The organism is Neorhizobium sp. LMR1-1-1.1 (assembly GCF_040675795.1).
GTDB lineage: Bacteria > Pseudomonadota > Alphaproteobacteria > Rhizobiales > Rhizobiaceae > Neorhizobium > Neorhizobium cellulosilyticum.
In genome coordinates this window covers 1,192,095-1,300,847 of record NZ_JBEGHE010000001.1, presented here as the reverse complement: position 1 = coordinate 1,300,847, position 108,753 = coordinate 1,192,095, and the positions used below count along the sequence as shown (strand labels likewise).

The 108,753-nt window shown below is 58.2% G+C and carries 126 protein-coding genes (1 of these 126 cut by a window edge); 42 read left to right on the top strand and 84 right to left on the bottom strand.

Annotation, left to right across the window (positions count from 1 at the left end):
- Positions 1-885 carry the 5' portion of an acyltransferase family protein gene (locus MRBLMR1_RS06280; RefSeq protein WP_148144861.1) on the bottom strand. 324 nt of this gene lie to the left of the window's left edge, so 885 of the gene's 1,209 nt are visible here — the first part of the coding sequence; its start codon is at positions 883-885; its stop codon lies off the left edge, out of view.
- A 326-nt stretch (positions 886-1,211) separates the two neighbouring features.
- Between MRBLMR1_RS06280 and MRBLMR1_RS06275 the strand changes: the two genes are divergently transcribed.
- Together MRBLMR1_RS06275 and MRBLMR1_RS06270 are read left to right on the top strand one after the other, a co-directional pair.
- Positions 1,212-1,445 carry a flagellar basal body protein gene (locus tag MRBLMR1_RS06275; protein WP_148144862.1) on the top strand — a complete coding sequence of 78 codons (234 nt, stop codon included), beginning with the start codon at positions 1,212-1,214 and terminating at the stop codon, positions 1,443-1,445.
- 129 nt (positions 1,446-1,574) lie between these two features.
- Complete coding sequence (locus MRBLMR1_RS06270) at positions 1,575-2,690, top strand: metallophosphoesterase (RefSeq protein ID WP_148144863.1); 1,116 nt, start codon at positions 1,575-1,577, stop codon at positions 2,688-2,690.
- An 8-nt stretch (positions 2,691-2,698) separates the two neighbouring features.
- Here the strand turns inward: MRBLMR1_RS06270 and MRBLMR1_RS06265 are convergent, their stop codons facing one another.
- Genes MRBLMR1_RS06265 through MRBLMR1_RS06255 form a run of 3 tightly spaced genes read right to left on the bottom strand, consistent with a single transcriptional unit; the run spans position 2,699 to position 5,370 of the window.
- Positions 2,699-3,895: an FAD-dependent oxidoreductase gene (locus MRBLMR1_RS06265; RefSeq protein ID WP_500064003.1), complete on the bottom strand. Its 1,197-nt coding sequence runs from the start codon at positions 3,893-3,895 to the stop codon at positions 2,699-2,701.
- 30 nt (positions 3,896-3,925) lie between these two features.
- Positions 3,926-4,759 (bottom strand): nucleoside triphosphate pyrophosphohydrolase, encoded by an 834-nt coding sequence (mazG, locus tag MRBLMR1_RS06260; protein WP_148144897.1) that lies wholly within the window; start codon positions 4,757-4,759, stop codon positions 3,926-3,928.
- 20 nt (positions 4,760-4,779) lie between these two features.
- Positions 4,780-5,370 (bottom strand): nucleoside deaminase, encoded by a 591-nt coding sequence (locus tag MRBLMR1_RS06255; protein ID WP_148144865.1) that lies wholly within the window; start codon positions 5,368-5,370, stop codon positions 4,780-4,782.
- Between the two features lie 235 nt (positions 5,371-5,605).
- On the opposite strand from MRBLMR1_RS06255, the gene cysG reads away from it, so the two are divergent.
- The 5 genes from cysG (at position 5,606) to MRBLMR1_RS06230 (ending at position 10,548) form a co-directional block, all read left to right on the top strand.
- Positions 5,606-7,078 (top strand): siroheme synthase CysG, encoded by a 1,473-nt coding sequence (gene cysG, locus MRBLMR1_RS06250; RefSeq protein WP_148144866.1) that lies wholly within the window; start codon positions 5,606-5,608, stop codon positions 7,076-7,078.
- Positions 7,075-7,389, top strand: coding sequence for a DUF2849 domain-containing protein (locus MRBLMR1_RS06245; protein ID WP_148144867.1), 315 nt, complete (start codon positions 7,075-7,077; stop codon positions 7,387-7,389). The genes cysG and MRBLMR1_RS06245 overlap by 4 nt, the downstream gene beginning before the upstream one ends.
- A gap of 23 nt (positions 7,390-7,412) precedes the next feature.
- Positions 7,413-9,086 carry a nitrite/sulfite reductase gene (locus MRBLMR1_RS06240; protein WP_148144868.1) on the top strand — a complete coding sequence of 558 codons (1,674 nt, stop codon included), beginning with the start codon at positions 7,413-7,415 and terminating at the stop codon, positions 9,084-9,086.
- Positions 9,086-9,589, top strand: coding sequence for a DUF934 domain-containing protein (locus MRBLMR1_RS06235; RefSeq protein ID WP_148144869.1), 504 nt, complete (start codon positions 9,086-9,088; stop codon positions 9,587-9,589). Before MRBLMR1_RS06240 ends, MRBLMR1_RS06235 begins: the two co-directional genes overlap by 1 nt.
- A gap of 146 nt (positions 9,590-9,735) precedes the next feature.
- A complete protein-coding gene (locus MRBLMR1_RS06230; protein ID WP_148144870.1) occupies positions 9,736-10,548 on the top strand; it encodes a ferredoxin--NADP reductase in 813 nt (270 codons plus the stop codon).
- A gap of 279 nt (positions 10,549-10,827) precedes the next feature.
- On the opposite strand, the gene hflX is transcribed toward MRBLMR1_RS06230, so the two are convergent.
- The 4 genes from hflX to MRBLMR1_RS06210 form a co-directional block, all read right to left on the bottom strand.
- Positions 10,828-12,168: a GTPase HflX gene (hflX, locus tag MRBLMR1_RS06225; protein WP_148144871.1), complete on the bottom strand. Its 1,341-nt coding sequence runs from the start codon at positions 12,166-12,168 to the stop codon at positions 10,828-10,830.
- A gap of 75 nt (positions 12,169-12,243) precedes the next feature.
- Positions 12,244-12,486, bottom strand: a complete 243-nt coding sequence (gene hfq / locus MRBLMR1_RS06220) for an RNA chaperone Hfq (protein WP_007757453.1) — start codon at positions 12,484-12,486, stop codon at positions 12,244-12,246.
- A gap of 300 nt (positions 12,487-12,786) precedes the next feature.
- Positions 12,787-14,151, bottom strand: a complete 1,365-nt coding sequence (ntrX, locus tag MRBLMR1_RS06215; protein WP_148144872.1) for a nitrogen assimilation response regulator NtrX — start codon at positions 14,149-14,151, stop codon at positions 12,787-12,789.
- Positions 14,141-16,411 carry a sensor histidine kinase gene (locus MRBLMR1_RS06210; RefSeq protein WP_148144873.1) on the bottom strand — a complete coding sequence of 757 codons (2,271 nt, stop codon included), beginning with the start codon at positions 16,409-16,411 and terminating at the stop codon, positions 14,141-14,143. Before MRBLMR1_RS06210 ends, ntrX begins: the two co-directional genes overlap by 11 nt.
- A 913-nt stretch (positions 16,412-17,324) precedes the next feature.
- Here MRBLMR1_RS06210 and MRBLMR1_RS06205 point away from each other — a divergent pair.
- Positions 17,325-17,813, top strand: coding sequence for a copper chaperone PCu(A)C (locus MRBLMR1_RS06205; RefSeq protein ID WP_148144874.1), 489 nt, complete (start codon positions 17,325-17,327; stop codon positions 17,811-17,813).
- Between the two features lie 2 nt (positions 17,814-17,815).
- A complete protein-coding gene (locus tag MRBLMR1_RS06200) occupies positions 17,816-18,397 on the top strand; it encodes an SCO family protein (RefSeq protein ID WP_500064002.1) in 582 nt (193 codons plus the stop codon).
- A gap of 56 nt (positions 18,398-18,453) precedes the next feature.
- Here the strand turns inward: MRBLMR1_RS06200 and ntrC are convergent, their stop codons facing one another.
- The 3 genes from ntrC to dusB are packed head-to-tail and all read right to left on the bottom strand — an operon-like array spanning position 18,454 to position 22,075.
- Positions 18,454-19,905 carry a nitrogen regulation protein NR(I) gene (ntrC, locus tag MRBLMR1_RS06195; RefSeq protein WP_148144876.1) on the bottom strand — a complete coding sequence of 484 codons (1,452 nt, stop codon included), beginning with the start codon at positions 19,903-19,905 and terminating at the stop codon, positions 18,454-18,456.
- Entirely contained in the window at positions 19,902-21,050 is a 1,149-nt protein-coding gene (locus tag MRBLMR1_RS06190; protein WP_148144877.1) for a two-component system sensor histidine kinase NtrB, read from the bottom strand. The genes ntrC and MRBLMR1_RS06190 overlap by 4 nt, the downstream gene beginning before the upstream one ends.
- Positions 21,047-22,075 (bottom strand): tRNA dihydrouridine synthase DusB, encoded by a 1,029-nt coding sequence (dusB, locus tag MRBLMR1_RS06185; RefSeq protein ID WP_183686048.1) that lies wholly within the window; start codon positions 22,073-22,075, stop codon positions 21,047-21,049. Before dusB ends, MRBLMR1_RS06190 begins: the two co-directional genes overlap by 4 nt.
- A 166-nt stretch (positions 22,076-22,241) precedes the next feature.
- Here dusB and MRBLMR1_RS06180 point away from each other — a divergent pair, with 166 nt between their 5' ends.
- Positions 22,242-23,435, top strand: a complete 1,194-nt coding sequence (locus tag MRBLMR1_RS06180) for a bifunctional 2-C-methyl-D-erythritol 4-phosphate cytidylyltransferase/2-C-methyl-D-erythritol 2,4-cyclodiphosphate synthase (RefSeq protein ID WP_148144878.1) — start codon at positions 22,242-22,244, stop codon at positions 23,433-23,435.
- Complete coding sequence (locus MRBLMR1_RS06175) at positions 23,432-23,932, top strand: CinA family protein (protein WP_148144879.1); 501 nt, start codon at positions 23,432-23,434, stop codon at positions 23,930-23,932. Before MRBLMR1_RS06180 ends, MRBLMR1_RS06175 begins: the two co-directional genes overlap by 4 nt.
- Before the next feature lie 7 nt (positions 23,933-23,939).
- Here MRBLMR1_RS06175 and MRBLMR1_RS06170 read toward each other — a convergent pair whose 3' ends face one another.
- Together MRBLMR1_RS06170 and MRBLMR1_RS06165 are read right to left on the bottom strand one after the other, a co-directional pair.
- Entirely contained in the window at positions 23,940-24,398 is a 459-nt protein-coding gene (locus MRBLMR1_RS06170; RefSeq protein ID WP_148144880.1) for a type II toxin-antitoxin system RatA family toxin, read from the bottom strand.
- Between the two features lie 31 nt (positions 24,399-24,429).
- Positions 24,430-24,990: a GTPase domain-containing protein gene (locus MRBLMR1_RS06165; protein WP_148144881.1), complete on the bottom strand. Its 561-nt coding sequence runs from the start codon at positions 24,988-24,990 to the stop codon at positions 24,430-24,432.
- A gap of 174 nt (positions 24,991-25,164) precedes the next feature.
- Here MRBLMR1_RS06165 and MRBLMR1_RS06160 point away from each other — a divergent pair, with 174 nt between their 5' ends.
- A complete protein-coding gene (locus MRBLMR1_RS06160; protein ID WP_148144882.1) occupies positions 25,165-25,350 on the top strand; it encodes a hypothetical protein in 186 nt (61 codons plus the stop codon).
- A 21-nt stretch (positions 25,351-25,371) separates the two neighbouring features.
- Here MRBLMR1_RS06160 and lipA read toward each other — a convergent pair whose 3' ends face one another.
- From lipA to MRBLMR1_RS06100, 12 genes are all read right to left on the bottom strand, one after another.
- Positions 25,372-26,346 (bottom strand): lipoyl synthase, encoded by a 975-nt coding sequence (lipA, locus tag MRBLMR1_RS06155; RefSeq protein ID WP_148144883.1) that lies wholly within the window; start codon positions 26,344-26,346, stop codon positions 25,372-25,374.
- Positions 26,347-26,458: 112 nt separating this feature from the next.
- Complete coding sequence (locus MRBLMR1_RS06150; RefSeq protein ID WP_139677981.1) at positions 26,459-26,707, bottom strand: GlsB/YeaQ/YmgE family stress response membrane protein; 249 nt, start codon at positions 26,705-26,707, stop codon at positions 26,459-26,461.
- Positions 26,708-26,791: 84 nt separating this feature from the next.
- Positions 26,792-28,237: a dihydrolipoyl dehydrogenase gene (gene lpdA / locus MRBLMR1_RS06145; protein WP_148144884.1), complete on the bottom strand. Its 1,446-nt coding sequence runs from the start codon at positions 28,235-28,237 to the stop codon at positions 26,792-26,794.
- Between the two features lie 75 nt (positions 28,238-28,312).
- Complete coding sequence (locus MRBLMR1_RS06140; RefSeq protein ID WP_148144885.1) at positions 28,313-28,585, bottom strand: DUF465 domain-containing protein; 273 nt, start codon at positions 28,583-28,585, stop codon at positions 28,313-28,315.
- 71 nt (positions 28,586-28,656) lie between these two features.
- On the bottom strand, positions 28,657-29,295 hold the full coding sequence (locus tag MRBLMR1_RS06135) for an SGNH/GDSL hydrolase family protein (RefSeq protein ID WP_148144886.1): 639 nt from the start codon (positions 29,293-29,295) through the stop codon (positions 28,657-28,659).
- Positions 29,296-29,313: 18 nt separating this feature from the next.
- Positions 29,314-30,651: a pyruvate dehydrogenase complex dihydrolipoamide acetyltransferase gene (locus MRBLMR1_RS06130; protein ID WP_148144887.1), complete on the bottom strand. Its 1,338-nt coding sequence runs from the start codon at positions 30,649-30,651 to the stop codon at positions 29,314-29,316.
- A 15-nt stretch (positions 30,652-30,666) separates the two neighbouring features.
- Positions 30,667-32,046: a pyruvate dehydrogenase complex E1 component subunit beta gene (locus MRBLMR1_RS06125; protein ID WP_148144888.1), complete on the bottom strand. Its 1,380-nt coding sequence runs from the start codon at positions 32,044-32,046 to the stop codon at positions 30,667-30,669.
- Between the two features lie 20 nt (positions 32,047-32,066).
- Complete coding sequence (gene pdhA / locus MRBLMR1_RS06120) at positions 32,067-33,125, bottom strand: pyruvate dehydrogenase (acetyl-transferring) E1 component subunit alpha (RefSeq protein ID WP_148144889.1); 1,059 nt, start codon at positions 33,123-33,125, stop codon at positions 32,067-32,069.
- A 192-nt stretch (positions 33,126-33,317) separates the two neighbouring features.
- Positions 33,318-33,635 carry an FtsB family cell division protein gene (locus MRBLMR1_RS06115; protein WP_148144890.1) on the bottom strand — a complete coding sequence of 106 codons (318 nt, stop codon included), beginning with the start codon at positions 33,633-33,635 and terminating at the stop codon, positions 33,318-33,320.
- A gap of 203 nt (positions 33,636-33,838) precedes the next feature.
- Positions 33,839-35,113: a phosphopyruvate hydratase gene (gene eno / locus MRBLMR1_RS06110; protein WP_148144891.1), complete on the bottom strand. Its 1,275-nt coding sequence runs from the start codon at positions 35,111-35,113 to the stop codon at positions 33,839-33,841.
- Positions 35,114-35,232: 119 nt separating this feature from the next.
- Positions 35,233-36,081 carry a 3-deoxy-8-phosphooctulonate synthase gene (gene kdsA, locus MRBLMR1_RS06105; RefSeq protein WP_183686046.1) on the bottom strand — a complete coding sequence of 283 codons (849 nt, stop codon included), beginning with the start codon at positions 36,079-36,081 and terminating at the stop codon, positions 35,233-35,235.
- 4 nt (positions 36,082-36,085) lie between these two features.
- Positions 36,086-36,958, bottom strand: a complete 873-nt coding sequence (locus tag MRBLMR1_RS06100; RefSeq protein ID WP_183686044.1) for a VOC family protein — start codon at positions 36,956-36,958, stop codon at positions 36,086-36,088.
- A gap of 198 nt (positions 36,959-37,156) precedes the next feature.
- On the opposite strand from MRBLMR1_RS06100, the gene lexA reads away from it, so the two are divergent.
- Complete coding sequence (gene lexA, locus MRBLMR1_RS06095) at positions 37,157-37,870, top strand: transcriptional repressor LexA (protein WP_148148069.1); 714 nt, start codon at positions 37,157-37,159, stop codon at positions 37,868-37,870.
- On the opposite strand, the gene MRBLMR1_RS06090 is transcribed toward lexA, so the two are convergent.
- Entirely contained in the window at positions 37,851-40,169 is a 2,319-nt protein-coding gene (locus tag MRBLMR1_RS06090) for a ComEC/Rec2 family competence protein (protein WP_148148068.1), read from the bottom strand. The genes lexA and MRBLMR1_RS06090 overlap by 20 nt on opposite strands.
- Positions 40,170-40,695: 526 nt before the next feature.
- Between MRBLMR1_RS06090 and gltA the strand changes: the two genes are divergently transcribed.
- The gene (gene gltA / locus MRBLMR1_RS06085; protein ID WP_148148067.1) at positions 40,696-41,985 is read left to right on the top strand and encodes a citrate synthase; all 1,290 of its coding nucleotides are present in this window, start codon (positions 40,696-40,698) and stop codon (positions 41,983-41,985) included.
- 99 nt (positions 41,986-42,084) lie between these two features.
- Here the strand turns inward: gltA and lpxB are convergent, their stop codons facing one another.
- The 15 genes from lpxB to MRBLMR1_RS06010 all read right to left on the bottom strand — a co-directional run bounded on the left by lpxB (position 42,085) and on the right by MRBLMR1_RS06010 (position 56,605).
- Positions 42,085-43,248 carry a lipid-A-disaccharide synthase gene (gene lpxB, locus MRBLMR1_RS06080; protein ID WP_183686042.1) on the bottom strand — a complete coding sequence of 388 codons (1,164 nt, stop codon included), beginning with the start codon at positions 43,246-43,248 and terminating at the stop codon, positions 42,085-42,087.
- Positions 43,245-44,141, bottom strand: a complete 897-nt coding sequence (locus tag MRBLMR1_RS06075; protein ID WP_500064001.1) for an LpxI family protein — start codon at positions 44,139-44,141, stop codon at positions 43,245-43,247. The genes lpxB and MRBLMR1_RS06075 overlap by 4 nt, the downstream gene beginning before the upstream one ends.
- Before the next feature lie 5 nt (positions 44,142-44,146).
- The gene (lpxA, locus tag MRBLMR1_RS06070) at positions 44,147-44,962 is read right to left on the bottom strand and encodes an acyl-ACP--UDP-N-acetylglucosamine O-acyltransferase (RefSeq protein WP_148148065.1); all 816 of its coding nucleotides are present in this window, start codon (positions 44,960-44,962) and stop codon (positions 44,147-44,149) included.
- Positions 44,959-45,426, bottom strand: a complete 468-nt coding sequence (fabZ, locus tag MRBLMR1_RS06065) for a 3-hydroxyacyl-ACP dehydratase FabZ (protein WP_148148064.1) — start codon at positions 45,424-45,426, stop codon at positions 44,959-44,961. The genes lpxA and fabZ overlap by 4 nt, the downstream gene beginning before the upstream one ends.
- The gene (gene lpxD / locus MRBLMR1_RS06060) at positions 45,419-46,486 is read right to left on the bottom strand and encodes a UDP-3-O-(3-hydroxymyristoyl)glucosamine N-acyltransferase (protein ID WP_148148063.1); all 1,068 of its coding nucleotides are present in this window, start codon (positions 46,484-46,486) and stop codon (positions 45,419-45,421) included. The genes fabZ and lpxD overlap by 8 nt, the downstream gene beginning before the upstream one ends.
- Positions 46,487-46,537: 51 nt before the next feature.
- Positions 46,538-48,874, bottom strand: coding sequence for an outer membrane protein assembly factor BamA (gene bamA, locus MRBLMR1_RS06055; RefSeq protein WP_500064000.1), 2,337 nt, complete (start codon positions 48,872-48,874; stop codon positions 46,538-46,540).
- 194 nt (positions 48,875-49,068) lie between these two features.
- Entirely contained in the window at positions 49,069-50,190 is a 1,122-nt protein-coding gene (rseP, locus tag MRBLMR1_RS06050; RefSeq protein ID WP_148148061.1) for an RIP metalloprotease RseP, read from the bottom strand.
- Positions 50,191-50,229: 39 nt separating this feature from the next.
- The gene (locus MRBLMR1_RS06045; RefSeq protein ID WP_148148060.1) at positions 50,230-51,063 is read right to left on the bottom strand and encodes a phosphatidate cytidylyltransferase; all 834 of its coding nucleotides are present in this window, start codon (positions 51,061-51,063) and stop codon (positions 50,230-50,232) included.
- A complete protein-coding gene (locus MRBLMR1_RS06040; protein WP_148148059.1) occupies positions 51,063-51,806 on the bottom strand; it encodes an isoprenyl transferase in 744 nt (247 codons plus the stop codon). Before MRBLMR1_RS06040 ends, MRBLMR1_RS06045 begins: the two co-directional genes overlap by 1 nt.
- A 49-nt stretch (positions 51,807-51,855) precedes the next feature.
- On the bottom strand, positions 51,856-52,416 hold the full coding sequence (gene frr / locus MRBLMR1_RS06035; protein ID WP_148148058.1) for a ribosome recycling factor: 561 nt from the start codon (positions 52,414-52,416) through the stop codon (positions 51,856-51,858).
- Positions 52,417-52,478: 62 nt separating this feature from the next.
- Entirely contained in the window at positions 52,479-53,201 is a 723-nt protein-coding gene (gene pyrH, locus MRBLMR1_RS06030; RefSeq protein WP_148148057.1) for a UMP kinase, read from the bottom strand.
- 115 nt (positions 53,202-53,316) lie between these two features.
- A complete protein-coding gene (gene tsf, locus MRBLMR1_RS06025; protein ID WP_148148056.1) occupies positions 53,317-54,243 on the bottom strand; it encodes a translation elongation factor Ts in 927 nt (308 codons plus the stop codon).
- A gap of 240 nt (positions 54,244-54,483) precedes the next feature.
- A complete protein-coding gene (gene rpsB / locus MRBLMR1_RS06020) occupies positions 54,484-55,251 on the bottom strand; it encodes a 30S ribosomal protein S2 (protein ID WP_148148055.1) in 768 nt (255 codons plus the stop codon).
- Between the two features lie 197 nt (positions 55,252-55,448).
- Positions 55,449-55,646 (bottom strand): hypothetical protein, encoded by a 198-nt coding sequence (locus MRBLMR1_RS06015; protein ID WP_148148054.1) that lies wholly within the window; start codon positions 55,644-55,646, stop codon positions 55,449-55,451.
- 116 nt (positions 55,647-55,762) lie between these two features.
- The gene (locus tag MRBLMR1_RS06010; RefSeq protein ID WP_148148053.1) at positions 55,763-56,605 is read right to left on the bottom strand and encodes a cell envelope integrity EipB family protein; all 843 of its coding nucleotides are present in this window, start codon (positions 56,603-56,605) and stop codon (positions 55,763-55,765) included.
- 109 nt (positions 56,606-56,714) lie between these two features.
- On the opposite strand from MRBLMR1_RS06010, the gene MRBLMR1_RS06005 reads away from it, so the two are divergent.
- From MRBLMR1_RS06005 to MRBLMR1_RS05990, 4 genes are all read left to right on the top strand, one after another.
- Entirely contained in the window at positions 56,715-57,185 is a 471-nt protein-coding gene (locus MRBLMR1_RS06005) for a RidA family protein (protein WP_148148052.1), read from the top strand.
- On the top strand, positions 57,182-57,910 hold the full coding sequence (locus tag MRBLMR1_RS06000; RefSeq protein WP_148148051.1) for a glycerophosphodiester phosphodiesterase: 729 nt from the start codon (positions 57,182-57,184) through the stop codon (positions 57,908-57,910). Before MRBLMR1_RS06005 ends, MRBLMR1_RS06000 begins: the two co-directional genes overlap by 4 nt.
- A 9-nt stretch (positions 57,911-57,919) precedes the next feature.
- A complete protein-coding gene (locus MRBLMR1_RS05995; protein ID WP_148148050.1) occupies positions 57,920-59,116 on the top strand; it encodes a GNAT family N-acetyltransferase in 1,197 nt (398 codons plus the stop codon).
- Between the two features lie 79 nt (positions 59,117-59,195).
- Positions 59,196-59,618 (top strand): HIT family protein, encoded by a 423-nt coding sequence (locus MRBLMR1_RS05990; RefSeq protein WP_148148049.1) that lies wholly within the window; start codon positions 59,196-59,198, stop codon positions 59,616-59,618.
- Here the strand turns inward: MRBLMR1_RS05990 and MRBLMR1_RS05985 are convergent, their stop codons facing one another.
- The 7 genes from MRBLMR1_RS05985 to MRBLMR1_RS05955 all read right to left on the bottom strand — a co-directional run bounded on the left by MRBLMR1_RS05985 (position 59,619) and on the right by MRBLMR1_RS05955 (position 66,145).
- A complete protein-coding gene (locus tag MRBLMR1_RS05985; RefSeq protein WP_148148048.1) occupies positions 59,619-59,960 on the bottom strand; it encodes an AzlD domain-containing protein in 342 nt (113 codons plus the stop codon). It lies immediately after the preceding gene.
- Positions 59,957-60,706: an AzlC family ABC transporter permease gene (locus MRBLMR1_RS05980; protein ID WP_148148047.1), complete on the bottom strand. Its 750-nt coding sequence runs from the start codon at positions 60,704-60,706 to the stop codon at positions 59,957-59,959. The genes MRBLMR1_RS05985 and MRBLMR1_RS05980 overlap by 4 nt, the downstream gene beginning before the upstream one ends.
- Before the next feature lie 92 nt (positions 60,707-60,798).
- Positions 60,799-63,330 (bottom strand): ATP-dependent Clp protease ATP-binding subunit ClpA, encoded by a 2,532-nt coding sequence (clpA, locus tag MRBLMR1_RS05975; protein ID WP_148148046.1) that lies wholly within the window; start codon positions 63,328-63,330, stop codon positions 60,799-60,801.
- Positions 63,331-63,340: 10 nt separating this feature from the next.
- The gene (gene clpS / locus MRBLMR1_RS05970; RefSeq protein ID WP_112457911.1) at positions 63,341-63,694 is read right to left on the bottom strand and encodes an ATP-dependent Clp protease adapter ClpS; all 354 of its coding nucleotides are present in this window, start codon (positions 63,692-63,694) and stop codon (positions 63,341-63,343) included.
- A gap of 393 nt (positions 63,695-64,087) precedes the next feature.
- A complete protein-coding gene (locus tag MRBLMR1_RS05965; RefSeq protein WP_112457769.1) occupies positions 64,088-64,294 on the bottom strand; it encodes a DUF3126 family protein in 207 nt (68 codons plus the stop codon).
- A gap of 126 nt (positions 64,295-64,420) precedes the next feature.
- Positions 64,421-65,245 (bottom strand): serine O-acetyltransferase, encoded by an 825-nt coding sequence (gene cysE, locus MRBLMR1_RS05960; protein ID WP_148148045.1) that lies wholly within the window; start codon positions 65,243-65,245, stop codon positions 64,421-64,423.
- A gap of 114 nt (positions 65,246-65,359) precedes the next feature.
- Positions 65,360-66,145 carry an alpha/beta hydrolase gene (locus MRBLMR1_RS05955; RefSeq protein WP_148148044.1) on the bottom strand — a complete coding sequence of 262 codons (786 nt, stop codon included), beginning with the start codon at positions 66,143-66,145 and terminating at the stop codon, positions 65,360-65,362.
- A gap of 146 nt (positions 66,146-66,291) precedes the next feature.
- On the opposite strand from MRBLMR1_RS05955, the gene MRBLMR1_RS05950 reads away from it, so the two are divergent.
- Positions 66,292-66,537 carry a zinc-finger domain-containing protein gene (locus MRBLMR1_RS05950; RefSeq protein ID WP_119940344.1) on the top strand — a complete coding sequence of 82 codons (246 nt, stop codon included), beginning with the start codon at positions 66,292-66,294 and terminating at the stop codon, positions 66,535-66,537.
- A 22-nt stretch (positions 66,538-66,559) separates the two neighbouring features.
- Positions 66,560-67,723 carry an FAD-dependent monooxygenase gene (locus MRBLMR1_RS05945; protein ID WP_148148043.1) on the top strand — a complete coding sequence of 388 codons (1,164 nt, stop codon included), beginning with the start codon at positions 66,560-66,562 and terminating at the stop codon, positions 67,721-67,723.
- Here MRBLMR1_RS05945 and MRBLMR1_RS05940 read toward each other — a convergent pair whose 3' ends face one another.
- Complete coding sequence (locus tag MRBLMR1_RS05940; protein WP_148148042.1) at positions 67,724-68,911, bottom strand: cystathionine beta-lyase; 1,188 nt, start codon at positions 68,909-68,911, stop codon at positions 67,724-67,726. It abuts the gene before it with no gap.
- A 357-nt stretch (positions 68,912-69,268) separates the two neighbouring features.
- On the opposite strand from MRBLMR1_RS05940, the gene MRBLMR1_RS05935 reads away from it, so the two are divergent.
- The 4 genes from MRBLMR1_RS05935 (at position 69,269) to MRBLMR1_RS05920 (ending at position 73,565) form a co-directional block, all read left to right on the top strand.
- Positions 69,269-70,291 (top strand): amino acid ABC transporter substrate-binding protein, encoded by a 1,023-nt coding sequence (locus tag MRBLMR1_RS05935; RefSeq protein WP_148148041.1) that lies wholly within the window; start codon positions 69,269-69,271, stop codon positions 70,289-70,291.
- A gap of 116 nt (positions 70,292-70,407) precedes the next feature.
- A complete protein-coding gene (locus MRBLMR1_RS05930; RefSeq protein ID WP_148148040.1) occupies positions 70,408-71,607 on the top strand; it encodes an amino acid ABC transporter permease in 1,200 nt (399 codons plus the stop codon).
- A gap of 38 nt (positions 71,608-71,645) precedes the next feature.
- The gene (locus tag MRBLMR1_RS05925) at positions 71,646-72,764 is read left to right on the top strand and encodes an amino acid ABC transporter permease (RefSeq protein ID WP_394353629.1); all 1,119 of its coding nucleotides are present in this window, start codon (positions 71,646-71,648) and stop codon (positions 72,762-72,764) included.
- A 27-nt stretch (positions 72,765-72,791) separates the two neighbouring features.
- Entirely contained in the window at positions 72,792-73,565 is a 774-nt protein-coding gene (locus MRBLMR1_RS05920) for an amino acid ABC transporter ATP-binding protein (RefSeq protein WP_183686040.1), read from the top strand.
- Positions 73,566-73,617: 52 nt separating this feature from the next.
- On the opposite strand, the gene MRBLMR1_RS05915 is transcribed toward MRBLMR1_RS05920, so the two are convergent.
- Positions 73,618-74,274, bottom strand: a complete 657-nt coding sequence (locus MRBLMR1_RS05915) for a hypothetical protein (protein WP_148147664.1) — start codon at positions 74,272-74,274, stop codon at positions 73,618-73,620.
- Positions 74,275-74,574: 300 nt separating this feature from the next.
- Here MRBLMR1_RS05915 and MRBLMR1_RS05910 point away from each other — a divergent pair, with 300 nt between their 5' ends.
- The gene (locus tag MRBLMR1_RS05910) at positions 74,575-74,883 is read left to right on the top strand and encodes a hypothetical protein (RefSeq protein WP_148147663.1); all 309 of its coding nucleotides are present in this window, start codon (positions 74,575-74,577) and stop codon (positions 74,881-74,883) included.
- Between the two features lie 753 nt (positions 74,884-75,636).
- Here MRBLMR1_RS05910 and MRBLMR1_RS05905 read toward each other — a convergent pair.
- The 6 genes from MRBLMR1_RS05905 to MRBLMR1_RS05880 are packed head-to-tail and all read right to left on the bottom strand — an operon-like array spanning position 75,637 to position 77,958.
- Positions 75,637-76,266: a deoxynucleotide monophosphate kinase family protein gene (locus tag MRBLMR1_RS05905; protein ID WP_500063999.1), complete on the bottom strand. Its 630-nt coding sequence runs from the start codon at positions 76,264-76,266 to the stop codon at positions 75,637-75,639.
- Positions 76,263-76,541 (bottom strand): hypothetical protein, encoded by a 279-nt coding sequence (locus MRBLMR1_RS05900; protein WP_500063998.1) that lies wholly within the window; start codon positions 76,539-76,541, stop codon positions 76,263-76,265. The genes MRBLMR1_RS05905 and MRBLMR1_RS05900 overlap by 4 nt, the downstream gene beginning before the upstream one ends.
- Complete coding sequence (locus tag MRBLMR1_RS05895) at positions 76,538-76,750, bottom strand: hypothetical protein (protein WP_500063997.1); 213 nt, start codon at positions 76,748-76,750, stop codon at positions 76,538-76,540. The genes MRBLMR1_RS05900 and MRBLMR1_RS05895 overlap by 4 nt, the downstream gene beginning before the upstream one ends.
- Positions 76,743-76,940 (bottom strand): hypothetical protein, encoded by a 198-nt coding sequence (locus MRBLMR1_RS05890; RefSeq protein ID WP_500063996.1) that lies wholly within the window; start codon positions 76,938-76,940, stop codon positions 76,743-76,745. The genes MRBLMR1_RS05895 and MRBLMR1_RS05890 overlap by 8 nt, the downstream gene beginning before the upstream one ends.
- Positions 76,940-77,512, bottom strand: a complete 573-nt coding sequence (locus tag MRBLMR1_RS05885) for a DUF1937 family protein (RefSeq protein ID WP_500064045.1) — start codon at positions 77,510-77,512, stop codon at positions 76,940-76,942. Before MRBLMR1_RS05885 ends, MRBLMR1_RS05890 begins: the two co-directional genes overlap by 1 nt.
- Positions 77,512-77,958, bottom strand: a complete 447-nt coding sequence (locus MRBLMR1_RS05880) for a nucleoside triphosphate pyrophosphohydrolase family protein (RefSeq protein WP_500063995.1) — start codon at positions 77,956-77,958, stop codon at positions 77,512-77,514. Before MRBLMR1_RS05880 ends, MRBLMR1_RS05885 begins: the two co-directional genes overlap by 1 nt.
- Positions 77,959-78,066: 108 nt before the next feature.
- On the opposite strand from MRBLMR1_RS05880, the gene MRBLMR1_RS05875 reads away from it, so the two are divergent.
- Complete coding sequence (locus MRBLMR1_RS05875; protein ID WP_500063994.1) at positions 78,067-78,279, top strand: hypothetical protein; 213 nt, start codon at positions 78,067-78,069, stop codon at positions 78,277-78,279.
- Here the strand turns inward: MRBLMR1_RS05875 and MRBLMR1_RS05870 are convergent.
- The 4 genes from MRBLMR1_RS05870 to MRBLMR1_RS05855 are packed head-to-tail and all read right to left on the bottom strand — an operon-like array spanning position 78,276 to position 80,674.
- On the bottom strand, positions 78,276-79,541 hold the full coding sequence (locus tag MRBLMR1_RS05870; RefSeq protein ID WP_500063993.1) for an oxidoreductase: 1,266 nt from the start codon (positions 79,539-79,541) through the stop codon (positions 78,276-78,278). The two genes, MRBLMR1_RS05875 and MRBLMR1_RS05870, sit on opposite strands and share 4 nt — an antisense overlap.
- Positions 79,538-79,825, bottom strand: coding sequence for a hypothetical protein (locus MRBLMR1_RS05865; protein WP_500063992.1), 288 nt, complete (start codon positions 79,823-79,825; stop codon positions 79,538-79,540). Before MRBLMR1_RS05865 ends, MRBLMR1_RS05870 begins: the two co-directional genes overlap by 4 nt.
- A 25-nt stretch (positions 79,826-79,850) precedes the next feature.
- The gene (locus tag MRBLMR1_RS05860) at positions 79,851-80,024 is read right to left on the bottom strand and encodes a hypothetical protein (RefSeq protein WP_500063991.1); all 174 of its coding nucleotides are present in this window, start codon (positions 80,022-80,024) and stop codon (positions 79,851-79,853) included.
- Positions 80,021-80,674: a S1C family serine protease gene (locus MRBLMR1_RS05855; RefSeq protein ID WP_500063990.1), complete on the bottom strand. Its 654-nt coding sequence runs from the start codon at positions 80,672-80,674 to the stop codon at positions 80,021-80,023. The genes MRBLMR1_RS05860 and MRBLMR1_RS05855 overlap by 4 nt, the downstream gene beginning before the upstream one ends.
- A gap of 433 nt (positions 80,675-81,107) precedes the next feature.
- On the opposite strand from MRBLMR1_RS05855, the gene MRBLMR1_RS05850 reads away from it, so the two are divergent.
- From MRBLMR1_RS05850 to MRBLMR1_RS05830, 5 genes are all read left to right on the top strand, one after another.
- Positions 81,108-81,341 carry a hypothetical protein gene (locus MRBLMR1_RS05850; protein WP_093001526.1) on the top strand — a complete coding sequence of 78 codons (234 nt, stop codon included), beginning with the start codon at positions 81,108-81,110 and terminating at the stop codon, positions 81,339-81,341.
- A gap of 11 nt (positions 81,342-81,352) precedes the next feature.
- Positions 81,353-81,661 (top strand): hypothetical protein, encoded by a 309-nt coding sequence (locus MRBLMR1_RS05845; protein ID WP_500063989.1) that lies wholly within the window; start codon positions 81,353-81,355, stop codon positions 81,659-81,661.
- Between the two features lie 242 nt (positions 81,662-81,903).
- A complete protein-coding gene (locus MRBLMR1_RS05840; protein ID WP_500063988.1) occupies positions 81,904-82,560 on the top strand; it encodes an SOS response-associated peptidase in 657 nt (218 codons plus the stop codon).
- A complete protein-coding gene (locus tag MRBLMR1_RS05835; RefSeq protein ID WP_183686175.1) occupies positions 82,557-82,775 on the top strand; it encodes an EsV-1-7 cysteine-rich motif-containing protein in 219 nt (72 codons plus the stop codon). The genes MRBLMR1_RS05840 and MRBLMR1_RS05835 overlap by 4 nt, the downstream gene beginning before the upstream one ends.
- A gap of 1 nt (position 82,776) precedes the next feature.
- Positions 82,777-83,082, top strand: coding sequence for a hypothetical protein (locus MRBLMR1_RS05830; protein ID WP_500063987.1), 306 nt, complete (start codon positions 82,777-82,779; stop codon positions 83,080-83,082).
- Here MRBLMR1_RS05830 and ligD read toward each other — a convergent pair.
- Positions 83,067-84,110 carry a non-homologous end-joining DNA ligase gene (gene ligD, locus MRBLMR1_RS05825; RefSeq protein WP_500063986.1) on the bottom strand — a complete coding sequence of 348 codons (1,044 nt, stop codon included), beginning with the start codon at positions 84,108-84,110 and terminating at the stop codon, positions 83,067-83,069. The genes MRBLMR1_RS05830 and ligD overlap by 16 nt on opposite strands.
- An 87-nt stretch (positions 84,111-84,197) precedes the next feature.
- On the opposite strand from ligD, the gene MRBLMR1_RS05820 reads away from it, so the two are divergent.
- From MRBLMR1_RS05820 to acpP, 6 genes are all read left to right on the top strand, one after another.
- Positions 84,198-84,392 (top strand): hypothetical protein, encoded by a 195-nt coding sequence (locus tag MRBLMR1_RS05820; protein ID WP_112458410.1) that lies wholly within the window; start codon positions 84,198-84,200, stop codon positions 84,390-84,392.
- 64 nt (positions 84,393-84,456) lie between these two features.
- Positions 84,457-84,741 carry a hypothetical protein gene (locus MRBLMR1_RS05815; protein ID WP_500063985.1) on the top strand — a complete coding sequence of 95 codons (285 nt, stop codon included), beginning with the start codon at positions 84,457-84,459 and terminating at the stop codon, positions 84,739-84,741.
- Between the two features lie 279 nt (positions 84,742-85,020).
- Positions 85,021-85,353, top strand: a complete 333-nt coding sequence (locus MRBLMR1_RS05810) for a hypothetical protein (protein ID WP_500063984.1) — start codon at positions 85,021-85,023, stop codon at positions 85,351-85,353.
- A 333-nt stretch (positions 85,354-85,686) separates the two neighbouring features.
- The gene (locus MRBLMR1_RS05805) at positions 85,687-85,926 is read left to right on the top strand and encodes a DUF982 domain-containing protein (protein ID WP_500063983.1); all 240 of its coding nucleotides are present in this window, start codon (positions 85,687-85,689) and stop codon (positions 85,924-85,926) included.
- Positions 85,927-86,163: 237 nt separating this feature from the next.
- Positions 86,164-86,340, top strand: a complete 177-nt coding sequence (locus MRBLMR1_RS05800; RefSeq protein ID WP_183686004.1) for a hypothetical protein — start codon at positions 86,164-86,166, stop codon at positions 86,338-86,340.
- A gap of 1,065 nt (positions 86,341-87,405) precedes the next feature.
- Positions 87,406-87,672 carry an acyl carrier protein gene (gene acpP / locus MRBLMR1_RS05795; RefSeq protein ID WP_500064044.1) on the top strand — a complete coding sequence of 89 codons (267 nt, stop codon included), beginning with the start codon at positions 87,406-87,408 and terminating at the stop codon, positions 87,670-87,672.
- A gap of 314 nt (positions 87,673-87,986) precedes the next feature.
- On the opposite strand, the gene MRBLMR1_RS05790 is transcribed toward acpP, so the two are convergent.
- The 6 genes from MRBLMR1_RS05790 to MRBLMR1_RS05765 are packed head-to-tail and all read right to left on the bottom strand — an operon-like array spanning position 87,987 to position 91,531.
- A complete protein-coding gene (locus MRBLMR1_RS05790; RefSeq protein WP_500063982.1) occupies positions 87,987-89,807 on the bottom strand; it encodes an SGNH/GDSL hydrolase family protein in 1,821 nt (606 codons plus the stop codon).
- Positions 89,804-90,133: a hypothetical protein gene (locus MRBLMR1_RS05785; RefSeq protein ID WP_500063981.1), complete on the bottom strand. Its 330-nt coding sequence runs from the start codon at positions 90,131-90,133 to the stop codon at positions 89,804-89,806. The genes MRBLMR1_RS05790 and MRBLMR1_RS05785 overlap by 4 nt, the downstream gene beginning before the upstream one ends.
- A gap of 14 nt (positions 90,134-90,147) precedes the next feature.
- Positions 90,148-90,357: an anaerobic dehydrogenase gene (locus MRBLMR1_RS05780; protein ID WP_500063980.1), complete on the bottom strand. Its 210-nt coding sequence runs from the start codon at positions 90,355-90,357 to the stop codon at positions 90,148-90,150.
- 10 nt (positions 90,358-90,367) lie between these two features.
- Complete coding sequence (locus MRBLMR1_RS05775; RefSeq protein ID WP_500063979.1) at positions 90,368-90,751, bottom strand: hypothetical protein; 384 nt, start codon at positions 90,749-90,751, stop codon at positions 90,368-90,370.
- Positions 90,748-91,335 (bottom strand): lysozyme, encoded by a 588-nt coding sequence (locus MRBLMR1_RS05770; RefSeq protein WP_500063978.1) that lies wholly within the window; start codon positions 91,333-91,335, stop codon positions 90,748-90,750. The genes MRBLMR1_RS05775 and MRBLMR1_RS05770 overlap by 4 nt, the downstream gene beginning before the upstream one ends.
- Positions 91,295-91,531, bottom strand: a complete 237-nt coding sequence (locus tag MRBLMR1_RS05765) for a DUF7940 domain-containing protein (protein ID WP_500063977.1) — start codon at positions 91,529-91,531, stop codon at positions 91,295-91,297. The genes MRBLMR1_RS05770 and MRBLMR1_RS05765 overlap by 41 nt, the downstream gene beginning before the upstream one ends.
- A 383-nt stretch (positions 91,532-91,914) precedes the next feature.
- Between MRBLMR1_RS05765 and MRBLMR1_RS05760 the strand changes: the two genes are divergently transcribed.
- The 4 genes from MRBLMR1_RS05760 to MRBLMR1_RS05745 are packed head-to-tail and all read left to right on the top strand — an operon-like array spanning position 91,915 to position 94,811.
- Entirely contained in the window at positions 91,915-92,094 is a 180-nt protein-coding gene (locus tag MRBLMR1_RS05760; RefSeq protein WP_500063976.1) for a hypothetical protein, read from the top strand.
- Between the two features lie 12 nt (positions 92,095-92,106).
- Positions 92,107-92,877: an ABC transporter permease gene (locus MRBLMR1_RS05755; RefSeq protein WP_500063975.1), complete on the top strand. Its 771-nt coding sequence runs from the start codon at positions 92,107-92,109 to the stop codon at positions 92,875-92,877.
- A 9-nt stretch (positions 92,878-92,886) separates the two neighbouring features.
- Positions 92,887-93,255, top strand: a complete 369-nt coding sequence (locus MRBLMR1_RS05750) for a hypothetical protein (protein ID WP_500063974.1) — start codon at positions 92,887-92,889, stop codon at positions 93,253-93,255.
- Entirely contained in the window at positions 93,252-94,811 is a 1,560-nt protein-coding gene (locus MRBLMR1_RS05745) for a capsular polysaccharide export protein, LipB/KpsS family (protein WP_500063973.1), read from the top strand. Before MRBLMR1_RS05750 ends, MRBLMR1_RS05745 begins: the two co-directional genes overlap by 4 nt.
- A gap of 137 nt (positions 94,812-94,948) precedes the next feature.
- Here MRBLMR1_RS05745 and MRBLMR1_RS05740 read toward each other — a convergent pair whose 3' ends face one another.
- The 6 genes from MRBLMR1_RS05740 to MRBLMR1_RS05715 all read right to left on the bottom strand — a co-directional run bounded on the left by MRBLMR1_RS05740 (position 94,949) and on the right by MRBLMR1_RS05715 (position 104,710).
- Positions 94,949-97,519, bottom strand: coding sequence for an SGNH/GDSL hydrolase family protein (locus MRBLMR1_RS05740; RefSeq protein ID WP_500063972.1), 2,571 nt, complete (start codon positions 97,517-97,519; stop codon positions 94,949-94,951).
- A gap of 66 nt (positions 97,520-97,585) precedes the next feature.
- Positions 97,586-99,754 carry a phage tail protein gene (locus MRBLMR1_RS05735; protein WP_500064043.1) on the bottom strand — a complete coding sequence of 723 codons (2,169 nt, stop codon included), beginning with the start codon at positions 99,752-99,754 and terminating at the stop codon, positions 97,586-97,588.
- A complete protein-coding gene (locus MRBLMR1_RS05730) occupies positions 99,696-100,163 on the bottom strand; it encodes a DUF6950 family protein (RefSeq protein WP_500063971.1) in 468 nt (155 codons plus the stop codon). The genes MRBLMR1_RS05735 and MRBLMR1_RS05730 overlap by 59 nt, the downstream gene beginning before the upstream one ends.
- Positions 100,160-100,762 carry a hypothetical protein gene (locus MRBLMR1_RS05725; RefSeq protein WP_500063969.1) on the bottom strand — a complete coding sequence of 201 codons (603 nt, stop codon included), beginning with the start codon at positions 100,760-100,762 and terminating at the stop codon, positions 100,160-100,162. Before MRBLMR1_RS05725 ends, MRBLMR1_RS05730 begins: the two co-directional genes overlap by 4 nt.
- 13 nt (positions 100,763-100,775) lie before the next feature.
- Complete coding sequence (locus MRBLMR1_RS05720; RefSeq protein ID WP_500063967.1) at positions 100,776-101,492, bottom strand: hypothetical protein; 717 nt, start codon at positions 101,490-101,492, stop codon at positions 100,776-100,778.
- 2 nt (positions 101,493-101,494) lie between these two features.
- Positions 101,495-104,710 carry a phage tail length tape measure family protein gene (locus tag MRBLMR1_RS05715; protein ID WP_500063965.1) on the bottom strand — a complete coding sequence of 1,072 codons (3,216 nt, stop codon included), beginning with the start codon at positions 104,708-104,710 and terminating at the stop codon, positions 101,495-101,497.
- A gap of 46 nt (positions 104,711-104,756) precedes the next feature.
- Between MRBLMR1_RS05715 and MRBLMR1_RS05710 the strand changes: the two genes are divergently transcribed.
- Positions 104,757-105,071: a hypothetical protein gene (locus MRBLMR1_RS05710; RefSeq protein WP_500063963.1), complete on the top strand. Its 315-nt coding sequence runs from the start codon at positions 104,757-104,759 to the stop codon at positions 105,069-105,071.
- On the opposite strand, the gene MRBLMR1_RS05705 is transcribed toward MRBLMR1_RS05710, so the two are convergent.
- From MRBLMR1_RS05705 to MRBLMR1_RS05655, 11 genes are all read right to left on the bottom strand, one after another.
- Complete coding sequence (locus MRBLMR1_RS05705) at positions 105,068-105,295, bottom strand: phage tail assembly chaperone (RefSeq protein ID WP_500064042.1); 228 nt, start codon at positions 105,293-105,295, stop codon at positions 105,068-105,070. The two genes, MRBLMR1_RS05710 and MRBLMR1_RS05705, sit on opposite strands and share 4 nt — an antisense overlap.
- Positions 105,292-105,651: a hypothetical protein gene (locus MRBLMR1_RS05700; RefSeq protein WP_500063961.1), complete on the bottom strand. Its 360-nt coding sequence runs from the start codon at positions 105,649-105,651 to the stop codon at positions 105,292-105,294. Before MRBLMR1_RS05700 ends, MRBLMR1_RS05705 begins: the two co-directional genes overlap by 4 nt.
- 3 nt (positions 105,652-105,654) lie before the next feature.
- Positions 105,655-106,086, bottom strand: a complete 432-nt coding sequence (locus tag MRBLMR1_RS05695; RefSeq protein WP_500063959.1) for a phage tail tube protein — start codon at positions 106,084-106,086, stop codon at positions 105,655-105,657.
- 31 nt (positions 106,087-106,117) lie between these two features.
- Positions 106,118-106,525 (bottom strand): DUF3168 domain-containing protein, encoded by a 408-nt coding sequence (locus MRBLMR1_RS05690; RefSeq protein WP_500063957.1) that lies wholly within the window; start codon positions 106,523-106,525, stop codon positions 106,118-106,120.
- Positions 106,526-106,527: 2 nt separating this feature from the next.
- A complete protein-coding gene (locus MRBLMR1_RS05685) occupies positions 106,528-107,013 on the bottom strand; it encodes an HK97-gp10 family putative phage morphogenesis protein (RefSeq protein ID WP_500063955.1) in 486 nt (161 codons plus the stop codon).
- A gap of 2 nt (positions 107,014-107,015) precedes the next feature.
- Positions 107,016-107,174 carry a hypothetical protein gene (locus tag MRBLMR1_RS05680; protein ID WP_500063953.1) on the bottom strand — a complete coding sequence of 53 codons (159 nt, stop codon included), beginning with the start codon at positions 107,172-107,174 and terminating at the stop codon, positions 107,016-107,018.
- A complete protein-coding gene (locus MRBLMR1_RS05675; RefSeq protein WP_500063951.1) occupies positions 107,171-107,515 on the bottom strand; it encodes a head-tail adaptor protein in 345 nt (114 codons plus the stop codon). Before MRBLMR1_RS05675 ends, MRBLMR1_RS05680 begins: the two co-directional genes overlap by 4 nt.
- A 124-nt stretch (positions 107,516-107,639) precedes the next feature.
- Positions 107,640-107,819: a hypothetical protein gene (locus MRBLMR1_RS05670; protein WP_500063949.1), complete on the bottom strand. Its 180-nt coding sequence runs from the start codon at positions 107,817-107,819 to the stop codon at positions 107,640-107,642.
- Positions 107,819-108,172: a head-tail connector protein gene (locus tag MRBLMR1_RS05665; RefSeq protein WP_500063917.1), complete on the bottom strand. Its 354-nt coding sequence runs from the start codon at positions 108,170-108,172 to the stop codon at positions 107,819-107,821. Before MRBLMR1_RS05665 ends, MRBLMR1_RS05670 begins: the two co-directional genes overlap by 1 nt.
- Positions 108,172-108,381 (bottom strand): hypothetical protein, encoded by a 210-nt coding sequence (locus MRBLMR1_RS05660; RefSeq protein WP_500063898.1) that lies wholly within the window; start codon positions 108,379-108,381, stop codon positions 108,172-108,174. Before MRBLMR1_RS05660 ends, MRBLMR1_RS05665 begins: the two co-directional genes overlap by 1 nt.
- Positions 108,382-108,487: 106 nt before the next feature.
- The gene (locus MRBLMR1_RS05655; protein WP_500063896.1) at positions 108,488-108,748 is read right to left on the bottom strand and encodes a hypothetical protein; all 261 of its coding nucleotides are present in this window, start codon (positions 108,746-108,748) and stop codon (positions 108,488-108,490) included.
- Positions 108,749-108,753 lie beyond the last annotated feature (5 nt).

The window sequence follows — 108,753 nt, the reverse complement described above, 5'->3', positions numbered from 1 at the left end:
AAGGCTCGTCATGGCAATCGCCCCGCATAGGCCGGCGGCGAAATAGAGCGGATCGCTATCCATCCGCAGCGACATGTCGCCGAGTTCCGCCAAGGACTTCTCGTCGTAGAAAAGAATACCGAGAGCGATCACCACAGCCGAGCCGCCCAGAAGGTAGGACGCCCTTGTGACGACGCCGATTGCCGGCTTCTGGGACTGACGAGCTCGATCTCCCGCAATCAGCCGACCGAATGCCATGCCCGCGATGATTAGGCTTGTTCCATGCAGGATCGACGGACCGCCGAGCCTGGCATCGCCGACACCGAAGAGGAATGTCACGACCCGTTCTGCATACATGCCCAGATTGAAATCGAGCGGGCTAGGAAGCCCGCGAATGACCGGATGGGCGGCATGGACGATCAGCGCCAGAACCGCGAGCGGCAGCAAGCCGACCCTGCAGCGCAGCCACAAAAGGAAGGGCGCCAGAAAAAGTACGACAGCATAGAATTTGAGGATATCGGTGAAGGGCGTGACGCCGATCAGCATCATGGTCGCCAGCGAGAATTTCAGCGAATAGCCATCGGCAAACAGGTAGAGGACGAAGACCGAGACGCAGTAAAGAAGCCAGCACTGTATCGCGCGGGAAAACAGCCGTACAGCAACCCGTTCCTGCTCACCGGCAACGAATCTCGGCCGATAGACGATCTCGAGCATCGTGCCGAACAGCAGGATGAATGTGGGGGTGGCGAGCGCCATAAGCGCGCGCAGGAAATCGGCCGAAGCACCGCTCCAGAACGTGTCCATATTAGTGACGACCCAGACATGGCTGAGCATGGCGAAAAAGATGGCGACCGACCGGGTCAGATCTATTCCGATAATTCTCGGAATTGCTGCTTTACCCGCCATGAACAGCTCCTTCAGCCGGCATCGGAAATATTGCAGTGCAATACCGACATAGGCTCATGCGTTTTTAGGGCAATCCCTAAATCTGACACTTCTCCCGATTTCCGATCGAACCATGTGGTCGATCGGATCGGCATGAGCTGGATGTTTTGGCCAGGAATGCGGCCATTATGGGGACCTCTCCTCATCGGGAACAAGTGACCATGAGACGGATGTCCCTGATCGACACAGGAAACGGGGTAAACAATGACGGGACTTAACCCTGTCCCTTCACCCTTCATTCGCGCCTGTCCTTCATAACGATGGCGAACGATGATGAAGGCAAGGCCATGACGATTTCTGCAGCAATGAGCACTTCCGTCGCCGGCATGCAGACGCAATCCCAGCGTCTGAATACGGCTGCGAATAATATCGCCAATGCCTCAACGCCCGGATACGACGTCGATCCGGCAGGGGAAATGATCGATGTGATGACAGCCGAACAAGGCTTTGCCGCCAACGCTGCCGTCTTCGAAACCGGTGCGGACATGTGGGATCTGGTGCTGACGATCAAGCGGGATTAACGCTGGCAAAGATTTCGACCTGATCGCACGCGATCAAAATCGCGTCAGCCGGTCGGTCTGGGCGGTTGAGTTGGGCGGCGAACTCGAAGAAGAGAGGGTTCCTTATCCCAAGACCCAGAGCATCCCGCCTTGTTTCATCTCTTCAAAGCCATCCTTTGCTTCTATGTCGTTGCCCGTTTCATCTATCCGCTGCCTTGGCCGAACTGGCTGAAAGGTTTTCTCGCCGTCATCCTGATGGTGGTGTTCCAGCACAGCCTGATCAGCCTTCTCGTCTTCGGCACGATGTTCTCGCCGGAAGTGCCGAGGTTAGCGATGATCATGGCGAACTGGCTGTCAGGCTTCATACTGCTGACTGCCGTCTGCCAGCTCGCAATCGACATCGGTGCATCGGTGATCGCGGCCTTGAAACGCCGGCGCATCTCGATCGCACCGAAACTGCGCTACAGCGTCGGCATCGTCACCATGTCGCTGGCGGCCTTTGCCGTTTCCCAGGCAATCCGCGTTCCGCCGGTGAAGGAAGTCGAGATCAGGATCCGCAATCTCCCGGCGGAATTCGACGGCTACCGGATGATCCAGCTCACCGATCTGCATATCAGCCGCCTGTTCCAAGCGCCCTGGGTCGAAGAGACTGTTGCAAAGGCTAATGCCCAAAATGCCGACCTGATCGTCATCACCGGTGACTTGATCGATGGCGACCTTCAGGCCCGAACGCGTGACGTTGCACCGCTGGCAAAGCTGAGGGCAACGGATGGCATTTACACCATTCCGGGCAATCATGAGTATTACTTCGGCCATGATGGCTGGATGGCGAAATATCAGGAGCTTGGCCTCAAAACCATCTCCAACGGCCATGTTCTGTTGTCGCGCGGAGACGCGAAGCTAACGCTTGCAGGCGTCAACGATGTCAACGCGACCCGTTTCGGCCTCGAAGGGCCGGATGTCGCGAAGGCATTGGCCGGCGCACCGCCGGAAGCCCCCATCATCCTCCTGGACCACCAGCCGCGCAATGCACGGGTATCAGCACAAGCCGGTGCCGATCTGCAGCTTTCCGGCCATACACATGGCGGCATGATCCTTGGTATGGACCGGTTGGTCGCACGCTTCAACAACGGCTTTGTGTCCGGCCGTTACGACGTCGGCGACATGCAGCTTTACGTCAACAACGGCACGGCTTTGTGGATCGGTTTTACGCTGCGGCTTGGCGTGCCATCGGAGCTGACCGTCATCACGCTTCGGCCCGCCTGAAACGGCGCCTAAAGCTCCTCGAGCCCGATCCGCTTTATCGGGCTGAGGAAATCGCCTGTGACCAGCCGGCTGACAAGCTGCCGCACCAGCGGCATTCGCGTCGTCGGGCCGATCGCGATATCGCGCATGGCCGGCAGGATGCGGCTGTCGGACTGATAAAAAGGCGTTAGCACGACGCTGAGCGTCTGGTAGAGCCAGACATGCGGCCCGCGCTGGCGCAGATGCAGCGCAAAGGCCTCATCAATCGACGGTGCGCGGGCAAGAGCCGAGAGCAGCGAGGCTGCATCGATCATCGCCATATTGGCGCCTTGGCCCAGTTGCGGGCTTGTCGCATGCCATGCATCGCCGATGCGGATGACACCGCGCCCCGCAACCGGCTTTCGCGTGTGGTGACGATAGCGGGCATGGACAGGCTCGGCGACTTCGGCAAGCGGCACGGCTTGCGGCCAGAGCGCGTTCACTCGTTCCAGCCACGCCTCCCGGCCGGCATTGCGCCACGCCTCGATGTCGCGGTTACGCAGGCTCCAGAAGAAGGTCGCCATCGGCGCCGCGCCGTCCCTCGCCGTCCCGACCGGCAGGACACCGGCCATATGGCTCGCCCGCTCGTAACGCTGCTCCAGCTCGTGGGGATGAAATGGTCCGTTCTCCGGCCACGGCACCGTCGCCCACAACGCACCATAGTTCAGTTCCTTCGCCGGATCGTGGCCGATCGGTGAACTCGCACCCATCGCGTCGACGACGAGATCTGCCGAAGGCGTTGCACGGCCGCCATCGAGCGTCAGCGCCGGTCTTTTGCCTTCTATGATGCCAGTCGTTCTTGCATTCGTCTCAAACCGGACGCCTGCGGAAATTGCCGCGGAGAGCAGGAGATCGAACAGAGCCACCCGCTGGACGGCAATGCCGTGACCATCGCCCGGATAGCTGATCTCCAGCACAGTCTTGCCCGGCCCAGACGAACCGCCAGCCAATGCTCCGTGCATGCGGGTAATGACCTGTCCGCGAGCTGCGATCGCATCGAACAGGCCCATCGCCTTCAGGATTGCCAGACCCGTCGGCTGCAGCACGAAACCCGAGCCGACAGGCTGCGGCGCTTCCATCTGGTCGTAGGCCACGACTTTCGCGCCACCACGGGCGAGCATGGTTGCCAGCGACAACCCGCCGATGCCGGCACCGGCGATTGCGACTTCCAGCCCATCGATCTTCATGGCAGGATCCCGTCGGTGGCGTTCACGCGCTCAACCCAGCTGCCGTTCGATGGCTTTGGCGGCCTGCCAAAGGTCTTCCATCCGCTCCAGCGACGCAGCCTCAAGGCGCTCTCCTGATTTTTCAAGTTCCGTCTCTATATGATTGAACCGACGACGGAATTTCGTATTCGTTCCGCGCAGAGCATTTTCCGGATCGGTGCCGACATGACGGCCGATATTGACCATCGCGAAGATCAGATCACCAAGCTCATCGGCCACTTTTTCCGGATGGCCTGCCTGCAGCGCCTCACGCAATTCCCGCACTTCTTCTTCGATCTTGTCGAGGATCGGTTCGGCTTCAGACCAGTCGAAACCGACCTTGGCGGCACGTTCCTGCAGTTTCAGCGCCTCGGTCAGCGCCGGCTGGCTGCGATGCACCGATCCGAGAAAACCCGCCTTGAAATCCTCGGTGATGCCGCGGCTCAAGCGCCGCTCGGCCCGCTCGCGCTTTTCCTCCTGCTTGATCTCGTCCCACTGGATTTTGACAGCACCGGGCGTATCGGCATCGGAACGGGCAAACACATGCGGATGCCGACGGATCATCTTTCTCGTCACCGCTTCCACCACGTCGCCAAAGGCAAAGTCGCCCGCCTCTTCCGCCATGCGGGCGTGAAAAACCACCTGCAGCAGCAGGTCGCCCAACTCCTCGCAGAGATCGTCCATGTCCTTGCGCTCGATCGCGTCGGCAACCTCATAGGCCTCCTCGATCGTATAGGGCTTGATCGACGCGAAATCCTGCTCCAGATCCCAGGGGCAGCCGGTGACAGGCGTGCGCAGCGCCGCCATGATCTCGATCAGCCGCGAAATATCCTTTGAAGCTTCCATCATGAAATATCCTTGGACGCTCAGTTGAGCGGTATGTCGTTTTCGCCCTTGCCGGACTGGTAGCTATCCGAAAGGCGCTGATAGGTCTGTTTGATCCGGGCGGTCTGTTCGCGCAATTGCTGTCGCAGCGGGTCCTGCTCCGTCTCCACCAGATCTGCAATGAAGTAGGAATTCCAGAACGCATTCGACCGGCGATAGCCGCCGGGCTCCAGCCCGAATACCTCCTTGAGGATTTTCAGGTCATGCGGAATGGCAAACGCATCGCGCGAATCCTCATGGCTGAAGAAGGAATAGAAATTGTCGAAACCTGCCCATGTAATCGCCGACATGCACATCGTGCAGGGTTCATGAGTTGACAGGAAAATCAAATCCTTGGTGGAAAGTCCTGAAGCTTTTTCATAAAAATGCTTCAGCGTGTGGACTTCACCGTGCCAGAGCGGATTTTCCAGTTCGTTATTGGTCTCGGCAATCACCAGCGAAAGATCGGACTTTTTCAGGATCGCTGCGCCGAAGACCTTGTTGCCGGCAGCGACACCCGCTTGGGTAAGCGGCAGGATATCGTGTTCGATGACGTCGAGAAGCCGTGGGGCGAGTGTGGCGGCAGTGGTCATGGAGGCTCTTTATGGCTGGTATGTCTAGGCAATTTATAACGAGGATCGGACCGATCGAGGTAAAAACCTGGTAATCTACAGAAATACTGGAGAAATATCCTCTGCGGTGGCTTTTGCTCAAGAACAGGTTGATTGAGAAACAGAAATACCCGCGGCCAATCCACTTCGCATATCCATTTCTTCAAAACCTGCGTCAGATTGTGGATATTCCTGTCATATGTTTCAGGATAACCGCATGTCAGCCAGCCATCAACGCCTGTCAGCCTTCCCGGCCTTTTTCCGTGTGCATGGAAAGACCGTGGCAATCTTTGGCAACGGCGACGAAGCCTATGCCAAAGCTCGTCTCTTGAGGAATACCGATGCCGGGATCATCGCCTATGCCGACGAGCCGGAATCTGATTATGCCGCTTGGCTCGATGCGCAGGGGATCGAAGTCATCCGCGCCGAATTCTCCGCCGATCAGGTAAAGAGTGCCGTACTGGTTTTTGCCGCAACCGGTAAAGCCGAGCAGGACCAGGCGATCGTCACCGCCGCCCGTGCGCAAAAAATCCCGGCCAATGCGGTGGACCAGCCCGACTATTGCGATTTCTTCACCCCCGCTCTCGTCAACCGTGCACCAGTCGCGATCGCCATCGGTACTGAAGGTGCAGGCCCGGTTCTGGCGCAGATGATCCGCGCCCGCATCGACCAGATGCTGTCGCCATCTCTCGGTCGCCTCGCGAACCTTGCCGCCGATTACCGTGATGCCGCCGAACGGCACGTACCGCGCGGTGTCTCCCGCCGCATCTTCTGGCGGCGGTTCTTCTTGGGCGATGTCGCCGATGCGATCGAAGCAAACGATCATGCCTCCGCCCGTCGCGCCGCCAATGTGCTTCTGTCGACCTCCGGTCAGGCCGAGGGCAAGATCTGGCTGGTCGGTGCCGGCCCAGGCGCAGAAGACCTGCTGACGCTTCGGGCGCAGCGTGTGCTGATGGAAGCCGACGCGATCGTTTATGACGCGCTTGTGCCGCAGGCGATCGTCGACATGGGCCGCCGCGATGCCGAGCGCCTGTCGGTCGGCAAGCGCAAAAACTGTCACTCCAAGAGCCAGGACGAGATCAACCGCCTGCTGGTCGATCTCGGGCGCCAGGGCAAGCGTGTCGTTAGGCTTAAATCCGGCGATCCGCTGGTGTACGGTCGTGCCGGTGAGGAAATGGCAGCCCTTCGGGAAGCCGGCATCGCTTACGAGATCGTGCCCGGCATCACCTCGGCCTTCGCAGCCGCCGCCGATTTCGACCTGCCGCTTACGCTGCGTGGCGTCGCCTCGTCGCTGATCTTCACCACCGGTCATGATCTGGCCGGCGATGTGCTGCCGGACTGGGCAAGCCTTGCCATCTCCGGCGCCACCATCGCCGTTTATATGGGCCGCACGGTCGCCGCCTCGGTCTCCGAACGCCTGATGGATGCGGGTTTGAGCCGCGACACGACGGTTGCCGTGATCGAAAATGCCAGCCGCATCGACCGCAAACTCTTCCATGGCGTGCTGAGCGAGCTGCCGTCACTGGAAGCGCGTGATGACCTCGATGGTCCGGTCATGGTGATCATCGGCGAAGCCGTCGCCGGCGCGAATTTCGACAAATCCGAACCGCTCTCCGCCTTCAGAAAATCTGTCCGTAGCCACGAATATGCGGACCAAGAACAAGGCCAGGAAAAAGGAATGCAGCAATGACCGACAAGGTTCTGACCGCCAACCGCCTTTCCGATGGTATCGCCGTCTGGCTGGATGCCGCAGGCCACTGGACGGAAAACCTGCAGGATGCGCTGGTCGCTCGTCATGCGGAAGCCGCAGCCTCGCTCGAAGCGATCGGCAAGCGCGACTTCGCCGACAACAAGGTCGTCGATGTCGCCGTGATCGATGTCGAGGAAACCAATGGCGTCCTCTGGCCGACCCGCCTTCGCGAGCGTATTCGCGCCGCCGGCCCCACAATGAATTACGCGAGTGGCTACGGCAAAGCCGACGCAGCCTTCATCGCAGTCTGACACCTAAGAGTTCCGGGACACACATGTATCGTTACGATGAATTCGACCACGCCTTTGTTTCGAGCCGCGTGGAACAGTTTCGCGACCAGGTCGAGCGCCGGCTTTCCGGTGAACTCGCCGAGGATGCGTTCAAGCCGCTGCGCCTGATGAACGGCGTCTATCTGCAGCTTCATGCCTATATGCTTCGCGTCGCAATCCCTTATGGCACGCTGAACTCCAGGCAAATGCGGATGCTGGCGCATATCGCCCGCAAATATGACCGCGGTTACGGCCATTTCACCACCCGCCAGAACATCCAGTACAACTGGCCGAAGCTTTCCGACACGCCCGATATCCTGGCGGAGCTGGCAAGCGTCGAAATGCACGCGCTGCAGACATCAGGCAACTGCATTCGCAATGTCACGGCAGATCATTTTGCCGGCGCGGCAGCAGACGAAGTGGCCGACCCCCGCCCCTATGCTGAAATTCTGCGCCAGTGGTCTTCCGTCCACCCGGAATTCTCCTTCCTGCCGCGCAAGTTTAAGATTGCGGTGACGGGTGCAGAACGCGACCGCGCGGCAATACAGGTCCACGATATCGGCCTGCATCTGAAGAAGAACGAAAAGGGTGAGATCGGTTTTGCCGTCTATGTCGGCGGCGGACAGGGCCGCACGCCTCTGATCGCCAAGAAGATCAAGGATTTTCTGCCCGAGCGGGACCTGCTCTCCTACATCACCGCGATCATGCGCGTGTACAACCTGCATGGCCGTCGTGACAACAAATACAAGGCGCGCATCAAGATCCTCGTGCATGAAACGGGCGTCGAGGAACTGACCCGTCAGGTAGAGGAGGAATTTTCCCATCTGCAGGAAAGCGAACTGAAGCTACCGGAGGCTGATGTCGCGGCAATCACCGCCTATTTCGCACCGCCGGCCCTGCCCAACCGTGGCGAAGGCTGGGCGCAGCTTGCCGGCTGGAAAAAGCAGGACGAGGCCTTTGCCCGCTGGGTGAACCAGAATGTCCAGCCGCACAAGCATCCCGATTACGGCATGGTGACGATTTCGCTGAAACCCATCGGCGGCATTCCGGGGGATGCATCCGACGTCCAGATGGATGTGATTGCCGATCTGGCGGAAGAATTCGCCCATGATGAGATCCGCATCAGCCATGAGCAGAACGTCATCTTCCCGCATGTGGCGCTGGCCGATCTGGAGCCGCTCTATCGTGCCCTGACGGCGCACGGGCTGGAAACGGCGAATTCCAACCTGATCACCGATATCATTGCCTGTCCCGGCCTGGACTATTGCGCACTCGCGAACGCCCGTTCGATCCCGGTAGCCCAGGAAATTTCTTCACGCTTCGGCGCGCCTGAAAGACAGGCCGAGATTGGTGAGCTCAAGATAAAAATCTCCGGCTGCATTAATGCCTGTGGCCACCACCATGTCGGCCATATCGGCCTTCTGGGCGTGGAAAAGAAAGGCGCCGAGCTCTATCAGATCACGCTCGGCGGTTCCGGCGACGAACATACATCAATCGGCGAAATCATCGGCCGTGGCTTCGAGCCGGCCAAGGTGACGGACGCGATCGAAACCATCGTCGATACCTATCTCGGCCTGCGTACGGGCAAGGAAGAAACCTTCTTGGCCGCCTATCGCCGTGTCGGGCCGCAGCCTTTCAAGGATGCGCTCTATGGTGAAGCCAAGGCGGAGGCCGCGTGATGACGAAGATCTGGAGAGAGACCGGTTTCGTCGAGAACGATCCATGGGTGATCGAAACCGACGAGGTGAAGGCCGAAGGCGAGCAGAAAGCGCTTCTGCCACTCGATCAGTTTATCGAGAAAGCGGAGGCCAGCAATGATGTCGGCCTCGGCGTTGTCATCAGGCCAGCCGATGACGTCACCAAACTGGAGCCCTATCTCTATCGCATCGAGATCGTTGCGGTGGATTTCCCGGCCTTCAACGATGGCCGCGCTTTCAGCCACGCCTCGCTCTTGCGCGATCGCCTGTCCTACAGGAACGAATTGCGTGCTGTCGGCGATGTGCTGATCGATCAGGTGCCGTTGATGCTGCGTTGTGGCATAGACAGCTTTGCAGTCACCAACGCCACGGCACTGAAGCGTCTGTCAGAAGGACGTCTGCCCGGCATCGCCGTGCATTACCAGCCGACATCCCGTCACGCCGAAGCGGGAGAAGGTTACAGCTGGCGTCGCCGCTCGGCCTGACACTCTCCCGGAAACGGGAAGGCTAAAGGTGACTTTCGGACGCATATTTTCTATGCTTTCCGCGACAATGGGCGGGGATGCCTTCAAATGAGCAGCTTGATAGTATATCTCGCTGTCAGAACGATGAGACTGGAAGACCGATCGCGATGAATGCTCCTGCAAAAAACGAAGAATTTGCCATAAAGATCCCGGATGGCGTTTATGCCGAGACGGTGCTGGACGTGCAGCACTATACCGACAGGCTGTTCCGTTTCCGCATGACGCGCCCGGCTGGCTTCCGTTTCCGCTCGGGTGAATTTGCCATGATCGGCCTGATGGTCGGCGAAAAGCCGATCTATCGCGCCTATTCGATCGCAAGTCCTGCCTGGGACGAGGAACTGGAATTCTTCTCGATCAAGGTGCCGGATGGCCCGCTGACCTCGCACCTGCAGAAGATCAAGCCGGGCGATACCGTGCTGATGCGCAAGAAGCCGACCGGCACGCTGGTGCTCGACGCGCTCACCCCCGGCAAGCGTCTCTACATGTTCTCGACCGGCACGGGCATTGCGCCTTTCGCCAGCCTGATCCGAGACCCGGAAACCTACGAAAAATTTGAGGAAGTCATCCTCACCCATACCTGCCGCGAAGTGTCTGAGCTGAAATACGGCCAGGACCTGATGGAAGAGATCAAGAGCCACGAGTTCCTCTCCGAACTGGTCGGTGACAAGCTGAAACTCTATTCGACCGTCACCCGCGAAGACTATCCGTTCACCGGTCGCATCACCGACCTGATCGAGAACGGCAAGATGTTCTCCGACCTCGGTGTACCCCCGCTTGACCCGGCCGTCGACCGCGGCATGATCTGCGGCTCGGCTGCGATGCTGAAAGACACCAAGGAACTGCTCGAAAAGGCAGGCCTTACCGAAGGCGCCAACAACAAGCCGAGCGAGTTCGTCATCGAACGGGCGTTTGTGGGGTGAGATGCGACGGCCTGTCGCCCGCAAAATGCTCCAGTGGAGCATTTTGAGCATCGAACGCCCTGAGCCTTAGCGAAGGGCCGGGTAGCGCTGTACCCGAACGCTAAAAAGCCCCTCACCCTAACCCTCTCCCCGCATGCGGGGAGAAGGCGCTGACAGGCGGATGAGGGGCAATAGCGGCATCGCTATGCCTTGACCTCCCCAAACATCCGATATCTTATCGAGAAATGCATCGTAAGTGAATCCTCGGGACAAGCCCGAGGATGACGACCGGGTAGGAACTTACCGCTCCCAGTCTTCCTTCTCGCGCTTCGGCCCGTTGCCGAGCCGGCGTTCGATCTCTGTCGCCTGCGCTTCCGACATGCGTACATCGAGCGTCACCGAACCATCCTCATTGTCCTCGCGGCCGTCGACGATCGAATTGCCGTAGACCCAGGAGACCAGCGAAAGCTTGTCCGCGGGAATGGTGATCGAGGTTTCGGTGAGAACGCCGGAAAGCCGCTTGGCGATCTCGTCCATCAGCGGATCGAGACCCTCGCCGGTAATCGCCGACAGCGCCATGATGTTGTCGCGGCCCTTGGCACGTTCGAACAACGCGTCGTGGGTTTCCGGGTCGAGCCGGTCGATCTTGTTCCAGACCTCGATGATGCGCTCGGAGCTTTCCTTCTCGTCGATCCCGAGATCGGCAAGAATGCGCAGCACGTCATGCGACTGGGCGGCATTGTCCGGATCGGACATGTCGCGCACATGCAGGATGAGATCGGCTTCCAGCACCTCTTCCAGCGTCGCACGGAAGGCGGCGACGAGATGGGTCGGCAGGTCGGAGATGAAACCGACGGTGTCCGAGAGGATGACCGTGCGGCCATGCGGCAGCTTCATCCGGCGCAATGTCGGGTCAAGCGTTGCAAACAGCATGTCTTCGGCGAGAACGCCGGCGCCGGTAATGCGGTTGAACAGCGTCGACTTGCCGGCATTGGTATAACCGACCAGCGCCACGATCGGATGTGGCACCTTGCGGCGCTTGGCGCGATGAAGCTGGCGAGTGCGAACCACCTGTTCAAGCTCGCGCTCGAGCTTGACGATACGGTCCTGCAATAGACGACGGTCGGCTTCGATCTGGGTTTCACCCGGACCGCCCATGAACCCGCCACCGCCACGCTGGCGTTCAAGGTGAGTCCAGGACCGGACCAGACGACCCTTCTGGTAATTCAGATGCGCCAGATCGACCTGCAGCGTGCCTTCCTTGGTGGAGGCACGGCGGCCGAAAATCTCGAGGATCAGGCCAGTACGGTCGATGACCTTGGCGTTCAGTTCTTTTTCGAGATTGCGCTGCTGCACCGGCGTCAGCGGATGATCGACGATGACGAGGCCGGCATCCTTCTCGTCGAGAAGCGCCTTGATTTCCTCGATCTTGCCGGTTCCCATCAGGGTCGCTGGACGCGGCTGATTGACGGGAACGATCAGTCCCTGAACCACGTCGAGATCGATGGCGCGGGCAAGCCCGGTCGCCTCTTCCAGTCGTGCCTCGTTGGATCTCTTTGGAGCGGCGACGATCGGTGCGTCGCTCTGGCTACCGCGGGCGCGCATCTGCTTGAGCACCGGCACGACGACCACGGCGCGCATATCGTCCCGGTGCTTTTCGGCTTCCGGGACGAGCGATTCGTTAGACGTATCTCGTGTAGAAATCTGTCTCTGTCCTTAGGCTGCGTTTTCTTCGGTCTCGAACATCTGCATGGGCTGGCCCGGCATGATGGTCGAGATCGCGTGCTTATACACGAGCTGGGAGTGCCCGTCACGACGAAGAAGCACGCAGAAATTGTCGAAGGAGGTTACGACTCCCGTGAGCTTGACCCCGTTGATGAGGAATATAGTCAGGGAAATCTTCTGCTTTCGGACTGTATTGAGAAATAAATCCTGCAGGTTCTGAGAACGTTCCGCCATAGCGCCGATTCTTTCTTTCTTGCCGGCAATCTGCCGGGATAATGATCTCACGTGATAAGAGATGATGGAGAAACGCCCCGTGTTTCCCTTCCCCCACAAGTCTGGTTACCAAATCGGCGTCTTTTCCGCAATCTCGAAAAAGGCGTCGCGCATATTCGATGCGACACTGCCCTTATGTCCGCAGGCGCTGTCTTCCATCGATTGAAACGATTGGAATGCAGATTTCGGCACTCTGCGTGAAGCCGTAGTCAAAGATACATGGGACCGCACGAATGCGACCCCGGTAGCTAGGCAAAGGCCTCAGACGCCGAGCGATTTCAGCTTGCGGTGCAGCGCCGATCGCTCCATGCCGACAAATTCTGCGGTGCGGGAAATATTGCCGCCGAAGCGGTTGATCTGCGCGATAAGATAATCACGCTCGAACATTTCACGCGCCTCTCTCAGCGGAAGCGTCATGATGTGGACATCCCCCTTCGACGAGACCTTTGGCAGCATGTCACCGAGGTCGGTCGGCAGCATATCGGCGGAGATCGCCGTATCCGGGCCATCCGTGCGCGCGAGAATCATCAGCCGCTCGATATTGTTGCGCAACTGGCGGATATTGCCCGGCCAGTCATGCGCCTGCAGGACGGCCATAGCATCGTCGCCAATCTTGCGCGGGCGGATACCCGCCTGTTCGGAAACCTGCCTCATGAACATGTCGACAAGGAAGGGAATGTCCTCACGACGTTCTGCCAGTGCCGGTACCTTGACCGGTACGACCGCGAGACGATGATAGAGATCCTCGCGGAAGGCACCTTCGGAGATCAGGCTCTCCAGATTGTAAGCGGTCGAGGAAATGATGCGGACATCCACCTTCACCCGCTTCGAACCGCCGACGCGCTCGAACTGCTGGTCGACGAGCACACGCAGGATCTTGTTCTGTGTCTCGCGCGGCATCTCGCCGATTTCGTCGAGGTAGAGGATGCCGCGATGCGCCTCTTCAAGCGCGCCAATCTTGCGCGGCTGGCCAGGCGTCCCCTCGGTGCCGAAAAGTGCCACCTCCATCCGGTCGGGCGTGATAGTTGCCGCATTGAGCGCCACGAAAGGACCAGTCGCGCGCGACGACTTGCGATGGATCATCCGGGCAACGAGTTCCTTGCCTGAGCCGGAAGGGCCAAGGATCATGATGCGGCTGTTGGTCGGCGCGACTTTTTCGATCGTCTGACGAAGCTGGGAGACGGCAACCGAAGTTCCGACCAGTTCGGCCGCATCACCGGTGCGCTTCTTGAGTTCGGACACTTCGCGCTTGAGCTTGGAGTTTTCCAGTGCCCGCTCGGCAATCAGGATCAGGCGGTCGGCTTTGAACGGCTTTTCAATAAAATCGAAGGCGCCGCGCTTGATAGCCGAGACGGCCGTCTCGACATTGCCGTGACCGGAGATCATCACCACCGGCAGCTCGGGATGGCGGCTCTTGATCTCGTCCAGCAACGCCAGGCCATCGAGCTTCGACCCCTGCATCCAGATATCGAGGAAAACCAGCCGCGGCACGCGGTCGGAAATCGCCGCCAGAGCACTGTCGCTGTCATACGCCATCCGTGTCTCGTGGCCCTCGTCGGAGAGAATGCCCGAAACGATCTCGCGGATATCCGCCTCGTCATCGACGACCAGAATGTCAGACGCCATAAGCTACTTCCTTGTCTTTATCTTTCACGGGCGCGCCAACCGCATCGACATGTGGCAAAAGCACCCTGATCATGGCGCCCTTGCCATGATCGAAATCGGCAGGGGCATCGTGCAGTTCGAGCTGCCCCCCATGTTCTTCAATGATCTTCTTGACGATGGCGAGGCCGAGCCCTGTGCCCTTTTCGCGCATTGTCATATAGGGTTCGAGTATCCGGTGGCGGTTCTCGGTCGGCAGTCCGATGCCGTTGTCGATCACATCCACCACGAACAGATCGCGTGCCTTGTCAAAACCGGAGCGCACCATCACCTTGCGCCCGTCACGCTCCTCGTCGGCCGGCACCATCTCGATCGCCTCGACGGCATTCTTCACGAGATTGCCGAAAGCCTGACCGAGCATCCGTCCATCGAACAGGCCGTTGAGAGGTTCGTCACCGAGTTCGCGAATGAAATCGACATGGGTCGTACCCATTTCGCGCAGGAAGATCGAATCCTTCAGGATGGCCCTGAGATCGGTGATTTCCTTCGACGGCTTGGGCATGCGGGCAAACGAAGAGAATTCGTCGACCATGCGGCCGATATCGCCGACCTGCCGGACGATCGTGTCCGTGCACTGATCGAAGACCGCCCGATCATTCTCATCGATCTGCTTGCCGTAACGGCGTTTCAGCCGCTCCGCCGACAATTGGATAGGCGTCAGCGGGTTCTTGATCTCATGGGCGATACGGCGCGCCACATCCGCCCATGCCGTTGAACGCTGTGCAATCACTAGATCGGTAATATCATCGAGCGTGATGACATAGGAATCGTTCGACGTGCGCTGTTCTTCGCGGGTGACCTGAACTGACAATGTCCGTTCCTTGCCGTTGCGCATCAGGTTGACTTCCTTACGGAAATCCCCGCGGGATCGTGTTGTGGCTTCGGTCAGAACATGGTCGATCTCGGGTGCGATCTCCTGCAATGTTCTACCGATAAGGCCCTGCTGTTCAATGCCGAGCATCTCTTCGGCGGACGGATTGACGATGCTGACCCTCCGGTCGTCGACGCCGATGACAGCCGCCGTTACACCGGAAAGCACGGCTTCGATGAAGCGGCGACGATCATCGACTTCGTCCTTGGCCTCCAGAATCTCGTCCTGCTGCGTGCGGATTTCGGAGATCATCTTGTTGAATGTGCGTGACAGGCTGCCGACGTCGCCATCGGCAGCGCGAACGGGAACGACAACATTGAGATTGCCGCTGCCGACAGCGTCAGCAGCACTGATCAGCAGTCGGATCGGCCGCACGATACGGTCGGCAACCGCGATTGCTGCCCAGATTGCCGCCAGAAGAACGATAAGTGCGAACCCGAGATAGAGCACGGCAAAGGCAAACTGGAGCGACGAGCGGCCCGCTTCCATCGCCTTGTACTCGGCAGTGTTTTCCTCCATAAGCCGCATGGCATTCATGACCTTCGGGTCGACGGCGCGGATCGTGTAGAGGAATGTTCCCGATATAGCCTCCGTCTTCATCACCGCCCCCACAAGATTGGTGATGCCGGGCGGAATTAGTGTCGGCTGGCCGCCCGCGGCGGACTTCAGCGCATCGGCTGGGATAGCAGGCAGCGGTCGCTCGGTCTTTATATCGGCCTGTGCAATCGCCTGACCATCCTCCTGAACCAGGAAGGCCCCGAGCATGCCGCGCCCACGCGCCTGACGGGTCATCAGGTCCAGAAAGCCGGTGCGATCGAGATAGAACATCGCACGATTGCGTTCGAGGTCGTTGGACATCGAGACCGTCTGACCCTGCAGATAGCTCGCATTCTCCATCATGTAAGCGCGGGCGATATCCTGCGACGACTGCACGATCGACTGCGTGCGCAGTGAAAACCAGCGATCAAGGCCGACATTCAGCGTCAGGCTGGCAAAGATCGCCACCAGCACCGCCGGCGTGATGGCGACGATGGAAAACAGAACGACGATTCGCACGTGGAGGCGCGCCGCGGCCCTGCCCCGGTTCCGGGCACGCAGCAGCCGCGTCACCTCGCGCCCAATGAGATACATCAGGCCGATGATGAACAGCGAATTGATGACGGCCGACGCAATCACCACGTTTCCGGTCGGCGCAATCGGCGTCAGTCCGAGGAGAACAAGCAGGGTTAGAATGGCGCAGACCAGCGCACCACCAGCCAGAAGAATACCCGGCAAGGCAAAGGAGGCGCGACGATCCTGAATGAAGGTCGCTGATTGAGCGTCGGCAAGGGGTGCCGTCCCGCCGTCCACCATCATATCCCTCCCGCTCTGGGACCAACCACATTGTCGCCTGACCAAATATGGAAAGACGCTTCAAAATCACCAAATTTGGATGTCCGGGTGTTTGACCGAAAAATGCCGCCGGTCTCACTAGGCCACCTGCGTGACCTCTAAGCAACGCATTGTGGCGAAAATGCAACGATCATCTCCAACTGTCAAGCAGTCAGTGATTTTGGCACATCACAATGAGTGGATGTCCACGGAAATAGCCAACCGCAAACGTGGTGTTCAGTACACTTGGGAAAACGACGCTTCTTGCTGTTAGAGGCGAAGCGGGACCCGCACAATTTAATCGCACCGGTGACTTTATCTTCGGCCTGTGGCATGGAGATATCATGAAGGCGATCCGGCAAATCCTATCGGACAGGATTCTGGCTACAGCACTGGCCGTAGCCCTTGGCTACCTGTTGGTGTTTCAGGGATTCACCGGAAATATGGCAAGGGCGTCGACAGCGATCGTCGCACAAGATCAGCTTCACGTCCTTTGCGGCTCCAATGGCGTTTTTGACGCACAGCCTGCCGGTTCAGATAAACCGCTGAAACGAAGTGCAGACTGCCCCTGCGCAAGCCTGTGCCGACTGACGCATTCTGTCACATCCGCGATCCTGTCTGCCGGCCTTGCCTTGCAAGTATCTTTGGCACAGGCGCCGGCGAATATCGTTTTCGCAGTCCTCCCGACACCGGAACCAACGCGTCGGGGTCTATTGCCTGATGCCAGAGCACCTCCCTCGCTCGTCTGATCGTCCGCCGATACGGCAGGAACATCAATCTATCATTTCAAAGCAGTTTTAACCGCTTTGCCCTTCATCATTAGTTGGCCGTCACCGGAGCGCGCTTTCTCCTCCGGCAGGCAAAAGCCAACAGAAACACTCCCTCGGAGACACTCATGTTCATCAGGAACATCGCCACCTATGCCGTGCTCGGCACCATGCTCGCATTCGGCTCTGCCCAGGCGCACGGCTTCAAGCTCGGCCAGATCGAAATCGGTCACCCCTATTCCCGGGCAATGTTGCCCATGGCAAAGGTTGGCGGCGGCTATTTCAAGATTACAAATAACGGACCGGCAGACCGCCTCGTCAGCGTCACATCCGATCGCGCCGGCAGTGTTGAGCTGCACGAGATGAAGATGAACGGCGCCGTGATGCAGATGCGCGAACTTGAAGCAGGCATCGCAATTCCGGCCAACACCACGGTCGAACTCAAGCCCGGCAGCTACCACCTGATGTTCATCAACGTGCCGCAGCCCTTCAAGGAAGGTGAGATGATCAAGGCGACGCTGGTGTTTGAGAAAGCAGGGTCCGTCGATGTCGAATTTGCTGTTGGCCCGGTAGCAGGCGACAAGGGCAGTGATGCACACGCTGAACACGGGAAATGACGATGAAAAATCCGTTCATGCTGATCGCCACGACGATCTGCGCGGCCTTCTTCTGTGTGCTGGTCGGCATCCTGTTCTTCACCTTCAAGGATGAGCCGCGAAACAGCAAGTTCGGCACCGCCTTCTCCCTGGTTAACGACAAGGGTGAAACGGTCGACCAGTCGATCTTCAAGGGCAATCCGTCACTGGTCTATTTCGGCTATACGCATTGCCCCGAGGTTTGCCCGACAACGCTTTTCGAGGTTGCGGGATATCTGAACCAGCTCGGAGAAGAAGGTGCTCCGATCAAGAGCTACCTGTTCACGGTCGATCCGGAACGGGATACGCCCGAGATCATGAACGGATATGTCACCGCGTTTTCAGACCGGATCACCGGCGTGACCGGTACGCCTGAAGAAATGAAGCGGGTAATAGCCGGCTGGAAGGCATTTGCGGAAAAGATGCCGAACAAGAGCGGCGGCTATTCCATGAGCCATACAATGGACCTTTTCCTCATCGGCGCCGATGGCCGCCTGAAGGGCCTTATCCCATATGGCGCGGATTCCGACGATGCGGTTGAAAAAATCCGCAGCAGACTCCTGTAACAACGCAGCGCGTTACGGGATCGGACGCCGGACAGTGTCCGGCGTCCCGCAAAGGATCATGCTGAACGCGAACTGCGATAGACCGACACGCCGAGTTCACGGATCTTCTTGCGAAGCGTGTTACGGTTGAGACCGAGCAGGTCAGCCGCCTTGATCTGGTTGCCACGAGTTGCAGTCAGCGCAGCAAGGATCAGCGGATATTCCATTTCGGTCAGGACGCGATCGTAAAGGCCAGGCGGCGGCAGGTTGTCGCCGAACCCTGCGAAATAGGTCCGCATGTTTTCTTCCACTGCCTGAGCAATGGTCAGCGAGCCGCCGCGTGGACTTACCTTGTCGATCGGGCTGTCGGGCACGTCCGACCGCAATTCCGTATCGATGATCTCCCTCGTGATCACCTCTTGCGGATAAAGCGCCATCAGGCGGCGCACCAGGTTTTCCAGTTCGCGCACGTTGCCCGGCCAGGCATAGGACTTCATCACGTCCAGCGCCTCGCTGTCGAAACGCTTGCCGTCGAGACCTTCCTTCTCCGCCATCTGCATGAAGTGGCGAACGAGGTCGGGAATATCCTCGGCACGATCGCGCAGCGGCGGCAGGCGAAGCGGCACGACATTGAGGCGATAATAGAGATCTTCGCGGAAGAGCCCCTGATTGATCAGGTGCTTCAGATCCTTATTGGTGGCAGCAACGATGCGCACGTCGGTGCGGATCGGCGTGCGCCCGCCGACCGTCGTATATTCGCCCTGCTGCAGCACGCGTAAGAGACGCGTCTGGGCATCCATCGGCATGTCGCCGATTTCGTCGAGGAACAGCGTGCCACCCTCGGCCTGTTCGAAACGACCGGTCGAGCGGTTTTGCGCACCGGTAAAGGCGCCCTTCTCGTGACCGAACAGTTCTGATTCGATCAGGTCGCGCGGAATGGCGGCCATGTTGATCGCCACGAACGGACCGTTGCGACGCTTGCCGTAATCGTGCAGCGCGCGCGCGACCAACTCCTTGCCGGTACCCGATTCACCGGTGATCATCAGCGTCAGGTCCGTCTGCATCAGACGGGCAAGAACGCGGTAGATTTCCTGCATCGCGGCAGAGCGACCAACCAGCGGCATGCCGTCCTGCATGTCGTCATCGAGACGGGCAGGCTTGCGCTTCGGCTCGGCCAGCGCCCGGCCGATGATGGCAATCAGTTCCGTGAGGTCGAAGGGCTTCGGAAGATAATCATAGGCACCCTTTTCCGATGCCCGGATCGCCGTCATGAACGTATTCTGCGCGCTCATGACGAGCACCGGCAGATCGGGGCGAGCCTTCTTGATCCGCGGCAGAAGGTCGAAGGCGTTTTCGTCCGGCATGACGACGTCGGTCACGACGAGGTCACCCTCTCCGGCCGAAACCCATCGCCACAGCGTGGCGGCATTCGACGTGATGCGTACCTCGTAACCGGCCCGGGTCAGGGCCTGGTTCAGGACGGTACGGATGGCCGCGTCGTCGTCGGCGACAAGGATCGTGGCAGTCATTTTTCGCTTCCTGTGGAGTTCAAGGCGCGGCCGTCACCGGCTTCTTCCTTGTGCATGGGCATCAGAACACGGAATATGGTCCGGCGCGCTTGGCTGTCGCATTCGACAATGCCGCCATGGCCGCCGATGATCTTGGCGACCAGCGCCAGCCCGAGGCCGGAACCGTTGGTCTTTGTGGTGATGAACGGGTCGAAAAGGTTGGGAACAAGGTCCGCCGGTACGCCGGGACCATTGTCGATAACGCAAAATTCCAGCGGCAGAGAAATCTTCTCACGCGTGCCGGCGACAGAAAGGCGAATACCGGGACGATAGGCCGTCGTCAGCATGATTTCTGCGTCAGCCTGGCCATCCACGGCTTCGGCCGCATTCTTGATCAGGTTGAGAAACACCTGAACCAGTTGATCGCGGTTGGCATAGACCGGCGGCAGCGACGGATCGTACATTTCTGAAATCTTGATCTCGCGGGCAAAGCCGGCCTTGGCGACAGCCTTAACATGATCGAGCACGGAGTGAATGTTGAGCGGCACACGATCGACTGGGCGCTCGTCGGAGAACACTTCCATACGATCGACCAGAGATACGATCCGGTCGGTCTCGTCGCAGATCAGCCGCGTCAGCGGGCGGTCGTCATCCGGCACGACCGATTCGAGCAACTGCGCCGCACCGCGGATGCCTGACAGCGGGTTCTTGATCTCGTGCGCCAGCATCGAGGCAAGTCCCGTGACCGAACGGGCTGCCGCGCGATGGGTCAGCTGGCGATCGATCTTGTCCGCCATCGAGCGTTCCTGAAACACCACGACGACTGAGCCCGGTTCGCTGACCACCGGTGCAACGTAGAGATCGACCAGCTTTTCCTGGCCGAGCTTTGGCGAAGACAGGTCTACGCGATATTCATTCACCGGCGCTTTGCGCTCCCGCACCTGATCGATCAGCGCCAGAAGCGGGCTGCCGAACGGAATGAAGCTCGAAATCTTGTATTTGGCCAGATGCGGTGCGCTTGCCCCGAAAAAGGCTTCCGCCTCCCAGTTGGCAAACGCAATCTTCCCCGCCTGATCGACCAGAATGACCGGGTTCTGCACGGAATTGAGGACGGCCATGGCCAGCGCCTGCCCATGGGCAGCATCCTGAACGGCGGACTTTGTCATGCAGCCTCCTTGCGGGCCGGTATTGATGCGCCGTTTTCGAAAACGGATGTAAGGCGGCGGATAACATCAGCGGGGTCACGAGACATCATGATGGCGGCCTTGTCCTCTGCCGAAATGTCGCAATCCTGACGTTCGATATACCAGCCGAGTTGTTTGCGGGCATGCCTGAGCCCGGCCTCGACGCCGTAAAACTCGAGCATCGCCTCATAGTGTTCGATGACGATGGCGCAGATTTGGTTTGCCGCCGGTGCCGCATGGCCGGCGAGCCAGCCGACATGCCAGGGGCGCCCCTGCGCGCCGCGACCAACCATGACTGCATCCGCACCCGACCGGCGCAGGATTTCCGTCGCATCTTCAGGCGTCTGCACGTCACCATTGGCAATCAGCGGAATGGAGAGCACGTCGCGCACGGCGTGAATAGCGTCCCAATCCGCCTTACCTTCGTAGAACTGCATACGGGTGCGTCCATGCACGGTGACAAGCTGAACACCCGCCTCCTGCGCGCGGCGCGCAATCAGTGGAGCGTTGAGACTGTCATGATCCCAGCCCAGCCGCATCTTCACCGTGACGGGCACGGAAACAGCTTTCACCGTTGCCTCGATCATCGACAGCGCATGGTCCGGATCCCGCATCAGGGCCGATCCGGAATAACCGCCGGTTACCTTCTTGGCGGGACACCCCATATTGATATCGATGATGTCGGCGCCATTGTCGGCGGAAATCTTCGCAGCCTCAGCCATCCAATAGGCTTCGCGACCTGCCAGTTGCACCATATGCGGAGTCATGCCGGCATTCTTCAGTCGCGCCCAGGATTCACCCTTGTTCATCGCAAGCTCGCGGCTCGCCACCATTTCGGTAACGACAAGGCCCGCCCCGAAGCGCCATGCAAGCTTACGGAAAGCAAGGTCGGTCACTCCCGACATCGGAGCAAGCACCGCCCGATTGCGGACAGTGACCGATCCGATCTGAAATGGTCTGGCGAGGTCGCTGCAATGCAATTGATGATCTTTCAGGCAAGTCCGCATTATGCACTATTTTTATTCAGTTCTTGAGCGTTTGCCAAGAGCAATTCCGGAACTGCGTTATTTTTAAGCGACGTGCTGGAAATACGGCTTTTGAGGCTATAGTTCTCGCCCTGTCAATCCAAATCGATATTGAAGAAATCCACTACAGGACGGGAACAGCAACTCCATGACAATCGGCATCGTCATCGTCGCGGCAGGACGAGGGGAAAGAGTTGGCTCACCGGACGAGGGGCCGAAGCAATATCGTCCGATCGGCGGCCGGCCGGTTATCGCCCACACGCTCAACATCTTTCTGAGCTGGCAAAGACGCGGACCGATCGTCGTCGTCATCCATCCGGATGACGCGGAACTCTATGCGGCGGCGACAGTCGGGCTTGCGGCGTCAGACATCACTCTCGCCTTCGGCGGAGATACGCGGCAACGCTCTGTTTATGAAGGCCTCAAGGCTCTTTCCGCCACCGAAGCAACCCATGTAATGATCCATGATGCAGCACGCCCCTTCGTCGATCACGCAATGCTCGATCGCATTGCTGAAGCATTCGACAACGGCGTCGATGCCGTCCTGCCGGCCGTCGCCGTCACCGACACATTGAAACGCAGCGGCAGTGATGGCCTCGTGCACGAAACGGTTCCGCGCTCAGGACTTTATGCCGCCCAGACGCCTCAAAGTTTCCTGCTGTCGGAAATCCGCTCTGCGCATGAAAAGGCTGCGGCGCTTCGCCGCGACGATTTTACCGATGACGCAGCAATCGCCGAATGGTCCGGACTGTCGGTTTCAATCGTCGAAGGCTCCGTCGACAATATCAAGCTTACCGTGAAACGGGACATGACCATGGCCGATGAAAGGCTTACAGCAAACGCCCTCCTCCCTGACGTCCGAACAGGCAACGGCTATGACGTGCACCAGCTCGTACCGGGTGATGGCGTGACGCTTTGCGGCGTCTTCATTCCCCATGACCAGAAACTGTCCGGCCATTCGGATGCGGACGTCGCGCTGCACGCCCTGACCGACGCGCTGCTCGCCACATGCGGCGCCGGCGATATCGGCGACCATTTCCCGCCCTCCGACATGCAGTGGAAAGGCACGCCTTCAAAGATCTTCCTCGACCACGCGGCAAAAATCGTGCGCGAAAAAGGCGGCACGATCATGAATGCCGACGTATCGTTGATTGCCGAGGCCCCGAAAGTCGGCCCTCACCGCGACAAGATGCGCGAGAACATGGCGGCAATTCTCGGTATTTCGCTCGACCGCTGCTCCGTAAAGGCAACGACCAACGAGACGATCGGCTTCGTCGGCCGTCGCGAAGGCATAGCTGCTATCGCCACGGCCACTGTCGTTTATCGCGGATCGCAGGCATGAGCCTTTTTCCGATAGACATAGAGGATGATGCACGCCGGATCGTCTGGGCATTTTCCGAACGCGGATTGATGATCTCCACAGCCGAATCCTGCACAGGCGGCCTCATTGTCGGCGCGTTGACGGATATCAGCGGCTCCTCCGCCGTGGTCGACAGAGGTTTCGTCACCTATACCAACGAAGCCAAGATGGATCTGCTGGGTGTCAATGCCGCGACGTTGAAGGCTTATGGCGCCGTATCGGAGCAGACCGCGCTTCAGATGGTTCAGGGAGCCCTCTTCCGCTCACGCGCCGATATTGCGGTCGCCGTGACAGGAATCGCCGGACCCGGTGGCGGATCGGCGGAAAAGCCTGTCGGCCTCGTACACATCGCGGCGCGCAGCCGCGCCGGTACGATCCTGCATCAGGAAATGCGCTACGGCGATATAGGCCGCAACGAAGTGCGCCTTGCAACCCTGCGCACGGCCTTTGAGATGCTGATCGAAGTGGCAGGCGTTTGAGCGGCTCTCAGGCCGCAGTGTAAATCTTGTCCGCGCGCGTCTCGAATGCGTCGGTAAACATGCGAAAAGCACGATCGAACATCGAGCCCATCAGCGCGCCGAGAATCATGCTCTTAAACTCGTAATCGATGTAGAAATGCACGATACAACCCTCACCGCCATCGGTCGGCGGCTCGAAACGCCAGCGGTTGTCGAGATACTTGAACGGCCCCTCGATATACTTGACGTCGATCGCCTGTTCGGCCGGATTGAGCAGCACCTGGGTGGTGAAGGTTTCCTTGATCGCCTTGTAGCCCACCGTCATGTCGGCTAGGAGCAGAGTCTTGCCGTCCCGTTCCTTGGAACTGCGGATGCTGAGCGCCTCGCATAGCGGCAGGAATTCCGGATAGCGTTCGATATCCGCAACGAGGGCGTACATCTTTTCGGGGCTGTGCTTGACCGGGCGGCGAATGTCGAACTTTGGCATGACGTGGAGTTAAGCTGAGGTCTTTGGAAGATCAAGCCCCGACAAGGGAGAGAAGCTGCCGCATCTGACCGCGGGAGGTCAGGATCAATACGGCACAGTCAGGACTGAAACGCCGAACCCCGTCCACGATCCTTGGTGACGTCTGCCGCTCGAAATTCCAGATGAAGGACAGGAATTCGCGATCGAACAGTCTCTCCGGACATCCCGGCGCCATGTCCGGCCGCGTTTGCCCCAGATGGCGAAGGCTGCGGGAAATTACACCCCATAGGCAGAGCCAGCGCGGCATCCGCACCCAGATGATCGCATCGGCGCGCGGCATTCTCAGTTCGAAACTGGATGAACCCGTGCCATCCATGATCCAGCGATCTCGGGACACCGTTTCCGAAATCAAGGCACGCGTCGCCTCACGATCCCGCTTCACCCAGCCCGGTAGCCAGTAAAATTCTCTGTCCATCGAGATATAGGGCAGCCGCAATCTGTCGCTCAGCTTCCGCGAAAGCGTCGACTTGCCGCCTCCCGAACAGCCGATCACAAGCACGCGCTCGCAAGCATGAAGCACTCGTGCCGCGTCCTCCGGATTGACAATATGCAACTGATTTCCCACCTGTTATGTGTCCGCTGCAACGCACATCTTCGGTTTGACGATTTTCAAGTTAAAGAAAATTAATGTAGCTTGAGGGGAGTTGTAATATTCCCTCGTCGCAATCCCGCCTATATTGGTGCATTGCAACATTCTAAAATCTATCGATCCGAAAGACGCATACCCATGGACGATTTCGCACAGATGATAAAGCTGCTCGAATCCGCTAAGCAGCTTGCGGATATGAACGGCATGCCGATGCTCGCCTATTTCATCGAAATGGCAAAAGGCGAAGCACGCGGACAGAAGGGCACACTGCGTGAACGCAGGCACGGCCAGGACAAGCGCCCCAAGATCGAGGCCGCTGAATAACCAGTGAGAGAGGTTGCCGCCTTATTCGGCGGCAGCCAGTAGCTTCTTTTCACGCGCAGCCCGCAACCGGGCAAAGTCGTCACCAGCATGATGCGACGAACGCGTGAGCGGGCTCGAAGCGACCATCAGAAAGCCCTTCGTGTAGGCCACTGTCTCGTAAGACTTGAACTCTTCCGGTGTAACGAATTTCTCGACCTTGTGATGCTTGCGCGTCGGCTGCAGATACTGGCCGATCGTCAGGAAGTCGACATCCGCGGTTCTCAGATCATCCATCAGCTGCAGCACTTCGTTACGCTCTTCGCCGAGGCCAACCATGATGCCAGACTTGGTGAACATCGTCGGATCGAGTTCCTTCACCCGCTGCAGAAGCCGGATCGAGTGGAAATAACGCGCACCTGGACGAACCGTCAGGTAGTTGCCCGGCACGGTTTCCATATTGTGGTTGAACACATCCGGCTTGGCGGCAACGACGCGCTCCAGCGCACCGGGCTTCTTCAAAAAGTCCGGCGTCAGGATTTCGATCGTCGTCAGCGGTGATGCGGCACGGATCGCCCAGATCACCTTTTCGAAATGTTCCGCGCCACCGTCATCCAGATCGTCACGGTCGACCGAGGTTATGACGACGTGTTGCAGCCCCATTTCCTTGACGGCGCGTGCCACGCTTTCCGGTTCAGCCATGTCGAGCGGGTTCGGCTTGCCTGTCGCGACATTGCAGAACGCGCAGGCGCGGGTACAGATCTCGCCCATGATCATGAAGGTGGCGTGCTTTTTATCCCAGCACTCACCGATGTTGGGACAGCCCGCCTCTTCGCAGACCGTCACCAGCTTGTTTTCGCGAACGATCGCGCGTGTTTCCTGGTAACCCTTCGATACCGGCGCCTTGACGCGGATCCAGTCCGGCTTGCGCATCACTTCGGTATCGGGCCGATGCGCCTTTTCCGGATGGCGGACGCGCTTCTCTTCAGAGAGATTGGTCCTGTCGAGAATGGTGACCATGAAATCCTGCCTTCAGCCCCGCATTGATGTCGGAGCACGTTGTCCGTTCGGAAATTCTCTATTCGTGAACCGCGGCAAATGTTTGCGCGGCATAACCTGCCAGACCACTACATTAGCGCCTGACGATTTTGGCGACGAATAGCAAAAGGCTCGCGCCAAGGAAAGCCGTGACGAAATAGCCGAGACGGCTATCCTTTACCGGGACGTCGAACGTTCCCAGCACGGCGATCGCGACCACGGAGCCGACGATACCAAGGATGATGTTCATGAAGATGCCGAAGCGCATGTCCATCAGCTTGCCGGCAAGCCAGCCTGCCAGTCCGCCGATGATGATCGCTCCGATCCAGCCAACGCTTTCCATCATTCCTCCTCCAAGACCCAGATAGTCGTTCGGCGCTCCCCATCATGAATGGGAAGCGCCTCTTGTTCGTATAGGGGAGCCGTATCAGGCGTTCAGAACGCGCCCATAAGCATCCAGCACACTTTCCTTCATCGATTCCGAAATGGTCGGATGCGGGAAGATCGTGTGCATCAGGTCTTCTTCGGTCGTCTCGAGGTTCATCGCGACCACAAAGCCCTGGATCAGTTCGGTGACTTCCGCACCGACCATGTGGGCGCCGAGGAGTTCCCCGGTCTTCTTGTCGAAGATCGTCTTGACCATGCCCTGGTCTTCGCCGAGCGCCACAGCCTTGCCGTTTGCGGCAAAGGAGAAGCGGCCAACGCGGATGTCGCGGCCCTGTTCCTTGGCCTTTGCTTCCGTCAGCCCAACAGATGCGACCTGCGGGTTGCAATAGGTGCAGCCCGGGATCTTGCCCTTGTCGGTGGCATGGACGTTCGGCAGGCCTGCGATCTTCTCGACGCAGACGACAGCTTCATGCTCGGCCTTGTGGGCGAGCAGCGGGCCACCGGCAACGTCGCCGATCGCGTAGATGCCGGGAACGTTGGTCTTGCCGTAACCGTCGATGACGATGAAGCCGCGCTCGGTCTTCACGCCGGCAGCTTCCAGGCCGATGTTCTCGATATTCGCCTGAACGCCGACAGCCGAAATCATCCGGTCAGCCGTGATCTTTTCAGACGTACCGTCCTTCTTTTCAATCGTCGCGGTGATCGAGTTTGCACCCTTCTCCACCTTGGCGACCTTGGCTTCCAGATGGATCTTGATGCCCTGCTTTTCGAACTGCTTCTTGGCGAAAGCGGAGATTTCCGCATCTTCGACCGGCATGACCTGGCTCATGATTTCGACGACGGTGACGTCGACGCCCATGGTGCGATAGAAGGAGGCGAATTCGATGCCGATTGCGCCCGAACCCATGACCAGCAGCGATTTCGGCAGTTCTTCCGGCTTCATCGCTTCGAAATAGGTCCAGATCAGCTTGCCATCAGGCTCGATACCCGGCAGCGCGCGCGGACGGGCGCCGGTGGCAACGATGATGTGCTTGGCGGTATAGGTGCCCTCACCCAGCGTGTTCTTCGGCACCGGACCCTGCGGCTGAACGACCGGCTTGGTCGACTTGCCAACGACGATCTCGCCAGGCTTGGTGAGCTTGGCTTCACCCCAGATGATATCGACCTTGTTCTTCTTGAACAGGAAGCCGACGCCGTTGTTCATGCGGGCGGCAATGCCGCGCGAACGGGCAACGATCGCCTTGACGTCCGGCTTGATAGAGCCTTCAAGCGTCAGGCCGTAATCCTTGGCATGGGTGGCGGTGTGCAACACGTCGGCGGTGCGAAGCAGAGCCTTGGTCGGGATGCAGCCCCAGTTGGAGCAAATGCCGGCAAGGTGTTCGCGTTCGACGACCGCGACCTTCATGCCGAGCTGCGAGGCCCTGATCGCAGCGATATAACCACCAGGGCCGGAGCCGATTACAATAACGTCATAAGCGTTGGACATGAGCGCTTCCAATCCTCTTCTGTCGAGACCCCGGCGAAACACCTTGGGTCTTCACGGGATGGAAGCGCCTGACGGTCAGACCGCCAGCTTGATCGCTTCTGCTTCCGGTTCAGGCTGAACCAGCATCCCGTAGATTTCTTCCTTGAGCTGCCTGCGCTGCTTGCACATGTCGATGAGCATTGCATCGCCTGCGGGCTCGTTGCGTCTCTCGGCCAGTTGGACCCTCCGGCTCAGTTCTTCATAACTCCGGCACAGTCGGGCAAAATGCCCATCCGTTTCCTGGAGATGGCGCACAAGCGCCCTGAAATCCGGAAATTCTGCGGCCAGTTCATGCAGCGTGCCAGACATGGAACAAATCCCTTTATTAGTGAGGAAGTGTCCACGCTAGGTCCGCCTAAAATTACCTCCGTTGATCCAGATCAAAGGCCAAGCATCATTCGAACGATCGGCTCCAGACCGCGACCAATTGCCCGAGTCCCCTCAGGCGTCAGGTGTACACCGTCGACCGGGCTGGTACGGGCAACCGAACCTGCATCGAAGAAACCGCAGCCAAGATCATCGGCAAGATCACGGTAAAGCGATGCAAGCATCGCCGATTCCTCGACGCCATTACGGAAGATCGCCGAAAACACTGGATCGGCCGTTTCACAGAGTGGCGGCGGCGAAACGATCAGAATTTCCGGCGCATCATAATCGAACGAATACTCGTGGTGGCGGATCAGCCCTACGAGCCTCTGCAAGCCGGCGCGGGCCGCATAAGCGGTCCCGGCAATCGCCGGCTTCATATCGTTGGTACCGAGCATGATGACGACGAGATCAAGCGGCATATGGGTGTGAAGCACCGTCGGAAGGTTCGTCACACCGTTGCGATCACAATCGGCCAGGTGATCGTCATAGCCGGTCGTGCGGCCGTTCAACCCTTCGGCAATCACGGTCACACCAGGCCCGAGGGCTGCACCGAGGACGCTTGGCCAGCGATCCTCGAAAGCATGCCGTCCCGGCCCTTCGGGGTCATACCCCCAGGTGAGACTGTCGCCGAAGCAGAGAACGGTCCTCATCCCGCCGTCCTTTTGCCGTTAAACCAGCATCGACATCGGATTTTCGATGTAGCGCTTGAAGGCGGACGCGAGTTCCGCACCGAGGGCACCATCGATGACGCGGTGGTCGAAGGCGAAGGTCGCCGACATCACCGTACCGACTTCAATCTTGCCGTTACGGACGACCGGCTTCTCGACGCCGGCGCCGATCGACACGATAGAGGCCTGCGGCAGGTTGACGATCGAGGTGAACGAAGAGACGCCGAACATGCCGAGGTTGGACACGGAAGTCGTGCCGCCCTGGTATTCTTCCGGCTTCAGCTTCTTGTCGCGGGCGCGCTTGGCCATGTCCTTCACCTCGTTGGAGATGACCGACAGAGCCTTGGTTTCGGCCTTGCGAACGATCGGCGTGATCAGACCGTCCGGGATCGAAACGGCAACACCGACGTCGGAATGCTTGTGCAGCACGCGGGCCGTCGAGGTCCAGGAGGCGTTTGCCATCGGAACGTCGCGCAGCGCCAGAGCCATCGCCTTGATGATGAAGTCGTTGACGGAGAGCTTGAAGGCCGGAACCTCGCCCTTCTCGGTCTTCTTCACCGGAGCCGACTTGTTGATCTCTGCACGCAGAGCCAGAAGCGCGTCGAGTTCGCAATCCATCGATACCGTGTAGGACGGAACCGTCTGGGTGGACTCGGTCAGGCGTGCGGCGATCGTCTTGCGCATGCCGTCATGCGGCAGGAGCTCGTAGGAGCCTTCCGCAAACAGCTTGAGCGTGCTTTCGTCCGACGGACCCTTTGCGACAGCCGGGGCCGGGGCGGCAGCAGACTGTGCGGCGGCCGGAGCAGCTTTCGCACCGCCGGCAGCAGCCTTCTCGACGTCCGCCTTGACGACACGGCCATGCGGGCCTGTGCCGGTGACGCCAGAAAGATCGAGACCGGCTTCCTTGGCGAGACGACGAGCAAGCGGCGAAGAGAATACGCGCTTGCCATCGGTAACCGGAGCAGGCGTCGACGGTGCCGGCGCAGCGTCGGCAACCGGAGCGGCGGCCTTCGGAGCTTCAGCAGTCTTTTCAGCCGGAGCAGCCTCAACCTTCGGGGCGGAACCCGCACCGGCAGCAGCGGCCGCAACGTCTTCGCCTTCTTCGGCAATGATGGCGATCAGTGCATTGACCTTGACCGATTCAGTGCCGGCGGGAACGACGATCTTGGCGATCGTGCCCTCGTCGACAGCTTCGACTTCCATCGTCGCTTTGTCGGTTTCGATCTCGGCGATCACGTCACCGGACTTGATCTTGTCGCCTTCCTTGACCAGCCACTTAGCGAGGTTGCCCTCTTCCATGGTCGGAGAAAGGGCAGGCATGGTGATGTTGATAGGCATCCTATCACCCTTCCCTTACTTGTAGCAGACGGTTTTGACCGCCTGAACGACTTCGCCGACAGTCGGCAGAGCCAGCTTTTCGAGGTTGGCGGCGTAAGGCATAGGAACGTCCTTGCCTGCGATCGTCAGAACCGGGGCATCGAGATAGTCGAAGGCCTGCTGCATGACGCGGGTGGCGATTTCGGTGCCGACCGAGTTCTGCGGGTAACCTTCCTCGACGGTGACGAGGCGACCGGTCTTCTTGACGGACTCGATGACCGTCGGCAGGTCCATCGGACGGATCGTGCGAAGATCGATCAGTTCGACATCGATGCCTTCCTTTTCGAGTTCGGCAACCGCCTTGACGGCATAGGTCATGCCGATACCGAAGGAAACGATCGTCGCGTCCTTGCCCTTGCGGTGGATGCGCGCCTTGCCGATCGGCAGAACGAAATCATCCAGCTTCGGCACGTCGAAATGCTGACCGTAGAGGATTTCGTTTTCAAGGAAGACGACCGGGTTCGGATCGCGGATAGCAGCCTTCAAGAGACCCTTTGCATCGGCAGCCGTATACGGCATGACGACCTTGAGGCCCGGGATCTGGCTATACCACGACGAGAAGTCCTGGCTATGCTGTGCGCCAACGCGAGCAGCAGCACCGTTCGGGCCGCGGAACACGATCGGAGCGCCCATCTGGCCACCGGACATGTAGAGCGTCTTGGCAGCAGAGTTGATGATCTGGTCGATCGCCTGCATGGCGAAGTTGAAGGTCATGAACTCGACGATCGGCTTCAGGCCGGACATGGCTGCACCGACGCCGATGCCGGCAAAGCCGTGTTCGGTGATCGGGGTATCGACAACGCGCTTGGCGCCGAACTCCTGCAGCAACCCTTGCGTGATCTTGTAGGCGCCCTGATATTCGGCGACTTCTTCACCCATGACGAATACGTCGCCATCGCGGCGCATTTCTTCGGCCATTGCGTCGCGCAGAGCTTCGCGAACGGTCGTCGAAACCATCTCGGTGCCAGCCGGAATATCCGGATCGGCAGCGACTTCGACCTTAGGCTGAGCCGGGACCGAAGCGGATGCGGGCTTTGCTTCTTCAGCGGCAGGCGCTTCAGCCTTGGGGGCTTCGGCTGCAGGCGCGGAAGAACCGATCGCATCGGCGCTTTCGCCTTCGGCAAGCAGGATCGCGATCTTGGTATTGACCTTGACGTTTTCGGTGCCGGCTTCGACCAGCAGCTTGCCGATCACGCCTTCATCGACGGCTTCCACTTCCATGGTCGCCTTGTCGGTCTCGATTTCAGCAATGACATCGCCGGACTTGACGGTGTCGCCTTCCTTCTTGACCCATTTGGAAAGCGTGCCTTCCTCCATCGTCGGAGAAAGTGCAGGCATCAGGATATCGATAGGCATAGGTTCTTTCCTCCCCGCGCTTAGAGCAGGATATCGGTGTAGAGCTCGGATGCATCCGGCTCCGGATCGTTCTGAGCGAAGTCGGCGCTATCCGTAACGATGTCGCGGATATCCTTGTCGATCGCCTTCAGCTCGTCCTCGGATGCCCAGCCCTTTTCGAGCAGACGGTTGCGAACCTGTTCGATCGGATCCTGCTCCGAGCGCATCTTCTGCACTTCTTCCTTGGAGCGGTACTTTGCCGGGTCGGACATCGAGTGACCGCGGTAACGGTAGGTCAGCATTTCGAGAATGATCGGACCCTTGCCGGAGCGGCAATGGGCGAGCGCCTCGTCAGCCGCAGCCTTGACGGCGCGCACATCCATGCCATCCACCTGGATACCCGGAATGCCGAAGCCGACGCCGCGCATCGAATAGTTCGACTGTGCGGTTGCACGCGCGGTCGAGGTGCCCATGGCATAACGGTTGTTCTCGACGATGTAGATGATCGGCAGTTTCCACAGAGCAGCCATGTTGAAGCTCTCGTAGACCTGACCCTGGTTGGCAGCGCCGTCACCGAAATAGGCAACCGAAACGCTATCATTGTTGCGATAGGCATTGGCGAAGGCGAGACCGGTGCCGAGCGACACCTGCGCACCGACGATACCGTGACCGCCGTAAAAATGCTTCTCCTTGGAGAACATGTGCATCGAGCCGCCCTTGCCCTTGGACAAGCCACCGCGACGACCGGTAAGCTCGGCCATGACGCCACGCGGGCTCATGCCGCAAGCAAGCATGTGGCCGTGGTCGCGATAGGCGGTGATGACCTGATCGCCTTCCTGCTGCGCCATCTGCATGCCGACGACGACAGCTTCCTGGCCGATATAGAGATGGCAGAAACCGCCGATGAAGCCCATGCCATAGAGCTGGCCGGCCTTCTCTTCGAAACGACGGATCAGCAGCATCTCGCGATACGCGTGCAGATCGTCTTCCTTGCCGAATTCCGGCGTATTCTTGCCGGTAAATTCCTTCGAGGCTGTTTTGCTGGCAGATTTTGCCGCTGGCTTGCGGCCGGATGCAGACGCGGATTTGGTTTGCGCCATCGATCCCTCCCTATGTGCTGCATTGAAAGAGCGGCATCGAGACGAGCACATGCGCGCCGCAACCCACTCCGGTTTCTGCAACTAACATAGGGAAGAAAGCGCGCCCCAGCAATGACATATTTGCATGGCTCTCATTCCACATAAGCCACTGAAATAAATCACGAAAATTAACTTAACCGAAATTCGGTTAACTCAGAAATAATTGTTAAATATGACTATTTCGTCTGTGCGGGAGACATTTAATTGATAACGCGCAATTTCATCGAGCATGTCTTTGTCGAGCGAGCCATCACTCATCAGATGCACCTGACGCTCAAGAGCTTCTCGCTTGGCCGTGAGCGCCGCAAGCTCGGCACTGCGTGCGATACGCTGCTTCTCGAATTCCTCGGTCGCAATAAGGCCGAGATCACCATGGATCGAATGATAGCCGAAATAGGAAAGAAACGCGACGGTGATTGCAGGCAGGATTAAACGGCCAAACTTTCTCTGTTTGTGATGTTTTGTCCACATGCCTGTTCTTAACACCTTGAGCTTACGCGGCGGGAGCGATTCATTGTCCCGGGGATAGGATCCGAAAATCGCAGAACTTGCTTAAGCATTCGTTTCCCTTGCCGCGATGCAGCGCAGATATGAAAAAAGCCCGCATCCTTGATGCGGGCTTTTTTCGAATATTGTTCAGACTTCAGAAAAGCGGCCTTTCGGCCGACCATTCCTTAGCCTTTCAGGATCGAGCGGCCTGCATAAACAGCCTGCGGGCCGAGCATCTCTTCAATGCGGATCAGCTGGTTGTACTTGGCCAGACGGTCAGAACGCGAAAGCGAGCCGGTCTTGATCTGACCGCAATTGGTGGCAACGGCGAGATCGGCAATCGTCGAATCTTCCGTTTCACCCGAGCGGTGCGACATGACGGCGGTGTAGGCAGCCTTGTGAGCGGTCTCGACGGCGTCGAGCGTTTCCGTCAGCGAACCGATCTGGTTGACCTTGACGAGGATGGAGTTGGCAACGCCCATCTTGATACCGTCGCGCAGGCGGGCGGAATTGGTGACGAACAGGTCGTCACCGACCAGCTGGACCTTGGAGCCGATCTTGTCGGTCAGGATCTTCCAGCCTTCCCAGTCGTCTTCGGCCATGCCGTCTTCGATCGAGATGATCGGATACTTGCCAGCGAGTTCGGCCAGGTATTCAGCCATCGCAGCCGATTCCAGCGTACGGCCTTCACCTTCGAGAACGTACTTGCCATCCTTGAAGAATTCGGTCGAGGCGCAATCGAGGCCGAGGAACACGTCTTCGCCCGGCTTGTAGCCGGCCTTTTCGATCGACTTAACGATGAAGTCGAGGGCTTCCGGCGCGCTCTTCAGACCCGGAGCAAAGCCGCCTTCATCACCAACATTGGTGTTGTGGCCCTGCGCACCGAGTTCCTTCTTCAGGACGTGGAAAATTTCCGAACCAACCCGCACGGCATCCTTCAGCGTTTCGGCGCCGACCGGCATGATCATGAATTCCTGGAAATCGATCGGGTTGTCGGCATGTGCGCCGCCATTGATGATGTTCATCATCGGAACCGGCAGTACATGGGCGCCGGCACCACCGACATAACGATAAAGCGGCAGGCCGGCCGATTCGGCGGCAGCCTTGGCAACGGCCAGCGACACGCCGAGAATGGCGTTTGCGCCGAGACGCGACTTGTTCGGCGTGCCGTCGAGCGCGATCATCGTCTTGTCGATATGGATCTGGCTTTCGGCATCGAAACCGCCGATGGCGTCGAAGATTTCCGTATTGACCGCTTCAACGGCCTTCTCGACACCCTTGCCGCCAAAGCGTTTGCCGCCATCGCGCAACTCGACAGCTTCGTGGGCACCCGTCGATGCGCCCGACGGAACAGCGGCGCGGCCCATCGAGCCGTCTTCCAGATGGACGTCGACTTCGACGGTCGGGTTGCCACGGCTATCGAGGATCTCGCGAGCGATAATATCGGTAATAGCAGTCAAGGGTCTCTCCTCAGAGTTAAGTCCATGCAGTCATTGAAAATGTATCACGTTCAATGACACGCCAATTACAGTGTTGGCGCTTTCTGCGCTTTGACAACGCTCAAGCGCTTTTTTGAAGTTCAGGCAGCCTTGGCCACAGCATCAAAAGCCATCAGCTTTTCCAGCAGCCGCGGCATGTCTTTCAGATGCACCATGTTCGGACCATCCGACGGGGCGTTGTCCGGATCTTCATGGGTTTCGATGAACACGCCGGCAACGCCAACCGCGACGGCCGCACGCGCCAGCGTTTCAACAAATTCGCGCTGGCCACCGCTGGAGCCACCCTGCCCGCCCGGCTGCTGCACCGAGTGCGTGGCGTCAAAGATCACCGGCGATCCGAGCGAAGCCATGATCGGCAGCGAACGCATGTCGGAGACGAGCGTGTTGTAACCGAAGGAGGCGCCGCGTTCACACAGCATCACGTTTGGATTGCCGCTCTCGGTGAATTTCGCCTGGACGTTCTTCATGTCCCAGGGGGCCAGGAACTGGCCCTTCTTGACGTTGATTGCCCGGCCGGTCTTCGCGGCTGCGACGAGCAGGTCGGTCTGGCGCGACAGGAAGGCCGGGATCTGCAGGATGTCAACGGTTGGCGCAACAAGCCCGCACTGCTCTTCCGTATGGATGTCGCTCAGGACCGGGAAGCCGAATTCCTTCTTCAGGTCGGCAAAAATCTCCATCGCATTTTCAAGTCCGATGCCGCGCTTGCCGGAGATCGACGTACGGTTGGCCTTGTCATAAGAGGACTTGTAGACCAGCCCGATGCCGAGCTTGCCGCAGAGCTCGCTCATCGTACCGGCGATCATGAAGGCATGATCACGGCTTTCCATCTGGCAGGGCCCCGCGATCAGCGAAAGCCGGCCTGCGTTGGAGAACACGACCTTCTTTTCGCCTTCACCGACCGAAACTTCTGAATTGGGGGAGACTGCCATTCTATTATTCCTCGAAGCCGAACAAAACGCCTTGGCCGGGCGACGGCGACACGAGAACGCGACCATCCCGGCGAATGAATGCGACGTCATTAGCAGCAAGGATGATCTCTGTCACGGCCAGATCAAGACTGCGAAAGATCACGGCCTCCCCTACCAACCCGGCTGCCACCCCTTCGACAGGAAGACCGAAGTCATGCGCAATTTGCTCGCGCCTGAGAACGCGCACGGCTCCCGTTTCAGCCTGGAACACCAGTCCACCTTCAACTTCGACACCCGGCGCTCGCAGCACATTGTCCAAAAAGGCAACCGAAGCATGCGGATCATCACTTGCCAAAACGACTTCCTTCAAACCTGCGACCGCATTGGCATGGATACGCAATTCAGCCATATCCTGAGGGAAAGACACCAGCCGCTGACAAGAGAAAGCAAAGAAATCAGCCACATCATCCATCGCGGCAAAAGCAAGCCGGAAACGAGCCTCGACCTCATCACCGTCCGGAGACTTTACAGCTCTGCCGAATTCGAGGGGCTCGCCGCCGGAAATTCCGGCTGCGACATAATGCCGATGATCGCTCGATGCGTCGTCGCTGGAGACCACGATGGCCGACAAGCCTTCACGTCCGCGGCGACCGCGATAAGCCAGATCGCGCTCGACAAAGACATTGCCTTTCTTGGCATGAGCCCCCGCCTTGCGCCTGTCCGCAACAGCCAGTGGCTCCAGATAGGTACCGTCTTCAAAAAAAACACAGGCATTGGCCGTACCGAAGGGATGCACGCCGTCAGGCGCGACAGTGAAACCCAAAGACGACAGCCGCTCGCGTGCCTTGCCGAGATTTCCAACAGGCAAAACGAGATGATCGATATTCCTAGCAGTCACACATGTCCCCCAGACTTCTGATCCGCTAGGCGTAGATTGGGCAGACCGCCGGGGAGCGCAAGTAGATTCCGACTGAGAACGTCATTCGGCATCCAAGAAACTGATTATATTGTCACGAAAATTTAAGGACTTGCGGAACACATATGGAACATATAGTGTTCGTTCTGCATTTGTTTCAAATCTGAAGGTGCGCCTCACATGCTGACTCGCAAGCAACAGGAACTGCTTTTGTTCATTCACGAACGGATGAAGGAGTCGGGCGTACCTCCGTCTTTCGATGAAATGAAGGACGCTCTCGACCTTGCGTCGAAGTCGGGCATCCATCGGCTCATCACGGCACTTGAAGAGCGCGGTTTCATTCGCCGTCTCCCCAACAGAGCGCGCGCACTCGAGGTCATCAAGCTTCCCGAAGCCTATGTTCCCACGCTGCAGCCGAAACGCGGTTTTTCACCGAGCGTGATCGAGGGAAGCCTTGGCAAGAAGCCGGCGACGCCTGCTGCCCCGCCTGTCTCCGCCAATGACAGCGCGTCTGCAAGCGTGCCGGTCATGGGCCGCATCGCCGCCGGCGTACCGATCTCGGCAATTCAGAATAATACCCACGACATTTCCGTCCCCGTAGAGATGTTGGGATCCGGCGAGCATTATGCGCTTGAAGTCAAGGGCGACTCGATGATCGAAGCCGGAATTCTGGATGGCGACACCGTCATCATTCGCAACGGCAACACCGCCAATCCGGGCGATATCGTCGTTGCACTCGTGGATGATGAAGAGGCCACACTCAAGCGCTTCCGCCGCAAGGGTGGCTCAATTGCGCTGGAAGCGGCAAACCCGGCTTACGAGACACGAATTTTTCCACCGGATCGGGTCAAGGTCCAGGGCAGGCTCGTCGGCCTCATTCGCCGTTATCACTGACACCGGAATTGTTGCCAACATCAGTTGGCGCTTCTGATCGATAATCCGTTCCTGCTTGATCTGAGACAGCAAACTGCGCCTCAAGACGGCCACTCGATTTTGGTTTGGAAATCCATTCCGGCAGATACGGGTCATAGAGATTGCGTCGCCAGTCGTATTGGCGATGAATGGTCCATGGGCGAACCGTGCCAGCCATTGCTGTCGTGACATTCCATTTTCCGGCTGCTGCCGCCCCGGAAAGATCGATTTCAATTGACCCTGTCTTGCGCAGGCTGGCGCCGCTCAGCATCGGGGTACCAGACCGACAGGAATGGAAACGCGCACGCGGCGCGATAACAAGGCCGGCAACGTCGCAAGCCGCACCGGCATAACGGCCATCATCAACAACAACGACCAAAACACCTTCCGGTGACATGAATGCGCACCAGGCCTTGAGCTGACATGAGAATCTGACACTCCCTGCCTCCTTCATCAGCCGCTGCGCTTCGACCAGAACAGGTTCCGGAATTCTTTCACCGGAAGACCCGGCCATATTTTTTAGAATTTCACTTTCCAACATCTCCGACATAGCCAGCACTGGAAGCTGTCGCGCATACATCCACTGCCCATAGACGAACTCGGAGGGACGTTTCCTGTTGGCGGCAACACGTTCTGCATCTCGATAAGCAACGAGGTTCCCATCTTCAGCGATGAGAAGACTTGATTGGGCGTGTTGCATCCCCATCCAGAACAGGGCTGCAGCGGTAAACAGGAAAGGCAAGCCCGAATAGCGAAGCCGTGTCCTGAGGAGCGTCAGTAGCAGAAAACCGCAGACCCCAAGCGGCAAAAACCAGGGGTGCTGTTCTCCGACGACAATGTCCCCGCCCCATCCCGCTACATGCTTCGCGATCAAGATGACCCATTCGAGGCTCCAGGCCATGATCCCGATGAAGGGAGCATCGAGGCCGAAGGGCATCAACAACATCGCAGCAAGCCCGGCCGGCATCACCAGGAAGCTGATGATCGGCATGGCAGCCAGGTTCGCGGCAAGCCCATAGGTGGCGACGCGATGGAAATGCTCGACGGAAAACATCGTCGTCGCAAGACTACCAATCAGCGATGTCGCGATAATGCCGGCGATAAAGCGCCAGCCAACGGCAGCCCATGTCACCAGAGGATGACGGATGGGAAATCGCTCCCGCTCTTCCGTTTCAGGGCGTCGCGACCAAGCCGCATAACCGGCCACGAGCGCAACCGTGGCAGCAAACGACATCTGGAAACTTGGCCCCAGAATTTCCGAAGGCGTCCAGATGAGGATGATCAGCGCAGACAAGGCTACATTTCGCAAACTTATCGAGGGCCGGTCCAAAAGCACGGCAACAAGTATCACCGCCATCATGATATAGGCGCGCTGGGCGGATACACCGAAGCCCGATACCAGATAATAGGCCGTAACCATTGCAAGCGCCCCGCCGGCGGCAATCTTCTTGATTGGCAGGGCCTGTGCGAGGCCAGGGAAAAGAGCAAAGACGCTACGCAATCCCACGAAGAAAATCCCGGCGGCAAGCGCCATATTCAATCCGGAAATGGCAACGATGTGAGCGAGGCCGGAGACCCGTAGCGCCTCGACTGTATCTTCGGAAATTGCCCGTCTCTCATCGGTGACAATGGCGGCGGCGAAGGCACCGGCATCACCCGGCGCAATCTCGCGAATACGATTGCCGATCTGCCTGCGCAGATCGAAGAGCCAGCGTAAGGCGAGCTGCGGCCAGCCGGTCGCCACATCCGACCCTCCAGCCTGCTGCGGAGCGCTATAGAAATACCCCACCGCACCAATGCCATCGAAATATGCCGAGAAGGCAAAGTCGTGCAGACCGGGCAAGGCCGGCCCGGAAGGCGGTGACAGCCTTGCGCGTCCGGAAATAGCTGCCCCGTTGTCAAACGGCTGATGCTGCGCCCTTGCCAGCAGCGAAACCCGGACAGGCGGGCGCCGAAGAATGGGGTTTGCTGTCTGTCGCACAGCCACGATATAACGCAGTCGCCCGGGACCGGCAGCCTCACTACGCTCGACAACGCCCATGACATCCGTTGTTACCGGTGAATCGAGAATGACCGTCGATTGCCGCCACGCTTCGATCTCGGCCAGCGCCATGCCACAAAAGCCCAGACACGCAAATGTGAAAAAGACACGCGCGCAACCATCTCTTGTTATCAACGCCAGAGCCGCCAGCACGGCAAGAGCAAGGAACGGCACCCATGCCAACGGCTCCACCGGGCTGAGGAACCACACTGCCGAACCGATGCCAATTGCAACAGGCATGAACAGAAAGCCGTGGCCATGGAGGCGCTCCTCGCGGAGCGAAATTGAAAGAAATGCTCGCGCCTCCGCCAATGGCGCACCAATTCGCCTTCCGTAAGAAACCGGCGCTATCGCTGCAGTATATCGATGGGCTGCAGTTCTGATGGCCAAATCATCAGGCGCCGGTTGAAAATGCGATATCGGCTCGGCAGCAGCATTAGAGCGCCGGCTCAACGTTTTGGTATCTATCTTCTCGAAACCTTCAGCCCGCATTGAACCAGCCTGCCCCGATCATAAAATACAACCTGAGCGTTCTTTTTGAGTGCGTCAACCTGACGCATATGGGCTTGCCACCAGAACCGATTTTCTGATTGCAACAAGGGGTTGGCCACAGGGTCAAATGTCGATGCCCAATATCGTATCGCGCTGCACAATTTGCCGTCAGAACAGCTTGGCATCTGCTAAAGGATCATATAGCTAAACGTGGAACGCTTAATGCTTATGGCGCTTTTGAGGCGTCATGCCGCCAACCGGTTGGAGGATCAGAATGACGGAAACAAGCGCAACTCTCGCTCTCGGTGACAAGAAGGTCGACCTGTCGGTCAAGTCCGGTACGATCGGTCCTGACGTTATCGATATCGGCGCGCTCTATAAACATACCGGGGCCTTCACCTACGACCCCGGGTTTACCTCGACCGCTTCGTGTGAATCGAAAATCACCTATATCGACGGCGACGAAGGCGTGCTTCTTCATCGCGGCTATCCGATCGAGCAGCTTGCCGAACAGGGTGACTTCCTCGAAACCTGCTATTTGCTTCTTTACGGGGAACTGCCGACCGCAGCTCAGAAGAAGGACTTCGATCATCGCGTGACGCACCACACCATGGTGCACGAGCAGATGAGCCGCTTCTTCACCGGTTTCCGCCGCGATGCGCATCCGATGGCCGTCATGTGTGGCTGCGTCGGCGCTCTGTCGGCCTTCTATCATGACTCGACCGATATCACCGATCCGCACCAGCGCATGGTCGCTTCGCTGCGCATGATCGCCAAGATGCCGACGATAGCGGCCATGGCCTACAAGTACCATATCGGCCAGCCGTTCGTATATCCGCAGAACCACCTCGACTATTCGTCGAACTTCCTGCGCATGTGCTTTGCCGTTCCTTGCGAAGAGTACAAGGTGAATCCGGTTCTGGCCCGTGCCATGGACCGCATCTTCATTCTGCATGCCGACCATGAGCAGAACGCTTCCACATCGACGGTTCGCCTTGCCGGTTCTTCCGGTGCAAATCCGTTTGCCTGTATCGCCGCCGGCATTGCCTGCCTGTGGGGTCCAGCGCACGGTGGTGCCAACGAAGCAGCGCTCAACATGCTTCAGGAAATCGGTTCGGTCGACAAGATCCCGGAATACATCGCACGCGCCAAGGATAAGAACGATCCGTTCCGCCTGATGGGCTTCGGCCACCGCGTCTACAAGAACTACGACCCGCGCGCCAAGATCATGCAGAAGACCACGCATGAGGTTCTGGCCGAACTCGGTCACAAGGACGACCCGCTCCTGCAGGTTGCCATGGAACTCGAAAAGATCGCGCTCACGGACGAATACTTCATCGAGAAGAAGCTCTATCCGAACATCGACTTCTATTCGGGTATCACGCTGAAGGCGATGGGCTTCCCCACCACCATGTTCACCGTGCTCTTCGCACTCGCCCGCACCGTCGGCTGGATCGCCCAATGGGCCGAGATGATCGAAGATCCGCAGCAGCGTATCGGCCGCCCGCGCCAGCTCTACACGGGCGAAGCCAAGCGTGACTACCTGCCGATTTCGAAGCGCTAAGCGCCATCTGGATAAAAACAAAAAACCCGGTCGTATGACCGGGTTTTTTATTGGACGAAGAGACCTTCATCGGCAGCTCCACACGAACAGCCGGTGAAGCTAGCTGCGGTTCAATAGATCCAGGACAGCTGTCGCGGCCGCCTCGCCCGGAGGAACCGGCACCTGCAGCCGCAGCCATGCGAGATCAAATCCTTCCAGCATTGCCCGGCGCTGCACGGTATCGTTCGACAGCCGCTCCGACCAACGGCACAGGCTGCCGGGTCGAACCACCTCGTTGATATACTCTGGCACGACGGGGTAATCGGCGATGAGGTTGGGCAAGGCTCCTGTCCAGATCTTGATCCGACCCGCGAGCAGCTTGATCAGCCAATCCGTCTTGTAAGCGGAAACGACCGGAACGGTCGCAAGACCAAGTTCAAGGATGACCGTACCGGAGGCTGCCATCGCAGTATCGGCCTCGATGAAGGCACCCCACTTCGCCTCGGCACCCGAAACCACCTCCACGGCAACCGGAAGACTGGCAGCGATTTCCCGCACCAGCGCTTCACGACGCGGAACGGTCGGCAGCAGAAAACGCGTGGCCCCATTACGCTCCGAAAACTCCTTTGCCGCCTCACCGAAGACAGGCAAAAGGCTTTTGATTTCCGCGGACCGGGAGCCGGGCAAAAGCAGGATCGTTTTTTTCTCGCTGACCACCTTGGTCGGTCGCGCCGCTCGTTGGCGCCGGACCTCGAGAAGGTCCGGATCATTGGTCAGACGATGACCAACGAAAATCGTCTCCGGTCCGCCAAGCCTTTGCATCGCCTCCGGTTCGAACGGCAGGACTGCAAGCACGCGATCGACATAAGCGAGCATTGCCTTGGCGCGATATTCTTTCCATGCCCACACGCTCGGGCAGACATAGTTGACGATCGGCAGCCGTGGTAGTGCCGCCCTCACCTTCTTCGCCACGCGATGTGTAAAGTCCGGGCTGTCGATGATGACGAGCACATCCGGCCTCGCCGCAATTACCGCACTTGCCGTCTGGTTGATACGCTTGATCAGGTTCGGCAATTTGGACAGAACCTGCGTCAAGCCCATGATCGACAATTCGGAAAAGTCGAAAAGCGAACGAAGACCCTGCGCCGCCAGCGAATCTCCGCCCACCCCGACGAGTTCCACCGGCCCGTCATGAGCAGCCTTGAGCGCCGCAATCAGATCGCCGCCCAGAAGATCACCGGATACCTCGCCTGCGATAACGCCAACCTTCAGGACACGGCTCATGAAAGCCCTCCGTTTTCAAGCGTCGGGTCGATCCCGCAAACGAAAATACCCGCCGCATCCGCCGCCGAGATCAGTGCCGCTTCCTCAAGCACAAGCGCCCTGCCAGCCTCTACGGCGATACCGGCCAAGCCTGCCCGCGCCGCATTTTCGACGGTTGACGGCCCGATCGTCGGAAGATCTGCGCGCATGTCCTGCTGCGGCTTGCAAAGTTTGACCAGCACGCCACGCCGGCGCGCCGAAATTCTACCGCCGATGCGCAGTTCCGCAACCCGCTGAAGCATGGCATCGGTGCCTTCGACGCCTTCCATGGCGACAACGCGGCCACCGACGGAAACAGCGCCCTGCCCTATATCCAGATGACCGAGAGCCAGCGCGGCCTCGACCCCTCTGGCAATATCCCGCAAATCATCACCAGCCGGAGACATTCGTCCTAACGGTCCCAGGCGCGCAAGCAGGCCGGGCGCAATTTCGTGGGCGCCGATCACCGTGCAACCCATCCCCTCGATGAGCTTGATCACCATTTGCAGGACCGTGTCATCACCATGCGACATCAGCGTGCGCACGACGGATGGCATGCTGAGTATGGTCTTGAACGTCGGCCGGATATCGCGCCATTCAGGCCGACGGGCAACGCCGCCGGACATGACGACGCGGCCTATCTTCAACTCACGGAAAGACTTTTCAATCGCTGCAAGATTGCCGACGCCGACGGAGATGATTTCGAAACCATCGAAACGGTGATCGGCTTCATCCTTCAGAGCGACGATGAAAGGATCTTCCCCTTCGGCTCGGGCAGCCTGCGCCAGATAGAGCGGCAACAATCCACGGCCTGCGATAATAGCCAGGCGACCATCGGAATGACCTTCTTGCGCCATGCCGGACGTGCCGGGCATGGACCTCATCCCTTCCTGCGGAAGGGAGAGGAAATTGCACGATCACTGTCGGCAGTGATGAAATCGATGATTTCCATCGCTTCCGCGCAATCGACATAGGCATCGCGAACGGCGGCCGCATTCGCCCGAACATTGCCCTCACCTTCGAAGATATCCTTGTAGGCGCGGCGCACACGATGGATCGTCTGCTTATCCATGCCGGCGCGCGTCATTCCGACCACGTTCAGCCCGCCCAGAACACCCGGGTTACCGTTCAGCATGCCATAGGGAATGACATCATAGTTGACCGCCGAGAGACCGCCGATAAAGGCTTGGCGACCGATGCGAGAAAACTGATGAACAGCACAGCCGCCACCCAGAATGGCGCGGTCTGCAACATGAACATGCCCGGCCAGCATCACATTGTTGGACATGATGATGTCGCTGCCAAGCTGGCAGTCATGCGCCACATGGCTGTTGGCAAGGAACAGGCAGTTGCTACCGACAACTGTCTTGCCACCACCGCCAACCGTGCCGGTATTCATTGTTACGCCTTCGCGCATGACGCAGTTGGCGCCGACCGTCAGCGTGGATTCTTCTCCGGCCTCATGCAGGCTCTGAGATACGCCGCCGATAACGGCCATCGAGAAGACGCGGCACCCCCTGCCTATCTCGGTCTTGCCGGTGACCACGACATGCGATGCCAGTTCAACATCGTCCTTGAGAACGACGCGAGGTCCGACATGGCTGAATGGTCCGACAATGACATTCTCACCGATGACCGCGCCATCCTCGACAATCGCCGTCGGATGAATGCGGGCGCTGGCTGCAATCGTGCTCATTCGCCTTCCTTACGGACGATCATTGCGCCGATATCCGCCTCTGCCACAAGTGCGCCCTCGACCTTGGCATCACAATGGAACTTCCAGATATTACCGCGCTGCTTCTGCTTCACGACATGGAATTCCACGCGATCACCCGGTACAACCGGCTTGCGGAAGCGGGCATTATCGATCGTCATGAAATAGACGAGATTGCCGCCTTCGCCTTCCTTGCGCGCACAGATCGCACCGGCGGTCTGCGCCATCGCCTCGACCAGAAGGACTCCCGGCATAATCGGACGTTCAGGAAAATGTCCCTGAAATTGCGGCTCGTTCGCCGTCACGTTCTTGATACCGATAGCTGAATTGTCACCATCGATGTCGATGATTTTGTCAACGAGCAGAAAAGGATAGCGATGAGGCAGAAGCTTCATGATTTCCTGAATGTCGGCCGCGCCGAGTTCCGGCTTGGTCTCATCAGTCATTGTTTTTCTCTCCTCTGCGTTTTGCCCTATCATCCACCTGGCTCATCTTTTCGGCCATCTCGCGGAGAAAGTCTTTCATTGGTCGCGCCGGTATTCCACCATACCTGAGGCCAGGCGGAATATCTGCCACGACGCCGCTCATTGCGGCGATCTGAACGCCATCTCCGATCGAGATATGACCATTTATGCCAGAAGCACCGCCGATCAAGACGCCGTTGCCGATCTTTGTCGAACCGGCGATTCCAGCCCCTGAAGCAATGCCGCAATGGCGTCCGATATGGACGTTATGGGCGATCTGGACCTGATTGTCGATTTTCGTACCTTCACCAATGACGGTATCGTCCATGGCGCCGCGGTCGATCGTGGTATTCGCACCGATCTCGACATTATCCTGAATGATCACGCGCCCGATCTGCACGATTTTGAGCATGCCGCGCGGTCCGGGCGCAAAACCGAAACCGTCCTGGCCGATTCGCGCTCCATTATGGATGATGACATTGTTGCCGATCAGAGCTGCCACAACACTCGCGCCAGCAGCAATGCTGCAATTACGGCCGATCTGGACGTCCGCGCCGACAACAGCACCGGCTCCGATACGAGTACCCGAGCCAATATGCGCATGCGCGCCAACGACTGCCATGGGCTCAACCGTAACGCCATCTTCCAGCCGCGCAGTCGGATCGACATAGGCAGCCGGTGACACACCCTCACCTTCCGATGTTACAGGGCTTGGCCGCATCGCACGCGGATGCAAAAGGGCCCCTGCCATTGCGAAAGCGGAGTGCGGCGTTTTTGTCTGGAGAACGGCTATGTGACCCGGCACGATGCTGGCCAGACCGGGATCACACAGGATCGCCGAAGCCATGCAGGTCTCAAGTTCCTTACGGTTCTTGCGCGACAGGATATAACAAACCTGACCTTTCTGAGCGCGCACAACCGGGGCCACCGAACGGATCACGCGATCCCCGGCAGTATCATCCAAAAGCTCTGCCCCAAGATGGACCGCAAGCTCACGAATGCTCACGCCATGATGGGGCGGAAAGAAATTATTTTGATCCATAAAGCTAAAGCTCCAGAACAGGCTTCCGGCCGCTTTCGCGGCCGGAAACGATCAGAACTGGTTTGCCATGCTGAAACGGAATTCCTGGGTCTCGTCGAAGTCTTCCTTGAGAACCGGGATTGCGTAATCCATCCGGATATTACCGAAAGGCGAAGCCCACATAACGCCGACACCGACGGATGCACGCCAGGACATGCCTGTGCCTTCGATATCGGTTCCAGATGTCTTAACATCGTTACCGTAAAGCGTGCCTGCGTCTGCAAAGGCAGCCAGACGCAGACCGATGTCTTCCGGAACAGCCGGCATCGGCATGGACGCATCGGCCGAAACCGTGAAGTAGGTCGTGCCGCCCAGTGCGTCGCCGTCGTCCTTCGTGCGCGGACCGATACCGTTATTGTCGAAGCCGCGAACCTGACGGCCACCCAGCGTGAATTGGTCGAAGACGTTCAGGTTGTCGCCGGTAGCGAAAACATGACCTGCACCGACTGCGATCGAACCGATGAGATCGGCCTCGGTCGACAGCGTATGGAAGTAACGTGCACGGCCGGAGATCTTATAGAATTCCGAATCGCCGCCCAAGCCAGCGAACTCATGCGTGAAGGTCGCATAGATACCTTCACGAGCCATGGTCTGGCTGTCGAGCGTATTATACGTCAGCGTCTGAGCGACCGAAGACTGTGTATACTTTCCGTGATCAACGAGATCCTGATAAATAGGCGACAGATCGGCATAGTCGCTGCCGTCGCTCTCGTACTTGATCTCCTTGTAGGTATAACGGAAGGTGGTCGCCAAATCTTCGGTGATCGGCGCAGTCACGCGCAACGTGAAACCCGTTTCCGAATAATCATAATTATCATTCGATGACGTTTCACTGCGGAAGACGTCGAAACCAGCAGCAAGACGATAACCGAGGAAATAAGGCTCGGTGAATGACAGCGTGTAAGTACGCGAGTCATTCAGGCCGCCACCGGCAGCGATACGAACATACTGGCCGCGACCGAGGAAGTTCTTTTCTTCAACCGAAGCTTCAAGGATAAAGCCGTCACCACCAGCGGAATAACCGGCGCCGATACCGAACGAGCCGGTCGACTGGTCTTCGACGTCCACGACGATAACGACGCGGTCTGCAGCACTGCCCTGCGTGGTCGAGATATTGACCGACGTAAAGTAGCCGAGAGCTTCGAGGCGGCGCTTTGCGCGCGAGATCATTTCCTGGTTGAAGGCATCGCCTTCACTGAAATCGAACTCGCGGCGAATTACGTAGTCACGGGTACGCGTGTTACCGCGGATCTCGATACGCTCGACATAGGCGCGCTCGCCCTGATCGACCATGTAAGAAACGCCGATCGTATTCGTCTGAAGGTTACGGTCGCCGCGCGGGGTTACACGAGCGAAAGGATATCCCTTCGACGCAACCTGCTTGGATATGGCTTCCATAGACTTCTGAATTTCTCGGGCATCGTAAACAGCGCCGGACTTGGTCTCGACCAGGCCCTTGAGTTCATCGCCGCTAACGCCTTCGACGCTGGATTCGACGTTGATATCGCCGAACTGGTAGCGAGCACCTTCTTCGACCGTGAAGTTGATCGTGTACTTGTTGGTCGTTGTATCGAGCTGCGCATCGGAGGAAACGATGCGGAAATCCGGATAACCGTGATTGTAGTAGAACTGGCGCAGCGCATCTTCGTCGGCGCGCAGCTTGTCCTGGCTGTAAACGTCCTTGCGGGTAAGGAACGAGAGCGGACCGGATTCCTTGGTGGCGATAACGGCCTTCAGGCGACCGTCGCCGTAAGCCTGATTACCGACGAAATTGATATCGGCGATCTTCGTGCGGTCACCTTCGTTGATAACGAAAGCGATATTGACGCGACCCCGACCGACATTGACCGTCTGGGTCGTAATTTCGACGTCGCTGCGACCGATCTGCGAATAGGCGGTACGAATGCGCTCGATATCGGCATTGACCATCGCCTGGCTGTAAGGACCAAGCGGCTGCGTCTGCACGACGCCTGCCAGCTTGTCGTCCTTGATCTTGCGATTGCCGTTGAAGACGACCTGATTAACCAGCTCGTTTTCAGCGACAGTCACCACAAGCGAGCTGCCGGAAACACTGATCTTCACATCCGAAAAATAACCGGTCGCGTAAAGACGCTTGACCGATTCGTCGATATCAGCGCCGGAAAAGGCAACACCGGGCTGAATCGTCAGGTTGGACCGAACAGCTTCCTCGCCGGCGCGCTGGGCGCCACGCACCTGAACGCTGCGGATGACAGCAGCTTCGGCACTCGCAGCACTGGCAAGCACCATGACGCCCGAACCCGACGCAACAACACTAGCAGACAGCGCAAACGCCGACACTGCGTTCAAAAACTTTGAACCAGCCTTCATTTTCAATTCTTACCTTTTCCCGTTGTCCCTCGGCGGGTGGAGCCCGACTCCGGCCACGTGTGTCGTTTTACCTTCTTTTGCCCTACAAGCAAGCTATCGCGTTAATTTCTATTTACTTCCTTTTGAAGCGTGGCTCTCGCGCCACGCAACATTGTAAACATGGTGAATAATTGGTTTATTCACCCGCAGCTCGCTTAGCCAATAAGGTTGGTGATATCGTTGAAGGTGGCAAACACCATCAGACTGAGTACCATCGCAAGACCGATACGGAATGCGATCTCCTGAGCTCCCGCACCCAGAGGCTTCCCCCTCACAGCTTCTATTGCGTAGAAAACCAAATGGCCGCCGTCAAGCACCGGAACAGGCATAAGGTTCAAAAGTCCAATGGAAACGGACAGGACTGCGGCAAGCTGGATTACCGCGGCAAAGCCGAGCGTGGCCATCTGCCCTGAAGCCTGGGCAACACGAACCGGGCCACCCAGCTGGTCAGCCTTCATACGGCCGGTCACCAGATTGCCGATATAGCGGAATGTGCCGGTGATAATGTTGCCGGTCTCTTTCACGCCCTCGCCGACAGCCTCAAGCGGAGTGAACGTCTCCAGCCGGAAATTGCCCCGCTCCTCATTGGTAACGACACCGATAAGCCCGAGTTCGACCTTGTTTCCGAACTGATCGTTGATCTCCGTGCGCTTCGGCACCATCGGCAGATCGAGATCCTGACCGTCCCTTTTCACCGTCACGACGATTGGCGTCTCCGGGCGAACACTGACATAACGACGGACATCCTCGAATGTGGAAACCTTGCTTCCGTCGAGTGCGACGAGCCGGTCGCCGGGCCGCACGCCGGCTTCAGCGGCCGCACTGTCCGGACGCACTTCGGCGACAACCGGATCGGCGATCATCTTGCCGTAGACGGAAAACAGTACGGCGAAAATGGCGATCGCGAGGATGAAGTTGGCAATAGGGCCTGCAGCAACGGTAGCGGCGCGTTTCCACAACTTTGCGCCCGCGAGTGTCCGAGCCCTGTCGGCCTCGCTCATGTGGGAAACGCTTGATGCATCGGGCAGGCTCGAAGCATCCTCGTCACCAAAGAACTTCACGTAACCGCCGAGCGGGATAGCCGAAAGCTTCCAGCGTGTACCATGACTATCGGTGAAGCCGATCAATTCAGGACCAAAGCCGACTGAAAATGCAGTCACCCTAATTCCGCTCCATCGCCCCACAAGATAGTGCCCCATCTCGTGAACGAACACGAGCAGAGAGAGGACGAGGATAAACGGGATAATGTAGCCCGTTATGAAACCGAAGATGGCCATCAGTGTTTCCGCTTCACGATATCGAGGCTGGTCGCCGCTTTAGAGACCGAAGATGAAGGCCGCGACCGAGTTGCTAACATGGCCTTTCATGGCCGTGTCCACAAGCGTCAGCAGAAATACGGCAAAACAGGCAAAAACCAAGCCGTCCACACGGTCCATCACGCCACCGTGTCCGGGAATGAGATGGCTGCTGTCCTTCACACCGAAACGTCGCTTGATGAAGGATTCGAAAAGATCGCCGATCTGGCTCGCAACAGACAGCAGGAAGGCAAGCGCCATCGTCCACAGTGAAAGCCGCGAAAATACGCCAAGCGTAAGCAAACCACTGGCGGCAACGCCGGCAACCGTTCCGCCGATCGCCCCGGACCATGTCTTGCCGGGGGAAATGCGCGGTGCAAGCTTCGGACCGCCAATAGCACGGCCGACAAAGTAGGCCAGGATATCGGTCCCCCACACCACTGCGAAGATGAAAAGCGTGGCGACAAACCCCGCCTGATTATCACCGCGGATGGCTGCAAGAGAGATGCCGCTCAATCCGGCATAGACAATACCGCCCGGAAGCCACCAGGAGCCGTGCCCAAGGATCGCCAACAGCACGCCCGTAACGACACCACCGCAAAGCAGCGGCATGGACAGCTCGCCTTCTCCGATGATGAGATCGGCAGCGATAAGTAGAACGACCAGCCAGCCGAACGCATTGGCCTTGAAGCTCCGCTCCGAAAGGCCCGTGATCGTTGACCATTCATAATAGATCAACGGTGCCATCACGGCAGCCACAAGGTTGAACGCCCAGCCACCTATCCATGTTGCGGCAAGGACGATTACGGCCAGCACAATAGCGGACGCGATGCGAAGTTTGAGCTCCTGCCCCATCAGCCGACCACCGCCGCAGGTCTTGCAGACAAACCGCCAAAGCGCCTGTTACGCGACGCATAGATCTTGAGGGCTTCGACAAAAAGATCCCGGTTGAAATCCGGCCAATAGTCGGGAAGGAAAACGAATTCCGAATACGCGGCCTGCCAGAGCAGGAAGTTCGAAAGCCTCTCCTCGCCGCTCGTGCGGATGATGAGATCCGGATCCGGTATGCCCGCCGTATCGAGATGATCGCTGATCATCTCGGAACTGATGGAAGCAGGATCAAGGAGGCCGGCCTTCACCTTCTGCGCAATCCTCGTGGTTGCACGCGCAATTTCGTCACGAGACCCGTAATTGAACGCGATCACCACCGTAAGCGCGGTATTGTTACGCGTCGTCTCCTCCGCCTCCAGAAGAAGCGGCAGAATATCGCCACGCAGTTTGTCGCGCTCACCGATAACTTTGATCCGTACATTTTCTCGATGAAGTTCGGCCAGGTCGCGTCGTATAAAACGGCGAAGGAGGCCGAGCAGATCACTGACCTCGGCTTCCGGCCGGCTCCAGTTTTCCGACGAGAACGCAAACAGCGTCAAATACCGGACGCCTAGCTCACCAGCCGCCCGAACCGTTTCCTTGACGGCCTCGACACCCTTGCTGTGCCCCATCGTCCGGGCCAGACCGCGCTTGTTGGCCCACCGACCGTTACCATCCATGATAATGGCAACGTGCTCCGGAATGATCGCAATATCTGGCGTCAGCATGTCCTATGCATTTCCTTCAACGGCCGAGGGAGGGATAAAGATACCCAACCTAGACCTGCATGATTTCCTTTTCCTTATCCGCAAGCAAGCGGTCGACTTCAGAAATCGTGTCATCGGTCATCTTCTGAACCTTTTCGGACTGCGAGCGGCTATCGTCCTGGCCGATTACGCCATCCTTTTCGGCTTTTTTCAGGCCTTCCATGCCATCGCGACGAACATGCCGGGCAGCGACCTTAGCTTTCTCCGCATAATCATGCGCAACCTTGACCAGCGACTTGCGGCGCTCTTCATTGAGTTCAGGCAGCGGGATGCGAAGGTTCTGCCCGTCGACGATCGGGTTGAGGCCAAGGTGCGATTCGCGGATGGCACTTTCTACAGCCCGAACCATGGACTTGTCCCAGATCGAGACACCCAGCATGCGGGGCTCCGGCACGGTGATGTTCGCCACCTGATTCAGCGGCACGCGCGAGCCGTAGGCCTCAACGGTAATCGGATCAAGAACGTTGGCCGACGCGCGACCGGTTCTCAGAGACGCGATATCGCTCTTGAAGGCATTGACTGCACCTTCCATGCGGCGCTTGATGTCGTTGAGATCGACTGACCCACTCATCGTTGGAACTCCATCTTGTTATCGTTGAGCTTTCTGATCGGCAGAAAGATCGCGGTAATTTCTCAGTTGTCGGATACGATCGTCTTGAGGCCGCCGCCGGTCAAGATCTGCGTAAAGCCGCCCGGCTCATGGATCGAGAAGACGACGATCGGGATATGGTTTTCGCGGGCAAGCGCGACCGCGGCGACATCCATCACTGCGAGGCCCTTTTCCAGAACCTCGCTATGCGTTAGCGCGTCGAAGCGGGTAGCATTCGGATCCTTTTTCGGGTCGGCGGAATAGATGCCATCCACCTGGGTGCCCTTGAAGATAGCTTCGGCACCGATTTCTGCGGCGCGCAACGCAGCTGCCGAATCGGTGGTGAAGAACGGATTGCCTGTGCCGCCGGCGAAAATAACCACCCGGCCCTGCGCCATGTGATGCAGTGCCTGTCGCTGCGAGAAGCTTTCGCAGATTTCCGGCATGGCGATAGCCGAAAGAACGACGGTATCGATATCGAGCTTGCGCAGCGACGTTGCAAGCGCCAGCGCGTTGATCACGGTGGCCAGCATGCCCATATGGTCGCCGGTCACCCGGTCGCCGCCCTTGGAGGCCACCGCCACGCCGCGGAAAATATTGCCGCCGCCGACGACCACACCAACCTCGACGCCCATGCGCCGTGCTTCGGCAATATCGGAAGCGATACGGTCAGCGACCGCGACATCGATGCCAAACCCCTGGCTGCCCATGAGAGCCTCGCCGGAGGCCTTGAGGAGAACGCGTTTATATATGGGCTGAGACGACATGACGGCTCCTTTAAAAGCGAAACGGAAACGGAGAGATCAAACGGCTTGCGGATACACGAAGGGCACCGGCTTGTCACCGGTGCCCTTATAGTTTTCACTGGATTAGGCGAGGAAATCAGCCCTTTGCAGCAGCAGCAACTTCTGCAGCAAAGTCGGTTTCTTCCTTTTCGACGCCTTCGCCGAGCAGAAGGCGAGCCATGCCGGTCACTTCGATCGGTGCGCCGACTTCCTTTTCGGCTTCCTTGATGGCAGCGCCGACGGTCAGGTCAGGATTGATGACGAAAGCCTGCGACAGAAGCGCGACTTCTTCGAAGAACTTGCGCATCCGGCCTTCAACCATCTTTTCGATGATGGCTTCCGGCTTGCCGGATTCGCGAGCCTGCTCGATGAAGACGTGGCGTTCGCGCTCGGCGACGGCAGCATCGACTTCTTCGGCGCGTACGGCGAGCGGAGCCGTTGCGGCAATGTGCATGGCAACCTGACGGCCGATGGCGTTCAGTGCGTCCTTGTTACCGGTCGACTTGAGCGCAACCAGAACGCCGAGCTTGCCGAGGCGATCAGCAGCAGCGTTGTGGATATAGGTAGCAACGACGCCATCTTCCACTTCGAGTGCTGCCGAACGGCGCAGGTTCATGTTTTCGCCGATCGTGGCAACAGCGTCCTTGATCGTGTCGGTGACCGACTTGCCGGTTGCCGGGTAGATGGCGGCGCCGACAGCTTCAACGGAACCGTCAGTGGTGAGTGCAACGTCGGCGATGCCGCGAACGATTGCCTGGAAGGCGTCGTTACGGGCAACGAAGTCGGTTTCGGAGTTGACTTCGACGACAACGGCCTTGGTGCCGGTCGATGCAACGCCGATCAGACCTTCGGCAGCCGTGCGGCCAGACTTCTTGTCGGCCTTGGCGATGCCCTTGGCGCGCAGCCAGTCGATTGCCGCTTCGATGTCGCCGTTGTTTTCGGTCAGCGCCTTCTTGCAGTCCATCATACCTGCGCCGGACTTTTCGCGCAGTTCCTTCACCAGTGCAGCGGTGATCTCAGCCATTGTAAGCCTCTTGTCGGTTTAAATTGCGTAGCGCCGAAAAACTCGGCGAACTCAAGGTTTTGGGAACGAATGTACCCGGAAGTGTGACAGGGTGATGAAGACACCGCCGGCCTGCCCTTCAACCACAATCCGATGGATCGCAGGCGAACAGGACTTTTAAACAAACCGAGGCCAGGGATCGTCTCTCTGGCCTCGGTCGAATTGAAAAAGCAGGAACGGATAACCGTTCCAACCTTGGCCTTAGGCTTCAGCTTCGCCTTCGAGAGCCGGCTCGACCGGAGCTTCGGCGGACGCGCCGAGGTCACGGCCAGAAGCGCCCTGCTGGCGAGCGATGCCGTCGATGGCAGCGCGAGCGATCAGGTCGCAGTAGAGAGCGATGGCGCGCGAAGCGTCGTCGTTACCCGGGATCGGGAAGTCGATCAGGTCCGGATCGCAGTTCGAGTCGATGATGGCAACGACCGGAATGCCGAGGCGCTTGGCTTCGTCGATCGCGATCTTTTCCTTGTTGGTGTCGATGATGAACATCAGGTCCGGAACGCCGCCCATGTCGCGGATACCGCCGAGAGCCTTTTCCAGCTTCTCGCGTTCGCGCTCAAGGTTCAGACGCTCCTTCTTGGAATAGCCGGACTGTTCCGAGTTCAGGATCTCATCGAGCTTGCGCAGACGGGCGATCGAGTTCGAAATGGTCTTCCAGTTGGTCATCATGCCGCCGAGCCAGCGGGAGTTGACGTAGTACTGAGCCGAACGCTTGGCGGAATCAGCAACAAGCTCGGAAGCCTGGCGCTTGGTGCCAACGAACAGAACACGGCCGCCACGGGCAACGGTGTCGGACACGACCTGCAGGGCGCGCGACAGCATCGGAACGGTCTGGGCCAGGTCGATGATGTGGATGTTGTTACGGTCGCCGAAGATGTACGGCTTCATCTTCGGGTTCCAGCGGTGCGTCTGGTGGCCGAAGTGGACGCCTGCTTCGAGGAGCTGACGCATAGAGAAATCGGGCAATGCCATGCCTAGTTATCCTTTTCCGGTTGAACCTCCGCAAGGCAAACAGCACCCTCTTCGAGAATGCCACCGGGCGGAAAAATCCGGATTTCTCCCGGATGATCCCATGCCTCACGTGTGGAATATCGGTGCCCATACAGGCGATTGTGGAAAATTGCAAGCGCTGTGGTGCAGCTTTCACCGCACGACACAAGCGAAACCGGTCAGGCCTTGGCCCCGAGCCTTTGGCGGACCTGCTCGACACTCCCACGGATATAGATCGTATGCGGCTGCCCGGCGCCATTGACCGCAGCAAACGTAACGATCGTCACACCTTCTTCGAAGGGCATCACATAAAGGATCTGCGCCGGGTTGATGTAGACTTCCTGATTGTGGGTGTTTTTAAATCCGATCAATGCCATGAATCACTCCTTATTGCGGCGCAACTACAGACACGAAACTAACAATGTGTCGAGTATTGTGACGCCTAGATTCGGCACTGCGACCGCGTGTTCCAAATCAAATGGCAAGATCGTTACTAACGCGGCACCGCAGGGCACGGATCCTGCTGTGTCTTCAGCAACTCCAGCTTCACGAGGCTGCCTTCCAGCGAAAAATCACCGTAATCCATGGTCAGATCACGGGTTATGCCGTTCTCGTAGAGCTTGAAAGACATGTTGTAGACCGGCATCGGATCGCCGGCGGCGCCATCGTTGAAATAGGCGATCGTGACCGGCCAGTAGGGAGTCTTGGCAAACTCGCCGGCGGCACCGGCTTCGGTATCGCCTTTTTCCGGTGTCTCCGCCTTGCCGATCACGGTTGAGGTCAGAAGTGCCTGATCGCCGTTTTCTGAGCCATCGAAGACACGCGTCTCAAAGATACGTTTGTTGTCCTTGGCCTGCTGAATGATGTCGAGCATATGACTGGTCGGGAACGCGCTTGCCGGCAGATCCACTTCTCTGCCATTTGCCCCCTGCAGCTCGACCTTCACCCCGCTCTCGCCTTCGCTCGCATCGCCGGTCACGCTCTTGTCGAGTTGCTCATCGGTGAAGGACTTGGTCTCGAAATGAAACTGCTTCGCGGAAAGATCTTCGAACGTCTTGGTCTGCTGGTCGCTGACACGCGTCTCCTCGCCCGTGCTGATCTTGGTGACGAGGCGGAAATTGGTCGTGAACCCGGTGCAGGCAGAGCCGTTGAATTCATAGACCATACGGCCGAACATGCCCTCGATGCCGGAGCGCTCGGACGCATCCTTGAGCTTGAGGTCATAGACCGCCCTGTGAGGAATAAGCAGGCGCGCAGCACTGTCGGCGCTGATCGGCGCAGCGGAGGCGACACCGGCACTGGTGACGAGGAACAGCGCGAGGCTCGTGCGCAGCATTCATATTCTCCTGTTGGACTCGGGCGCGGGTGTTATAAGAACGCCATCAGCCAAGGTTATGACCTTGATGAAGGATTTTTGTACGCTTGACAACAAACCGGAGACCGAAATGTCCGATGCCATCGAAAGCCGCCTGAAGGAACTTGGAATTACCCTCCCCGTGGCAGCGGCGCCCGCAGCCAACTACGTGTCCTATGTCATCAGCGGCAACATGCTTTATATCTCCGGACAGTTGCCGACCGAAAATGGCAAGCTTGAGATCAAAGGCCTGGTCGGCAGTGACGTTGATGTGACAACGGCGAGCCGCGCAGCCGAACTTTGCGCCATCAACATCCTGTCGCAGGCAAAGGCAGCACTCGGTGGCGATCTCGGCAAGATCAAGCGCGTCGTCAAGCTGTCGAGCTTTGTCGCCTCCGCTCCCGGCTTCACCGAGCAGCATATCGTCACCAACGGCGCATCGAACCTGATTGCAAACGTCCTGGGCGAAGCTGGCAAGCATGCTCGCGCTGCCGTTGGCATGGCCGCATTGCCGCTCAATGCCGCCGTTGAAATCGAAGCCGTTATCGAGATCGAAGCATGACATCTGCATCCTGGATCAAGGATCTGCCCGTCGCGCATCGCGGCTATCACGACATGAACAAGGCCGTATGGGAGAACTCCCTCTCGGCCTTCGCCCGCGCCGCGGATGCCGGCTTTGCCATCGAATGCGACCTGCAGCTTTCCGCGGACAGCATTCCGATGGTCTTCCACGACGACAAGCTTGAGCGCGTCTGCGGCATCAAGGGCGATGTGCGGGAGCGCACCGCCTCTGAACTCGGCCTGCTTTCCATCGGCGGAACGGCCGACAGGATCCCGACCTTGAAGCAGATGCTCAAACTGGTCGATGGTCGCGTACCGCTTGTGATCGAATTGAAAGGCCGCACCGCCGAAGAAGATGACGGCTTCGTCGATATCGTTCTCGAAGAGCTGGAAGGTTATCAGGGCAAAGTCGCGCTGATGAGCTTCGACCATCACCTGATCCGCGATCTGAAGAAGGCCGACACACCTTATCCGATCGGCCTGACCGCTGAAGGCAGCCAGCCGGAAGAGTTCTTCAAGCATGATGAAATGGCCCAGCTTGGGCTGGATTTCATCTCCTATCACTGGTCCGACCTGCCGAACAGCTTTATCACCGCCCTGAGACAGACCGGCATTGCGTTGATTACCTGGACTGTCAGGGATGAAAACGCGCGCGAGGCTACCTATAAATATGCAGATCAGATGACGTTCGAAGGGTTTGACCCGCGCACGTCGCCCACTGCATAATTCAGGTACATGGCCGGTAATCTTTCAATCCGCATCGAACAATCCTTTGCCGCGATCAGCCCAGAACGCTGGTCGCGGCTTGCGGGTGCCTCACGGGAAAGTTCTTCCGCAGCGGTCCCCTATAATCCGTTTCTCTCGCATGCCTTCCTTTCGTCGCTGGAACAATCAGGCTCTGCCACGGCCAAGACCGGCTGGCATGGGCATCACATTCTTCTCGAAACCGAAGAAGGCACGCTGATCGGCGCAATCCCCGCCTATCTGAAAAGCCATAGCCAGGGCGAATACGTCTTCGACCACGGCTGGGCGGACGCCTTCGAGCGAGCGGGCGGGCGCTATTATCCGAAACTGCAATGCGCCATCCCCTTCACGCCGGCTACCGGCCCTCGCCTGCTGGTCGCTTCCGGTTATGATCGTGAGACCATGCAGGAGACACTTGCCGCAGGTCTCCAGGAAGTGACACGGCAGCTTGGAATATCATCAGCGCACGTAACCTTCGTACCGGAAAACGAGGTCGAGGTCTTCGAGGCGGCCGACTACCTCCACCGGACCGACCAGCAATTCCATTTCATCAACGAAGGTTATGCCGATCACGACGCATTCCTCGAAACGCTGGCGTCACGCAAACGCAAGGCGCTGAAGAAGGAACGTCGTACTGCACTCGAAAACGGGATTTCGATCGACCGGCTGACCGGCGCCGACCTGACTGAGGATATCTGGGACCAGTTCTTCGCCTTCTACATGGACACCGGCGGCCGCAAATGGGGTCGGCCCTATCTCACCCGCAGCTTCTATTCGCTGATCGGCAGCCACATGGCCGATGACATCCTGCTGGTCATGGCAAAACGCGATGGGCGTTATATCGCAGGCGCGATCAACTTCATCGGCGGCGACACCCTCTATGGCCGGCATTGGGGCTGCATCGAGGATCATCCCTTCCTGCATTTCGAAGTATGCTATCATCAAGCCATCGACTTCACGCTTGCCAAGGGGCTGAAGCGCGTCGAAGCTGGCGCGCAGGGCGAGCACAAGCTCGCCCGCGGTTATCTTCCCGTCACCACCCATTCCATGCATTACATCGCCCATCCGGGCCTGCGCCGCGCGATTTCCGACTATCTGGAGCGCGAGCGGCAGGAGGTGGACGGCATGAACGAATACCTGTCCGAGCACAGCCCTTTCCGAAAAGGCGAGCGGCAGCAGGATGATTGATTGAAGTAATTCCGGCAAAAGCGAGCACCGGTTTTGCGTTCGGAATTGCGTTGAAAGAAGCAGATAGGAGAGGACTTCCATGAGCTACGACGACAACAACATCTTCGCGAAGATCCTGCGCGGCGAGATCCCTTGCCACCGCGTTTACGAGGATGCCGACACTCTGGCCTTTATGGATGTCATGCCGCAATCCCCAGGTCACCTCCTGGTGATACCGAAGACGCCCTCGCGCAATATTCTCGACGCTGACCCGGCCACCCTGTCGAAAGTCATTCCGATCGTGCAGAAGCTTGCCAATGCGGCCAAGGATGCGTTCGAGGCCGATGGCATCACGGTCACGCAGTTCAACGAACCGGCTGCCGGCCAGACCGTCTATCACCTGCATTTCCACATCATCCCGCGCTACGAAGGCGCCGGCCTGAAGCCGCATAGCGGCCAGATGGAAGACCATGGCGTTCTGGCCACCAACGCCAAGAAGGTCGTTGACGCGCTCGGCGCCTGATCAGGCTTCGAGCAGAAACAGACCGGCCACAAGAATGGCGATCGGTGCGATGACGCCGATCGCCACCTTCTTGCCCGTCATCAGAAAAATGCAAAAGCCGATACCCGCGGCAGAGAGCCGAAGCCAGAGCGGAGAATCGGCCAATACGCCCGTCGGAAACACGATCAGCTTGGCCGTGACGGCCATGACCAGCGCTGTCGCAACCGCCCTCACCCAGTTCAGCGCCTCCGACTCCTCATTCAGCCTGTTGCCGGCCAGAACCCCGAGCCAGCGCCAGAAATCCGTTGCGATAAAGCCGGCAACGATGATCAGGATATAGGTCCAGTATTCCTCCAGCATCATGCGGCCTCCTCAACGGCACGCCGACGCTGTCGTCTATATCGATCGATAAGATAGGCAACGGTTCCGCCGCCGAGACCGGCAATCAGCACATCGAATTGCGGGACGACGAGCGCCAAGAGCGGCCCTGTGACGATGCCGATGATAAAGGCGAGCTTCACCACGAACTGTCTGGAACTCGCCCAGATCGACGAGATGAAATAGACCGGTGTCAACATGAAGAGGGCGCCCGCCACGACCGGCGGAAATTGCGAAACGATGCCGTAGCTGATGCCGACGATCGCCGCATTGCCACATGTGAGCGTGAGGCCGAAACCGGCAAAAAAGGCGACCCGGTACTGGCGTGGCACATCACGCAGATGCGTCGAGGCGAACACCCAGGAAGTGATGGCAATGAAATGCGACAGGAACAGAAGCAGCCAGACGGGAGTCTTCTGTGTCCGCATTTCCGGCACGATCGACGCTACCATCGGCATCATCCGGATGGCGGACAGGGTGACGGCAAGAAACGACGCAACGATATTGGCACCGCCGATCATCGAGCCGACAAGGATCATCTGCGACGGCAAGGCCCAGACGCCGAGCGTCATGATCACAGCCTCCCAACGCGTCAATCCCGCCTGCAGCGCGAATGCGGCAAACCCGACATAGGACGTCATCAGAATAATGGCGGGAAGCGAGATGACGCCGCGCATGCCCGTCAGGAACCATTTCAAGTTACCGGGCTCATTGCGCTGCTCTGCAGACATAGGCATTCCATTTGCTGTTGATCAAATATGCCTACAAATACAAAGATGCCGGGACAAGCCCGGCATCTTTCATTCAATCGATATGAGAGCGATTACTTACTCTTCGGCACCCGCGGAACGGTGCTGCTCTTGCGTGGCTTCGGCGCATCTTCGGCGATTACGTCGCCGTCGTCATCCGCTTTGGCGGCTGCGCCCTTACCGCCATCCTTGCCCTTGGACGAGGATTTCTTGGCGGTCTTGGGCTTCGTAACCTTGGCCTTTGCCTCTTCGGCAGCCTCTTCCACTTCGGCTTCCGGCTTGGGCTTCACAGGCACGGCTTCCGGAATGGAATCGAGCACCAACTTGTCCTTGCCGTTGTCGTCCTTGCCGACCGTGACGCGGACTACACCACCCTTGCGCAGAGCCCCGAACAGGATCTCATTGGCAAGCGGCTTCTTGATGTATTCCTGGATCACGCGGGAAAGCGGGCGGGCGCCCATCTTCTCGTCGTAACCCTTGTCGGCCAGCCATGCGATCGCATCCTCATGCAGGTCAAACGTGACGTTGCGTTCGGACAGCTGGGTTTCCAGCTGCATGACGAACTTCTGCACGACCTGATGGATGACGGCCGTCGGCAGCGGCGCGAACGGTATTGTCGCGTCGAGACGGTTGCGGAATTCCGGCGTGAACAGGCGGTTCAATGCCTCTTCGTCTTCGCCGGTGCGCTTGGAAGAACCGAAGCCGAAGGCGGCCTTGGCCATTTCCGAAGCGCCCGCATTGGTCGTCATGATCAGGATGACGTTGCGGAAATCGATCTTCTTGCCGTTGTGGTCGGTCAGCGAACCGTGGTCCATGACCTGCAGCAGGATGTTGTAGATATCCGGATGCGCCTTCTCGATTTCGTCGAGCAGCAGCACACTGTGCGGATGCTGATCGACCTGATCGGTCAGAAGACCGCCCTGATCGAATCCGACATAGCCGGGAGGTGCGCCAAGCAGTCTGGAGACCGTATGGCGTTCCATATATTCCGACATGTCGAACCGCAGCAACTCGACGCCGAGCGAAGCTGCAAGCTGTTTGGCCACTTCCGTCTTACCAACGCCTGTCGGGCCGGAGAAGACGTAGGAACCAATCGGCTTGTTCGGCTCGCGCAGGCCGGCACGCGCCAGCTTGATCGCGGTCGAAAGTGCTTCGATCGCGGCATCCTGACCGTAGACGACGGACCGCAGTTCCTTTTCCAGGTTGGCGAGAACAGCCTCGTCATCCTTGGAAACGGTTTTAGGCGGTATCCGCGCCATCGTCGCGATGGTGGCCTCGATCTCCTTCTCGGTGATCAGCTTGCGGCGCTTGGAGGCCGGCAGCAGCATCTGCGCCGCACCGGTCTCGTCGATCACGTCGATCGCTTTGTCCGGCAGTTTGCGGTCGGAAATGTAGCGGGCCGACAGTTCGACGGCCGACTTGATCGCCTCGTTGGTGTAGCGAAGCTTGTGGTAGTCCTCGAAATAGGGCTTCAGGCCCTTCATGATCTCGATCGCATCCGGGATGGACGGCTCATTGACGTCGATTTTCTGGAAGCGGCGGACCAGAGCCCGATCCTTTTCGAAGAACTGGCGATATTCCTTGTAGGTGGTCGAACCGATGCAGCGGATCTGCCCGGAGGACAGAGCCGGCTTCAACAGGTTGGACGCATCCATCGCGCCGCCCGATGTTGCACCCGCACCGATAACGGTGTGGATTTCGTCGATGAACAGGACCGCACCCGGAAAATCTTCCAGTTCCTTGACGACCTGCTTCAGGCGCTCTTCGAAGTCACCGCGATAACGGGTGCCGGCGAGCAGCGTGCCCATGTCGAGCGAGAAGATCGTCGCATCGGCGAGCGCTTCAGGCACCTTGCCTTCGACGATGCGCTTGGCGAGACCTTCGGCGATCGCAGTCTTGCCCACGCCTGGATCACCCACATAGAGCGGGTTGTTCTTGGAGCGACGGCACAGGACCTGGATCGTCCGGTTGACTTCCGAATGGCGACCGATCAGCGGATCGATGCGCCCATCCTTGGCCTTGTCGTTCAGATTGACGCAGTATGCCTTAAGCGCATCCTGAGGTTTCTTGGCTGCACCCTCTTCCGGTTCGCCGCCTCCACGCGATGGCTTTGCCTCGGAATCAGGCTCTTCGGAACCGCGCGGCGTACGGGACTGGGAGGAACCCGGGCGCTTGCCGATACCGTGAGAGATATAATTGACCGCATCGTAACGGGTCATTTCCTGCTCCTGCAGGAAGAATGCGGCATGACTTTCGCGCTCGGCGAAAATCGCAACGAGCACATTGGCACCAGTTACTTCTTCACGACCGGAAGACTGGACATGGATGACGGCCCGCTGGATGACACGCTGGAAGCCGGAGGTAGGCTTCGAGTCTTCGTCATAGCCGGTCACGAGGTTGGCAAGTTCGTTGTCGACATAATCGGCAACGGTCTTGCGCAGGTTTTCAAGGTTGACGTTACAAGCGCCCATGACCGCCGCCGCATCCGCGTCATCAATCAACGCGAGAAGCAGGTGTTCGAGCGTGGCATATTCGTGATGCCGCTCGTTGGCGAAGGTCAGTGCCTGATGCAGCGCCTTTTCAAGACTAGGCGAAAATGTGGGCACGTCGGGTTCCTCACTTTTTTTCCATGACACATTGTAGGGGATGCTGGTGTTGTCTGGCGAAATCCATCACCTGGCTCACCTTGGTCTCCGCTACTTCGTAGGTAAATACGCCGCATTCCCCCACACCGTGGTTATGAACGTGGAGCATAATGAGCGTGGCGGCCTCCCTGTCCTTCTGAAAGAACCGCTCCAATATGTGGATGACGAAGTCCATCGGGGTATAATCGTCATTCAACAGGAGTACGCGATACAGGTTCGGGCGTTTCGTCTTGGGCTTCGTACGCGTGATGACCGAGGTTCCGCGGTTGGCGTTATCCCCGTCACCATCTTTTTCTTTTTCCATCGAGATCGGCAGTGCGATCATCATTCATCATCCCCAGGTGCCGACGACCTTATTGAACATTGCGGTCCGCCGAACTCCAGTCTTACTAACTTAGTCCATTGGACACAGATTTTAAGCCCCCTTTGCGGCGGCGCAATCACTATTCCGCCAGAGAGCCGTTCAACCTGCAAAAATTAACACCCATCAGCCCATCGGATGCAAACGCCAAGCGACCGCACCTGACGATTGTCAGCGACGAAGACATTAAATCGCGGTGTGGGGTTAATCTCACAGGGACGACCGGATAAAGTCGCTCCCTATTAATGGGATTGCATTCGCCGCGTTACAAGAGGCGAACGAGCGATAACGGCGCGACCGAAGGCGGAATCAAAAAGCGGGCCCAAGCGGCCCGCCGGAATGTGTTAGCACTGATGCTCAGTCGAGATCGACGTCGAGGATGGCCATCGAGAAATTGTAGGAGCGCTCGTCGTCCTCGTCATCAACATAGACGACACCGAGAAACTCTTCACCCAGATAGACCTCTGCCGAATCGTCCTTGCGCGGCCGTGCCTTGACAACGATCTGCGGATTCAAAAGGCGCTTGAAGTAAGCGTCGATTTTCTTGATTTCGTCGGGCTTCACGACAATCTCCGTTTCTATTCACGTTGCCGCGCTTGTTGCATGCGACCGCGGCAAAAGTAAAGCCGACAAGCCTTGGGCCTGCCGGCTTCGACGATTATCCACCGGCGTTTCTATAGCCGGCAGCACTCAGTCTTCCGACATCAGCAGCTGATCCATGACCCGCGCCGGCTCCGAACAGCCCGCCTCCCCGACCACCTTCGCCGGCACCCCGGCAACGGTCGACTTAGACGGAACGGGTTTCAGCACCACCGAACCGGCCGCGACACGCGAGCACGAGCCGATCTCGATATTACCAAGGATCTTCGCACCGGCGCCGATCAGCACGCCATTGCCGATCTTCGGATGGCGATCGGCACCTTCCTTGCCTGTTCCCCCAAGCGTCACACCATGCAGGATGGAGACATTGTCACCGATGACTGCAGTCTCGCCGACGACGAGGCCCGTGGCATGATCGAGGAAAATGCCCTTGCCGATCCGTGCCGCCGGATTGATATCCGTCTGGAAGACACTGGAAGAACGGCTCTGAAGATAGAGAGCAAAATCACGGCGCCCACGGGTATAGAGCCAGTTGGCAAGACGATGCGTCTGGATTGCGTGAAAGCCCTTGAAATAGAGCACCGGCTCCAGGAAGCGCAAGCATGCCGGATCGCGATCATAAAACGCCTGGATATCGACCCGGAGGATGGAACCCCATTCCGGCCAGTCATCCAGCATTTCCATGAATGTCTGACGCAACAGAACCGCCTGCAGATCCGGATGATCGAGACGCTCGCAGATCCGGTGAACGACACATTCTTCCAGGGAACGATGGTTCAGCACGGTGGAATAGAGAAACGCGGCAAGAAGCGGATCCTGCTCGATGGCAAGCCGCGCTTCCTGCTGCAACGTATCCCATATCGGATCGACCGTCGCGACGGGTTCTTTGATGCGAATGTCCACTCTTGAGGGCATGACCCACTCCATAGTCGCCTGCAGGCTTTGGAAGACCATTATATAGAACAGGATTACCGGAACGCCAACGCAGGTAAAATCGCATTCCGTTGATCATTACGATCAGAGAACCTGTTACCGACCTGACAGTGCCGCATAAAATTCGAGAACCGCCTTCTTGAACACCCTGTCTCCGACCGCAAGCATGTGATCGCGGTTCGGGATATCGAGCGCCCGTGCATCCGGCATGAGGTCGGCCAGTTCCTGGGCAGATCCGGCGATATCATCCTTTGTTCCGACACCGATCAGCGTCGGGGCCTCGATCCGCCCCATATCGGAACGCGCCACCAGATCGCGCGAGCCACGGATACAGGCGGCAAGAGCCAGCTTGTCGCTCTTCGTCTGGTCCGCAAAGGCGCGGAACATCTTGCCACGCTCGTGCGTGATCGCATCGACATCCGGCGCAAGCAAGGCGTCCGCAATCGGGTCCCAGTCACCCACGCCATCGGTCATGCCGATGCCGAGACCACCTAGAACCAGCGAACGGACCCGTTCCGGATGAGCAAGCGCCGCAAAGACGGAAATCCTTGCTCCCATCGAATATCCGAACAGATGAGCGTCCGGAATGCGCAAATGGTCGAGCAGCGCCACGGCATCATCGGCCATGACCCATGGGCGATAGGCTTCCGCGTCGAGCGGCTTGTCGCTTCCGCCATGGCCGCGGTTATCGATGGCAATAACCCTGTAGCCGGCGTCACCAAGCGTTTTCAGCCAGCCGGGATGCACCCAGTTGACCAGCGCGCTCGAAGCAAAGCCGTGAATGAGAAGCACCGGCTCGCCGGACGGATCACCCTCGTCGAAATAACGAAGATTGATGCCGTCGTGAATGAAGGACGAGAAGGCGGGCGCATTCAAATTCATCGGATTATCCCTTGTTTGACGCGACCTATAGTGGATCGAAGATCGCCAATGAACCCGCTTGAGAAAAAAATGCGGACGTTTCCCCCCTACACAAGCGGCGCGCAGGCGGATAATGTCCGGCGAAATCAAATGGCAGGGAGACGACCATGGCTGGCCACAGCATTCCTCACTTTCAAAACGATGGCGGATATCCGGTTATCCAGATCGGCGTGAAGGAATTCATGTGCACCGGTGCTTCCGTGCCTTTCGACCATCCGCACATCTTCATCGATCTCGGCGACGACAGCGAAAAAGTCTGTTCCTATTGCTCCACTCTCTATCGCTATAATCCGGGCCTGAAAGCCGAACAGACCGATCCTCCGGGTTGCGTCTTCCACGTCAAGGCAGCGTAATAAACTTTCAGGCAGCAAGCCGATGCATCTCGATAGGATTGCGATTGTGGGGGCTGGCATGGCCGGCCTGGCTGCAGCGCTTAGCTTTTCCCGCTTGGGCATGGCTTGTGACATTTTTGAAGAAGCCGGCGACCTTGTGGAAGTCGGCGCGGGCCTGCAGATGTCGCCGAACGCATCAGCAATCCTTGGCGAACTGGGCGTGCTGGCCGGACTCGAAAAAATCTGGACCGAGCCGCGAGAAATCGCCCTTGTCTCCGGCACATCCCTCAAGAAGCTGGCATCCGTTCCGGCAGGTGATTTTGCCAGGGATCGCTGGAAAGCACCCTACGGCGTACTTCACCGTGCGACGCTGCAGGCAGCATTGCTTTCAGCGGTGGAGCGAGATCCGCTCTGCTCGATCCGGCTTGGCACACCCATAAGAGGCGGCTTGCCAAAAGCCGTTCGGGAACTCACCGGAAACTCCTACCCGCTCGTGATCGGTGCCGACGGAGTGTGGTCCAATGCACGCGCGTCGGTGGAGGATGCTCCCCAGCCCGATTTCTCCCGGAATATCGCTTGGCGCTTTACCATTCCGCTCGACGAAGCACCCGACTGGCTTGCGCGCGATTGCGTTACCGCGTTCATGGGGCCGTCGACACATCTCGTTGCTTATCCTTTGAGAGAAATGAGCGAGTTCAACATCGTTGCCATCGCATCAGGCATAAGCCCCGGTGCCACATGGGAAGCGCAGGCGAACGAAGGCCAGAAAGCGATGCTGGTCAGGCAGTTTGGTGGCTGGAATGCGGAAATCACCGCGCTGTTGAGCCGCTTGCCCCGACCGACATTCTGGCCGCTTCACGAAGTGACGTCGGGTCGCTGGCACAATGGCCGCGACGTGGTGCTGATCGGAGATGCCGCACACGCGATGATGCCATTCTCTGCACAGGGCGCTGCCATGGCAATCGAGGACGGGTTCGTGCTCGCCAACGAAGTGAAGAAGTCAAGTTCCCTGCCCGCGGCTCTCGCCAGTTTCGAAAGCCAGAGAGTGAGCCGTGCGACAAGGGTGAAGGCTCGCGGGTCGTTCAACCGCTTCGCGTATCATGCTCGCGGTCCATTCCGTATCGGTCGCGATATCGTCCTGTCGCTACGTCCGCCGCAATCTCTCGCGGCGGATCTGGATTGGCTTTACGGATACCGCGTCAGTTGATCAGACGGCAGCGGCTGCGAGGAAGCCCTGCTCGAGATCCTTCTGGAGGTCGGCAACATCTTCCAGGCCGATCTGCAGGCGGATGACCGGGCCTTCTTCGGGCTGTTTGCGGATCGTGCGGTCAGACAGATTAACCTGTAGCGCCAGGCTTTCGAACCCACCCCAGGAATAACCGAGACCGAAATAGCTCAATGCATCGAGGAACGCATGCGCTTTTGCCTTGGCGTTGTCTGCGTCAGCCTTGAGCACGAAGGAGAAAATGCCGCTGGAACCCTTGAAATCACGCTTCCAAATCTCGTGTCCTGGGAAACTCGGCAATGCCGGATGCAGCACACGCGCCACATCGTCGCGCCCTTCCAGCCACTGCGCGAGAGCAAGCGCGCTTTTCTGATGATGCTCCAGACGAACACCCATGGTCCGCAGACCACGCAGGATCATGTAGGAATCATCCGGCGCACCGCAGATACCCATGAGGATGCGGGCTTCCTCCAGCTGCGGCCACCACTTGGCATTGGCGGACACCGACCCCATCACGATGTCGGAATGGCCCGAAGGGTATTTCGTCGTTGCATGGATTGACACGTCCACACCGAAATCGAGCGGTCGGAAATAAAGCGGCGTCGCCCAGGTATTGTCCATCGTCACGACGCAACCATGCTTGTGTGCGGCATCGGCAATCGCACGAATATCCTGCATCTCGAATGTGTTGGAACCCGGCGCCTCGGTGTGCACCAGCTTCGTATTTGGTTTGATCAGAGCATCGATACCGGCACCGATTTCCGGGTCGTAATACTCGATTTCCACGCCAAGGCGCGTGAGCATCGTATTGCAGAAATTTCGGCAGGGCGTGTAAACCGAATCGACGATCAAAGCATGGTCGCCCGCCGACAGGTAGGCCAGAAACGGCACCGAGATAGCTGCCAGCCCTGACGGGACCAGAATCGTGCCTGCTGAACCTTCCAATTCGTCAAAAGCAGCACACAATGCGTCTGTGGTCGGTGTTGCACGGGTACCGTAAGAGTAAGGCTGGCCTCGGCTCTCCATCGTCGCAGAATCAGGAAACAGCACGGTCGAGGCATGAACGACCGGGGGATTGACGAAGCCGTGGTAGGAGCGCGGATCATTTCCGATATGCGCAAGTCGCGTATTAGCGCCGGCAGCGCCGAGCATGGAAGATTTTCTGGTCATCTGGTGGGAAAACTCTCTAGGCGGGAAACCTTTCTTGTCGCGCTGCGAAGCCTGGAGGTCAAGCCCGGTCGATACGTCGTAAAGTTGAGCATAGATCAGATGCAAAACATAAAGGCACTGAATTCAGCACATACCGCATAAGCCATCGGCAATTGCTCAATCACTGAGCAAAAAACTAAATTTTACCTTATTTCAAACGCAATTCCTGCTGGTGAGACTTGACCCCCACAGCATTTGCGAATGAGATAGGCTGGCTCGCCGCTGGAGGGTTGGCGAGCAACCGGCCGTATTCGAACAACGATCAAGGGGAGCGGCCCGGTGACGTCAGAAAATAAAACACAAACAAAGGTTGGGAAAATGAAAAAGACAATTCTGTCAGCCGCGATTGGCGCTGCAGCCCTGGGCTTGGCCTCGGCAGCATCGGCAGCCACGCTTGATGACGTTAAGGCAAAGGGTGTCGTCACCTGCGGCGTCAGCGCTGGCATTCCGGGTTTCTCGAATCCAGACGACAAGGGCGAGTGGACCGGTATCGACGTCGATTACTGCCGCGGTATCGCTGCCGCCGTTTTCGGCGACCCGACGAAGGCTAAGTTCGTTGCCCTGTCGAGCAAGGACCGTTTCCCGGCGCTGCAGTCCGGCGAAGTCGACGTCCTTACGCGCAACACCACCTGGACGATCAGCCGCGACACATCGCTCGGCTTCAACTTCCGTACCGTCAACTACTACGACGGCCAGGGCTTCATCGTGAAGAAGAGCCTCAACGTGAAGTCGGCACTTGAGCTTTCCGGCGCTGCTGTCTGCGTCCAGACCGGCACGACCACCGAGCTCAACCTCGCCGACTACTTCAAGTCCAACAACCTTCAGTACAATCCGGTCGTCTTCGAAAAGGAAGCCGACGCTACGACTGCTTATGACTCCGGTCGTTGCGACGTCTACACGACCGACCAGTCCGGCCTCTATGCAATCCGCCTGAAGATGAAGAACCCGGACGAGAACATGGTTCTGCCGGAAGTCATCTCCAAGGAGCCGCTTGGCCCGGCCGTTCGCCAGGGTGACGACAAGTGGTTCGACATCGTGTCGTGGGTTCACTACGCCATGGTCAACGCCGAAGAACTCGGCATCACATCGAAGAATGTCGATGAGCTGAAGACCAGCGGCGGACCGGACGTGAAGCGCATGCTCGGCAGCGAAGAAGGCTCCAAGATCGGTACCGATCTCGGCCTTACGAACGATTGGGCTTACAACATTGTCAAGCTGGTCGGCAATTATGGAGAAGTCTTCGACCGCACCGTCGGCCCGAACACTCCGCTCAAGATCGAGCGTGGCCTGAACGCTCTGTGGACCAAGGGCGGTCTGCAATACGCCCCTCCGATCCGTTAATCGGACCGACATGGACATGGGCATGGAGGTGGAGAAATCCGCCTCCATGCATCTAAAATTCCCGCAAGGGCAAAAAGTCTCCAAAAAGGAGATAAATAAACTAAGGGGATTCGTTTATGGCCGGCATGGCCCTCAATTCCGAAACGTCTGACACCAAAAAGCGGGCCTCGTCCCTGATAAACGACCCGAAAGTGCGCGGGATATTCTATCAGGTCCTGACATTGGCGCTTCTCGTCCTCTTCGTGTGGACAGTCACCCAAAACACGATCCACAATCTGCAGAAGGCAAACATTGCCTCCGGTTTCGGATTTCTTCAGGGCCGCGCCGGTTTCGACATCGGCCAGTCGCTGATCGCTTATACAAGTGACTCCACCTATGGCCGCGCGCTGCTCGTCGGCATTCTGAACACCTTGCAGGTAGCCGTTCTTGGCATCATTACGGCTTCTATCATCGGCTTTATCGTCGGCATCGCCCGCCTTTCGCAGAACTGGCTCATTGCCAAGCTCGCGCAGGTCTATGTGGAGTTTTTCCGCAACATCCCGCCGCTGCTCGTTATCCTGTTCTGGTACAAGGGCGTCATCGCCGTACTTCCGCAAGCGCGCGAATCTCTGAATCTGCCCTTCCAGAGCTACCTCAACAATCGCGGCCTGTTCGTGCCAAAACCGATATTCGGAGATGGTGCCTGGGCAATCGCCGTAGCGTTTCTGATCGGTATCGTCGCTACGGTGTTCGTAGCGCGTTGGGCAAAGAAGCGACAAATGCTCACCGGAAAGCCGTTTCATACCGTTTGGACGGGTTTGGCGCTAATCATCGGCTTGCCGATCCTGACTTTCCTGGCACTCGGCGCACCGATCACCTTCGACTTCCCCGTTGCAGGTCGCTTCAACCTGACAGGTGGTTCGGTTCTTGGACCGGAATTCATCTCGCTCTACCTGGCGCTCTCCTTCTACACGGCTTCCTTCATTGCCGAGATCGTCCGCTCGGGCATCAAGGCTGTGCCGAAGGGCCAGACCGAAGCAGCAAACGCGCTTGGGCTACGCTCAAATGCTATAACACGACTGATCGTCCTCCCGCAGGCGCTCAGGATCATCATCCCACCACTGACAAGCCAATATCTGAACCTTACCAAGAACTCGTCTTTGGCGGTCGCGTGCGGGTTTGCAGACATTTATGCAATCGGCGGAACGATGTTGAACCAGACCGGTCAGGCAGTTGAGATCGTTGCTCTTTTCCTTGTCGTCTATCTGTCCATCTCGATCACCACGGCGATATTCATGAACTGGTTCAATGCCAAAATGGCCTTGGTGGAGAGATAATCATGGCCACGACCTCTTCAACTTTCGTGCGCCAGGACATGCTGGCGCAGCAACCGGCGCCGCTCGGTGTCAGCGGCCCGTCACACTGGTTCAGAACCAAGCTGTTCGCAACGCCGAAGGATACGGTTCTGACCATCCTGGCGCTTGCGCTGCTAGTCTATGTCATCCCAGGCATGATCAATTGGCTGTTTATCGATGCCGTCTGGACCGGTTCGGACCGGACGGCCTGTGCGACCGTCATCCAGGGCGGCATTCTTCCAGACGGTCAATCCGGCGCATGCTGGGCTTTTGTCGAAGCAAAATTCCAGCAGTTCATGTTCGGCCGGTACCCGGCTGATGAACGCTGGCGGCCGATCCTCGTCGCGGTCCTTTTCGTGATCCTGCTCATTCCGATGCTCATTCCGAAGGCCCCCCATAAGGGATGGAATGCGCTGGCGCTCTTCATCATCCTGCCGTTCATCTCGTTCTTCCTGCTGATCGGCGGCTTCGGCCTTCCGCATGTCGAGACTCAGCTCTGGGGCGGATTGATGGTAACGTTGATCCTCTCTTTCTTCGGGATCACCGTGTCTCTGCCGCTTGGCATTATCCTGGCGCTCGGACGGCGTTCGCAAATGCCTGTAATCAAGACGCTCTGCGTCGTCTTCATCGAGATAATCCGCGGCATTCCACTCGTCACGGTTCTATTCATGGCAAGCGTCATGCTGCCGCTTTTCCTGCCGGATGGATGGACGTTCGACAAACTGCTTCGCGCCCTGATCGGCGTTTCGATCTTCGCCTCCGCCTATATGGCGGAAGTCATTCGAGGCGGTTTGCAGGCGATTCCGAAGGGACAGTTTGAAGGGGCGGACTCGCTGGGATTGACCTATTGGCAAAAGACGCGGCTGATCATTCTGCCGCAGGCAATCAAGTTGGTCATCCCAAGCATCGTCAACACTTTCATTGGCCTGTTCAAGGATACGTCACTCGTCTCGATTATCGGCATGTTCGACCTTCTGGGGATCGTTACGCTCAACCAGTCGGATGCCAACTGGTCGACGCCGGTCACGCCGGTCACCGGTTACATTTTTGCCGGTTTCATATTCTGGCTTTTCTGCTTCGGCATGTCGCGATACTCCGCCTTTATGGAGCGACACCTCGACACCAGCCACAGGCACTAGCCGCAACAAGAGTTAAAGGGGAAAACAATGGCTGAAGCCCTAACGAAAAAACTGACCGTTTCCTCGACCGAGGTTGCAGTCGAAATCATCGGCATGAACAAGTGGTATGGTGATTTCCACGTGCTGCGCGACATCAATCTGAAGGTGATGAAGGGCGAGCGCATCGTCATTGCCGGGCCTTCGGGCTCCGGCAAGTCGACGATGATCCGTTGCATCAACCGGCTGGAAGAACATCAGTCGGGCAATATCCTCGTCGACAATATCGAGCTTACCAACGATCTGAAGAAGATCGACGAGGTGCGCCGCGAGGTCGGCATGGTGTTCCAGCACTTCAACCTCTTCCCGCACCTGACCATCCTGGAAAACTGCACGCTGGCTCCGATCTGGGTTCGCAAGATGCCGAAGAAGGAAGCCGAAGAGATCGCGATGCACTATCTGAAGCGCGTCAAGATCCCGGAACAGGCCAACAAATATCCGGGCCAGCTCTCCGGCGGCCAGCAGCAGCGCGTGGCGATCGCCCGCTCGCTCTGCATGAAGCCGAAGATCATGCTGTTCGACGAACCGACCTCGGCGCTCGACCCGGAAATGGTCAAGGAAGTGCTCGACACCATGGTCTCGCTTGCCGAAGAAGGCATGACCATGCTGTGCGTGACCCATGAGATGGGTTTTGCCCGCCAGGTCGCAAACCGCGTCATCTTCATGGACCAGGGCCAGATCGTCGAGCAGAACTCGCCGGCCGAGTTCTTCGATAATCCGCAGCACGAGCGCACAAAACTCTTCCTCAGCCAGATCCTGCACTGAGGACAGCTAAATATCGAGATGAAAAAGGGCGCCTGAAGCGCCCTTTTTCATCTCACCATTTGTAGGAATAACTCGCGTTAACGCTCGATACCGTCGTTGCATCGGTGAAGTTTCGGTTCACGCTGCCGCTCAGCGTTATGTTCTCGCCGAGAGGTTGCTCGATCCCGAAACTGGCAGCAACTGCCGAAAAATTCGCCGAACCATTGGCAACGGCTACGAAGGCGGTTCCGCTCTCACGCTGCCTCAACTTGATCGATTGGCTCGCGTCCAGTCCTGCCCAGTCTTTTTGCACACCGTCATAGCGAACCACATAGCTGGATTGACGCTCAAGATTGAAGGTTGGCGTAGCAATCTGCTTTTCATAATAGTTCATGCTGATCGCAGCGCTGCCTGCATTGCCATCCATATTGATCCCGATATCACGGCTCATCTGGTAAGCGGGGCGCTTCCTATCCTCGGTTTTTATCCTGCTCCAGAACTTGAGAGGTGTATTCACCACCTCACCAGTCTTCGACGAATCCACACCGACATTGAATCCGGCCTCTGTTTCGAGCCGCACGGGCAGCCGGAGTCCCAGCTTCACGGCGTAACTTGTGTCCGAGTTCTTGATCGGCTGCCATATCAATGGACGTTCATCCGCCCAACTTGAACTAGAGATGGAGGCGGCAAGCAAAACCGCACCCGCCAGGGCGAGAATATTTCTGTTCATATGTATCCCCACTCGAAGGCTCAAAGACAATGCAAAGGTCCGGGCCACCCCGCGCGGCCCGCGAAAAACCATTTCAGTGTATTGAAGGCGCCAAACACGAAGCTCCTGCTCCCGGCACCAAAATTACCTTCCCCTGCGTGACGCAACGGAACCGATGAACTGGATAATAGCTTAGAATGCACCGCAGCGAAATTCCAAAAGTCCTTTCGCATATGCGAACAAGCGCGGGTAAAATTTCACCCTAACGGGAACAAGATCGGATTTGGACCGTTGCCATCTGCCGATTTGAGGGAGACACCTATGAAGCTGACATTTGTGTCAACGCTACTGGTTGCATTGGCTCCAGCGCTGAGCAATAGCGCCTCCGCTGCGTCGATAACCTATGGAAGCCTGGAAATTGTCAAAGGATCGGACGTCGAAAATCGCTTCTTGAGCGCACGCGACGAATGCACGCTTGAAGCTTCAACGCCGCCGCGCGTACACCCCTTTTTCGACAACTTCCTCAATCAGGCTGCGCTGAGAGCCTGCCTCTACCGCAAAGGTTTTTCGAGCAGAGGGGATTATGTCTATCCGGTCCCACTCTACGGCAATCCCGTGCGTAGCCGATAAGCAGGGTGGTGGCTGGCAGCAAGCGCGACAGACTGGGCTGGGCTGGGCACGAGTTCTGTACCCGTGTTCTGGTACAACAAGCTGCCTGCATGTGAGATATAGACAAATAAGAGAGTGGCGACCCCTGCAGGACTCGAACCTGCGACCTGCTGCTTAGAAGATACCGTTTTTTTCAATGATCTTGGCAGTGTAGTTGCAAACTGCGTCTAAAATCACCTACTAGATTTCAAGTGCTTATCGTTCGTTTACAAACCAGCCACAGGTTTACTTGGCTGTACTTTACGATAATATCGATCCATCTCTGGTTGCGCAAGAAAACTCGGCAAGTTGACTTTGGATGCGAACGAGGCATCATTATCTCGGCTTTACATGGCGTACGATTCGCCAGCCTCGTCACTGTACGATGTCCCGCCCTCCCCTAGAGGTTAACCGGTAACGCCCCGCAATGGGGTCGGTGTGCGATCCTGCGGTCTCATCCAGATAGCAACGGAGAAGGCATGTGGGTCAGTTGACTGAAGAAGATCACAACCAAATGGATAGGTTCATCGGCCGCATTCTTGATCAATACAAGAATGGGAAGTGCGAGAAAATTTCGGCTCGCGGCAATTTAGTCCATGTCATAGCCGCCCTCGACAAAGGACAAATCGACGAATTCAGATCCTTCATCAGATTGAAAAACAAAGATCTCGATGACTAGTCCCGGATACTTTTAGAATTCCTACGCGAAGGGCGGCTCGCAAGCCGCCCTTTCTTTTAGCCATACCGCCTCAACGCCTCGTCCACCTTCCCGAACAACGCATCAGGCGAGTTGTCGTTCGCGATGACGAGATCCTCATCGCCACACCCGCGCTCTGATTCGTGATGCCCGGGAATGCCGCCGCGACCGACCAGCTTGTAAATGTCGCCTCCGAGACGGCGGATCGCTGCGGCCTCATTCGGGAAGCGGCAGTCGTCGACGACGACGCGGCCGCCACTTGCCCAGGCGCGCGCGACTCGCTCCCGCCATAGATTGATCCAGAAATCGGCGCCGATACATTTCCGACCCCATTCCGTGCCGAGCGTCTGCATCGCATGGCGGGGAGATTCGCCACACAAGAGAGTTGCGCCAGCCTCTTTCATCTCCCCCTCGATCTGCTCTTCCGACAGACCGATCACCCGCATCATATCCTTCAGCGGCCCGGCGAACTTCACGCGTGTGTAGCCGTGCTTCTCAACGAGGTAACGGGTGGCAGTGGACTTGCCGCTGCCTGCCTGGCCGGTGAAGGCGACGATGGGAGGCAGGTTGTCGTTGGCTGCCTCGTACTTGCCGATTGCCGCGCCGAGCGCGTGCAGTTCGGCAGGGACTGCGGTGATGCATCCGGGATCGTCTGAATGGATGGTCATAGTGCCTCCTCTAGTTTTCTCGCCGGCGTACCGGGCTTCACCACCGGCCGGAACCTGCGCACGTTGAACGGCGGATCCTCATCGCCGAACTCAGGGCAGACGCCGCGGTTGACGCCCTCCAGCCTCACGCCGATGTAGTCGCCGTTCATGTAGCTGGTGACAGGGCCAACCCAGCGGGCCTTGTAGACCTGGCCCTTGGTGATCCCGAGGTACTGCTCAGCATAGATGCCGTCGTCGATGCAGACGATCTCGTCGCCAGGTTTGATGGTGGTCATACGTTCCACCCCATGAACTTCTTGAGGACGTCGGCCATGCGAGCCGCCACGCCGCAGTGCTCTCGAGTCCTGCCGTAGGTCGTCAGGTGCTCGCCGTGCGGCTCCGGCGAATCATGGCAGCGGCGCGCGTAGATAACGACTTGGTCATAGCCGTAACGGTCAGCAACGTCGCGAGCGGCAGAGAGCGGTATTCGAACCATGTCACGCATCGAGCAACTTCCTTTCGATGGCATAGCAATCATCTCCGCCGGTGTAGCCTGAGCTATCCTTGATGAAGTGCTTCGTGCCGTCCTGCATGCTAATGACAAGCTGGGTGCTGCTGTAAGAGCGGTCCCAGTGGATGCTGGCGACGTGATCCGTGTTGACGGAAAGCTCTCGTGTCAGTCGGGTGAGTGCCACTATGCCGCCCTCCCCCACGTCGGTTCCTCGACGCCCAACTCGCTCGGCTCGACATAGACGATCGGCTTGCCTGCCTTCAAAAACGACTCGAACTCGTACTTGAGGCCGACCGAATCCCACCAGCCTCGCATCTCGAGTACGATGAGCGACGACGCAGCGTCTATCAGAGGCTGGTCCTGATCCTTCCAGAAGTCCCACGTGCGCGGCAGCTCCTGATAGCGGGTTACGGCATGGCCGTGGGCAATCGGGCAATAGATCCGCATGCCACGAGCCATCAGCTTGCCAGCGCATTCCGTGACGACGCGAGCCGCCTCATCCATCCCGGCGTCGTACTTGGCGTAAGGCGAGCCTAGATAAATGAAGCCTTGCAGCTTCGCCAGATCGTCTAGTGTGTGCAGCGGCTCGCTCTCCTGGTCGCGTGCCGCCAGTTGCTTGGCGCTGTAAAGGTATGGCTTGCCGCTGCCTGTGTCTCCTCGAAGGCTGGCCGGCACGTTGTCATTCGCCGCGACGTACTTGTCGAGCGGGCCGAATGTGGTTGTTACCAGATCTGCGGAAACGGTATAGCTGGGCATCAAAACGCCTTCCCGCCTGCCTTGAGCCGGTTCTCGATCTTGTGGTCTTCGCGGTTGTCGTTGTAGGCCATCTTCTCGACGATCGCGCCGCCGAGGTCGTAGCCCATGAACGTTGCCAGGTCGCCGATGCGGATCATAGCGTCGGCAAGCTCTACCTCCATCATCTTCCGGTGCGGCAGCTTGTCGTCGTCCAGCTTCTTGCGGAAGCCTTCCATCGCCTCACTGACCTCGGACACGATGAGCATCAGCATCTCCGGCACGTTGCGATCGAGTGCCTTGCCGGTGGCGAGATCGGTGTACCAACCTGCCTTACGGCTGCGGGCGTGGCAGTCGGCCGCGAAGATGTTGATGGCTGCGGCGTGGGTGTAGGCGGGTGGCTGGTTGTCGTTGGCGGCTATGAGCGGATGGCCTTCCCATAGCTTGGCATTCAAAGATCTGTTCAGCATTCTAGCCTCCTCTGTGGTGGTGGTTGCCGCCGGTTGGTAAGGCCGGCGGCGTCTCTTGCTCAAGCCGTTGAATGCCGATACGTATGTATCGGGCACTCGGGGTGGTTCATGGGCAAAATTATTGGCGGCCTATTCCGGCTAATCGGAAAGGCACTTTGGTTATTGGTGGCGTTCATCTTCGTCTTGATCGGACGATTTCTGATGACCTTCCTTGAGAATTTTTTCGGTACTCCGGCTGCGAAAAAGAGACAGCGTCAGCGAGAGAACGACGAACTCCGCAAGCTTCGGCTAAAGCGGGCACGCGAACGCGACTATTACTAAGCCGCCTTCCTCTGATCCGCCGGCACATTGTCATTGGCGGCCGCATACCGCCCCGCAACCATCTCCGGCCGGAGCGTCGACCTGCCGACCTCGCCGTATTGCCGGGAATAGGTGATGACCTTGGCCGAACGTCCGGACAGCCAGCCGCCGCCAGCAGCATAGGCATCAGGAGCGGCGAGCGTTTCGTGGCGCTCGACATACATCAGGCCGGACTTGCGGCCCTCGTCGCTATGCAGGTGGCCGATGTGAGCATAGGCGAACTTGCTGCGGCCATAGAGTTCGCGGAAAATGCCGGCGAGCGTCGCATCTACATTGTTGACGCCGCGCTTGTGGCCGTGATGCCAGAACAGCGCCGTGGCTCCCCACTCATAGGCGTAGTAAAGGCTCGGCGAATTATCGACCGTGATGCGCGGCTCGTCCTCGTACATCGCGGCCAGCATTTCGCGCAGCCAAGCAGATGAGGCCGGATCGTGATTGCCCGACGCCATGATGACGTGGACGTGCTGGTGCTTTTGCAGCAACATGTCGATGATCCGGCGAATGGTTCGGATGACGACGCGGATGACCTTCTGTAGGCGGCTGTCGGCGTCGAGGACATGCTTGTGCGCCGGTGTTACGCTCTCGAGCGCGTCGTGGTGCATAAGGTCGCCGATCTGCGCCAAGACGGCGGTGTGAGCCTGCGGAGCGTTGGCGATCGCCGCGGCAAACCAGTCGAGAATGAGTTGCTCTGCAATGCGCAGATCGTAGTCGGATCCCGTCTCCTCGCGCCACGACAGCATCCCGAAATGGTTGTCGGTGACTGTGAACTGATTAAGAAGGTCCGATTCGACATTGGCCGGCGGCGGCATGATGGTGACCCGTGGTAGATCTTCTTTCAGCGCCGCAACGGTAGCGGCAAAGATCGCTGCGGCGTTGTCGGCATCCGTCGCAGTCTTGATCCACTTGGCGACTTCCCTGCCCTGCCCGTCGACGAGTGCGGACACGCCTTTTACTACCTGTCCCTGTGGAAGCTCGAAGACCTCTCCCGGTGCCTTCGTCTGCTTGATCCAGGTATCGCCATGCTTGCTGGCGATCGACTTGATGGCGTATCCCGGCAGTACCGGGTCCGTACCCAGATGGCCGCGCTCGGCGGCGCGATGAATGTATTTGTGGGCCGTGGCGTATCCGACGCCCATGAGCTTGGCTACGGCGCGGATGCTGTTGTGCTCGGCATATAGTCTGCCGGCCTGCTCGATATTTTCGGGCGGGATGGAATGGCTCATAGAATCTCCGGGTTGGTGAACATTACGAGGCAAGGCGAGCCGCCCACCTGCTTTGCGAATTCCGGAGGCGTCCACGCGCGGTCATCGTCAGAGGGGATTTCCAGCCACGTGATCCACTCCTGCCGCTTCGCAACAGGAACGACATACCAGTGGCCATCGTTGTCCTGAGACAGATAGAAACGTTCGGTTAGCCCCATGATGTCGGCCATTCGGGCAGCGAGATCCGGATTGGCTTCGAGCGTCTGCATTGCGGCGCCGATATCGACGACGATCGGTTCTGACATGCTGTCTCCTGTAGTGGGGTGATTATCAGTAGTAGGAAGCGATGGCGGTGCACCAAAGCCCGCCAAACGGGCAAAGATATGTGCCGACTGCCAGCCCCGCAGAGACCTGTGCCGTCTCGCCGAGGCCTAACAAGCCTAGTGCGAAGAAGCCGACGACCCACGCGAGGCTGGAAAGGATGAATTTCTTGTGGCTACTCACGACATCCGCCCCAAAAGCGCGCAGACCTCAGTCGATGGCACGACGAAGCCATAGCCGACGAGCGAGGCAGAAAAGCCCATGGGCACGCCCATGACGCCGACGGTGATGCCGATGAGGTCGCCAGAGGGACCAAAGACAGGGCCGCCACTCTGGCCTTGCACAGTCGTGATATCGGTGACGAACACGGACTTCCACGGCCCCTGCGCTCGCGGTGCACCGGCAATCTTGCCGTATGCCGAGATGAATTCGACCGACAGAGGATTGCCGATTGCCTCGATGACAGTGCCAGCCGAGACGGTGCGGCAATCCAGGTGAGCAGCCGGCAGCATCTCCGGCGACGTGCGCAGCAGTGCGATGTCGTATGTCTTGTTGACCCAGAGGACATCGGCGGGCCGGATCTTGCCGTCCTTTGTCTTCAACTCCACGGTCGCAGCATCTCCGGCGACGTGCGCAGCAGTAACGACAAATCCATTGCCGATATGGACGCCGGAGCCGTGGCCGTTAGTGAGGATGACTTTGACGGTGGCCGCCTCAGTGGCTGGCGCGGCCATGTATGTTTCGACGGATGCTGCGACCGTCGGTGCGCCGAAGTATGCGGCGCTTGAGAGTGCGACTGCGAGGGCTGCGTATGCGATGCGTCTGAGCTTCATAGCGACGGTCTCCTCTGTTGTGGTGAAAAAACGGCTGGTGAGGCCGGTGATCATGTCTATATTGCTTTTACAAATTTGTCAAGATTTGCCGCCTTTTCGGGAGGGCGCACAAAACAAAAAAGCGCCCTCCGCGGTTAGGCAGAGGGCGCATCGGGTTGAACTGGTCGTGAGCTGTTGCTAATGTGCGGCACGGTTTCGTGGGGGCAAACGGCCAGAGCGGCGATCACGCGCTCCGGTCGTTTGCTCCGGAACATTTTGCTTACAAACGCCTTTTAGGATGGTCACGAGAGCAAACAGCCCCCTTCCCCCGCTTGAGTTCGCCCCCGAACTCTCTTTGCTCTCGTGACGTCCCTTCCCTACTCGCTTTTTACTCCGCATCTTGACTCTCACACGCAATGAGAACAAAAAGGGAACTCAAGTAAGAGGTGCACCCATGGCCAGCGAAAAATTTATCGTCCTTCAATTCAAGAAGAACCGAGGCCAGATCGTGCCGGGCGAGATGAGGCAGGCCTCGAATGCGGTCTCCGCCGAGAAGATCGCTGCCGCTATGGCACCGCGCGTCATCGGCGTCGCGGCTTACTCGGTCATGGTCGACGAAGAGACCGGCGACATGGCATCGCCACGCCTGATATCGCAGCACGGCGAGACAACCGACATCGCGGCGTGAGCCTAGCGAACATGAGAAAAAATCAAATCGCCTTCGACAACTGGTGGTCCTGCCTCGCCCCTGAGGAGCAGGCGGCACTGGATAAAGTTGCAGCCCGCAAATTGTTCAACGCTGGCTTCCGCTACGGCGTGGACACTAATAAGCGCAAATTCGTTTTTATGATTGGCCGCCGCCGTATCACCGTAACGGCATCGAGCCGCGAAGCCGCTAAAAGGATGGCGGAACAGGCCTTCAAGAAAAGAATGGCTGCTGCTGGCAAGCCCCTGCCCGCTGTAGGTTGGACGGCACAACTGGCGTCCGAAGAGGCGACAGCGCGATGACACCGGTCACGCTCCGCGAATTCCGAGGCGAGGCCATCAAGATATCTTGCGCTCGATGCAACAAGCACGCGACCCTCGATCGCAAATCGCTCGTAAAGAAGTTCAGGGCGAATATGAAGTTTGTTCGGTTAAGCCGCGTGCTGTCGATCGGCTGCGAGAGACACGGAACTGGCCAATGTGAAGCGAGTTTTCCCGGTCTAATGAAGTGAAGCTCACCGTCGTCGAGAACTGATGAGGCCTTTGTGTGTAATCTTTACAATGTTACGACCAACCAGGAAGCCCTGCGCGCGCTGACGAAGGCGCTCCGCGACAACCTCGGCAATCTTGAGCCGACGCTCGATATTTTCCCCGACAGGCCAGCGCCCGTGGTGCGCAACACCGATGACGGGCGCGAAATAACGCGCCTGACCTGGGGCATGCCGACGCCGCCAAGCATCCTTCAGGGCAAGCCTGATACGGGGGTGACGAATATCCGCAATGTCGCCTCGCCGCACTGGCGCCGCTGGCTCGGTCCACAGAACCGGTGCATCGTGCCGTGGACGACATTCTGCGAATACGAGGACACCAAGCCAAAGAAGACCAAGCGCTGGTTTGCCATCAATGAGGACCGCCCGCTTGCCTTTTTCGCTGGCATCTGGACGGGGTGGAATGGCACGCGCGGATCGATGAAGACGCCGCGCGAGGGTGAGCACCAGTTATTTGGCTTCCTCACGTGCGACCCAAACGCCGTGGTGAAGCCGATCCATCCGAAAGCCATGCCAGTCATTTTAACGACTGAGGAAGAAGTCGAGGTCTGGATGAAGGCGCCTTGGGAGGAGGCGAGCAGTCTGCAACGGCCCCTGCCCGACAACGGGCTCATCCTCATGCCTATCGAGGAGCAGCAGGGCAGTCTTTTATGAGCGACGAAACCAGAATCACCCGCACCGACTCCGTAATCGTTGAGCACTACTGCGACCACGACGGCTGCAAGAAGTGGGGCTGCTACGGCTTCGAGGAAAGCAGAGCCATCACGCTTTGGTATTGTGCCGAGCATCAGCCGCGCGTCTATCGCGGCCTTCCTCGGCACGGTGAGGCACGGTTAGCAGCTGCCGAGATCGCGGATGTGCTGAAGTGAGATGTCCTGGCAGAAGGTCTACCAGTGGCGCGTAACTTGGCCCGGCGAAGGCCTGGAGGACTGGTCCGCATACGACGGCCCGATCTACATCGGTCGGATCGAGCGCGATAAGACGACGCACACCAAGCGGGATTGGTTCATGTGGTCAGGCGGCGCGGCACAGCATGACGGATTCAAGACGCGTCTCATGCCACATCAGGGATGGGAGAAGGAACACTGGCAGGCCGCCAAGGCTGTCGAAGACTGGTATGACGAGATGCGGAGGCGGAACGGACTCACAGTCGTCGACCGTCAATCCAGACGGTAGATATCCGCATTGTCCTGCCGATCCCGAAGCCCCTTGTAGGACGGGTGGCGGAGCTTCTGATCCAGCGTCCAGGCCCGATATTCGATCTCGGCAATGAGCGTCGGGTTCGTGTGGACGACATCCTTCCCTTTCACATCGACGACGGACTTCTTCACCTTGAGCTTATCGAGCGTCGTCCGTAGCTGGCGCGCCTCGTCGTGCTTGAATCCGGTCCCGACACTACCGACATAGGTAAGCACGTCGCCCCGATAGGCTGCAAGTAGCAGGCTAGCAATCCCTCCGCGCACGGCAGATGAAGGCTCGTAGCCGACGACGAAAAAGCTGTCGCTCTGCACGCACTTGATCTTGAGCCAGTCGCCGGTACGGCCGGATCGGTACGGCCGATCAGCATGCTTGGCGATGATACCTTCCAATCCGAGCTGACAAGCATTCGCCAGCAGCGCATCAGGATCAGCATCAATTTCCTCCGATATTCGGATCTTGCCTTCGTTATGAGGCAAGGCATCGTTAAGGAGATGCCGGCGAACGCGATACTCGGTGCCGGTCAGGTCGTGCCCGTCGAGGTACAGCAGATCGAAGGCGTAGAAGATGGCATCGTGAGATGCCTCCCGCCCCGCCGCTTTGCCGCTGGCGCCCAGCGAGCGCTGCAGTAGGCCGAAATCAGAACGTCCTTGATCGTCGAGAACCACCGCCTCGCCGTCGAGGATCATCGTGGTTGGTCCCAAGCCCCTCGCCGCCTCGGCAATTGCCGGGAATCGGTGCGTCCAGTCATGCCCGCCACGGGTGAGAAGGCGAATGCGCGACGATTCAATGTGGACGGCCAGGCGGTATCCGTCCCATTTGACTTCGTATGTCCAGTCGTCGCCGTGCGGCGGCTTACTTTTGAGGAGGGCAAGGCACGGCTCGATCCGCGCCGGCATCGGATCGAAGGGAAGTTTCGGCTGGTCAGGATCACGCTTTGGGATCGGTCGGCTTTTCAGCGGCGCATGATCATCGGCCAGCAGGGGCTTTCTTGGGCGCTTGGTCATCGAGCGAGTGCACCACGCAAACATTAAAACATTGGGAACTTTGACTGCGTAGGGTGGTAGGATAGGTACTGCTGCGAGGAAATTGCAATGCGCGGTCGCATCCCATCGAATGTAGTTCTTCGACCTGAGGATCTGGCGTTGCTTGAACGCGTCTTCGCCCAAGTGATTCCGGAACACGATACCCACCCGGATGAGCTCGCTATGCTGCTGGTACGGTTGTTTCAGGACGGATTAACCACTGAACCAGAACTCCTCAAAGCGGCTGAGCGATGGTTTCGGTAGACCGTTAAATCCTCGGGAACGAATCACTTGAATAACGATTGAGTCGCAAAACGGAGTATTGCGTATGGACCTCAATCAGACCGAGCCATTAGCGTTTTCGCAGATGACGGCTCATCAGCGAGATCGCGTGCTAGTCGAGCTCGCAAAAAGCCTAGCGTATACGGCACTAGTTTCTCGAACTCTCTCAACGAACCACCATTTTCGGTTGGAGGAACTCGGCACGCAAATTGAGCGAGACCACGCTTTCCTTTCTGCCGACTATGAGGCTGCGGCAAAGCTTGTCTTCGAAGCAATCACTCTGATTGCTGATTTCGAATACGAGATGGGCAGAGGCGAGACGAAGCATTAGTTCGTGAGACGAACCACCACAGGCGCCACAGGGCATACCACGCTGCGGGAAAGGTCGGCGCCCCCTCTCGCGCGCGCTGGCTTCATTTGGCAGGTGGGAACAAAAAGCCCCCCCCCCCGCTAGGCGCCACCGAGTGCTGCTCGGGCAATACCCATCAGCCGGTCATGGGGCTGGAGCTGTCCAGTTACCGGGTTACAAATATTATCCCCCGCCGTTGACGTAAATTCCTGATCGAGGCAAGTATAAATCCGCAAATTCTCAACAATAAGGGGTTTATTCATGCATAAGTTTTTTCTGGCTTTGGCGATCTTCATCGCTTCCGGATCTGCATCCTTTGCAGCTGAATTCGGTGAACTAGCGGGTACATACACCGGTGAGACAGCTAAGGGTAATGCTATACTCATCGTTGTCCCGAAGAGCGGTAATCCTAGCTATACGTTCGCTGGCTCACCCTTCCGCGTGAGCGGCGCCAAAGTATCTGGTAAAACAATCAGCATGAACGTTGGCCCGAACGGTCTCGGTCGTGTCTTGATTACTGCAAGCGGCAAAGGTGCTTCATATAAATATACCGACAACAAGGGCAGCACGTCAGCATCTCTCGCAAAAAATTGATTAGATCAGGAGCCGTCTAGCTTAGTCCAGGCGGCTCCAGCTTTTGATGTCATGGCATGGGCTCGGCCGTCATGAAACTATTCTGAGTAACCTCCCGCAAATGGTGGAAGGACCTTGTCTTGTGAGGCCTGCGTGCTCGTCGTCTCTCCCTCGGCAACGAGCCTACGCTCTATTCGAGGCTGCCTCCGCAGAGATTGTCAAACACCGTACCAATCTGCGGGGAACAATCACGTCACGCCAAGCGCACAGAAGAGGTCACGGCGGTGGCATGGTTATTGCTGAGTGAATGTCAGAGAGTGGCTCAAGAGGTATTTTGTTTTGGAACGAGACACATTGCATACCTTCGAGCCCGTGAGACTGGCATCAATTGGCAGCAGAAGAGACATCATTGTCAGTACCGTCGAAGACGCGGCAAGGGAACTCCTGACGGAATGGCCGGACGATGATGGTGAAAAATTCTATGAAGCTGTGAAAGCGTGCCTCGACTGCCTTAACGAGCAAGGGGAAACAGAAGTAGCACGCACGGCCTTCATTCAAGCTGCTTGGGAAGCCGGTATGCAGGTCGAGAGTTAGCCGCGAGCATTCAAAGAAGCCAGATTAAGGCACCACCCAGGACTGCCCACATGGTTAGTGAGATCAGGAGCACCACCAGATAGTTGCGAAACCGACGCGTCATATTCCCCAACATCTATCTGTCGAGAAAGTTCGCTTCTGACCTACAACCACTGAGCGCGCTCCGTGTGAGCGGACCCTTCTTTTAAGTTGACGTAATCCGAGCGCTTCCTACCTTGAGAGCAGGAGGAAAAGTTGATGATCGCTGATATCGAAGTCATACGTCGGGACGAGTGGCACTATGTGCGCGTTGAGGAGGACGGCGAAGTCCGCGAGATGCGGTTTATCAATGAGCGCTTCGCTCGAGATTACGCTCGAGCATTAAAGAAACAGCACTCCGGTCACGTGCCCGACAACGTCGTACCGTTGCACTGAGTAGGGTTTGGCGAGGCCGCCGGAAGCGCTCGGAACTATTCGCAGCCTTACCAGTTTCACAGCCGGTCACCTTGTTTTGTCCATCTCAAGGTTTCCTCGGCCCCGCTACTTCCACGAAGTTGTAGCGGGGCTTTTGATGTCGGGGCAGTAGCGGCAGAGTTAACCCTTTACGCTTACCATTATCCGAATAATCTCTTGCAGGCCTATATAGTTACCTGAATATTACCTCGTTCAATCGCGAGGCTTATTATGGCAGGCAAAAGGCTTTATACTGTCCGTTCTCCTAGACTTACCTTTCGGAAGCGCCCGAAAAAACCGGTTAAAAATGTGCCGCTACCCGTTCGCCCGACGAAACCCGAAATTGTCTTCGTTTATGCTGACGAAATCTTGGATCACGTTTTCGTAGAACCTACCAATGATAACGACCGTCAATATTGGTCGTTGAAGTAAGCAGCTTCGCGCAAGCAAATTCGGCCATCCTTCGATCGCTGTCATTTACCCCTCTTGGACAGTAAAATGGGCCGGGCTGAGCTTAGTCCGGCCCTCCATTCATGTGATGTCAGGGCGAAGTGCTCGGAAACAAGCTTTACCCTTCTTCGCCGCCTCCCAGGCCATACCGAATTAAAACGGTGCCCATGGCGACGGAAAAGCCGATGATGACAATCGTGTAGATCATAGGTTGTTACTCCCATTGCGAGCAACTAACTTAGGCACTCTCGAAAATCTTCAAGCCCCTTCCTTAGATGTCAGGGCGGTGGGTGACGACTACCCCCAGAAAAAAGCTTCTTCGTCAGCGAATTCTTCTGGCGTCCTACCGTCAGTTTAATACTCTTGCCAGTAGCTTGCCGCGACCTCCTCGGCGTACTCGCCGGGGTTTCGACCGAATGGCAACTTTCCGCTCTGTAAGCACTTCGTGACGACTGCTTTCACAAAACGGCGCTTGAATTCTTCTTCGTTCGTGCTGAATCTGTACGTGCTCGCCCTCAAGATGGGAGAGCGGCTTTATGCTAGCGAGGTTGATCTGTGCTTGATCCTAAAGATGGAACGGCTCAAGAAGAGGTAAAGATGCAATCTGCGGAAATACGAGAGCGTGTGAAAGACATCATCGTCGAGCTAATGGGTGTTGATCCCGGGTCTGTCAAAGATGAATCTATGTTGACCGAGGATTTCGACGCGGACTCGCTTGAGATCACTCAGTTCATGATGGAACTCGAGTCTGCGTTTAACATCGAGATAAGGGACGAGAAAGCCGACGATCTCCGGACTGTTGCTGACGTCGTTGCATTCGTTGCCCAGGCCATTGGCCAACGCACCCCCCGAAGCAGCGCATAGGCCGAGCGCTCGTGAAGGGTGAATGTCAGCGATGGAACCTCTTTCTAGCATTGATGTTTGCTTTACGTCGTTGTCCAAAACACGATCCGACGTCATGCATAAAAGACGCTCCACCCTTCTGAGCGGGCTAACGAGGCATTCATTCAAGCCGCCCCCTAAAGGCGTCGGCCTCAAGACGAGTTTCGCCGCACGCGACGCTGGCCTTGTCCAAACGGACGAAAGTTTCTCGCCCCCCAAGTGCAAGCTCACCGAGAGTGGTTTTCGCGCTCGGAAACTCATCCTTGAGGTGCGACAACAGAGCCCAAGGCATCAGGCTACTTCACATCGAAGCCCCAGATTTTGAGGGTTGATGTGTTATCGCCGACATAATTCGGGTTCACCTCTGTGGGGCTATCGACCATACGGACAAACAAGTAAGGATTGTTCGGCATAGTCGCGTCATAGGCAATGCGGATCACGACGCGCCAAAAACCGTCAGGGTCAAGCGTCGCGACAGCGCTTTGCGTAACCTGAACAGTTCCTTCGTTTGGCGCCGCCGTTATGGCTCCAGTGGAGAGATTAACGGCGTACTTCATCGCATAGTAGTTGCCGCCGTTCTTACCGATCTCGACGACTGCGTGACGGTTACCGACGCCGCGCGCGATGCTAACCGAATATTCCTTCGTCGTGCTGGCGAGGCCGGTGATTGAGGACGTGAGGACGATGCTGTGGTTATTGTCTGCCGCAAGCTCTCGGATCACCGCTGCGTTGAGCTTATGCTCCGGAGAGTACGCATCTTGAGCGAGACGCGCAGCTCCTGCAGTCAATGTCCACCCTGCAAGATCCTTGCTGCGATAGACCGTTGCTGTGGGCAACTCGAAGCCAGCATAAACGGGCGCGGGGTTGCCAACCTTCGAAAAATCGAACCCCGCCAGGAAGGACTTGACCCGCTCTTCTCCGGCCGTTGACGGGTGTACCCAATCGCTCTGATACGCGACGCTACCCCATAAGCGGCTTGCATCCTCAAGCGCTGCCGCGCGGTCGAAGACACCGGCAAATCCAGCTGGCACAGCGCGTGCCAAGGCATTGAAGTTCACAGCATTCGCGTCAGCCGCGCGCTTATTGGCGAGCGTGTTGCCGCCACCGCTTTGGTCCGTCCAAGGAGGAATGGTCCCGATAATGGCAGGCATCCCCATATCCGCGCGGAGCTGCTGCACATCCGCCATCACGGTAGCGGCGTTGATGTTTGAGGCAATGGCGCTATTGGATCCGATTTCGATCAAGGCATGGCTACAGAAAGCCGCCTCGATCCTCCTCTTAGCCGTCTTAGTGCGATCAGCTAGGGATGCGGAAAGCTCACCAGGAACCGAGAGATTTACTGAAGCCATCCGCTCCGCAAAGAGCTTCTGGCCGGTTCCATTGTTGCCAAACAGCCCAGATGGCGCGGCTTTAAGGCCAGCGCCGATGCTATCGCCCCAGTCGGCGAGCGTCGGGCGAAGTGTGTAACTCAGGATATTACAAGGGCCGAAACGATCAAGGGCGCCATTGTAGGTGTCGGTGAAAGCAGTAGTGGTGCCAGTCAGGTCAGGCGTCGTTGCGCCATATCTGAGAATGTCGCCATTCGCATAGTCCGCTTGACCATGCGCATAAGCCCATTGACCAGCACTGCGATCGCCCCAGAAGCGAAGCCAGAAGTGAGATCCTTGCGGAATAGACACGGGCGCGAGAAAATCGAATACGCCGCCGTCCGTAGCTGTGGCGGTCGGATTTCCGTCCGAAAACTGCAGCATCCGAACCATTGTCATAATAGATGTCGTCGGTTTGTAGAAGTAGACGCTGCAGCGACCCGTCGCCGATCCGCCGCAATTGACTTCGCCACCACCGCCGCCTGTCTGAGGGAAATAGTTCGGATAGCGTACCCGCAGATAGTTTGCCGACGTATCCATGGCAACGTGGTGGGTCTGTGCCATGATCTGCTTGGCTGTGGTGCCGAGGCCCTCGTTCGCATACATGATACGATTAGCCACCGGGCCTAGGTAGAGGCTGGGCCACTTCGGGCCACCGCCCTGCCCTGGAATGACGCCAGCGCCTATGTAAGACGCGGTCGCCAGCATGCGCGCGGCTCGCGCTGCGCTAGTGTTGCCATTTCTGGTCATGAATTACTCCTGGATGCGCGCGGCTTCGGCTGCCCTTCGACGACGCGATCGATGCGGAGCGTCATGGCGTCGACGGCGCTCTTCACACCGCCGATGGCTTCCATGATCTGCTCAGTGGTTTCGCGCATGCCGGCTTTGGTGATGTATGTCTCGGCGACGTGCAGCTTGTGGCCGGCCAACTCATCTCGAGCGAGGGCGGCCAAGGCTTGCGCTGCGGATGCGGACGCCATTGCGCCGTCCTTTGCTTCCTTCACCTTCCCTTCGATCCGCCACCAGATGCCCCAGAGCGTTGCGGAGAGCATCACGAAAAAGCCGACCACGGCCATAATTTCCGGACCGCTCATAGCTCGCCTCGCAGTGCATCGTCGCGATCGACGATATAGTTGCGCAGCGCCAGTTGCTTGCGATAGCAGGCCAGCAGCGCGGATCGGTCAGCGATCCAGAGTTCTTCGACCTGCGCTTGCGGCATTGTGCCTTTCGGCAGCAGCATCGGACGCGTGCACGGCGTCATCAGCTTGCTGTCCGGCCGCGCGATCTGCGGCGGCTTCACCGGTGCGACGTTAATGGACTTGGTTGATACGCTGCACGCTGCTAGCGCCAAGGCTAGGCTGGCCAGCAGCAGGATCTTGCCGAGCTTCACTGGCCAGCTTCCTTCTCAGATCTAGATTTTCTGCCTCTTCGGCCTCAAGCTGGGCGATGGCCTCGGCCTCGCGCTTCTTCGCCGCATTATTGGCGATGGTCTGCCGGCGCTGCTCGTCAGCGTCGGCTTGGGCGTTCTCGCGGAGAATGGTGGCGATCTCGGCGTCTTTGACGAGGATGGCGGCCTGATAGCCGTCGTCGTAGATCCGTCCGTGGATCCACCATGCGCCGGCCATGAGCGATAGAACCAGGATCAATGCCGCGATGGCCTTGGCGGCGGTCTTGTTTGCGAGTAGAGCGATCATTTCGGCAGCCCCGTAACGCATACCTCGGCCTCGCCGGGCCGCGTGGCGTCACCCATCTCGCGACGGTTCACGAGACCACGCAAGGTCTTGCCGCCGGCCTTGTTGAAAGCAGTGGCAGCTTCGCAGCTTTCTCGCCACTTTGACTGCCGGCCGAGACGTGCGGCCGTCGAATTACAAGTTGCGCCAACGCCGACATTCCACGAGAGCGTCAACATCGATCCGCGCCAGCTGAGCGGCGCCTTTTCCCAGTTGGCGATACACTTCACCAGGTGCGGCCGGTAGTCGCGCTCGAGCTTGCCTGCGGTACGGGCGTCGCAGCCAGCGTGCGTCTCGACCATGCCCTTGCGGACGTTGTTCGTGTCGCCATCGCAGATCGTATAGACGGGCTTCGTCGGCAGCGTGTCGAGATACGCGACGAGGTGCCGGCCTTCCCATGGCTGCATGATTTTGATCGCAAGTGCCGAGTCGTCATGAACGGCAGGCTGGCCGGCGAAGATAGTCACCATGCCGCCAACTGCCGCAGCGACCACGCCGGCAATTAGCTTAGCGGCCCGCCTCGACGGCAGGATCTTGTTGATTGGCATTCGCCTTTTCCTTTTCAGGTTGGGCAATGAGACGCGCACCCCATGCCCCAGCCAGCAGCACGATGGTGAGCCACCACGGAAGCCAGTCGGAGACGAAGGGAACGACGTTTAGGATGAGGTCAGCTGCAGCCGCGATTTCGATAAGCCGCAGCGACCAGGCGCGCCTTACGAGGCGCCGCCAGTCTAGGAGGAGCATAGGGAACTCCGCTTTGGGTATGTCAGTGGTGACAGCGCCGAATTGCGTTGCTAAATATTCAGTCGCGCCTGGACAGCGCACTCCTGAGGAAGGGTCGGCTCATCGGCGTGCGCCGGCCCTTCCCCTCCCCAATCTTGCATAGAGCATGATTGCCGGATATCTCCGCCACATGAAACAATCTGATAAACGCGAAACGTTCTTCAGCCTCGTAGTGCTATCAGTCGTGGTGGCACTCGTAACGTGGGGCGTGATTGGCATGTCCGCTCTCATATCGAAGTTTTTGTGAAGAGCGGGTCTTGCACATGATCGCGCCACGCTTCCAACGCGCGTCAGTTGCTGGTATCACCCCATGCTCTGGATTCACCGATGAGGGGATAAGCTCCATGGGCATTGCGGCCGAGATTGCCGAATTGGTTGAAATGGTGGTGGCGCACACATACGCAGAGCAGTTGGCTGATGTCACGCCTCTGAGAGAGGACCCGCATTTTCTGGCGAAGCTGGAAGAGATCGACGCAAAGTTCGAAGAAGCCGTTTCTGCATCCAGAAAAACCGAGACCCCTTAGCCGGAGAACTGATTGACTGTTCTTTCCACACACCTGCGCGTCGTATTCGCATTCGTCGTTCGAGAGATAGCTACCAGGTACGGCAAAAGTCCCGGCGGCTATCTGTGGGCCTTCCTGGAACCAATAGCTTTCATTGCTGTTATGTCGGTGATTCTCGGCTCAATTGGCAGGATTCCCGCGCTAGGGGAAAGCTTCCCGCTTTTTTACGCGACTGGGTTCCTTGCCTACAGCTTATATAAAAGTGTTGAATCCTACGTCTCGTCCTCGATCAGCGCCAATCGATCGTTGTTAAGCTATCCACGGGTAGCACCTATCGATGCCGTGGTTTCTCGTTTTGTCCTACAAGGAACGACTTCCATACTCGTTGCGTCCTTGATCCTCGGCGTCATCCTCTATACGCTCCGCCACCCAATCCATATTGACTGGATTTACATCTTCGCGGCAGTCTTTCTCGCGTGGTCGCTGGGCGTCGGCGTTGGAATGACCAACTGCGTCTTGTTCTTCTACTACCCGCTATATGAGAAGGCATACGGAGTTATAATGAAGCCACTGTTCCTGCTATCAGGCGTATTCTATGTTCCTGAGAGCATCCCACATCCCTACCGGGATTATATTCTCTATAACCCTTTAGCCCACATCATCATGCTGTTTAGATGGGCCTTCTATGGAGATAGGGGCGCAAGGGGGGTCGACCTCATGTATGTCGCGACGATATCATTCACAATGCTTTTCATTGGCATGCTGATGTTCACACTATTTCCCATCTCCAGACAGCGCAGCTAAGGTGAACCCATGTCTTATCTGGAAGTGATAAACAAACTGAAAGAACTGAAGTCACACGACAGGTTCGTGGATCTAGAGATCGCAAAGCTGATGGGATACACCCGTAACGTGACGGTCATCGAAGGCGGCAAGCGCACGGTCTGGTACGCCCCCTCCGGTGAAAAGGCTCGCCATGTCCCCGCCTACACAGAGTCCGTCAACGAGGCCATAAAGCTCGCCCACGAACTCGTCCCGGACCATGTCGGCGGCTGCAGTTGGGAAAACAACATGACCGTAGGCACCGCACGGATCAACGACGGCCCGTATATTCAGGCTGCCTCTCCGGCAATCGCGCTCTGCATGGCAGCGCTTCTCCAAGCCGCGAAAGCCAACAAATGAGCGACGCCAACCAGATTATCGAAAGCCTTATCGCCAAAGGCAAATACGAAGCAGCGATGGCCCTGCATGAGCAGGTCGGAGGCGACCCGAAACTGCTCATCCGTTTTTTGAAGTTCGCTTTTTTCAACCGCTCCAGATCAGCGATCGGAACCTTCGTACATAAGCACTTCGAAAAGCTACCCGATCCGGTGGACCGGGCTTATGTATTGTCGAAGGTCATCACTCTTGCGGAGATGGACGGCAACGTCCCCGTCCTGTCCCGCGCTCTGAAGCAGTTGGATGCGATATTCGAGCAATTCGCCGAGACTAAGACAATCGGCACTTCCGATGGGTTCCGGCTCCTTCTCGTGGCGCTGAATACCTTCATGATCCGGAGGGCAGAAGAGGTCATCACAAGAGCTGAGCCATCCGACGAACTGGCGAAGATGTCGCGGCAACTCGGCAACTATTTCTATCAGTGCCAGCAGGCAGGCTTCGACCCCTACGCGCTGGATGACGCTACCCGCAGGCTCATCACCAAAGAGCAGATCAAAGTTTCTCGCCCTACCGTCGTTGCGCGCGTCACGCTGAGGATATGGGCCAGCCTCGACAACATGACCGAGGAATCCGGCTTGGCGGATGGGTTGCAGATGGCCCACCAGCTTCTCCAGCAAGGGCACCATGTGGAACTTGCCCCGCAATATTCCCTGCCCGGTCCAAGCATCATGGCCCCTTATGCGGCCGAGCAGGAATACCCGATTTCGTTCATCGACCACCACAAATACAGCACTCGCAGTGATACATTCATCCATTGCAAACCCACCCATAACGGCAAGATGCTGATCGACCGGCGCGGTTACTCAGGCTGGGCGGAAATCCAGCGAAGCCCTGCCTTGCACCGTTTTCGTGACGTTGACCTGGCAGAGGCTCAGGAATATTGCCGCATTCGCAGGGAAGAGGACTTTGGAAGTCTCCAGGAAACGCCAGAGAGCTACGAGGAATTCGCCCGATACGGGGTCATCCCGCTTCAGATGCCAGGGGATTCCGTTCAGCTCCTTTCACGATTCACGTTTTTCGAGATGATCGATGCCAGCATCGCGTTCCTCCATGCGAGGCGTATGCGCGCGGTCATCCGCCGACATCCGCTCTGCAAAGATCCGGAGGTTTCAGCCTATCTGAAGTCGATACGGCGACGGAGAGGCGTCCACGTCGTGGAGGAAAACACCCGCCAGCTTATCCTTCACTCGCGGGCGGTTCTGCTCTGCAACTCGTCAGTCGGATGGGATGCGATCCTTGCGCACAAACCCTTGTTCTGTTTCGGCGAGTCTGAGTACAGTCGGGCGGCTTACATGGTCCGCGATCTGCCTGACCTTGAGGAAGCCCCGACATTGTCCAAGCTGATGTCGCCTCGGCTCGCCGATCGGTTCTATTTCTATTACTGGCAAAAGTATGCCCTTACAGGAAGGAGGGCGCCTATAGCTAAGCTGGCTCGGATGGTAGAGGAGACGATTGGAAAACCTTCAGTCGAGCGACTTCAGCCAATAGCTCCTGAACCGTTTTTGCCCGCGGCGGGATGAACTCATCGTAGCCCAGAGGAAGAACCTCGGCCACGCCGTTTATGGAGTGTTCTGATGTCGGCAGCGTCTCTGGACGAAGCCATTCAGAAAGCGATCCGAGAGGAGGCGGTTAAACTCCTCTCGGATCAAGAGCAAAATCAAGGCGCGACGAGTGCCGGCTCTGGAACGCCAGGCTGAACCGTCATCTGCTTGCCGAAGTAATCCATGATCTTCGGATTGTAGTAGCCGGAAGATGCAGAGATGTTGGCAAATAGGCCCCCCATGACGAATGCCCCAGGAGCCGTGATCGCGCCAGCCGCACCGGCATAGCTAATGATCGTCGACGCGGGGAAATCCCAGCTTTCCGAGAGCTGCAGGCGCATCGTATCGTTGAACCGATCGATGGTGAAAAGGTACTTTTCGGCACCTTCTGCATCCGCCGTCTGGACGGTCGTTCCTGCGCTGCCGATCGCCGCGGTTGTGACCGTCCCACTGCTGGCCGAACCCACGTAAAACTGGACAGAGTTGGTGGACACCTTGTAGAGCATTAGGAACGACTTATTGTCCCTATCGCCGAGGCGGCTCGCAAAGCTGGGCACCCAACCAAGGATCACGCCACATCCGACCGGAAGCACAGTCCGAAGGTATAGCTGTGCGCGGTCGCCATCCATGAGACCGATGACGTTGGCGAAGTCATCAGCTTCCGGCAGGAAGACGAACGTCTGTCCCGCAACCGTACGATCAACCTCCATCGCCAATCGGCCCTGACTGCGAAGTGCATTGACCTGAATAGCATATGGGAAAGCGGACGCGTTTGCGCCGTACTTGTCGCGCCTCCATTCGCCGGTAGACCGGATCTCATAGTGGCCGATGAAGTAATAGGGACTGTTCGCAACGTTGTGCTGAACGCGGTTCATGCCATAGGCGAGCTTGCCCACCCGATATGGACTATCGACGCGGTTGCCATGACCACCAGCGGCAAAGCCAATCCCTGACGGAATACGGCTTGCCCTGATGCTGATGTTTGAAAAGTCCCGGATGACATGGCTTGGCTTCGTGTATGTCGCGAGATCTCCGCTCTCGTAGTTCTCATTTGCCACACCGCGATAGATCAGCTCGGCGTCAGGATCCTCATTCCAGATCCAAACGTCACCCGCCAGCCCATCAGGCGTGAGGAATGGCGTTCCGACGCGATCGCCGGTCGTATAGACGGCTCCGTCTCGGGTTTGCTTGATCTGATATGCCTGGGCCTGCCCAAGGAAATTCTTGTAAGCCGAATCGCTCGCGGAGATCCGCTGCGCACCACGGCCGGCAACTCGCTCGACGTAATTGCGCATGAAGGCGCGCGCCACTGCCGACCCTTTGAAGGCGTGCCAAATATCCCCGCCATGCAGGGCGTCGGACTGGTTCTCATAGTAGTCGTGGCGATCCTTGTTGATCGACATCCACTTCTTGAGATCAGACCCTGTATCGAGAATGGCAATACCGAGTTCCTGCGCGATAGCTACCTTTGCCGCGTCGACCATCTCCACGGACTTATAACTGTCGTACCCGGCCGGATCGGATCTCCACATTGGGTCGCAAGTCTGCAAGATGGGGATGATCCCCAGAGACATGGCCAAACGGCATAGCTTACGAGTTTCGCTGATGTGGTTGTTCAGCCAGCTGGAATCCGTCGAGCTGTCGATGATATCGTTCAGGCCGAAATTGATGATAACCGCGTAAGGGATGCCGCCAGCAAACGTGACGCAGTTCTGCACGACCGCAACGTTGAAGTTGAGCACCGCCCATCCGTTATTCATGCGCCGGCCCGAATAGCCGCAATTCATCACCTCGTAGTTCTCAACGGAATAGTGAGGTGAAAGCACCGTCTTGACGCGCATCGGCCATGCATTCGGCGCGAATAGATTGTGATTGGTATCACCTATGGCGTTTTCGGAACCGTCGCGCGGATTGTTAGTCCAACCGCTCGTGTTGTTGCCGTCAGTCGTGCTGTCGCCATAACAAGCGATTACCGTCCTATCGCCGCGACCGAGGCGCGATGCGATCTTCTCGCATACCTCACGCATGCTGAACTTTTCCTTCCATGCCCACCAACCGCCGTTGGCGGAGGACGTGGACCCGTCAGGAAGGAACCGATCTGCAGATCGGAAGGCAAGGCCAGCATATTCTCCGGTTGGCTGAGAAGTCACGCGGACGTAAAGACCACCGCCACCGTCACCGGCAGCGGTAAAGCCGTTGACGCGAACAGCGAGTATTCCAACCTGGATCGTCAGCGCCGACATGCCGGACACAGAGGAATAGATCGGCACGTTGCCTTGGCTGACTGCATCTGAGGCGTAACCCGCCGCGATGTCTCTGGCTGCCTCTGCGGCGAGGCGAGCGTTGATCGCCAAATCCCGCGCGTCTTCGGCAATTTCAGCCGCTGCAGCGGCCGCATCTGCAGGCAAGTCCAGCTTTTTTACCCAAGCTGTGCTGGTCTTAATGTATACGCCACGCAAGCTAACGTCATCATCGGCGACTACGATACCAACTGCGCCGACCACAGCGCCGGTAACGGCATCAAGTTGGGCCTTCGTGCCCCGGATGTAGGCTGCCGTAACTGCCATACCGAGAGCGTTCGTCATATTTTCAAGCCATGTGCCCCATGCCCGGATGAGGCTTTTTTCTGGCTCAATCGGGTTGCCGGATGGACCATCAGCCCAAATGATCTTGGCAGTCTCTACCATGGTGTCTCCATGCGAAAGCGCCTCGGCGCGCGGCCAGAGGCGGATGTCTTGATTTTCATTGGGCTGTCAGGGGACCGTTACGGTCGCCGATGCTTGCGTTGCGGAAGGGATGCCGGACAGGTTCTCAGAACCACACCAATATTTCCAAGTCCCATAGCCGGGAGCATTGGTGAACGAGATGGTTTGGTTGGCCGAGACGCTGTAGCGGGCTATTTCAGTAGCTGCGGCGAATGACTGAGCAGATGTGCCGCGCTTGAACACCAGGTACCGCGAGTTGTCGTTGGCCGATCTCGCGCTGACCGTGACCGTGCCTGCGGAGTTGGTCGCCGTCATATTGTTGGGAACGCCGGGTGCAACAGGATCGACCGTCGACGTGACATTTGCTGTCACCGACCAATCGCCGTAATCGCCATCGGAGGCAATGAATGCGACCTGAACATCAAGCAGTTTGTTCGATGGCACTACATTTGTGGCCATGTCGATAAAACCGCCCGACGGAGAAGCATTAGGAAAACGCTGCTCCACCCATGCGCCTGGTATTCCAGACCCAGCGTCAGCCAACCGATAACGAACAACGGGATAGACCGAGTCATCCGCCGGATCGATAATGACGACTCGGATATAGACGCTATCGCCGTTTGGCTTCGCCTGGACAAGATTGACTACAGGGACGTCGACGCCAGCGAGGGCCACACGAGACGGAACCGGCGGCATCTTGCCTTCGTCAGTTGCCGGATTCCATGCGTCGATGTTGTCGGGATGCAGCATGATATCCATGCTGAAAGCGCCCTGCATAAGAGATAGGAGCGACTTACGGTTCTCGACGATCTTGCCATTGAGGCGAGGCAGCGAGAGTGGCGTATTCATCCTGACCCAACGCGAATAGACCGCGTTGATGCCGGAAAGCCGAAGATTGAGCGTACCGCTCAGTTTTTGCTGCAGTCTCAGCCAGTCGCGTTTTCCAAGGCGGCGAGCCTGTCGCCACTGTTGCACCCACTGATAGATTGCATCCTGAGCCAGCACGCGGCCTGCAGTGATCTGGGCATCGACGTCTTCAAAGAAATCCGTATCGGAGGTGGCATAGCCAATCTCGGGATACGTGAACTTCGGCACAAGCCTGTTGCACTCGTCCTCGAAAAGGACGTCGTACTCGACCTGATGGCCGGTGATATCGGCGTCGGTGATCGTCGTGACGTACTTCTCGCGAAACTTGCCGACGACAAACTGAAGCGCGCCGTCTCCGCGTTCGCAGATCCAGCCGTCGCATGCTGCAAGTAGCGCATTGGTTGCGGCCTTTGGGTCGTTCTCAGTGGTGTCAAAGCCGCTGGATTCGTATCGCCGCTCAAAGCCTCCGCCTTTTAGCGGGATAAGTTCGTCGCAGATGTCTGCTTCTTCCTGCCACATCCCCAGGAGCGGCAGGATCGCGCGACGATAGTCACGGCGGTGTCCAAACTCGTTAAAGCACTGGTGCCAGCACATCTGCAGTGCCGTGTTTTTTGTCCAGACCCAAGTGTTAGGATCTTCTGGATCCTGCAGGGGGTCGCGGAAGTCCCAGCAAAGCGCCATATCGGCCTCAACCGACAACTGCGGCGGTCCATATGGGAATCGCTTGTTCTGCCGCTCAGCACTGACGCTCTGGGCGATCATGGCAATGGATGCCTGGCCGTCGCCGCGATGGGCATTCGTCCAGACGCCGTCGCCTGAAAGCTTTTCAACTATTGGCGCATAGGCGGTCTCCGGTACGAGGCCGAGACGACTGAGGATCTTCACCCGCGTCAAGTAGTTGGTGCCCTCTTGGATCGTCCCGTCAGGCTGCAACGTCACTTCGTCATCATGCAGCCAGTACCGATTGATCGACTTGATCCGGTGGCCAGCGATAGCCTGAACAGCAAAGAGGCTTTTACCCTTCGCCTCCCATAGCATGAAGGCGCCGCCGACGCGGTTCCGGCCCACGCCCCACTGCCGAAACGGCACGGCCTGCGTTCGGGGCACCTTGCCGTCCTCAGCTTTGGGAGGCTTCGGTGCAAGGAGCGCCTGCAGTCCAATGGAAAGGGCCGTCGTTGCAATGGCTGCGGCAACGGACGCGTAGGTAATCGTGGTGGCGCCGATAGTGAAGCCGCCGGTCCCGAGGATCGCCGTGAAAAGCGGCGTAAAGATCGGGTCGAATACGACCTGGCTATACAGGCTGCTCGTCTGTGCGAGGCCGTACCGCGCCAGCATTCGCTGGTGGTGCATGCTCAAGGGGCGCTCTCCACGCTGACACGAACTCGACCTTCTTGGCGCGCACGCCCGCGAGCGACATCGTCGCCCACAGCGGCCCGAAGCGGATGGCAGCCATCTCGCCGGCACGCCGGTCGGTTTCGGAAATTGCTTTGATGATGCCGACGTCGCCGGATTGCGGGTCAGTCGTGCGTGTGAAGCCCAGTGGCTCGACCAGCCTCGTCGTCAGCGGCACAAGACCGCCGTAACTGGCAATCAGGCGGCCAGCGCCGAACTCGGTGTGATAGGTGCCGCGAAAATCGGCGGCCGGATCGGTGCCTGTCAATTCGGCGATCCATGACGCGCAAAACGTCATGCAGTCCTCGCCGTCTACGCCGCCCCAGCGAAACTCGCAGCGCCGCGCCAAAAACTCATGAATGGTCAATCGAAAACAGGCCACTTTGGCTGGATGCCGCGAGCAAGGCGCGCAACGCCATCACAAAAGGCATCAGTCGGATAAAGCGATCGCTGCATGGCGTCGGACCAAAGTGCCCGAGACGGACGCGACCGCGTGTTCTCACCGGAGACGACGGCAAGGCTGAGCGCTAGCGTCGCGCCTGCGTCGCCCTGCCCGTACGATCCGGATTCCTTCGGGTGTGAAGCGACGCCGGTCCAGATCGGAATAATCTTGCTCATCGGCTGGTGGTACTGGTCGAGCGTCGTAAGCCCGATCTGCACCTTTTTGCCGCGCACCGGCGGAATGCTGTCGAGCATCTTGGCGCCGGTGGCCGGATCAACACCGCTAATCGTGAAATCAACGGCATCTGACGTGCCATTGACTAGCACCTCGAGTGATGGAAGGCCGATAAGGCGCCCTCCTCCGAGATAAACCGTCCCTTCCGGGTCGACGCTGTCGAAGCCGATCGGCACGTCGTTGACGCCGAACCAGATGTGCAGGGCCGGATCTGTGTCGATGCGCAGAAAAAGGCCAAGCTGATGGCTTCCGCGCAACGCCTCAACGACGTTGTCGGGCACATAGGCCATAGGCACCTCGTGCTTAGAAAGCTTCGGAGAACTGGATTGTTTGCTGGGTCACAAAGAACGCCTCGACGATCGATGGGAGCGTGAAGCCGTCCTTGAACTTCGCCACGAAGCGTGGCCGGGCGAACTCCACCCGAGTGCCGACCGTGACGGCCTCACGGAGAGGCGGGCTTAACGCCAGCGTATAGGCTGGATTGGCCTCAGCGGTGACGTCGAGCACTTCCCAGTAGCGATAAGCGCGCCAGCCTTTGGTCTCGTGATAGATCGAGAACCAATCGGACCACCGCAGCGGCCGAGACAGGCCGTAGACCCGCATCTTGATGATGCCGGCGTTCAGGCTGGCCGCCGCAGTGATCTCGCCATAGACGCTCGCCTGGCTATATCCAGACGTGTCACTGAACAGTGCCCCATCAGAATGCGGGATGCCGCTGATAGTTGGCTTCTTGCCGGCAAATGGCCCGTACCAGTCGGTTATGATCGGCACGTTGATGTAGCGGAACCCGCCGTTCAAACGGGCGCCGAGGCTGTTGACGTACTCATATTGCTCCGGCTCGGTGAGCTTACAATCGGTGTAGGTGGAGGTCAGAAGACCACCACCTGACATCTCGATCGTTTGGCTTTCGCCCTGCCCGTTCCGGCCGCCCGAGATGGAAGAGCCGACAACGTCGACAGACACAGACACCGGCGCGAGGAAGTTTGCCTCCAGCGTCGGCGCGTTGGTGTAAATCGCCAAGGTCAGCCCTTTCTTTTCGTGAACTGCCCTTGAACCGTGCCGAAGCCGCCGCGCTCTTGGTTCTTGTTGTACTGCCCGAGGCCGTCCGTCACCGCCTGCTTGGCAAGTGCCATGACGTGATCGTCGCCATTCGCACCGTCGAGATGGATGACCATCACGCCGGGAGCGTTATTGTTGGCCGCAAAGCGCCCGCTACGCAGGCTCGGAGCCACCGGAGCGGCGATCGCACCTCCAACAAGGCCGCCAGCAGCGAAGCGCCCTACCCGGCCGCCGTTGATGGCATGGAGCAGTGCGCGGTGCTTCCGGGTGGCCGCGGCGTTGACGACGAACTCGCCGTCTGAAAGCATCGCGGGGATGCTGTCGCTCGTACCGGATCCTGGGCCGCTGACATCGCCGCCGTTCGAAAACAGACCGACCATGGGCGTGTATTTGGCAATCTGTGCGGCGCTCAGTCCTCCGCCGAACAGGCCGGAGAAAAGCCCGCCAAAACCGCCGCCGCTAGGTGCGGATGGCGCGGCAGGGAAGAAGTTCGTCGACAGTTGCCCAAGCTGGCCGAGCCCCTGCGTCGCCACCTTCGAACTGTCCGCGACGCTTCCCAGAGCATTCGCCGCTTCTGTGGCGCGCTTCGCCTGAACCTCCGCCGCGTTGACCCAAGTCGTCGAGACCGCGTTTCCGGAATTGCCGGAAAGCATCTGCAGTTGCAGTTGGCCGTCCGTCATTCGGCTCTGGCCGGTGGCGAAACCAACATGCCCGCCTGTCGCTCCGGCGCCGAGACCTCTGTCTTGCAGAAGAACATCGCCGCGCAGGACCTTGGATGGGTCTATCGCAGATCCCCAGTTCTGGAAGGAGTTCGCGACGTTTGAGCCGCTACCCTTCACACCGATCTGGGCCAGTGACGAATTCACGAACCCGGCGCACCATGCTTGCTGGGCCGCGTCGAGGTCGACGCCGCCAGCCTTCAGGAAGGAATTGATCTGGCCGCGATTGGCTGTTTCGCTCTTGCCGAGTAGGCCGCCGGCGAGATCTACTGCGCCGCCTGAACTCTTGCCAGATCCGCCACCGAACACGCTGGACAGAACGCCGCCACCCAAAGCGGTGGCGCTACTGCCGATTGGGGAGCCATTCCCGCCGCCGGTCAAGAGTGCCTTGAACAACTGACCGAGTACGTTCGACAGTTGCTTCTGCGCCGTATCCTTCAGTTCATTGAGGAAGACCTCACCGAAAGCTTTTCCGATATCGCCACCGCTATTCACGATGCCGTTCGATAGACTTTCAGCGAACTGATCGATCGCTTCGTTTTGGCGCTCCAGCTGCTGCGTCTGCCGGATCTGGCCGGCCTCCTGGCTGTTCAAGTCGGTAGACAGTCCGTACTGCTTCAGCGTCGTGTAGACCTGCTGGTCTTGCGCCGTCATCGAATTGTAGCGCCTCTGCTCAAGCAGATCCTGCTGAAGTTTCGCCTTGGCCAGTTGCTCCGAATATTGCCGGTAAAGCTCGACCTTCTGCGCCAGCTCTTTCCGCTGGGCGTCATTCAGAGACCGTCCCTTGTCCTCGGACTGCTGGAGCAGATCGAGTGCAAACCGTGCCGCATCCGCCTCGATACCGAACTTGCCGAGCAGCGCCGTTTCCATCTGCATCTGAGCGATGCGATCATCGGCCGACTTCTTGAGGTCGCGGTAGGCGTTGGCTGCCCGCTGGGCGGCGGTTTCGGCTTTCTTGGTCTCAGCGTCTGGCTTGTCGCCGAGCGTGACAGGTTTTTGACCCGGTATAGGGACGTTGGTGGTGTGACCGTCGGAGTTGGTGACCGTCGGGTTACCATCATCAAGCCTGCGAAGGGCGGCTCGGCGAGCCGCATCCGCATCATCCCGCTCTTCTCGCGTCGATGCGTTTGACCTGGCTTGCTGGTAAGCCCTTTCGACCTTCTCGATTTCAGTGAGAGGTGCGACGCCGATCTCGCTTAGCTCGCGTAGCGCCTTGGAAAGGCGACCGATGGCTAAGGCCTGACGATCGGCGGTGCCTTCGATAAGGTCCAGCTGCTGGACCATCCCAGGGATGGATCGAGCGACCTTGACGACCTCCGGATCGAACTCCCGCATTTCTTCTGCGAGCTCGCGAACCTTCTTCGGGACATCAGGATTGTCAGCAATCCGAGCCATCGCCTCGCGGAACTTCAAAAGGTCTGGTTCACCATCGCGAATAGACTTTCTAAGTTCGATAAAGGCGTTGCGATAATCAGATACGACCTTGGAGTCGGTCGTCTTCACAAATGGCGTAATTTCCGTCGAATAAGTGCTTCTGGCGTCTGCGGCATCAATGATCGCAGCGCGCGCATCTTTCAGGCGGTCGCGAATGTCGACGACCGTCCCGCTCATGCCTTCGTTGACGTACTCTCGCAGGCCATTAGCGGCCTCGCCGTAACGATCCTTGAGAAGCGCGACTGTCTCTGCGTGACCCCTCAGGATCTCGTCGGCAGTCTTTACCTTATCCGCACTCGTCGCATACTGGATAAGTGCGGCGGTTCCAGCCACTAGGCCGATCGTCACCAAGGATACTGGGCTGATGATCGAAGAGAAAGCGCCCACAAGAGCAGATCCAACGCCTTGACCGCCGGCCTTCAGGTCATTGAAGACTGCCGAAAGCTGGGTGCCCTGCTGAAGCGCGATAGTCATTGGCGACATGCCGCCATACGCGGTCACGCCAATATCCTGGAACTGCGCGGCGATATTTGAGGTGTAGCCGCTCGCGCCACCGTTTCGAGCTGCCGGCGTATCGGCCAGAGCAGCGTTTCGCCCCTTGATTGCCGCCGTGGCGGCAAGAGCTGCCTGACGCTCGCGGCTGATAGCGGCCGCCATCTCATTGGACGAGATGGCCCCGACAGCATGAGCGCGCCGAATGTCCGCAACGGCGGCCTTGTAGTTGTTGATCGTGTTGAACAGAGGCGAATAGCGAGCACGAAGGCGCTCAAGCTCTTTCCCCTGATCCGCAAGTGCCCCGGTCCATTCTTTTGCCGCCTGCACCCCAACGCCCGTCATGGCATTGATGCGGTTCTGCAAAGAAGTGGTCAGTGAGCTGTCGACCGTCTTTCCAACATTGTCGAACTGACGCTTAACTGAGCCAGCCAGCGTGCCAAGATCCTGCTCAATGCGCTTGATGCTGCGGCGCAATGTTGCCTGGTCGGTCGAAATGCTGATAATCAGGTCATCGGAATTGTCGACCGCCATGCGAGCATCCTAGAAATGAGGAAGCCCGCGCGTAAGGCGGGCTAGTATGGGGCGCGTCGTGAAATACGCTGTGGTGTTGCTGTTGCTGTCGGCCGCGAGCGCAAACGCTCAAGCGATCGTCGACAAATCAGCAGAGAAACTCGATAAAGACGCCGTCACGGCGATGGTTGAGGATGTCTCGGCGAAATTCGCTGATCCTCTTGCTGCGCAGTTCAAGTCACTACGGCAGCGTGACGGAGACGCGGGGTCGATCTGCGGAACGGTAAACGCCAAAAATGCCTATGGTGGCTATGTTGGTTTCGTGCCGTTTCGCTACATTATCGACCGCCGCAAGGTCTACATCGGCAATACAGGCTGCTAGCCATACTTCGCCAGCAGCGCAGCCATTTCGCGGTTAGTTGGCGCCGCACTCGGCGTTGCAGCGGGCTTGCCTTTATCCTCGCCGCCTTGCGCTTCGTTGTGGCCATTGATGGCCTCAAAGAATTCAGTCATCGTTGAAGACCAGAAGTCGGCAGGCCTCCATTTGAGGCCGCCGATCCCAATACGCATCCATTGCCGCCAAGGAAAAGGCGCGTCGTCGCTTATGCCGCCTGATTGGCGGCTTCGACGTTTCCCTCGTCTTCCTCATCGAAATGATGGGCAAGGACGGCCATAAATGCCACGCGGCATGCGCCGAAGTGCTTCAGCTTAATCTTCTGGATCGCTTCGAGTGCATTGCCCTTCACGGTCAAAAGCTCAATTCCGGCGACCGTAGCCGCCGCCTCGACATCAGACAGACGCAGAAACAGATCATTGAGCGACTTGCACTGAAGTCTGCTCGATACGGCCGAAAGGCGGGACATTTCGGCAGCGAGAACGAGCGGGACGTTGCCAACCCACAGGGGTACCTCGCCGCGCGCCTCATTCACAGCCAGCGGGAAAGGCTTCTCCTCTACAGCCATAAATTAAGCCTCCGGTTCGTATTCGAGCGGCTGGGCGGCTTCGAACGTCGCAGAGAACTGCAGGTCGTTTTCCATGTCGCCGCTGGCCTGGAAGTTGGTCACGAAGAACGAACCTTCGAACGTGCCGAGGCCGGGGACGATGACCTGCGCGTTGAAGACGGTCGCATTGATGACGTGAACCATGAACGCCTTCATGATGGCGCTCGACACGAAAGTGCCGTTGCCCTGGAAGGTACGGTTAACAATGCCAGGACGGCCGGTCTTCTGTACCGGGCCACCCGGATTGGTGCAGCTTGGCTTGGTCGTGTCGACCGAATTGGCCGAAAGGTCGAAACTGCGATCCTTGAGGCCGCAAAGATTGGAAAATACTTCCGGGTCAGCGCCATCGCCAACCTTGATGAGCAGCAGTCTGCCCAGCTGTTCGCCGTCTGCCATGTGGCAACTCCAAATATTAGTGGGGAATCCGCTACGACAGCGGCTTGTGAACCGAAGCCACGAGTTCGATGACTGCGTGGCTGGTCAGACCGTCGGCATCGCGAAACACGCGGGCCTGACGGTGAAGGATGGACACCAGCCGATAGTTCGGCAGCGTCATGGGCGCGAGATGAAGGCTTTCCTTCACCGCCGCCGCAATGCGTTTGACTTCCGGATAGCCGACAGCCTGAGACCAGGCATGCAAGGTCAGGTAGACCTTTTCGCCGGTGACGCAGGTTGCGTCGTCCTGAATGCTCTGCGCCTCGCCGATCGTCACATATGGAAACGTGACCGGCGTCGGAGGTTGGTCATAGACGCGCTTGTTGATGAGCGCGGTGAGCGGCACGTCCGCTCGAAGGCGCGTGTTGATCGCGCCTTGCAGTTCAAGTTCGGCGGACATCGCTACCCCTTGCGGGCTTCGCGCACCGCTTTATTGACAGCGGCGAGGATCATTCGCCGAATGCGTGGCTTTGCCGCTCGATAGGTCGGAAAGATGTGCGGCTGTGCCGGTGAACCGGGATGCATGCCAGTGCCGCTGGCGGAGGCCTGCTTCTTACCGAGGACCGTGCCGCCACCTTTGACAGTGCTGTGTGGGGCAGTCCCGAATTCCAGAAAGCGCCAATAGAAGCGTGCGAAGATGCCAGTGGCGCCGGGATCCTTGGTCGCTCGCGTGCCGACCTGCTCCTGAGCCGGTCGGCTCGACAGCAGATCGCCTTCGATGCTCTCCATGTACTCAAGCGTGGAGCCTGTTGGGGCGCGAGTGCGGATCTCGTCGGCCACCATATCTGCCGCCTTGAGTTTGGCTTCGGCCGTGTACTTCTCGACATTCGGAGCAAGCTGGTTGAGCCGCCGCATCAATGCTTCGCGGCCGCGTAGCTGAGCGGACATCATCAGTGCACCAAAATGGCGCGCGAGATGACGTGGTCGACGAAGAGATCGACCCATCGGCCGCGCCATCGCTCCGGAAGGATGATGCCGACCAAGAAAGCGACGCGAACGGCGGTCCCAAACCACCATCGCGTGCCTACAGTCAGAGTGAGCGTGCTCATGCCGCCTCCCCCTGCGTCGCCACGATATCGATAGTCCGGTTCTTCTGATCCATGTCGGCGACCGACGTGACGTTGAAGATCCGTCGCGGATCGCGCTTGTCGACGATGCGCCAAGTCGTTCCGACCTCGCGAGCTGCCTCGCAACTCGGGATGCGAACGATGTACGGCTGTGTGCCAGTCAGGCGTGCCGCGATGACTGGCTCGCTACCTTTCATCGGGATGAGCTCGGCGGGCGTCTCGAATACGGTAGCGAAATCGCCCGCTTGCTCATTGCCGTAGCCGTCGTCCACCAGGGCGCGTCGCTGCATCAGCAAAAGCTGGCGGCGTTTGCCGGCACTCATACTCTCTCGGTCTGCCAGCCCCAGATGGACCAAGCAAATCGGATCGCATCAGGCCAGCTATAGCCAAGGTCGGCACCGATCTTAGCGTCAAGCACGAACTGGTACGCTGACTGCGCAAACTTGGTCATCTCTGCCTCTTTGGTGCTGGAACCTTGACTGCCGCGCCCTTGGCGACAGCATCGGCGGCGCATTCGCGCGTGACGGAATAGCGGCCGTCCTTGAACGGACCGCCGTCAGGCCGGTATGCAGTAGAAACCGCCGGCGTGGCATGCCAGACGTGGCGGCGTGTGAAGCGGACCCACATCAGCAGATCTCCGGAAGCGACCCCCAAACGCGGTAGGGCGCAAGAAGCGCGCGCACTGCACGAGGCAAAACGGCGTCGCCTGTCAGCTTCGGATCCGCCTCACGAACCTCGTATAGGTCGCCAGCAACGAGAAGGATGGCGGCAATAATCGGCTTCGTGACCTTAATGACGGTCGGGTCGTAACCATCCTCGCCTTCGGCGGGCAGCGTTGTGTCAGCTGCGACGACGATGCGGTCGAGATACTCAATGACGATGCCTTCAGCGGCTGCGCCGTAAAGCTCGATCTCGGCATCTTCATCGGAATGGAGCACGCGCAGGTGCGCTTTCAGGGCGTCGAGATCGATGAGTGCCATTACGCCACCACTGCCGCGGTAGCTGCGCTCGTCACGACAAGGCTTCCGGTCAGGCTAGCAGCCCTCGTCTTCACGACGATGGTCTTGCCGATGTCCTGCGTGCGCGGCACGAAGGTCAATCCGAACGCGCCAGGCACTTCTACACCACCGACTACCCACTGACGATCGACCGAAGGAGCTGGCGTCCCGGTGAACGTACCTGCGCTCACAGTAAGCGTCGAGCCGACTTTTGCAGTGCCTGTGATGGCTGGCGCGACGGTGTTAGCCGGCGCTACCGGACTGGCCACGGCACCGAGATAGCTGGCAAAGCGCCGCTTATTCGTCGTCGGATTCGCCATTGGGTTTGTCTTTCTTCTTCGCGGTCTTGTTGACGCGCTCGGTCGAGATCGGCTCAGGTGCAGCGACCGGTTCGGGCGCGTCCACCGTCTTGGCATCATCGTCGAAAGACACGAGGCCGAGAGCCTTGAGGGCGTTCGCCTCGCCGCGCTCGACCTTAAAAGGTTCGCTTTCGGCAGTCCTAAGACCCGAGCCATTGTCGAACGTCTTGAGCGGCTTCACTTCGATGTAGTCGGTCATTTCGC

What these genes read in the sequence shown, in the direction of transcription:
- MRBLMR1_RS05675 (WP_500063951.1), bottom strand. Translation starts at nt 107,515, where the DNA reads ATGAGTGCCGGCAAACGCCGCCAGCTTTTGCTGATGCAGCGACGCGCC.
- MRBLMR1_RS06090 (WP_148148068.1), bottom strand. Translation starts at nt 40,169, where the DNA reads ATGCCTGTTGCAATTGGCATCGGTTCGGCAGTGTGGTTCCTCAGCCCG.
- MRBLMR1_RS05665 (WP_500063917.1), bottom strand. Translation starts at nt 108,172, where the DNA reads ATGGCACTCATCGATCTCGACGCCCTGAAAGCGCACCTGCGCGTGCTC.
- MRBLMR1_RS05955 (WP_148148044.1), bottom strand. Translation starts at nt 66,145, where the DNA reads ATGAATTTGAATGCGCCCGCCTTCTCGTCCTTCATTCACGACGGCATC.
- MRBLMR1_RS06140 (WP_148144885.1), bottom strand. Translation starts at nt 28,585, where the DNA reads ATGTCTGGCACGCTGCATGAACTGGCCGCAGAATTTCCGGATTTCAGG.
- MRBLMR1_RS06275 (WP_148144862.1), top strand. Translation starts at nt 1,212, where the DNA reads ATGACGATTTCTGCAGCAATGAGCACTTCCGTCGCCGGCATGCAGACG.
- mazG (WP_148144897.1), bottom strand. Translation starts at nt 4,759, where the DNA reads ATGGAAGCTTCAAAGGATATTTCGCGGCTGATCGAGATCATGGCGGCG.
- MRBLMR1_RS06150 (WP_139677981.1), bottom strand. Translation starts at nt 26,707, where the DNA reads ATGGAAAGCGTTGGCTGGATCGGAGCGATCATCATCGGCGGACTGGCA.
- MRBLMR1_RS05765 (WP_500063977.1), bottom strand. Translation starts at nt 91,531, where the DNA reads ATGCTCCTCCTAGACTGGCGGCGCCTCGTAAGGCGCGCCTGGTCGCTG.
- ntrC (WP_148144876.1), bottom strand. Translation starts at nt 19,905, where the DNA reads ATGACTGCCACGATCCTTGTCGCCGACGACGACGCGGCCATCCGTACC.
- cysG (WP_148144866.1), top strand. Translation starts at nt 5,606, where the DNA reads ATGTCAGCCAGCCATCAACGCCTGTCAGCCTTCCCGGCCTTTTTCCGT.
- MRBLMR1_RS05830 (WP_500063987.1), top strand. Translation starts at nt 82,777, where the DNA reads ATGTCCTGGCAGAAGGTCTACCAGTGGCGCGTAACTTGGCCCGGCGAA.
- MRBLMR1_RS05715 (WP_500063965.1), bottom strand. Translation starts at nt 104,710, where the DNA reads ATGGCGGTCGACAATTCCGATGACCTGATTATCAGCATTTCGACCGAC.
- MRBLMR1_RS05740 (WP_500063972.1), bottom strand. Translation starts at nt 97,519, where the DNA reads ATGGTAGAGACTGCCAAGATCATTTGGGCTGATGGTCCATCCGGCAAC.
- MRBLMR1_RS05850 (WP_093001526.1), top strand. Translation starts at nt 81,108, where the DNA reads ATGGCCAGCGAAAAATTTATCGTCCTTCAATTCAAGAAGAACCGAGGC.
- MRBLMR1_RS05880 (WP_500063995.1), bottom strand. Translation starts at nt 77,958, where the DNA reads ATGCTGAACAGATCTTTGAATGCCAAGCTATGGGAAGGCCATCCGCTC.
- MRBLMR1_RS05995 (WP_148148050.1), top strand. Translation starts at nt 57,920, where the DNA reads ATGGCCGGTAATCTTTCAATCCGCATCGAACAATCCTTTGCCGCGATC.
- MRBLMR1_RS05870 (WP_500063993.1), bottom strand. Translation starts at nt 79,541, where the DNA reads ATGAGCCATTCCATCCCGCCCGAAAATATCGAGCAGGCCGGCAGACTA.
- MRBLMR1_RS05945 (WP_148148043.1), top strand. Translation starts at nt 66,560, where the DNA reads ATGCATCTCGATAGGATTGCGATTGTGGGGGCTGGCATGGCCGGCCTG.
- MRBLMR1_RS06130 (WP_148144887.1), bottom strand. Translation starts at nt 30,651, where the DNA reads ATGCCTATCAACATCACCATGCCTGCCCTTTCTCCGACCATGGAAGAG.
- MRBLMR1_RS06170 (WP_148144880.1), bottom strand. Translation starts at nt 24,398, where the DNA reads ATGCCAAAGTTCGACATTCGCCGCCCGGTCAAGCACAGCCCCGAAAAG.
- MRBLMR1_RS06240 (WP_148144868.1), top strand. Translation starts at nt 7,413, where the DNA reads ATGTATCGTTACGATGAATTCGACCACGCCTTTGTTTCGAGCCGCGTG.
- MRBLMR1_RS05895 (WP_500063997.1), bottom strand. Translation starts at nt 76,750, where the DNA reads ATGCGTGACATGGTTCGAATACCGCTCTCTGCCGCTCGCGACGTTGCT.
- MRBLMR1_RS05910 (WP_148147663.1), top strand. Translation starts at nt 74,575, where the DNA reads ATGAAGCTGACATTTGTGTCAACGCTACTGGTTGCATTGGCTCCAGCG.
- MRBLMR1_RS06245 (WP_148144867.1), top strand. Translation starts at nt 7,075, where the DNA reads ATGACCGACAAGGTTCTGACCGCCAACCGCCTTTCCGATGGTATCGCC.
- MRBLMR1_RS05680 (WP_500063953.1), bottom strand. Translation starts at nt 107,174, where the DNA reads ATGAGCACGCTCACTCTGACTGTAGGCACGCGATGGTGGTTTGGGACC.
- MRBLMR1_RS06125 (WP_148144888.1), bottom strand. Translation starts at nt 32,046, where the DNA reads ATGCCTATCGATATCCTGATGCCTGCACTTTCTCCGACGATGGAGGAA.
- pdhA (WP_148144889.1), bottom strand. Translation starts at nt 33,125, where the DNA reads ATGGCGCAAACCAAATCCGCGTCTGCATCCGGCCGCAAGCCAGCGGCA.
- MRBLMR1_RS06265 (WP_500064003.1), bottom strand. Translation starts at nt 3,895, where the DNA reads ATGAAGATCGATGGGCTGGAAGTCGCAATCGCCGGTGCCGGCATCGGC.
- lpxA (WP_148148065.1), bottom strand. Translation starts at nt 44,962, where the DNA reads ATGAGCACGATTGCAGCCAGCGCCCGCATTCATCCGACGGCGATTGTC.
- bamA (WP_500064000.1), bottom strand. Translation starts at nt 48,874, where the DNA reads ATGAAGGCTGGTTCAAAGTTTTTGAACGCAGTGTCGGCGTTTGCGCTG.
- clpS (WP_112457911.1), bottom strand. Translation starts at nt 63,694, where the DNA reads ATGATCGCACTGCCGATCTCGATGGAAAAAGAAAAAGATGGTGACGGG.
- MRBLMR1_RS05835 (WP_183686175.1), top strand. Translation starts at nt 82,557, where the DNA reads ATGAGCGACGAAACCAGAATCACCCGCACCGACTCCGTAATCGTTGAG.
- fabZ (WP_148148064.1), bottom strand. Translation starts at nt 45,426, where the DNA reads ATGACTGATGAGACCAAGCCGGAACTCGGCGCGGCCGACATTCAGGAA.
- MRBLMR1_RS06230 (WP_148144870.1), top strand. Translation starts at nt 9,736, where the DNA reads ATGAATGCTCCTGCAAAAAACGAAGAATTTGCCATAAAGATCCCGGAT.
- MRBLMR1_RS05790 (WP_500063982.1), bottom strand. Translation starts at nt 89,807, where the DNA reads ATGACCAGAAATGGCAACACTAGCGCAGCGCGAGCCGCGCGCATGCTG.
- MRBLMR1_RS05685 (WP_500063955.1), bottom strand. Translation starts at nt 107,013, where the DNA reads ATGTCCGCTCAGCTACGCGGCCGCGAAGCATTGATGCGGCGGCTCAAC.
- MRBLMR1_RS06045 (WP_148148060.1), bottom strand. Translation starts at nt 51,063, where the DNA reads ATGGGGCAGGAGCTCAAACTTCGCATCGCGTCCGCTATTGTGCTGGCC.
- lipA (WP_148144883.1), bottom strand. Translation starts at nt 26,346, where the DNA reads ATGGTCACCATTCTCGACAGGACCAATCTCTCTGAAGAGAAGCGCGTC.
- kdsA (WP_183686046.1), bottom strand. Translation starts at nt 36,081, where the DNA reads ATGGCAGTCTCCCCCAATTCAGAAGTTTCGGTCGGTGAAGGCGAAAAG.
- pyrH (WP_148148057.1), bottom strand. Translation starts at nt 53,201, where the DNA reads ATGTCGTCTCAGCCCATATATAAACGCGTTCTCCTCAAGGCCTCCGGC.
- MRBLMR1_RS05930 (WP_148148040.1), top strand. Translation starts at nt 70,408, where the DNA reads ATGGCCGGCATGGCCCTCAATTCCGAAACGTCTGACACCAAAAAGCGG.
- acpP (WP_500064044.1), top strand. Translation starts at nt 87,406, where the DNA reads ATGCAATCTGCGGAAATACGAGAGCGTGTGAAAGACATCATCGTCGAG.
- MRBLMR1_RS05710 (WP_500063963.1), top strand. Translation starts at nt 104,757, where the DNA reads ATGGGGCGCGTCGTGAAATACGCTGTGGTGTTGCTGTTGCTGTCGGCC.
- MRBLMR1_RS06200 (WP_500064002.1), top strand. Translation starts at nt 17,816, where the DNA reads ATGAAAAATCCGTTCATGCTGATCGCCACGACGATCTGCGCGGCCTTC.
- cysE (WP_148148045.1), bottom strand. Translation starts at nt 65,245, where the DNA reads ATGCCCTCAAGAGTGGACATTCGCATCAAAGAACCCGTCGCGACGGTC.
- ntrX (WP_148144872.1), bottom strand. Translation starts at nt 14,151, where the DNA reads ATGGCGTCTGACATTCTGGTCGTCGATGACGAGGCGGATATCCGCGAG.
- MRBLMR1_RS06075 (WP_500064001.1), bottom strand. Translation starts at nt 44,141, where the DNA reads ATGCCCGGCACGTCCGGCATGGCGCAAGAAGGTCATTCCGATGGTCGC.
- MRBLMR1_RS06175 (WP_148144879.1), top strand. Translation starts at nt 23,432, where the DNA reads ATGAGCCTTTTTCCGATAGACATAGAGGATGATGCACGCCGGATCGTC.
- MRBLMR1_RS06190 (WP_148144877.1), bottom strand. Translation starts at nt 21,050, where the DNA reads ATGACAAAGTCCGCCGTTCAGGATGCTGCCCATGGGCAGGCGCTGGCC.
- MRBLMR1_RS05750 (WP_500063974.1), top strand. Translation starts at nt 92,887, where the DNA reads ATGTCTTATCTGGAAGTGATAAACAAACTGAAAGAACTGAAGTCACAC.
- MRBLMR1_RS06205 (WP_148144874.1), top strand. Translation starts at nt 17,325, where the DNA reads ATGTTCATCAGGAACATCGCCACCTATGCCGTGCTCGGCACCATGCTC.
- MRBLMR1_RS05885 (WP_500064045.1), bottom strand. Translation starts at nt 77,512, where the DNA reads ATGCCCAGCTATACCGTTTCCGCAGATCTGGTAACAACCACATTCGGC.
- MRBLMR1_RS06135 (WP_148144886.1), bottom strand. Translation starts at nt 29,295, where the DNA reads ATGAGGACCGTTCTCTGCTTCGGCGACAGTCTCACCTGGGGGTATGAC.
- MRBLMR1_RS05690 (WP_500063957.1), bottom strand. Translation starts at nt 106,525, where the DNA reads ATGTCCGCCGAACTTGAACTGCAAGGCGCGATCAACACGCGCCTTCGA.
- MRBLMR1_RS06255 (WP_148144865.1), bottom strand. Translation starts at nt 5,370, where the DNA reads ATGACCACTGCCGCCACACTCGCCCCACGGCTTCTCGACGTCATCGAA.
- dusB (WP_183686048.1), bottom strand. Translation starts at nt 22,075, where the DNA reads ATGCGGACTTGCCTGAAAGATCATCAATTGCATTGCAGCGACCTCGCC.
- MRBLMR1_RS05875 (WP_500063994.1), top strand. Translation starts at nt 78,067, where the DNA reads ATGGGCAAAATTATTGGCGGCCTATTCCGGCTAATCGGAAAGGCACTT.
- MRBLMR1_RS05920 (WP_183686040.1), top strand. Translation starts at nt 72,792, where the DNA reads ATGGCTGAAGCCCTAACGAAAAAACTGACCGTTTCCTCGACCGAGGTT.
- MRBLMR1_RS05700 (WP_500063961.1), bottom strand. Translation starts at nt 105,651, where the DNA reads ATGGCTGTAGAGGAGAAGCCTTTCCCGCTGGCTGTGAATGAGGCGCGC.
- MRBLMR1_RS06015 (WP_148148054.1), bottom strand. Translation starts at nt 55,646, where the DNA reads ATGGCATTGATCGGATTTAAAAACACCCACAATCAGGAAGTCTACATC.
- MRBLMR1_RS05735 (WP_500064043.1), bottom strand. Translation starts at nt 99,754, where the DNA reads ATGCACCACCAGCGAATGCTGGCGCGGTACGGCCTCGCACAGACGAGC.
- MRBLMR1_RS05980 (WP_148148047.1), bottom strand. Translation starts at nt 60,706, where the DNA reads ATGTCTGCAGAGCAGCGCAATGAGCCCGGTAACTTGAAATGGTTCCTG.
- tsf (WP_148148056.1), bottom strand. Translation starts at nt 54,243, where the DNA reads ATGGCTGAGATCACCGCTGCACTGGTGAAGGAACTGCGCGAAAAGTCC.
- lpxB (WP_183686042.1), bottom strand. Translation starts at nt 43,248, where the DNA reads ATGAGCCGTGTCCTGAAGGTTGGCGTTATCGCAGGCGAGGTATCCGGT.
- rseP (WP_148148061.1), bottom strand. Translation starts at nt 50,190, where the DNA reads ATGGCCATCTTCGGTTTCATAACGGGCTACATTATCCCGTTTATCCTC.
- lpdA (WP_148144884.1), bottom strand. Translation starts at nt 28,237, where the DNA reads ATGTCCAACGCTTATGACGTTATTGTAATCGGCTCCGGCCCTGGTGGT.
- MRBLMR1_RS06115 (WP_148144890.1), bottom strand. Translation starts at nt 33,635, where the DNA reads ATGTGGACAAAACATCACAAACAGAGAAAGTTTGGCCGTTTAATCCTG.
- gltA (WP_148148067.1), top strand. Translation starts at nt 40,696, where the DNA reads ATGACGGAAACAAGCGCAACTCTCGCTCTCGGTGACAAGAAGGTCGAC.
- MRBLMR1_RS06010 (WP_148148053.1), bottom strand. Translation starts at nt 56,605, where the DNA reads ATGCTGCGCACGAGCCTCGCGCTGTTCCTCGTCACCAGTGCCGGTGTC.
- MRBLMR1_RS05915 (WP_148147664.1), bottom strand. Translation starts at nt 74,274, where the DNA reads ATGAACAGAAATATTCTCGCCCTGGCGGGTGCGGTTTTGCTTGCCGCC.
- MRBLMR1_RS05990 (WP_148148049.1), top strand. Translation starts at nt 59,196, where the DNA reads ATGAGCTACGACGACAACAACATCTTCGCGAAGATCCTGCGCGGCGAG.
- ligD (WP_500063986.1), bottom strand. Translation starts at nt 84,110, where the DNA reads ATGACCAAGCGCCCAAGAAAGCCCCTGCTGGCCGATGATCATGCGCCG.
- MRBLMR1_RS05695 (WP_500063959.1), bottom strand. Translation starts at nt 106,086, where the DNA reads ATGGCAGACGGCGAACAGCTGGGCAGACTGCTGCTCATCAAGGTTGGC.
- MRBLMR1_RS05785 (WP_500063981.1), bottom strand. Translation starts at nt 90,133, where the DNA reads ATGGCCGTGGTCGGCTTTTTCGTGATGCTCTCCGCAACGCTCTGGGGC.
- lexA (WP_148148069.1), top strand. Translation starts at nt 37,157, where the DNA reads ATGCTGACTCGCAAGCAACAGGAACTGCTTTTGTTCATTCACGAACGG.
- MRBLMR1_RS06235 (WP_148144869.1), top strand. Translation starts at nt 9,086, where the DNA reads ATGACGAAGATCTGGAGAGAGACCGGTTTCGTCGAGAACGATCCATGG.
- MRBLMR1_RS05950 (WP_119940344.1), top strand. Translation starts at nt 66,292, where the DNA reads ATGGCTGGCCACAGCATTCCTCACTTTCAAAACGATGGCGGATATCCG.
- MRBLMR1_RS05940 (WP_148148042.1), bottom strand. Translation starts at nt 68,911, where the DNA reads ATGACCAGAAAATCTTCCATGCTCGGCGCTGCCGGCGCTAATACGCGA.
- MRBLMR1_RS05670 (WP_500063949.1), bottom strand. Translation starts at nt 107,819, where the DNA reads ATGTGGGTCCGCTTCACACGCCGCCACGTCTGGCATGCCACGCCGGCG.
- hfq (WP_007757453.1), bottom strand. Translation starts at nt 12,486, where the DNA reads ATGGCGGAACGTTCTCAGAACCTGCAGGATTTATTTCTCAATACAGTC.
- rpsB (WP_148148055.1), bottom strand. Translation starts at nt 55,251, where the DNA reads ATGGCATTGCCCGATTTCTCTATGCGTCAGCTCCTCGAAGCAGGCGTC.
- MRBLMR1_RS05725 (WP_500063969.1), bottom strand. Translation starts at nt 100,762, where the DNA reads ATGGCCTATGTGCCCGACAACGTCGTTGAGGCGTTGCGCGGAAGCCAT.
- MRBLMR1_RS06160 (WP_148144882.1), top strand. Translation starts at nt 25,165, where the DNA reads ATGGACGATTTCGCACAGATGATAAAGCTGCTCGAATCCGCTAAGCAG.
- MRBLMR1_RS05745 (WP_500063973.1), top strand. Translation starts at nt 93,252, where the DNA reads ATGAGCGACGCCAACCAGATTATCGAAAGCCTTATCGCCAAAGGCAAA.
- MRBLMR1_RS06000 (WP_148148051.1), top strand. Translation starts at nt 57,182, where the DNA reads ATGACATCTGCATCCTGGATCAAGGATCTGCCCGTCGCGCATCGCGGC.
- MRBLMR1_RS05775 (WP_500063979.1), bottom strand. Translation starts at nt 90,751, where the DNA reads ATGATCGCTCTACTCGCAAACAAGACCGCCGCCAAGGCCATCGCGGCA.
- MRBLMR1_RS05845 (WP_500063989.1), top strand. Translation starts at nt 81,353, where the DNA reads ATGAGAAAAAATCAAATCGCCTTCGACAACTGGTGGTCCTGCCTCGCC.
- MRBLMR1_RS05655 (WP_500063896.1), bottom strand. Translation starts at nt 108,748, where the DNA reads ATGACCGACTACATCGAAGTGAAGCCGCTCAAGACGTTCGACAATGGC.
- MRBLMR1_RS05865 (WP_500063992.1), bottom strand. Translation starts at nt 79,825, where the DNA reads ATGTCAGAACCGATCGTCGTCGATATCGGCGCCGCAATGCAGACGCTC.
- frr (WP_148148058.1), bottom strand. Translation starts at nt 52,416, where the DNA reads ATGAGTGGGTCAGTCGATCTCAACGACATCAAGCGCCGCATGGAAGGT.
- MRBLMR1_RS06040 (WP_148148059.1), bottom strand. Translation starts at nt 51,806, where the DNA reads ATGCTGACGCCAGATATTGCGATCATTCCGGAGCACGTTGCCATTATC.
- MRBLMR1_RS05820 (WP_112458410.1), top strand. Translation starts at nt 84,198, where the DNA reads ATGCGCGGTCGCATCCCATCGAATGTAGTTCTTCGACCTGAGGATCTG.
- MRBLMR1_RS06210 (WP_148144873.1), bottom strand. Translation starts at nt 16,411, where the DNA reads ATGGTGGACGGCGGGACGGCACCCCTTGCCGACGCTCAATCAGCGACC.
- MRBLMR1_RS05900 (WP_500063998.1), bottom strand. Translation starts at nt 76,541, where the DNA reads ATGACCACCATCAAACCTGGCGACGAGATCGTCTGCATCGACGACGGC.
- MRBLMR1_RS05925 (WP_394353629.1), top strand. Translation starts at nt 71,646, where the DNA reads ATGCTGGCGCAGCAACCGGCGCCGCTCGGTGTCAGCGGCCCGTCACAC.
- MRBLMR1_RS05810 (WP_500063984.1), top strand. Translation starts at nt 85,021, where the DNA reads ATGCATAAGTTTTTTCTGGCTTTGGCGATCTTCATCGCTTCCGGATCT.
- MRBLMR1_RS05935 (WP_148148041.1), top strand. Translation starts at nt 69,269, where the DNA reads ATGAAAAAGACAATTCTGTCAGCCGCGATTGGCGCTGCAGCCCTGGGC.
- MRBLMR1_RS05800 (WP_183686004.1), top strand. Translation starts at nt 86,164, where the DNA reads ATGATCGCTGATATCGAAGTCATACGTCGGGACGAGTGGCACTATGTG.
- hflX (WP_148144871.1), bottom strand. Translation starts at nt 12,168, where the DNA reads ATGCGCGCCGTGGTCGTCGTGCCGGTGCTCAAGCAGATGCGCGCCCGC.
- MRBLMR1_RS05815 (WP_500063985.1), top strand. Translation starts at nt 84,457, where the DNA reads ATGGACCTCAATCAGACCGAGCCATTAGCGTTTTCGCAGATGACGGCT.
- MRBLMR1_RS05855 (WP_500063990.1), bottom strand. Translation starts at nt 80,674, where the DNA reads ATGAAGCTCAGACGCATCGCATACGCAGCCCTCGCAGTCGCACTCTCA.
- MRBLMR1_RS06005 (WP_148148052.1), top strand. Translation starts at nt 56,715, where the DNA reads ATGTCCGATGCCATCGAAAGCCGCCTGAAGGAACTTGGAATTACCCTC.
- MRBLMR1_RS05770 (WP_500063978.1), bottom strand. Translation starts at nt 91,335, where the DNA reads ATGCCAATCAACAAGATCCTGCCGTCGAGGCGGGCCGCTAAGCTAATT.
- MRBLMR1_RS05905 (WP_500063999.1), bottom strand. Translation starts at nt 76,266, where the DNA reads ATGACCATCCATTCAGACGATCCCGGATGCATCACCGCAGTCCCTGCC.
- MRBLMR1_RS06180 (WP_148144878.1), top strand. Translation starts at nt 22,242, where the DNA reads ATGACAATCGGCATCGTCATCGTCGCGGCAGGACGAGGGGAAAGAGTT.
- MRBLMR1_RS05985 (WP_148148048.1), bottom strand. Translation starts at nt 59,960, where the DNA reads ATGATGCTGGAGGAATACTGGACCTATATCCTGATCATCGTTGCCGGC.
- lpxD (WP_148148063.1), bottom strand. Translation starts at nt 46,486, where the DNA reads ATGGATCAAAATAATTTCTTTCCGCCCCATCATGGCGTGAGCATTCGT.
- MRBLMR1_RS05760 (WP_500063976.1), top strand. Translation starts at nt 91,915, where the DNA reads ATGGGCATTGCGGCCGAGATTGCCGAATTGGTTGAAATGGTGGTGGCG.